Annotated in this window: 94 protein-coding genes, 4 tRNA genes, 1 other RNA gene, 1 pseudogene, 1 CRISPR repeat array and 1 riboswitch (2 of these 102 only partly in view); of the genes and pseudogenes, 55 read left to right on the top strand and 45 right to left on the bottom strand. The window is 66.1% G+C overall.

The features are described 5' to 3' along the window. Positions 1-906, top strand: the 3' portion of a protein-coding gene (locus HZI36_RS11185) for an MFS transporter (protein WP_179402707.1). Its footprint begins 528 nt before the window's first position; 906 of the gene's 1434 nt are visible here — the last part of the coding sequence; its start codon lies off the left edge, out of view; it ends in the stop codon at positions 904-906. A 40-nt stretch (positions 907-946) separates the two neighbouring features. On the opposite strand, the gene HZI36_RS11180 is transcribed toward HZI36_RS11185, so the two are convergent. After that, positions 947-1729: a GntR family transcriptional regulator gene (locus tag HZI36_RS11180; protein WP_246327045.1), complete on the bottom strand. Its 783-nt coding sequence runs from the start codon at positions 1727-1729 to the stop codon at positions 947-949. A gap of 487 nt (positions 1730-2216) precedes the next feature. Between HZI36_RS11180 and HZI36_RS11175 the strand changes: the two genes are divergently transcribed. The 16 genes from HZI36_RS11175 to cas2e all read left to right on the top strand — a co-directional run bounded on the left by HZI36_RS11175 (position 2217) and on the right by cas2e (position 24700). After that, complete coding sequence (locus tag HZI36_RS11175) at positions 2217-2636, top strand: tautomerase family protein (protein WP_179402705.1); 420 nt, start codon at positions 2217-2219, stop codon at positions 2634-2636. A gap of 223 nt (positions 2637-2859) precedes the next feature. Then, positions 2860-3429 (top strand): YbhB/YbcL family Raf kinase inhibitor-like protein, encoded by a 570-nt coding sequence (locus tag HZI36_RS11170; RefSeq protein ID WP_179402704.1) that lies wholly within the window; start codon positions 2860-2862, stop codon positions 3427-3429. Positions 3430-3487: 58 nt separating this feature from the next. After that, a complete protein-coding gene (locus HZI36_RS11165; protein ID WP_179402703.1) occupies positions 3488-4258 on the top strand; it encodes an alpha/beta hydrolase in 771 nt (256 codons plus the stop codon). A 260-nt stretch (positions 4259-4518) separates the two neighbouring features. Continuing rightward, the gene (locus HZI36_RS11160) at positions 4519-5607 is read left to right on the top strand and encodes a porin (protein ID WP_179402702.1); all 1089 of its coding nucleotides are present in this window, start codon (positions 4519-4521) and stop codon (positions 5605-5607) included. A gap of 489 nt (positions 5608-6096) precedes the next feature. Further along, positions 6097-6456, top strand: a complete 360-nt coding sequence (locus HZI36_RS27235) for a type II toxin-antitoxin system MqsR family toxin (RefSeq protein ID WP_218883790.1) — start codon at positions 6097-6099, stop codon at positions 6454-6456. A gap of 1 nt (position 6457) precedes the next feature. Further along, entirely contained in the window at positions 6458-6895 is a 438-nt protein-coding gene (locus HZI36_RS11150; protein ID WP_246327043.1) for a type II toxin-antitoxin system MqsA family antitoxin, read from the top strand. A 248-nt stretch (positions 6896-7143) separates the two neighbouring features. After that, positions 7144-8142, top strand: a complete 999-nt coding sequence (locus tag HZI36_RS11145; protein ID WP_179402701.1) for a hypothetical protein — start codon at positions 7144-7146, stop codon at positions 8140-8142. An 821-nt stretch (positions 8143-8963) separates the two neighbouring features. Then, positions 8964-15563 (top strand): DUF3320 domain-containing protein, encoded by a 6600-nt coding sequence (locus HZI36_RS11140; RefSeq protein WP_179402700.1) that lies wholly within the window; start codon positions 8964-8966, stop codon positions 15561-15563. A gap of 154 nt (positions 15564-15717) precedes the next feature. Further along, entirely contained in the window at positions 15718-18456 is a 2739-nt protein-coding gene (cas3, locus tag HZI36_RS11135) for a CRISPR-associated helicase Cas3' (RefSeq protein ID WP_179402699.1), read from the top strand. 387 nt (positions 18457-18843) lie between these two features. Further along, positions 18844-20427: a type I-E CRISPR-associated protein Cse1/CasA gene (gene casA, locus HZI36_RS11130; RefSeq protein WP_179402698.1), complete on the top strand. Its 1584-nt coding sequence runs from the start codon at positions 18844-18846 to the stop codon at positions 20425-20427. Continuing rightward, entirely contained in the window at positions 20408-20995 is a 588-nt protein-coding gene (casB, locus tag HZI36_RS11125; protein WP_179402697.1) for a type I-E CRISPR-associated protein Cse2/CasB, read from the top strand. Before casA ends, casB begins: the two co-directional genes overlap by 20 nt. Before the next feature lie 20 nt (positions 20996-21015). Continuing rightward, the gene (gene cas7e / locus HZI36_RS11120; protein ID WP_179402696.1) at positions 21016-22068 is read left to right on the top strand and encodes a type I-E CRISPR-associated protein Cas7/Cse4/CasC; all 1053 of its coding nucleotides are present in this window, start codon (positions 21016-21018) and stop codon (positions 22066-22068) included. 5 nt (positions 22069-22073) lie between these two features. Then, positions 22074-22802 (top strand): type I-E CRISPR-associated protein Cas5/CasD, encoded by a 729-nt coding sequence (gene cas5e / locus HZI36_RS11115; protein WP_179402695.1) that lies wholly within the window; start codon positions 22074-22076, stop codon positions 22800-22802. Further along, a complete protein-coding gene (gene cas6e / locus HZI36_RS11110) occupies positions 22799-23503 on the top strand; it encodes a type I-E CRISPR-associated protein Cas6/Cse3/CasE (protein WP_179402694.1) in 705 nt (234 codons plus the stop codon). The genes cas5e and cas6e overlap by 4 nt, the downstream gene beginning before the upstream one ends. Then, positions 23500-24417 carry a type I-E CRISPR-associated endonuclease Cas1e gene (cas1e, locus tag HZI36_RS11105; protein ID WP_179402693.1) on the top strand — a complete coding sequence of 306 codons (918 nt, stop codon included), beginning with the start codon at positions 23500-23502 and terminating at the stop codon, positions 24415-24417. Before cas6e ends, cas1e begins: the two co-directional genes overlap by 4 nt. Next, positions 24398-24700, top strand: a complete 303-nt coding sequence (gene cas2e, locus HZI36_RS11100; protein ID WP_179402692.1) for a type I-E CRISPR-associated endoribonuclease Cas2e — start codon at positions 24398-24400, stop codon at positions 24698-24700. The genes cas1e and cas2e overlap by 20 nt, the downstream gene beginning before the upstream one ends. Positions 24701-24794: 94 nt before the next feature. Continuing rightward, a CRISPR array of direct repeats spans positions 24795-30251; the repeat unit is 29 nt; unit sequence GTGTTCCCCGCGGACGCGGGGATGAACCG. A gap of 165 nt (positions 30252-30416) precedes the next feature. On the opposite strand, the pseudogene HZI36_RS27485 reads toward cas2e, so the two are convergent. Then, a pseudogene (locus HZI36_RS27485) lies at positions 30417-30482 on the bottom strand (transposase domain-containing protein); the annotation flags it as partial. A gap of 1113 nt (positions 30483-31595) precedes the next feature. Between HZI36_RS27485 and HZI36_RS11090 the strand changes: the two are divergent. Both HZI36_RS11090 and HZI36_RS11085 read left to right on the top strand, forming a co-directional pair. Continuing rightward, entirely contained in the window at positions 31596-31922 is a 327-nt protein-coding gene (locus HZI36_RS11090; protein ID WP_179402691.1) for a type II toxin-antitoxin system TacA family antitoxin, read from the top strand. Between the two features lie 43 nt (positions 31923-31965). Further along, positions 31966-32385 carry a GNAT family N-acetyltransferase gene (locus HZI36_RS11085; protein WP_179402690.1) on the top strand — a complete coding sequence of 140 codons (420 nt, stop codon included), beginning with the start codon at positions 31966-31968 and terminating at the stop codon, positions 32383-32385. Positions 32386-32552: 167 nt separating this feature from the next. On the opposite strand, the gene HZI36_RS11080 is transcribed toward HZI36_RS11085, so the two are convergent. The 4 genes from HZI36_RS11080 to rph form a co-directional block, all read right to left on the bottom strand. After that, positions 32553-32640 (bottom strand) — tRNA-Ser (locus HZI36_RS11080). Positions 32641-32689: 49 nt separating this feature from the next. Further along, positions 32690-33904: a radical SAM family heme chaperone HemW gene (gene hemW / locus HZI36_RS11075; RefSeq protein ID WP_179402689.1), complete on the bottom strand. Its 1215-nt coding sequence runs from the start codon at positions 33902-33904 to the stop codon at positions 32690-32692. Between the two features lie 34 nt (positions 33905-33938). Continuing rightward, the gene (gene rdgB, locus HZI36_RS11070) at positions 33939-34550 is read right to left on the bottom strand and encodes an RdgB/HAM1 family non-canonical purine NTP pyrophosphatase (RefSeq protein ID WP_343050107.1); all 612 of its coding nucleotides are present in this window, start codon (positions 34548-34550) and stop codon (positions 33939-33941) included. A gap of 46 nt (positions 34551-34596) precedes the next feature. Continuing rightward, entirely contained in the window at positions 34597-35337 is a 741-nt protein-coding gene (gene rph / locus HZI36_RS11065; protein WP_179402687.1) for a ribonuclease PH, read from the bottom strand. Between the two features lie 171 nt (positions 35338-35508). Between rph and HZI36_RS11060 the strand changes: the two genes are divergently transcribed. The 4 genes from HZI36_RS11060 (at position 35509) to HZI36_RS11045 (ending at position 39896) form a co-directional block, all read left to right on the top strand. Beyond that, positions 35509-36432, top strand: coding sequence for a YicC/YloC family endoribonuclease (locus HZI36_RS11060; RefSeq protein ID WP_179402686.1), 924 nt, complete (start codon positions 35509-35511; stop codon positions 36430-36432). Positions 36433-36518: 86 nt separating this feature from the next. After that, positions 36519-37199 (top strand): guanylate kinase, encoded by a 681-nt coding sequence (gene gmk, locus HZI36_RS11055; RefSeq protein ID WP_179402685.1) that lies wholly within the window; start codon positions 36519-36521, stop codon positions 37197-37199. A 60-nt stretch (positions 37200-37259) separates the two neighbouring features. Beyond that, positions 37260-37463, top strand: coding sequence for a DNA-directed RNA polymerase subunit omega (rpoZ, locus tag HZI36_RS11050; RefSeq protein ID WP_179402684.1), 204 nt, complete (start codon positions 37260-37262; stop codon positions 37461-37463). 63 nt (positions 37464-37526) lie between these two features. Beyond that, complete coding sequence (locus tag HZI36_RS11045) at positions 37527-39896, top strand: RelA/SpoT family protein (protein WP_179402683.1); 2370 nt, start codon at positions 37527-37529, stop codon at positions 39894-39896. Positions 39897-40132: 236 nt separating this feature from the next. Here the strand turns inward: HZI36_RS11045 and HZI36_RS11035 are convergent. Continuing rightward, a tRNA-Arg gene (locus HZI36_RS11035) sits at positions 40133-40209 on the bottom strand. Positions 40210-40271: 62 nt separating this feature from the next. Next, positions 40272-40348: transfer RNA gene (locus HZI36_RS11030), tRNA-Arg, on the bottom strand. Positions 40349-40478: 130 nt separating this feature from the next. Between HZI36_RS11030 and greB the strand changes: the two genes are divergently transcribed. Then, positions 40479-41045 carry a transcription elongation factor GreB gene (gene greB / locus HZI36_RS11025; protein WP_179402682.1) on the top strand — a complete coding sequence of 189 codons (567 nt, stop codon included), beginning with the start codon at positions 40479-40481 and terminating at the stop codon, positions 41043-41045. Positions 41046-41084: 39 nt separating this feature from the next. On the opposite strand, the gene HZI36_RS11020 is transcribed toward greB, so the two are convergent. Both HZI36_RS11020 and HZI36_RS11015 read right to left on the bottom strand, forming a co-directional pair. Beyond that, positions 41085-42230 (bottom strand): porin, encoded by a 1146-nt coding sequence (locus tag HZI36_RS11020; protein WP_179402681.1) that lies wholly within the window; start codon positions 42228-42230, stop codon positions 41085-41087. 379 nt (positions 42231-42609) lie between these two features. Next, positions 42610-42867: a hypothetical protein gene (locus tag HZI36_RS11015; protein ID WP_179402680.1), complete on the bottom strand. Its 258-nt coding sequence runs from the start codon at positions 42865-42867 to the stop codon at positions 42610-42612. A gap of 383 nt (positions 42868-43250) precedes the next feature. Between HZI36_RS11015 and HZI36_RS11010 the strand changes: the two genes are divergently transcribed. Both HZI36_RS11010 and HZI36_RS11005 read left to right on the top strand, forming a co-directional pair. After that, positions 43251-43454, top strand: a complete 204-nt coding sequence (locus HZI36_RS11010; protein WP_179402679.1) for a cold-shock protein — start codon at positions 43251-43253, stop codon at positions 43452-43454. 158 nt (positions 43455-43612) lie between these two features. Beyond that, positions 43613-44755 carry an exonuclease domain-containing protein gene (locus HZI36_RS11005; RefSeq protein WP_179402678.1) on the top strand — a complete coding sequence of 381 codons (1143 nt, stop codon included), beginning with the start codon at positions 43613-43615 and terminating at the stop codon, positions 44753-44755. 141 nt (positions 44756-44896) lie between these two features. Here the strand turns inward: HZI36_RS11005 and HZI36_RS11000 are convergent, their stop codons facing one another. The 6 genes from HZI36_RS11000 to pepN all read right to left on the bottom strand — a co-directional run bounded on the left by HZI36_RS11000 (position 44897) and on the right by pepN (position 50742). Beyond that, positions 44897-45490 carry a chorismate mutase gene (locus HZI36_RS11000; RefSeq protein WP_179402677.1) on the bottom strand — a complete coding sequence of 198 codons (594 nt, stop codon included), beginning with the start codon at positions 45488-45490 and terminating at the stop codon, positions 44897-44899. A gap of 221 nt (positions 45491-45711) precedes the next feature. Then, the gene (locus tag HZI36_RS10995) at positions 45712-45858 is read right to left on the bottom strand and encodes a hypothetical protein (RefSeq protein ID WP_179402676.1); all 147 of its coding nucleotides are present in this window, start codon (positions 45856-45858) and stop codon (positions 45712-45714) included. A 227-nt stretch (positions 45859-46085) separates the two neighbouring features. Next, positions 46086-46340, bottom strand: coding sequence for a GlsB/YeaQ/YmgE family stress response membrane protein (locus HZI36_RS10990; protein WP_179402675.1), 255 nt, complete (start codon positions 46338-46340; stop codon positions 46086-46088). Between the two features lie 312 nt (positions 46341-46652). Next, positions 46653-46728: transfer RNA gene (locus tag HZI36_RS10985), tRNA-Thr, on the bottom strand. Positions 46729-46942: 214 nt separating this feature from the next. Continuing rightward, positions 46943-47956 (bottom strand): class 1 fructose-bisphosphatase, encoded by a 1014-nt coding sequence (locus tag HZI36_RS10980; RefSeq protein WP_179402674.1) that lies wholly within the window; start codon positions 47954-47956, stop codon positions 46943-46945. A gap of 74 nt (positions 47957-48030) precedes the next feature. Then, positions 48031-50742 carry an aminopeptidase N gene (pepN, locus tag HZI36_RS10975; RefSeq protein ID WP_179402673.1) on the bottom strand — a complete coding sequence of 904 codons (2712 nt, stop codon included), beginning with the start codon at positions 50740-50742 and terminating at the stop codon, positions 48031-48033. Positions 50743-50961: 219 nt separating this feature from the next. On the opposite strand from pepN, the gene HZI36_RS10970 reads away from it, so the two are divergent. Continuing rightward, entirely contained in the window at positions 50962-51675 is a 714-nt protein-coding gene (locus tag HZI36_RS10970) for a DUF4136 domain-containing protein (protein ID WP_179402672.1), read from the top strand. 52 nt (positions 51676-51727) lie between these two features. Here the strand turns inward: HZI36_RS10970 and HZI36_RS10965 are convergent, their stop codons facing one another. The 5 genes from HZI36_RS10965 to HZI36_RS10945 all read right to left on the bottom strand — a co-directional run bounded on the left by HZI36_RS10965 (position 51728) and on the right by HZI36_RS10945 (position 57075). After that, the gene (locus HZI36_RS10965) at positions 51728-52303 is read right to left on the bottom strand and encodes a TMEM165/GDT1 family protein (protein WP_179402671.1); all 576 of its coding nucleotides are present in this window, start codon (positions 52301-52303) and stop codon (positions 51728-51730) included. A gap of 60 nt (positions 52304-52363) precedes the next feature. Beyond that, a riboswitch (yybP-ykoY riboswitch) is annotated at positions 52364-52518 on the bottom strand. Between the two features lie 14 nt (positions 52519-52532). Continuing rightward, complete coding sequence (gene guaD, locus HZI36_RS10960; protein ID WP_179402670.1) at positions 52533-53858, bottom strand: guanine deaminase; 1326 nt, start codon at positions 53856-53858, stop codon at positions 52533-52535. Positions 53859-53925: 67 nt separating this feature from the next. Continuing rightward, positions 53926-54951, bottom strand: a complete 1026-nt coding sequence (locus HZI36_RS10955) for an adenosine deaminase (RefSeq protein ID WP_179402669.1) — start codon at positions 54949-54951, stop codon at positions 53926-53928. Positions 54952-54970: 19 nt separating this feature from the next. After that, positions 54971-55984: a xanthine dehydrogenase accessory protein XdhC gene (xdhC, locus tag HZI36_RS10950; protein ID WP_179402668.1), complete on the bottom strand. Its 1014-nt coding sequence runs from the start codon at positions 55982-55984 to the stop codon at positions 54971-54973. Positions 55985-56559: 575 nt separating this feature from the next. Further along, the gene (locus HZI36_RS10945) at positions 56560-57075 is read right to left on the bottom strand and encodes a disulfide bond formation protein B (protein ID WP_179402667.1); all 516 of its coding nucleotides are present in this window, start codon (positions 57073-57075) and stop codon (positions 56560-56562) included. Positions 57076-57384: 309 nt separating this feature from the next. On the opposite strand from HZI36_RS10945, the gene HZI36_RS10940 reads away from it, so the two are divergent. After that, positions 57385-57702: a helix-turn-helix domain-containing protein gene (locus HZI36_RS10940; RefSeq protein ID WP_246327041.1), complete on the top strand. Its 318-nt coding sequence runs from the start codon at positions 57385-57387 to the stop codon at positions 57700-57702. After that, a complete protein-coding gene (locus HZI36_RS10935; protein WP_179402665.1) occupies positions 57699-59003 on the top strand; it encodes a type II toxin-antitoxin system HipA family toxin in 1305 nt (434 codons plus the stop codon). Before HZI36_RS10940 ends, HZI36_RS10935 begins: the two co-directional genes overlap by 4 nt. A 104-nt stretch (positions 59004-59107) precedes the next feature. Here the strand turns inward: HZI36_RS10935 and HZI36_RS10930 are convergent, their stop codons facing one another. Further along, the gene (locus HZI36_RS10930; protein WP_179402664.1) at positions 59108-60484 is read right to left on the bottom strand and encodes an amidase; all 1377 of its coding nucleotides are present in this window, start codon (positions 60482-60484) and stop codon (positions 59108-59110) included. A gap of 25 nt (positions 60485-60509) precedes the next feature. Beyond that, the gene (locus HZI36_RS10925) at positions 60510-61217 is read right to left on the bottom strand and encodes a GntR family transcriptional regulator (RefSeq protein ID WP_179402663.1); all 708 of its coding nucleotides are present in this window, start codon (positions 61215-61217) and stop codon (positions 60510-60512) included. A 268-nt stretch (positions 61218-61485) separates the two neighbouring features. On the opposite strand from HZI36_RS10925, the gene HZI36_RS10920 reads away from it, so the two are divergent. Next, the gene (locus HZI36_RS10920; protein WP_179402662.1) at positions 61486-62709 is read left to right on the top strand and encodes a gamma-glutamyl-gamma-aminobutyrate hydrolase family protein; all 1224 of its coding nucleotides are present in this window, start codon (positions 61486-61488) and stop codon (positions 62707-62709) included. A 109-nt stretch (positions 62710-62818) separates the two neighbouring features. Continuing rightward, complete coding sequence (locus HZI36_RS10915; protein WP_179402661.1) at positions 62819-63532, top strand: DUF2968 domain-containing protein; 714 nt, start codon at positions 62819-62821, stop codon at positions 63530-63532. Positions 63533-63614: 82 nt separating this feature from the next. On the opposite strand, the gene HZI36_RS10910 is transcribed toward HZI36_RS10915, so the two are convergent. Beyond that, a complete protein-coding gene (locus HZI36_RS10910) occupies positions 63615-64532 on the bottom strand; it encodes a hypothetical protein (RefSeq protein WP_179402660.1) in 918 nt (305 codons plus the stop codon). 262 nt (positions 64533-64794) lie between these two features. Further along, a complete protein-coding gene (locus HZI36_RS10905; protein ID WP_179402659.1) occupies positions 64795-66630 on the bottom strand; it encodes a tetratricopeptide repeat protein in 1836 nt (611 codons plus the stop codon). 129 nt (positions 66631-66759) lie between these two features. Here HZI36_RS10905 and HZI36_RS10900 point away from each other — a divergent pair, with 129 nt between their 5' ends. Next, complete coding sequence (locus HZI36_RS10900; protein WP_179402658.1) at positions 66760-68445, top strand: FAD-dependent monooxygenase; 1686 nt, start codon at positions 66760-66762, stop codon at positions 68443-68445. Between the two features lie 19 nt (positions 68446-68464). On the opposite strand, the gene HZI36_RS10895 is transcribed toward HZI36_RS10900, so the two are convergent. The 4 genes from HZI36_RS10895 to HZI36_RS10880 are packed head-to-tail and all read right to left on the bottom strand — an operon-like array spanning position 68465 to position 73803. After that, the gene (locus HZI36_RS10895; protein WP_179402657.1) at positions 68465-68743 is read right to left on the bottom strand and encodes a formate dehydrogenase subunit delta; all 279 of its coding nucleotides are present in this window, start codon (positions 68741-68743) and stop codon (positions 68465-68467) included. A gap of 7 nt (positions 68744-68750) precedes the next feature. Then, the gene (gene fdhF, locus HZI36_RS10890) at positions 68751-71696 is read right to left on the bottom strand and encodes a formate dehydrogenase subunit alpha (RefSeq protein ID WP_179402656.1); all 2946 of its coding nucleotides are present in this window, start codon (positions 71694-71696) and stop codon (positions 68751-68753) included. Positions 71697-71713: 17 nt separating this feature from the next. Next, positions 71714-73291 (bottom strand): formate dehydrogenase beta subunit, encoded by a 1578-nt coding sequence (locus HZI36_RS10885; protein WP_179402655.1) that lies wholly within the window; start codon positions 73289-73291, stop codon positions 71714-71716. Beyond that, a complete protein-coding gene (locus tag HZI36_RS10880; protein ID WP_179402654.1) occupies positions 73288-73803 on the bottom strand; it encodes an NAD(P)H-dependent oxidoreductase subunit E in 516 nt (171 codons plus the stop codon). The genes HZI36_RS10885 and HZI36_RS10880 overlap by 4 nt, the downstream gene beginning before the upstream one ends. Before the next feature lie 131 nt (positions 73804-73934). Here HZI36_RS10880 and HZI36_RS10875 point away from each other — a divergent pair, with 131 nt between their 5' ends. The 3 genes from HZI36_RS10875 to HZI36_RS10865 all read left to right on the top strand — a co-directional run bounded on the left by HZI36_RS10875 (position 73935) and on the right by HZI36_RS10865 (position 76005). After that, positions 73935-75014 (top strand): substrate-binding domain-containing protein, encoded by a 1080-nt coding sequence (locus tag HZI36_RS10875; protein WP_179402653.1) that lies wholly within the window; start codon positions 73935-73937, stop codon positions 75012-75014. Positions 75015-75199: 185 nt separating this feature from the next. Continuing rightward, positions 75200-75466 carry a hypothetical protein gene (locus HZI36_RS10870; RefSeq protein ID WP_179402652.1) on the top strand — a complete coding sequence of 89 codons (267 nt, stop codon included), beginning with the start codon at positions 75200-75202 and terminating at the stop codon, positions 75464-75466. Between the two features lie 158 nt (positions 75467-75624). Beyond that, positions 75625-76005, top strand: a complete 381-nt coding sequence (locus HZI36_RS10865) for a DUF4148 domain-containing protein (protein ID WP_179402651.1) — start codon at positions 75625-75627, stop codon at positions 76003-76005. Positions 76006-76124: 119 nt separating this feature from the next. On the opposite strand, the gene HZI36_RS10860 is transcribed toward HZI36_RS10865, so the two are convergent. Then, a complete protein-coding gene (locus HZI36_RS10860; protein ID WP_179402650.1) occupies positions 76125-76535 on the bottom strand; it encodes a DUF4377 domain-containing protein in 411 nt (136 codons plus the stop codon). A gap of 111 nt (positions 76536-76646) precedes the next feature. Further along, positions 76647-78620, bottom strand: coding sequence for an SUMF1/EgtB/PvdO family nonheme iron enzyme (locus tag HZI36_RS10855; RefSeq protein ID WP_179402649.1), 1974 nt, complete (start codon positions 78618-78620; stop codon positions 76647-76649). Positions 78621-78960: 340 nt separating this feature from the next. Between HZI36_RS10855 and HZI36_RS10850 the strand changes: the two genes are divergently transcribed. From HZI36_RS10850 to HZI36_RS10810, 9 genes are all read left to right on the top strand, one after another. Further along, a complete protein-coding gene (locus tag HZI36_RS10850) occupies positions 78961-79386 on the top strand; it encodes a DUF4399 domain-containing protein (RefSeq protein WP_179402648.1) in 426 nt (141 codons plus the stop codon). 212 nt (positions 79387-79598) lie between these two features. Next, on the top strand, positions 79599-80006 hold the full coding sequence (locus HZI36_RS10845) for a DUF4399 domain-containing protein (protein WP_246327048.1): 408 nt from the start codon (positions 79599-79601) through the stop codon (positions 80004-80006). Between the two features lie 268 nt (positions 80007-80274). Then, on the top strand, positions 80275-80535 hold the full coding sequence (locus HZI36_RS10840) for a hypothetical protein (RefSeq protein WP_179402647.1): 261 nt from the start codon (positions 80275-80277) through the stop codon (positions 80533-80535). A 107-nt stretch (positions 80536-80642) separates the two neighbouring features. Continuing rightward, entirely contained in the window at positions 80643-82118 is a 1476-nt protein-coding gene (locus HZI36_RS10835; protein ID WP_179402646.1) for an efflux transporter outer membrane subunit, read from the top strand. A gap of 200 nt (positions 82119-82318) precedes the next feature. Next, entirely contained in the window at positions 82319-84184 is a 1866-nt protein-coding gene (locus HZI36_RS27230) for an FHA domain-containing protein (protein WP_179402645.1), read from the top strand. After that, on the top strand, positions 84162-85571 hold the full coding sequence (locus tag HZI36_RS10825; RefSeq protein WP_179402644.1) for a beta-barrel domain-containing protein: 1410 nt from the start codon (positions 84162-84164) through the stop codon (positions 85569-85571). The genes HZI36_RS27230 and HZI36_RS10825 overlap by 23 nt, the downstream gene beginning before the upstream one ends. Positions 85572-85682: 111 nt before the next feature. Continuing rightward, the gene (locus tag HZI36_RS10820; RefSeq protein ID WP_179402643.1) at positions 85683-86435 is read left to right on the top strand and encodes a peptidylprolyl isomerase; all 753 of its coding nucleotides are present in this window, start codon (positions 85683-85685) and stop codon (positions 86433-86435) included. 18 nt (positions 86436-86453) lie between these two features. Then, a complete protein-coding gene (locus HZI36_RS10815) occupies positions 86454-89525 on the top strand; it encodes a peptidase domain-containing ABC transporter (RefSeq protein ID WP_179402642.1) in 3072 nt (1023 codons plus the stop codon). Continuing rightward, positions 89522-90886 carry a sigma-54 interaction domain-containing protein gene (locus HZI36_RS10810; RefSeq protein ID WP_179402641.1) on the top strand — a complete coding sequence of 455 codons (1365 nt, stop codon included), beginning with the start codon at positions 89522-89524 and terminating at the stop codon, positions 90884-90886. Before HZI36_RS10815 ends, HZI36_RS10810 begins: the two co-directional genes overlap by 4 nt. 50 nt (positions 90887-90936) lie before the next feature. Here HZI36_RS10810 and HZI36_RS10805 read toward each other — a convergent pair whose 3' ends face one another. Continuing rightward, positions 90937-91707, bottom strand: a complete 771-nt coding sequence (locus HZI36_RS10805; protein ID WP_179402640.1) for a protein phosphatase 2C domain-containing protein — start codon at positions 91705-91707, stop codon at positions 90937-90939. A gap of 23 nt (positions 91708-91730) precedes the next feature. After that, complete coding sequence (locus HZI36_RS10800; RefSeq protein ID WP_179402639.1) at positions 91731-92015, bottom strand: hypothetical protein; 285 nt, start codon at positions 92013-92015, stop codon at positions 91731-91733. Positions 92016-92506: 491 nt separating this feature from the next. Here HZI36_RS10800 and HZI36_RS10795 point away from each other — a divergent pair, with 491 nt between their 5' ends. Both HZI36_RS10795 and HZI36_RS10790 read left to right on the top strand, forming a co-directional pair. After that, a complete protein-coding gene (locus HZI36_RS10795; RefSeq protein ID WP_179402638.1) occupies positions 92507-93052 on the top strand; it encodes a lecithin retinol acyltransferase family protein in 546 nt (181 codons plus the stop codon). Positions 93053-93157: 105 nt separating this feature from the next. Further along, the gene (locus HZI36_RS10790; protein ID WP_179402718.1) at positions 93158-93373 is read left to right on the top strand and encodes a hypothetical protein; all 216 of its coding nucleotides are present in this window, start codon (positions 93158-93160) and stop codon (positions 93371-93373) included. A gap of 96 nt (positions 93374-93469) precedes the next feature. On the opposite strand, the gene HZI36_RS10785 is transcribed toward HZI36_RS10790, so the two are convergent. The 3 genes from HZI36_RS10785 to HZI36_RS10775 form a co-directional block, all read right to left on the bottom strand. Further along, positions 93470-93724 carry a hypothetical protein gene (locus tag HZI36_RS10785; protein WP_179402637.1) on the bottom strand — a complete coding sequence of 85 codons (255 nt, stop codon included), beginning with the start codon at positions 93722-93724 and terminating at the stop codon, positions 93470-93472. A 184-nt stretch (positions 93725-93908) separates the two neighbouring features. Then, positions 93909-94178, bottom strand: a complete 270-nt coding sequence (locus HZI36_RS10780; RefSeq protein ID WP_179402636.1) for a hypothetical protein — start codon at positions 94176-94178, stop codon at positions 93909-93911. Positions 94179-94252: 74 nt separating this feature from the next. Then, a complete protein-coding gene (locus HZI36_RS10775) occupies positions 94253-94513 on the bottom strand; it encodes a hypothetical protein (protein ID WP_179402635.1) in 261 nt (86 codons plus the stop codon). Positions 94514-95054: 541 nt separating this feature from the next. On the opposite strand from HZI36_RS10775, the gene HZI36_RS10770 reads away from it, so the two are divergent. After that, positions 95055-97136 (top strand): serine/threonine protein kinase, encoded by a 2082-nt coding sequence (locus tag HZI36_RS10770; protein WP_179402634.1) that lies wholly within the window; start codon positions 95055-95057, stop codon positions 97134-97136. 9 nt (positions 97137-97145) lie between these two features. Here the strand turns inward: HZI36_RS10770 and HZI36_RS10765 are convergent, their stop codons facing one another. Next, positions 97146-97607: a (2Fe-2S)-binding protein gene (locus tag HZI36_RS10765; protein ID WP_179402633.1), complete on the bottom strand. Its 462-nt coding sequence runs from the start codon at positions 97605-97607 to the stop codon at positions 97146-97148. Then, positions 97535-99967, bottom strand: coding sequence for a xanthine dehydrogenase family protein molybdopterin-binding subunit (locus tag HZI36_RS10760; protein ID WP_179402632.1), 2433 nt, complete (start codon positions 99965-99967; stop codon positions 97535-97537). The genes HZI36_RS10765 and HZI36_RS10760 overlap by 73 nt, the downstream gene beginning before the upstream one ends. 121 nt (positions 99968-100088) lie before the next feature. On the opposite strand from HZI36_RS10760, the gene HZI36_RS10755 reads away from it, so the two are divergent. Beyond that, positions 100089-101684, top strand: a complete 1596-nt coding sequence (locus tag HZI36_RS10755) for a GMC oxidoreductase (protein WP_179402631.1) — start codon at positions 100089-100091, stop codon at positions 101682-101684. A gap of 52 nt (positions 101685-101736) precedes the next feature. Then, positions 101737-102855, top strand: coding sequence for a DUF6765 family protein (locus tag HZI36_RS10750; protein WP_179402630.1), 1119 nt, complete (start codon positions 101737-101739; stop codon positions 102853-102855). A 35-nt stretch (positions 102856-102890) separates the two neighbouring features. Here the strand turns inward: HZI36_RS10750 and HZI36_RS10745 are convergent, their stop codons facing one another. Next, positions 102891-103235, bottom strand: coding sequence for a hypothetical protein (locus tag HZI36_RS10745; protein ID WP_179402629.1), 345 nt, complete (start codon positions 103233-103235; stop codon positions 102891-102893). A 212-nt stretch (positions 103236-103447) separates the two neighbouring features. Here HZI36_RS10745 and HZI36_RS10740 point away from each other — a divergent pair, with 212 nt between their 5' ends. Beyond that, positions 103448-104137, top strand: a complete 690-nt coding sequence (locus HZI36_RS10740) for a hypothetical protein (RefSeq protein WP_179402628.1) — start codon at positions 103448-103450, stop codon at positions 104135-104137. A gap of 55 nt (positions 104138-104192) precedes the next feature. Then, entirely contained in the window at positions 104193-104324 is a 132-nt protein-coding gene (locus HZI36_RS27225; RefSeq protein WP_281376268.1) for a hypothetical protein, read from the top strand. On the opposite strand, the gene HZI36_RS10730 is transcribed toward HZI36_RS27225, so the two are convergent. The 6 genes from HZI36_RS10730 to ompA form a co-directional block, all read right to left on the bottom strand. Then, positions 104321-105316 carry a nucleotidyl transferase AbiEii/AbiGii toxin family protein gene (locus HZI36_RS10730; protein WP_179402627.1) on the bottom strand — a complete coding sequence of 332 codons (996 nt, stop codon included), beginning with the start codon at positions 105314-105316 and terminating at the stop codon, positions 104321-104323. The genes HZI36_RS27225 and HZI36_RS10730 overlap by 4 nt on opposite strands. Further along, a complete protein-coding gene (locus HZI36_RS10725) occupies positions 105313-105912 on the bottom strand; it encodes a type IV toxin-antitoxin system AbiEi family antitoxin domain-containing protein (protein ID WP_179402626.1) in 600 nt (199 codons plus the stop codon). Before HZI36_RS10725 ends, HZI36_RS10730 begins: the two co-directional genes overlap by 4 nt. A 194-nt stretch (positions 105913-106106) precedes the next feature. Next, positions 106107-106476: a transfer-messenger RNA gene (ssrA, locus tag HZI36_RS10720) on the bottom strand. Positions 106477-106493: 17 nt separating this feature from the next. Further along, positions 106494-107210 carry a phosphoglycolate phosphatase gene (gene gph, locus HZI36_RS10715; protein ID WP_179402625.1) on the bottom strand — a complete coding sequence of 239 codons (717 nt, stop codon included), beginning with the start codon at positions 107208-107210 and terminating at the stop codon, positions 106494-106496. Positions 107211-107235: 25 nt separating this feature from the next. After that, complete coding sequence (gene ubiG, locus HZI36_RS10710; RefSeq protein ID WP_179402624.1) at positions 107236-107934, bottom strand: bifunctional 2-polyprenyl-6-hydroxyphenol methylase/3-demethylubiquinol 3-O-methyltransferase UbiG; 699 nt, start codon at positions 107932-107934, stop codon at positions 107236-107238. A gap of 153 nt (positions 107935-108087) precedes the next feature. Beyond that, the gene (gene ompA, locus HZI36_RS10705; protein ID WP_179402623.1) at positions 108088-108753 is read right to left on the bottom strand and encodes an outer membrane protein OmpA; all 666 of its coding nucleotides are present in this window, start codon (positions 108751-108753) and stop codon (positions 108088-108090) included. A gap of 529 nt (positions 108754-109282) precedes the next feature. Between ompA and gyrA the strand changes: the two genes are divergently transcribed. From gyrA to pheA, 4 genes are all read left to right on the top strand, one after another. Continuing rightward, complete coding sequence (gene gyrA / locus HZI36_RS10700; RefSeq protein ID WP_179402622.1) at positions 109283-111889, top strand: DNA gyrase subunit A; 2607 nt, start codon at positions 109283-109285, stop codon at positions 111887-111889. Positions 111890-111957: 68 nt separating this feature from the next. Then, positions 111958-112551: a DUF2059 domain-containing protein gene (locus HZI36_RS10695; RefSeq protein ID WP_179402621.1), complete on the top strand. Its 594-nt coding sequence runs from the start codon at positions 111958-111960 to the stop codon at positions 112549-112551. A gap of 158 nt (positions 112552-112709) precedes the next feature. Further along, positions 112710-113792 carry a 3-phosphoserine/phosphohydroxythreonine transaminase gene (gene serC / locus HZI36_RS10690; protein WP_179402620.1) on the top strand — a complete coding sequence of 361 codons (1083 nt, stop codon included), beginning with the start codon at positions 112710-112712 and terminating at the stop codon, positions 113790-113792. A gap of 34 nt (positions 113793-113826) precedes the next feature. Beyond that, on the top strand, positions 113827-114335 hold the beginning of the coding sequence (gene pheA / locus HZI36_RS10685; RefSeq protein ID WP_179402619.1) for a prephenate dehydratase. The gene runs 574 nt beyond the window's last position; the window shows 509 of its 1083 coding nt (coding positions 1-509); the start codon lies at positions 113827-113829; its stop codon lies off the right edge, out of view.

The following is a 114335-nucleotide window of genomic DNA, read 5'->3' as shown; positions in this document are numbered from 1 at the left end:
CTGAATCAGCTCATCACCTATCTTGCTGTGCCGGTGATCGCCTGTCTTTCATGGCAGCTCGTGCCGCGCACACCTTTCGGCCTGGATGGCTGGCGCTGGGTCGTGCTGTCGGGTTCGGTCGGTGCGTTGTTTATCTGGGTCATCCGCCGGCGTTTGCCCGAGAGTCCGCGGTGGCTCGCCGCGCATGGCCGGCACGAGGAGGCCGAGGCCGTTCTGGCTGCGTTCGAAGCTCGCGTGGCGCGCGAAGCGGGCGGTGCGTTGCCGGAACCAGAAGTGACGGAGGGTGAACGCGTTGAAGCAGGTCGGTTTGGCGAAGTATTCAGTCCTACTTATCGGCCGAGAACCCTGATGCTGTGCGTCTTCCATCTCTTTCAGGCAGTGGGGCTGTACGGGTTTTCCAACTGGGTGCCGACGTTCCTGATCCATCGCGGCGTGGAGGTTGCAGCAAGCCTCGGCTACACGCTAGGCATGACCCTTGTCATGCCGCTCGGGCCGCTGCTCGCGATGGCATACGGGGACCGGTTCGAACGCAAATGGCAGATCGTCGTCTCGTCGCTCTTCGTCGCAGGCGCGGGGCTATGTTTTGCGCAGGCGCGCGAACCGCTCATGATCGTGCTCGCGGGCGCGTGCGTCACGCTGGGCGCAACGACGCTTTCGTATGGATTTCACGCCTACCAGTCCGAGCTCTACCCCACGCGCATCCGGGCGCGTGCCGTCGGTTTCGTCTACTCGTGGAGCCGGCTGTCGGGAATCTTCAGCGGCTTTCTCGTGGCCTGGGCGTTGGGCCACGGCGGCGTCGCCGCGGCGTTGTGGCTGATCGCATCGTGCATGATCATCGACGCCGCCGTGATCGCACTGCTCGGACCCGCCACGAAGGGCCGCTCGCTTGAGTCGCTCGCACAGTAACAGCCGTGCGGCTGCTACCGGCGGTGTGGTGCGTCCTTGTTCAGGTTGCGCCGCGCCGCCGGCTGCCAGTGGCGGGCGGCTTTGCGTCCGCATGCGGGACATCGTGCACGATCTGGCCGGTGCGTAGCGTGTTCATGGCGTCGGCCGACATGTCCGTCACGACGCGGCTGCGCTCGGGCGACACGGTGATCGTCAGATGCTGGACCGGCGTCTGGTCGGTATCGTAGACGACCCGCGTGACGCGGATGAGCGGCATGCCGACTTCCACGTCGAGCCAGTGCGCCAGCGTGGGCGTGGCGGAGACGGCCGTTAATTCCTGGATCACCCGGCCGAATGCCACACCCTGGCTCATCAGAATCTCGTAGAGCGCCTGCTTCTTCAGGCTGGTGGCCGTGACCGACTTGCTGTAGCGCTCGGGCACCCACGCGTCGGACACCATCAACACCGTGTCGCCGATTTTCCGCAGACGTACCGCGTGTATGCCACGTGCCTGCGGCTCAAGCTGCAATTGCGCGGCGACGAGGGCGGGAACGGCTTCGAGCTTGACGCCGATGACTTCGACGCGGGTTTCCGTCGCCGTCTTGTGCAGGGCGTCGACATAGTTGAGCGTAGCGGCCTGGCGCGGAACCGGTAGATCCGCGCGCACGAATGTGCCAAGCCCCTGGCGACGCTGCACGAAGCCTTGCGCTTCGAGATCGGCCAGCGCGCGGCGCACGGTGATGCGCGAGACACTGAACATCGTGCAGAGGTCTTCTTCCTTGGGGATAAGGCTGCCGGCCGGATACTCGCCCGAAATGATCCGCTCGCGCAGCACGAGAAACATCTGGCGATGGAGGGACGTGCCGCGCGCACGCGGTAGAGCCTGGTCGGTAGTGGGCATCAAGAAAGGGGAAATGGTTGATCTGGGCTGCGGCGCACACGGGCGCAGGCGTCATGTAGATATTACAAGAAAACGTCTACCGCCGGGACTGCCGCGCGCGCACCAGTTCCTCGGAAGGTGTTCCTGATAACGGTGTTGAAACCCGCCGTCGTTTCGTTAACGCCAACGAGGTCGCCATCATCGACCGTGAGCTCGATGCTTTCGTTGACCAGGGTACGCTGCAACCGGTATTGGCAAATCCGAGTTTGTTGTTATAATGGAATAACAACATATTGAGCTGGGGGCGTCAATGCCGCCATCTGGCCGGCCGGGGAGCGAATGACGATGAAGGGTTATATGGTCAACGCTGGTCAATGCTGAGTAGGTTCCAAGCGCATCTTGCGCAATCTACGCCTACATATCGCCGTCAACTATCGACACGGATGAACCCATGCCACTCTGGAAGATGTATCACACGGCCGGCACGCTGAACGACGAGCACAAGGCCGAACTCGCCGAGCGGATCACGAAGATGGCGTATCCGATTCTGCCGGTCTTCTACGTAGGAGTCGTTTTTGAGGAAATCAAGGAGTCCGACTTCTACATCGGCGGCAAACCTGCGGAGCGCTTTGTCCGCATTTGGGTTGACCATATCGCACGCACTCTACCTACACCGGAGCATAGACTGAGATGGCTGGGCATGGCACGAGAGGCGCTCGAGCCGATGTTCTCGAAACTTGGCATTCGTTGGGAAATGCATGTAGACGAAACGACACGTGAGCTCTGGCTGATTCAGGGACTCGTGCCGCCAATGCAGAATACGGAGGCGGAGGCGAAATGGAAGACGGACAATGAGCCGTCCCCCTACTAAGAGTACGTTTCAAACAGATTATTTCTAAGGTTGAAGAGTTCGTTGGCAGATGAGGCAGCAGGCAAGCTTGAGGAACCCTTCATGGATGCCACTGTTGCATGTTTGCCGTCATGTTGCGGACGCACAGTATCGACTGCCGACAAGACGTTCAAATCGGCTTTGTCGTTTGGCCCGGCACGACTGCATGTCGAACTGATTAGGACTCTATAGTGGATGACGGAAAATGATCTCTCGCATCATTGGCAAGCTGCTGCGTGGCCGTCGCGCTGGCGATCGATATCTTCTGTGGAACGAATTGCCGCCGTCTCCCGGTGAAGTTGTGCTTCGACTGGCCAGTCCGGCATTCGAGGACGGCATGTTGATTCCCGCCAGGTATGCCGGAAAGGGCGTAGGGGAGAACGTGTCGCCCGCTTTTTCGTGGAGCGGTGTGCCCGACCATGCGGTCGAACTGGTCATGGTGATGGAAGACCCTGATGCGCCACTGCGCCATCCGTTCGTGCACTTGATCGCGTCGATCCCGGCGCCGATCCCCAGCGGGTTGAGCGAAGGTGAACTTTCCGCGAAGGCAGTTCCCCCAGGCGTGACATTCGGGCTTTCCACCTTCCGCAAACCCGGCTATAGCGGCCCGCGCGCGTTGGTGGCGCATGGCTTGCATCGTTACCTGTTTCAACTCTATGCGCTGGGTCAGCCCTCCGGCCTTCCGAGTGGCGCGAAGCGGGCGGAACTGGTGACTGCATTAACCGGAAAGATCGTTGCGCGCGGCCGCTTGTGTGGTTATTTCGAGCGGACGTAGTAGTAGTTCGTAGTCCAGAGAAAAGTGTTTTTTCATACTCAACCTTTGGAGCATAAGAATGAAGATCCTGTCCTACCCATGCCGGGTCGCCGCCACAGTCGCCTTTTCCGTCGCAGCCCTCGGGGCACACGCAACCACGGCTGGACCCATCAGGAACATCGTTCTCGTCCACGGATATTTCGCCGATGGTTCGGGTTGGCAGGCTGTATCGAAAATCCTCATGCGGGACGGCTACAAGGTCTCCGTCGTCCAGGAACCCGAAACCTCATTCGACGACGACGTGAAGGCCACCACCCGCGTGGTTGATGCGCAGGACGGTCCGAGCATCCTCGTCGGCCACAGCTACGGCGGTGCGGTCGTGACCGAAGCGGGCAACGACGACAAGGTCGCAGGCCTGGTGTACGTGGCCGCATTCCAGCCGGACACGGGAGAGAGCCCGCTCGAACTGACCAAAAAGATGCCGCCTGCCACCAAGGCCATCAAGGCGACGGCGGACGGTCACCTCTACATCGAGCAGGCCGCTTTCCATGCGGATTTCGCGGCCGACGTGCCAGCCACCGAAGCGGGTTTCATGGCGATCTCGCAGGTGACGCCGGCGGCCCAGTCGTTCGGCGTGCCGATCACGCATGCCGCGTGGCGAGCGAAGCCGAGCTGGGCCGTCGTCGCGACGGCCGACCGCGCGATCAATCCCGACCTGGAGCGGTTCATGACCCAGCGTGCCGGGAGCAAGACGATCGAGCTGAATTCAAGCCATGTCGCCTATATCTCGCACCCGGCCGAGGTGGCGAAACTCATCGAGCGGGCGGCGACGCAGTCCGGCAAGGAGTGACGACACCAGTAGCGCCCGCATGACCGGCTCCCTGCCGGAGCCGGATTTCGCGTGCGGAACTCCGGGGGGAAGTCTGGACGTCCCCCCCATGTGCACTTTCACGCAAGCAGATGTTGAACGGATGATCATGGAATTTGCGCGGCGTCGACAAGTGCGTCCGCAGATGCCGAGGAGGACCGATCTTCTTAATATTTAGTTAAACATATCAATTGAAGTGGTTGCCGTTCAGGTCATATAAATATATCTTGGAGATAACCGTCATGTCGAAGAAGAAAGCCGTCGCGTGCGCCGTTCAGGGGCTCGTTGCGAGCAGTATTTGTACGCTCGCGTTCGGTCCCGACGCGCACGCGCAGAGCAGCGTCACGCTATATGGCATCGTCGACGCCGCGCTGAATTATACGAGCAAGACCCTGACGTCGTCGGGCGCCGCCGGCCCTCATGCGTTTTCTCTCGCAAGCGGCGGGGAGAATGCTTCCCGCTTTGGTTTGCGCGGAACCGAAGACCTCGGTGGTGGCGTGAGCGCGATCTTCCAGCTCGAGAGCGGCGTCAGTGTGGCCAACGGTGGCTTCGGCGGCAACGGCACGTTCTTCAACCGAAAGGCCTGGGTGGGCCTCGCGGGCGGCTTCGGTACCATCACGGCAGGACTCCAGAACTCACCGTTCCTGCTTTCGGTCTACGCGATCGATCCGCGCGATCAGAAGAACCTCGGCAGCGGGATCGTCAATTACGTCGACAACGTCTACGTCACCGGCCTGTTCAACCCGAATGCCGTCATGTATACGTCGCCCGAGATCGCCGGAATCCAGGGCCGCGCGATGATCGCGCTCGGCGGCAGTCCGGGCAACTTCCAGGCCGGCCGCGAATATTCCGGGAGCCTCGACTATCACCTCAGCGGGCTGCGTGTCACTGCCGCGATGTACAGCGGCAATGCGGGCGGCAGTGCCGCCTCGCTGCCGATCCCGAGCACGGTCGCGTTCGCCGGCCGCAACATCGGCGCGGCCTATTCGTTCGACAAGATCACCGTCAAGGCTGGCTACACACTCTACAAGCTCGCCCATTCGTTCGACAGCCGCGTCTATTCCGGCGGCTTCTCCTGGCTGGTCACGCCGTCCCTCAACTGGGATGCCGGTGTCTACTACACCAGCGACGGCAACGATTCGCGGAATCACTCGATCCTCGCGGGCACTGGCCTCGACTATTTCCTGTCCAAGCGCACCGACCTCTATTCGCAGGTCGGCTACGTCAACAACCATGGCCGGATGAACACGGGTGTCAACATCAACGGCCCGCTCTTCGGCGCCGCTGGCTCGACCGCCAGCGTCGATGTCGGTATTCGCCACCTGTTCTGAGCCGTCGAAATGATCACGGCCGGTATGCTCCGGCCGCGGTGTCTTTTTGTACGCGTGCTCGTGGTTGAATTCGCGGAACAAGACCCGTAACTCGCCCGACAGCATGCTTGCCGGGTTTCGGCTTTATTCAGAGGGAAGGGCGCTGGTCCAGCTCAACGGAAAACGATCCATCGGCCGGAAAGCCTTATCTGGCATGCGTTTGGGGGATCGAATCAGACCGATTCGGAGAGGATAGAAGGAGGGTTCTGGCGGAAGCGGTGTCCGCTGAAGTGGCTTATGGGGAAAGGGTTTGCGGGGTGATTGATCTGCCAACCCACCAAAGAACCCACCATACTCAAAAAGCTGATCGGCCTTCGGACCTTGGGCGTATGTGAGGGCGCAGGCGCTTCCTCGTGCGACGCGCGCGGCGCGGCCTGCTGTCGTCTTCCGCTTGATCGCTGATTCGGTGAATGGCTGCAGGTGATTGACCATTGCTCCAGGATCGACCGCATGCAAAAATTACCCTGTAAGGGTAGTATTTGCGCATGGAGAAGGACGCGCCGTACTACAAACTTGCTCTCATTCGGGCCACCGTCGCCCGATTGGGGGGCAGCAGCCTTCACCAAGGCTGCCCTCGATGGCGGACGGGCAATGGGGCTCACTAGCGCAGACATGCTTGCCGTCGTGGCGAGTCTCAGTTCCGTGTCGCGCAGGCGCGGCGGAAATTTCTTCAAATCCGTGACCACTTTCGCCGACCACACGGTGTGGCAGAGCGTGTATCACGCGGACACGCCAAACGGCAAGGTGGCCTACATCAAGATAACCGAGCAAAGCGACGGTGCGCCGGTCATACAGTTCAAGGAGAAGTGATATGAAACATCGCAACTGCGCGAACTGCGGCACCCGAAATGGCATGACGCGGTTCGAGAATGAGTCCTTTACGATTCGGCACGAGAATTTCACCGCCGCGGTCGACGGGCTGTCCGGCTGGCGCTGCAAAGCGTGCGACGAGGTCGAGTTCGACCCGCAGAGCGCGAGGCGGTACGCGGAGTCCGGTGACGCGTTGGTACTCAAAGCGCGCGAGCACATGCAGCATGAAATCCGCCGCATCCGTAAGAAACTGCATCTGAGTCAGGTGCAAGTCGCTCGTCTGACGGGGGGAGGGCACAATGCCTTTTCGCGTTATGAGAGCGGCGACGCCACACCTTTGGCGGCCGTCGTCAATCTGCTGAAACTGCTGGATCGTCAGCCGGAACTCTTGAAGGTGCTGGTGGATGCGCCGAATGTTGAAGTGCAATTAGGCGGGTGAGGCTGCATAACCAAGGTGCATAAAACTGCATAACAAAATCCGTCTCGCTCTCACCGCATGCGCCGCTCCGGCCGGCCGTGAGGGGCCGGTGCATGCGTGCATAACAACCACTCTTTTTTACGGGCAGGTGGGGCGGGGGTACAACTGCGCGCTCCGGGGCAGAGGCGTTCGTCTGTTCGATCGAATTAGTCGGCAAACGCTCCGGTGTAGTGAGCCTTGGCGCCGCAATTGCTCTTCGTCGATACTTGATGGATGACCACTTCGTCGACCTTGATCTTCCTGAATCCGATCGAAGGGCGGCCCAGGCCCATTATCCGAAGCTGTTCTCTGAACTGATTGCACGCAGGCCAGAGGCACTCAGCCGCTTTTCTGATTGGCAGTTCGCGCTCGCAGGAGACGGTGCAGCCAAAGAGCGACTCGATAGGCTGTCCGAGTTCGAGGCCTATTATCTGGGTAGGGGCTTGCAACGGGCCGATCTCAAGCCGTATCAGGCCTATCTGGTGGACGTCGAGACGGCAGACCGCGCGCTGGTCCGGCGTGTCCAGAACGGCGATATGGTGGGCGCGGTTGCGCACATGGCTACCCATCCGATTCTGCGGCATCTGCTGTGGCCTCGCGCCGAAGCTGCAATACGGGAGGCGTCGCACGTCAACGAATTGATTCCGCTTTTTGGTGCGATGGCGCTGGATGTGCACCTTGGCTGGATGGCGGCGTGGGATACCAACCACGCACGCGAGCAGGGCAGTCCATCGTCCAGTCTGGGTTGCCTGTTCCCCAGCGAGCAGAAGCCGGGTCGCAATCCCACCAGCCTCTTCTTCGACAAATTGAAACAGCGCCTGGATGTCGATTCCGCGGCCCAGATCCTCGGGCGGATACCGGTACGGCGGTCCGGCCTTGATCAGTCGACGCTAGACCGATGGAGTGCCGGCACACGTCTGCCGGATGACGCGACGCTTCGGGTCATACTTCGCGCGTACGGACTCGACCAGCAAGGCGAGCTGCTCTATGCGCAGCTGGCGTGTTCGCGGCATATCCACATGCTGGGCCACCTCGCCCAGCGCTTGCAGACACTGGCTCGCGAAGCCGCGGAGCCCCAGTGGTTCTGGCCGTGGCCGGCATACGCGTTCGAGTTCCCGGACTTCGAATCCTGGGTCGCTCACCGGTATCCATTCTGGCTAGAGTTCCACCGGAATCGGAGCAGGGATGGAACGGCGGACCGCCCCATCCCCGTTGAGCGCGAGGACTAGGTTGTCCGACGTGCTACCGCTTCGGCGGATTGTTGCCGCGGTGGCCGCCGGACGTTTCACCGGTACGGCTAGGCCAGTTGGGATTCACCGGATGCGCGGGTTTCGCCGGATTCGAGTGCTTCGGCGAATTGTTCCCGCGGCCGCGGCCGGACGGATTGCCGGTCGTGCTTGGCCCGTTCGTGGGGTTCGTCGGCTTCGCGGAGGGCGAGGGACTCAGGGCATGGGTTTTCGAGGCGAGCATTGCAGTTCTCCTAGTGGGTTGAACGATTGACGCCGGCGCCACTTTCACCGGCGTCACCACTGTCTCTGAACGCTTCGGGCACCGCACTGGCCATGTTTTTCCAAAATTGCGGCGGCGCTCCGGAAATTCCGGTGACGTTTTCCGTGTCGCGGCAAAAGATGACGCATTCCCACCCGCAACATGGAACTCCGCCGCCTGGGATGTGCATACCCTATCAGCAAATTCCGGGCCTTCAGCATATCCAAAGGCGAATGAGTCATGAGCCGAAAGCCGCTGGTGAGTGCCGGCTCTGAAAGAACATGGACCAAGTCAGGGAACGACTGGCGATGATTGTTGTTTTCGGCATCCGGGGGGGTATTTATTACCCTTGTAAAACAACTTGCCACTGGTATCCTAATTTCCCCGCCGCCGGCCGCATCCGAGGGATGGTTGTTTTCCTGCGCGGAGGTGAGTTAGCCAAGCGGATGTTGTATCACCGTTTGGACGGGGTTTAGAAAGGACGATTTGCGCGAATGCATCCGGAAGGGGCGTTCGTGGCGCAACGTCTAAACGAATATCTAGTTGTAGTGGGAGACCATTGATGGATATCGGGGTTGTCGAGCCGACGGATGAATCGGCAAAGCCTCTTTGCGTTCGGATTCAGGCGACCGTCGCTGGGCGGGTAAATCTGGCCGACTTCCAGAACGCGGTGCCCGTGGTTCGTGAGCTTTCCGTAGTCAACGAAACGGAAGAGGCATTCCGTGACCTAAAGCTCACTGCGATTTCGGACCCACCGTTCCTCAAGCCTAAAACCTGGCACCTGGACGTTCTGGCTGCAGGGCAGACTCTGCGTGTCACAGACGTGGATTTGTCCCTCGACGGTCCACTGCTCGGCCGCCTGACTGAGGCGGAAAAGTCAGTGGTCACTTTCACGCTGACTGCGGCGAACCAGGAGCCGGCAGAGGTCGCCGTTTTCGAGCAGACAGTCGAGCTTCTACCGAGAAATCAGTGGGGCGGTCTGTCCTCGTTGCCAGACATGATTGCGGCTTTTGTTCAGCCAAACGAGCAGGCAGTCGAGCGTGTACTAAAGCAGGCTGCTGAGGTGCTGCGTAAAGCGGGGAAATCGGGCGCCATTAATGGTTACCAGGAGGGGGCAAAGCGCGCGTGGGAACTTGCTTCGGCTATCTGGAATGCAATTGGCGCGATGGGGCTCGACTATGCCATGCCGCCCGCGAGCTTCGAGCGGGAGGGGCAGAAAGTGCGCGGGCCTGGTCAGATTACAGAATCGGGGCTCGGTACCTGTCTTGACCTGGCCTTGTTCGTCTGCGCTGCGCTCGAGCAGGCGGGGCTGAATCCGATCCTCGTTTTCCAACAGGGACACGCCTTCCCCGGCGTATGGCTGAAGCCCGAAGAGTTCTCGACAACCGTGGTCGACGACATTACCGCTCTGCGGAAGCGGGTGAAACTTAAAGAGATGGTTCTTTTCGAGTCAACGCTCCTTGCGCAGAGGCCTTTGCCGACATTCCGTTTTACTACGGCCAAGGGCGACGAACATATCTCTGAGGACGAAGAGTCGAAGTTCGAACTAGCGATTGATATTCGACGTGCGCGCATGCAGCGTATCAAGCCGCTTGCGAGTGAACAGGCGATAGCTCGTGGCAGTGCTGATACTGAGGCGATTGAAGACCTGACTCCGCACTGGGAGGACGCGCCCGAATTTTTGGAAGAACTCGATAGCGCTCAGCCAGACGACGGTCAGGAGAGGCCGGAGGATCGGCTTACACGCTGGCAGCGAAAGCTGCTCGACCTGTCCCTCAGGAACAATCTTCTGAGCTTCAAGTCGGGCAAGAAGTCCCTGAAGCTCGACGCTCCAGAGCCGGGACTGCTTGAGGACGTTCTGGCGGAAGGTCATGCGCTAAAGCTGCTGACCCGTCCCGACCTGATGGACGGCTCGGACCCGCGCAGCCAAGTCATTCATGAGGCACGCGAGCGCGAGAACGTGCGGCGCCAACACGCTCTCGACGCGTTGAAGCGTAAGGAAGTGTTTATAGGATTGTCTCAGGAGGAGATGGAGTCGCGCCTGATCGAACTGTTCCGGAATTCGCGGACAACCTTGCAGGAGGGTGGTTCGAATACGCTGTACCTTGCGCTTGGCTTCCTCTCGTGGACGCGCGACGACAAGGAAGACAAGAAATATCGTGCACCACTCATTCTCGTACCTGTCGCCCTCGAGCGCCGCAGCGCACGTTCCGGCTTCAGTGTGAAGCTATACGACGAAGAGGCCCGATTCAATCCGACGCTCATTGAAATGTTGCGCCAGGATTTCGAGCTCGAACTCGGTGTGAACGACGTTGAGTTGCCTAAGGACGATTCAGGCCTCGACGTCGCAGGCATCTGGAAAACAGTGTCCCATGCCATCAAGGACATCAAGGGCTGGGAGGTCGTGGAAGAAGTCGTTCTGGCCTCATTCTCGTTCGCCAAATACCTGATGTGGCGAGACCTCACCGAACGTACCGAGCAGCTCAAACAGAACGCGGTAGTCCGTCACCTCATCGATACTCCGCGCGATTCGTATGAGAGCGCGGTGGAGTTCCCTGATGTCCGGCGACTGGACGTCGAGCTCCCGGTGAAGGAGACGTTCTGTCCGTTACCAGCAGACTCGTCGCAGCTTTCCGCCGTGGTGGCAGGTAGCAAGGGTAAGGATTTTGTTTTGATTGGGCCGCCGGGCACCGGAAAGAGCCAGACGATCGCAAATCTCATTGCTCAGTTTCTTGCCGAGCGCAAGCGCGTTCTTTTTGTTTCCGAGAAGATGGCCGCGCTGGATGTCGTCTACCGACGCCTCACGGATGTCGGCCTTGGAAATTTCTGTCTCGAGCTTCACTCCAGCAAGGCACGGAAGACGGATGTTCTCGAACAGTTGAAAACCTCATGGGATGCATCCGCGGCCCTCGCGCCTGAACAGTGGCACGCCGAAGCGGATCGACTTGAAGGGCTGAGGTCCCGACTGAATGGATATGTTGAACGACTCCATCAACGGCACTCGAATGGCCTGAGTGTCTATGAGGCCATCGGTCGAGTCGTTGGCGGTCATGACCTGCCAGTGCTCCGGCTGACATGGTCGTCGACTCAGGCGCATGACTTGGAGGCCATGCAGGGCCTTCGCGAAACCGCCGAGCTGCTCGACGTTAATGCCAAGGCATTCGGTGAGGATAATCTAACGTCAACCCCGCTGGCGCATGTGATGCAGACCGAGTGGTCTCCTCTCTGGGCGGCCGCGTTGGACGATGCGGCCCGTGCGGTACCAGATATTGCTGATCACTTCGAGAAAATAGCGGCTGAACTGCGCCAGACTATCGGGTTGCCGGACTTGCCGTTGACCCCCCGAGTGCGCGATGGTCTGCGTATGCTCGCCGCGGTCCTGCCGTCCGCATCTGGCTACGACTGGCGCTTTGCGTTGCGCCCGGATGCAAAGGCCGTTGCCGACGGGTTGCGCCACGCGACACCAATGTTGCAGCGGTACCGGGAACTGCTTGGCGGGCTGTCAACGCCTTGTTCCAATCAGACGCTCGAGGACCTGCGACTCGGTATTAACCAGTTGCAGCGTGACTCGGAATTACATGGGGCTCTTTCCCAGCCTTGGAGCGAGATGCTGCGTGCTCGCCTCTCTAAAGGTATCGAACTGCTGCGCACCCGGCTTGACGTTCTTGGGCAGCTTTCGCTCCCATACAAGGATGGCATCCAGACCAAGACGGTTACCGAATTGCAGTCTGACTTGCGTGAACTCAAGGATTCGGGCTGGCCGATGAGCATGATGCGCAAGCGGTCTCTGATGAAGAAGCTCAAGGAGCTTGCGGGCGGGAACGGTGGCGAGCCGAACATTGACGGTGATATCGAGTGTCTTGCGCGAATCGACACGCTCAATAATGAACTAAAGGAATATGACGACCTGTCCTTGCTCACGTCGAACGCATGGATGGGGCTCAGAACGGACCTTGATGTGGTTCGTGCGCTCCTGTCGTTCCAGACGGCCCTCGAGCATGCTCGCGGGCGCGCGCACTGGGATGACGTCGGCCTCGACCCCGTCAGCCGAGGGCAATGTGGCGATGTCGCTCGAGATGATCTGCTGCGGATGCGTGAGTTGCGGCAAATCGAACAGGTTGTCATGCGTCTCGCTCATCTGGAAGCCGAGACCGACCATGTCTGGACTGGTTACAAAACTGATGTTGCGGTCGCGAAAGCATATGTGTCTTTCCAGGGAGCACTCTCTGCTGCACGAGCGGAAAGCCACTGGACGGATGACGGATATGCGGTGATCGAGTCCGGTCGTGCGGGCGCAACGGCGGCAGCCGACATTCGGAACATGCGTGAGTTGGCTTCGTTGCACGCTCGCATTCAGGAATTCGCAGACCTGTCAGGAAAGACGTCCGGTCTGTGGAGCGGTTTGCAAACCAAGATTGATGGTATCGAGCCGGCTCTCAAGTTTTTCGAGTCTCTCTCAGCCGCGCTGGCGAACCTTGCAAACACACCGGAACTGCTCGCGGCGGTTAAAGCTCCGGTCGCCCTTCTGCTAGGTGAAAGTAACGTTCTGCTCGAGCCGTCCGGCATCGTGGCTGGTACAGGGCGTGAATATGCGGAGACGCTGCAAGCGTTCGATAGAGTCGTCGCGCAATTTGCCTCGTCCAGCGGACTCGCATCATCGGAGCACGTGGCTCTTTTTTCGCTTCTCCCGGGGCAGGTAGCGGAACGGGCTCGACAGGTGGTGCAGAGCGCCAACCGTCTGAGGCTTTGGTGTGCTTGGCGAAAAGTCCGCCAGCATGCGCTATCGCTGGGATTGGCTCCACTGGTTTCAGGTATTGAAGAGGGCAATATTCAGCGTGGACAGGTGAAGGTGGTTTTTGAGACCAACTACTGCCGCTGGTGGCTTAACGCTGTAGTGGACGGCGATGAGGTGTTGCGCACCTTCGTGTCCGCCGAGCATGAGAAACGTATCAGTGATTTCCGTGAGCTTGATGAGCACTTCATAGTGCTGACTCAGGCCTGGGTGCGAGCGCAACTTTCGGCTGGTCTCCCCTCGCCGGCAAAGGTTTCGCATGGATCGGAATGGGGGCTCCTGCGTTATGAAATGCAGAAGAAAACTCGACATCTTCCGCTGCGCGAACTGATGTCGAAGGCTTCCGGTGCGATTCTCAGATTGACGCCCTGTCTGCTCATGAGCCCGCTGTCGATTGCCCAGTATCTGCCAGCGGAGACCTCAGACTTTGACGTCGTGGTGTTCGACGAGGCTTCTCAGATCCCCGTCTGGGACGCGATCGGTGCGATGGCGCGGGCGCGGCAGGTCATCATGGTCGGAGACCCGAAGCAGCTTCCGCCGACCAGCTTTTTCGATCGCGCGGAATCCGACGTCGACGACACGGATGTCGAGACCGAACTCGAGAGCATTCTGGAGGAGTGTATCGGAGCGAACCTGCCGACGATGAAGCTATCGTGGCACTACCGTAGCCGGCACGAGAGTCTTATTGCCTTCTCGAACTACCGATACTACGGCGGTGACCTTGTCACGTTCCCGAGTCCGGTCACGAACGATCGAGCGGTCAGCTTCAATCTCGTGGCCGAAGGCCAGTACGAGCGTGGTGGAGCGCGTACCAACAAACCAGAGGCGAAAGCGCTTGTGGCGGACTTGGTCGGCAGACTGAAGTCCCCAGCCTTCCGCGACAGCGGGATGACGGTCGGTGTCGTGACGTTCAACTCCGAGCAGCAGCGTCTGATTGAAGACCTTCTTGACGAGGCACGTCGCAAGGATCCGTCAATCGAGCCTCACTTTGCCGAGACAGCTCTTGAGCCTGTGTTCGTCAAGAATCTCGAAAACGTGCAAGGTGACGAGCGGGACATCATGTATTTCTCGATTACATACGGTCCTGGCGTTGACGGCATGATGCCGATGACCTTCGGTCCGATGAATCAGCAAGGCGGAGAACGACGACTCAATGTTGCGATCACGCGTGCGCGTCAAGAGTTGCGTGTGTTCGGCAGTTTCAAGGCGGAGAAGATGGACCTGTCACGGACGCAGGCGCTAGGCGTTCGAGACCTGAAGCACTTCCTCGAGTTCGCCGAGCGGGGGGCTCGCGCTTTGGGTGAAGCCGTTGCTGGCAGCGTCGGCGACTTCGATAGTCCGTTCGAGAAGGCCGTGTGTGTGGCGCTGGCGGAGCGGGGCTGGACGGTCCATCCGCAGGTAGGTGTTTCGGCGTTTCGCGTTGACCTCGGCGTAGTGGACCCCGATGCCCCTGGCCGCTATCTGGCGGGCGTTGAATGCGATGGCGCAACCTACCATCGATCCGCAACGGCTCGTGACCGCGACAAGCTGCGCGAGCAGGTTCTGCGAGGGCTAGGTTGGGAAATCGTCCGAATCTGGTCGACCGACTGGTGGGTCGATATGCCGGGCACCCTCGAAAAGGTGGATAGTCAACTGCGAGCTTTACTTGCCGCGCGGCGGGAAACAGATGTTGCAGAGGTGCAAAGTGCCGAGGCGATCACAGAGGAGATCATCGCGGCTGCCAAGTCTAGTTCAAGCGGCGAATGCAGCAGCGCAATCGCAGTTTCTCATGCTGAGCCAAACGAATCATCTAAGCCTGCTGCTTCCGCAGATGAGTCGCCGGTCACGTATGCCCGCGCCGAGTCAACGCCGATATCCGTTCAGCGCGACGAGTCGATATTCGTTGAAGTTGACTTGACGATTTCCGACCATGAGCGCGACCCAGATCTGTTCTTCGCTCACACTTACGATGAGCGTCTGCTCGCGATGATTACTTCGGTCGTCAACGTCGAAGGGCCTGTGCGGGATGAGATTTTGGCAAGACGTATCGCTCGCGCGCATGGATGGTCCCGAACCGGCTCTCGCATTCTGAATCGGGTGGTCGACCTCGCGTCGAAGCATTTCGATATCGAGGCTGAAGAGGTGGGCTTGTTTATCTGGCCCAAGGTCGTCGGCGATAAGGCCTCGTTTGCGTTTAGAAGTCCATTGCCGGGGAATACTCGACCGGTCGACGAGGTTTCAATCGCGGAGCTGAGAGCGCTGGCGGCGAAACTGCAAGCGGAGGGGCATGACGAGGAATCGGGCCTCAACACAATGAGCAGAGAGTTAGGCCTCCTTCGGCTGCGCGCTGCGAGCAGGGAGCGTTTGGAGCGGGCGTGGCGATGCGAATAGTTTCATGAGGGACTCCGCTGCTGTTGGCGGAGTCGGCGCCGAGGTTTTCTCGGGATATTTTCATGAAAGAGAAATGCGAGAGTGATGGCGCATCCTAGCATGTGCCTCGTTCCGTATTGATCTCGTAGATTGACGAATTTAGACAGGGCGAGCGATGCAGGCGTATTGGCGATACAGGGGCAAGGCTTCGCCGCGCGATGAGGCGGGCGATCGCTGGCATTTGCTGCCCTTCCACATGCTGGACGTGGCAGCGATGATGGAAGCGCTGCTCGACCAGCGGCCGGATTGGGCAGAGATCTGTGCCACCAGCGCGGGCTGGAGCGTGCCGCAGTTCCGCGCTGCGGTGACCTACTTCGCCATCCTGCACGATCTGGGCAAGTTCGCCCGCAGTTTCCAGTCGGTGTTACCACCGAGCGACGCCGCGCTCGTGCCAGTGGACAAGGCGCCACGATATACGGAACGGCACGATACGCTGGGATTCCTGCTGTGGATGGACTATCTGCAGTCCCGTCTGCCCCAAGAGGTGCTGCCCGTTGCTGGGCACGCTCTATGGGAAAGCTGGATACGCATCGCTTGCGGCCACCATGGCCGGCCGCCGCGCGAGGGCGGGGCGAAACGCTTGTCTGCCGACGACCATTTCCTGCCCGACGACGTGGACGCCGCGCTGGCCTTTGCCTGCGACGCCGCGATCCTGTCCGGTCCGTTGCCGCCACCTGCCAATGATCTCGATCCACGCATCGGCTGGCAACTGGCTGGCCTGATGGTGCTGGCGGACTGGCTGGGCTCCAACCAATATCACTTTCCGTACCGGGCCGCGCCGATGGATCTGGCCACTTATTGGCGCGACCACGCGCGGCCCGGCGCGCGGCGGGCCTTGGAGATGTCCGGCCTCGCCGTCTGCCGTGGTGCGCCGTATGCGGGCGCCAACCGGCTGGCAGACTTCATTCCCTATCTGACTGCTCCCACGCCTTTGCAGTGTTACACCGCCAGCGTGCCGCTGGCCGACGGTCCGCAACTGTTTCTGCTGGAGGACGTGACCGGCGCTGGCAAGACCGAGGCGGCGCTGATCCTGGGGCACCGGCTGATAGCGGCCGATTTGGCCGATGGCCTGTATTTCGCACTGCCTACCATGGCCACATCCAACCAGATGTATCGCCGTGTCGGCGTCGTGTATCGCCGTCTGTTTGCCGAGGGGGAGCAACCATCGCTGGTGTTGGCGCATTCCGCCAGCCAGTTGGTGGAGGACTTCGCGCTCAGCGTGCAGCGCGGCGGCCAGCCGTACGTCAAGGGCGATGCTTCGGCCAGCATGAGTTGCAACGCGTGGCTGGCGGACAGCAACAAGAAAGCGCTGCTGGCGCAGGTGGGCGTGGGTTCCATCGACCAGGCACTGCTGGCGGTGTTGCCCGTGCGGCATCAGTCGTTGCGGCTGGTCGGGTTGGCGGGGAAGGTGCTCATCGTCGATGAAGTCCATGGCTTCGACCCTTATGTCCGCACCTTGCTGTGCCAACTGCTGCGCATGCACGCGGCCCAGGGCGGTAGCGCGGTGCTGCTGTCAGCCACCGTACCGGAGAAGACCAAAGCCGAACTGCTGAATGCCTATCGCCAGGGGCTGGGGCAGCCGGCCTTGGTCGCACCGTTTCGGTCGGATTACCCGCTGGCCGGCCATCTTTCCGCCGCGCATTTCGATCAACAGCCTTGCGAAACTCGGCGCGAGGTCAAGCGCTGCGTGCGCGTGGCGCATCTGCACGACGAGGCCGAGGTGATCAGCCTGATCATCAGCCAGGCACAGGCCGGCCGTTGCGTATGCTGGGTGCGCAATACGGTGGACGACGCCCGCCGCGCGTTCGATCTGCTGTGCGAAAGATTGCCGGTGGAAACGCTCCATCTGTTCCATAGCCGTTATGCGATGGGGCACCGCTTGGAGATAGAAGACCGGGTGCTGGATGCGTTCGGCAAATGTTCCAGGGCGGCCCAGCGCGCGGGGCGGGTACTGGTTGGCACGCAGGTTCTGGAACAGTCGCTGGATTTCGACGCCGACACGATGGTGAGTGATCTGGCTCCGATCGACCTGCTGATACAGCGCGCCGGCCGCCTGCAGCGCCATGCCCGGCAGGCGAACGGCGATCCGTGGCCGGATGCGATGGTTGCGGAACAGCGCATCGAGCAGCGGCCGGAGCCGGTGCTGTACGTCTATGGCCCGGAGCCGGACGATGACGCCAAGGCAGATTGGTATGGCCGGTTGTTCTCTGGCGCGCAATACGTGTATCCGGACTTCGCTGCGCTGTGGCAGACCCAGCAGGCGCTGCTGGCGGCCGGTCATATCGTGTCGCCGGGAGAGGTGGGCGAAGCTGGCGCGGTGCGGCGACTGGTGGAGGCCGTGTATGGCGCGGGCGGGGAGCGCGAGACCCCTGCCGCGTTGAAGGCTGCTGCGGACAAATGCGTGGGCGAGGCGATGAGCGAGCGCAGCATGGCGCGGTTCAACGTCCTGCAACTGGACAAAGGGTACTGCGAGGACAGCAGCAAGCACTGGGTGGAGGAGACCGATGTCGCCACCCGGCTGGGCGACGAGACGCGGCTGGTCTATCTGGTGGAGCAGGTGGGCGACGCGCTGAGGCCACTTTGCCATGGTGCCGACCCGCGTGCGCAATGGCAGTTGTCGGCACTGCGCGTGGACGAAAAAAAGCTCAAGGCCGTGTCGCCAGTCTGGCGGCGGCGTTTCCAGGTCCAACTGGACAACCTGGCACTGGAGCAACCTTGGCTCAGCGAATACGACGTTGTGTTGCCCTTGGTTGCGGGCGAGAGCGCGGGCGAGTGGCTGGGGCAGGGCGTCGACGCACGAGGCCGGGAGGTGGAGGTGCGTTACAGCTTGGCTCAGGGGTTGTTGTGGAAGTGAGCCGGCCGCTGGGGCCGCTTTGGGGGCAATCCCCACTGACGTGGGGAACAACCTTTTGATAGCCCTTTACAGCGGTTCATCCCCAACGAATTGAGGAACATTCGCATGCTATCAGACGAAATTGTCATACTTAATTTTTCTAAATTTTGATAGCCATTTACAGCTTATTGTTTGGTGTTAGAGTCTGGCAATCCCAGTAAAATTTGGAGCGTTTGCCGTGCATGCAACCTTCCTCGCAGCCCTCCCTACATGGTTGCTTGATCTCGTCCACCAAAGCTCTCTGCAAGAGAGCATCACGGGCCTGGTTGTAGCTGTCTGGATTGTGGCGCTGAGGGTCAAGCGGGTTAGCACCTCTCAAATAGATGTGAACTTTAAGGGCTGAGCGTGATGAATCTTCTGGATTCGGATGCAGCGTGGTTACGCTTGCAACGGCGTGACGGCAGCGAGAAGCCGGGCAGCGTCTACGACGTGGCGGACCCGGATGTGATGGACATCCTGTCGCCGCGGGCGGATTTTCGCGGCGCGTTGTACCAGTTGCTGATTGGGCTGCTGCAAACGACGGCGGCGCCGGTCAATCAGAATGACTGGCTGACGCTTTGGCGGCAGCCACCGGAAGCCGCCCAGTTGGAGGCGTGGTTCAGGCCCTTGCTGCCGGCGTTCGCGTTGCTGGGCGACACGGCCTTCATGCAGGACCTCGACCCGCTGGACGACGGCAACGCCAAAAGCACGGCCGAGCTATTGATCGACACCGGCTCCGATTCCAACCTGTTCTTCAACAAGCTGACCGACTGGCAGGGCTTATGCGCCGGCTGCACGGCGCAGGCCTTGTTCACGCTGCAGATCAATGCGCCCAGCGGTGGCGTCGGCCATCGCACTTCATTGCGCGGTGGCGGGCCTTTGACCACGCTGGTGCTGCCCAAGGAAGCCGACGCGTCGCTATGGCACAAGCTATGGCTGAACGTGCTGCCGCTGGCTGGCGAGGACGAAGCCTGGCGCGGCGACAGGCCGCTGTCGGACAAACTGCCGTGGTTGGCCGCCACTCGCGTGAGCGACAAGAGCGGCGTGGAAACCCGGCCGGAAGATGTTCACCCCACGCAAGCCTACTGGAGCACGCCGCGCCGCATCCGGCTGGATTCCGATGACGTGGTTGCCGGCGTGTGCGGGGTCTGCGGACAGAAGCACGACACGCTGTACCGCCAGTACCGCACCCGTAACTACGGCACCAATTACACCGGCCCCTGGCAGCATCCGCTCACGCCTTACCTGTTCGATGCCAAGGATCTGACCAAGCCGCCCATTCCGGCGAAGGGCGCGCGCGCGGCTGGCGGCTACCGCCATTGGTTGAGCCTGACCTTGGGCGAGAGCGACACCGAACATGTCGCGCGGGCAGTCCGGGATTTCAACCGCAAGGGCGGCAAAGCCGACACGCTGGAATTGCGCGGCGACGCTCGGCTGTGGTGCTTCGGTTACCAGATGGACAACATGAAGGCCGAGGCCTGGCGCGACGCCACGCTGCCGTTGTTCCGGCTGGAAAGTGCCGACGAGCGCCATTTCGTCCGTGCCGCGCAGGAACTGCTCGAGGTTTCCAGGCAGAGTGCGTTGATGCTGGGCGATCAGGTCAAGAAGGCCCGCCGGATGGACAAGAAGGAGCCGGCGGTCGAGCAAAGCTTTTGGCAGCGTAGCGAGGCGCTGTTCTATCGGGCGATAGAACAATTGGCCAAATCGCCGCAACTGGACGACGCCGCTCAGGCGCAAGCGTTCGCCGCGTGGCTGACGCCGTTGCGTCGGCTCGTGCTGGAACTGTTCGATTACTGGGTGCTGTGCGCGCCGATAGAGGAAATGGACATGGCCGAGGTGGTAGGCGCCCGGGCCGATTTGCAGCGCGGTTTGTGGCGTGCCAAGCCGCACAAGACGATGGGCGAACGGATCGCCCAATACCAGAGGGAGAGCGATGAAGCCGTTTCTCGATGAGGCCGGGCGCGCCGCGCTGGCCAGGACGGTGGTGCAGTGGCGCTTGGCGATGGACCCGACCGATGAGGAGCGCCGAGGGCCGTTTGCCATGCTGCAACGGGCGGATCGGGCCCAGTTGCGGCGCTGTCGCGCGCCGGAAGACGTACTGCTGCAGTCTGCCTTCCACCGGCTGCGGCAGGAGCTGGAGCGGCAGCAACTGCAATCGAAGCCCGATGAGCTGGCTTTGGCCGTTGGCGTGGTGGTCCATGCCCGGCACGTGCCGAACAAGAAGTTTGCCTACAGCCTGGGCCACAAGAACGCGTCCGGTCGTGTGGCGATGAGCGAGCTGCGTTTCCGCCAGTTGCAGACCTGCCGCGACGAAGACAGCTTTTTCCGCCAGGCCCGTCGCGCGGTGGATCTGCTGGACGGCGAGGTGGACGTTGGCCTGCTGGCGGCCGATCTACTGCAGTGGGTCCGCGAATTCCGCCGGCCGGACCCGGCTCTGCCGCCCGATCAGCGGTTGAAGCTGCGCTGGGCCTCGGACTATTACCACGCCGCGTTGCGCGACGCCGATCAAGAACCCGCCTGATTTCGATTTGGAGACAAGACGTGAGCCGTTTTATCCAGTTGCATTCCCTGATTTCCTACCCGCCGTCCAATCTGAACCGCGACGATCTGGGCCGCCCCAAAACCGCGATGATGGGGGGCGTGGAGCGCCTGCGGGTGTCGTCGCAAAGCCTGAAGCGCGCATGGCGCACGTCCGAACTGTTCGAACGGCAACTGTCCAGCAGGGTGGGTGAGAGCCAGGGCCACCTCGGTACCCGCACCAAGCAACTGGGCGTGGAGGTGTATGAAAAGCTGAAAGCCGCCGGCTTTGCCGACAAGCTGGCGGGCGACAGCGCCAACGAAATTGCCAAGGTCTACGGTGCACTGAAGAAGGACAAGCCTTATGAGATCGAACAACTGGTGCATATCTCGGCCGAAGAGAAGGCTTCGCTGGATGCGCTGGTGGCCAAGCTGATCACCGAAAAACGCGCGCCCGAGAAAGAAGAGCTAACTCCCCTGTTGCACAAGCAGCAGGCCGCGGACATCGCCATGTTCGGTCGCATGCTGGCCAGCAAGACCGAACACAATGTGGAAGCCGCGGTGCAGGTGGCTCACGCGTTGGGCATCCATGCCACAGCGATGGAGGATGATTACTTCACCGCCGTGGATGATCTGAACAAGCAGGATCCCGGTGCTGCTCACATTGGCGAAAGCGCCTTCGCTGCCGCCGTGTTCTACCAGTACATCTGCATCGACCGCGAACTGCTGCTGAAAAACCTGCTTGGGGACGAAGCGCTGCTGAAGCGCGCGATCCCTGCCTTGGTCGAGGCCGCGCTGACGGTCGGCCCGAGCGGCAAGCAGAACAGCTACGGCAGTGTCGGCTATGCGCATTACGCGCTGGCCGAGCGCGGCGATCGCCAACCACGTGGCCTGTCGCTGGCCTTTCTCGCTCCCGTGACGGGATCGAATTACGCCACTGCCGGCATCGAAGCACTGACCTCGGTGCGCGACAACATGGACAAGGTCTACGGTGATTGCGCCGACAGCCGCAACGAATTCAACGTGTTGACGGGCGAGGGCAGTCTTCAGGCGCTGCTGGCCTTTGTCGCGGAGTAGGGCAAATGCGCGAGTACATGGTTTTCCGGCTATACGGCCCGATGGCCAGTTGGGGCGAGCTGGCGGTGGGCGAGCAGCGCGCCAGCGCCGACCATCCGTCGCGTTCCGCGTTGCTGGGCTTGATGGGGGCGGCACTTGGCGTGCGCCGTGATGACGACGCTGGCCAGGAGGCGCTGAGCCGTGGTTATCGCTTTGGCATCAAGCTGATCGCTGCCGGCATGCCGCTGCGCGACTACCACACCGTGCAGTGGCCGGGCGAATCGAAGAAAGTCGTTTATCGCACCCGCCGCCAGGAAGTGCGCGACACGGGGAAACTCAACACCATCCTCACCAGTCGCGAATACCGCAGCGACAGCCTCAGCGTGGTGGCGCTGGAGGCTGCGCCGGATGCGCGGCATAGCTTGTCTACGCTGCTGGCGGCGCTGCAGGCGCCGGTGTTCGTGCTCTCTCTGGGGCGTAAGTCCTGTCCGTTGGCGCTGCCGCTGGACCCGTGCATCGCCGGCTTCGACACGCTGAAGCAGGCGCTGGACAGTCGCGACGGCGAGCCGCTGTTGCCCGGTTGCGGCGTCATTCGTCGGGACCAGCAGGCCCGCTATTTTTGGGACGAAGCGATGGCCTCCCCCGGTATGGAGCCCACCTTGCAACTGACACGGCACGACCAGCCGCTGTCGCGCCGCCGCTGGCAGTTCGAGCCGAGGCGCGAGCTCGTGTACTTGGCGGGGGGCGTGCAATGAGCCATTACCTGTCGCGCGTCACCGTGCCATCCGACGTGGTGGCGGACGAGTCGGCGCTGATGACCGCCGGCGCTGTCTACCGCGACCACGCGCTGATGTGGAAACTCTTTCCCGGCGCGCCGGATGCCAAGCGCGATTTCCTGTTTCGCAGCGAAACCGGGGCCAAAGGCCATCTGCTGTACCACCTGTTGTCGCAGCGGCAGCCGCAGGCCTGGCACTCGGCGGTGAAGGTGGAAAGCAAGCTCTACCAGCCCAAGCTGGAAGCCGGCGAGTGGGTGCATTTCAGCCTGCGTGCCAATCCGGTGGTGGCCAAAGTTCGAGAGAAGGGCCAAAGCAGCCGGCGCCACGATGTGCTGATGGCAGCCAAGACCGAGGCGAAGGCCAAGGGGTTATCACCCGGTGACATTCATACCGAGATGACGCGCGCCGCGCTGGCGTGGCTGACCCGCCGGGCCGACGCCTGGGGGCTGGAAATCGACACCGACGAAGTGCAGGTGAACGCTTATCTTCAGCACACGCTGCGCAGCAAGGGGCGCCAGCTGCGGTTTTCGTCCGTCGATTATCAAGGCATGGCCAGGGTGGGCGATGGTGAAAAGCTGGCGCGAGCACTGCTGGGCCAGCCCGCCGCCGCGCCGCACTCCAGCCTGGGGCATGCGCTGGGCTTCGGTTGCGGCTTGCTGTTGGTCAAGCGCCTGCCATGAGCCAACCGCTTCCATCCCTGAAGCCGCTCCCCATCAAGGATCGGCTTTCTGTTTTGTTCGTCGAGCGTTGCCAACTGGATGTGCTCGACGGTGCCTTCGTTGCGGTGGACGCCACCGGCGTGCGTACTCACATCCCGGTGGGCGGTGTGGCCTGCCTGATGCTGGAGCCGGGCGTGCGGGTGTCGCATGCCGCCAGCAAGCTGGCGGCGCAGGTAGGTACGCTGCTGGTGTGGGTGGGTGAGGCGGGGGTAAGGTTGTATTCGGCTGGCCAGCCTGGCGGCGCGCGCGCCGACCGGTTGTTGTACCAGGCGCGATTGGCGCTGGACGACGACGCGCGGCTCAAGGTGGTGCGCGAGATGTACCGCCGCCGCTTCGGCGACGAGCCGCCGCAGCGGCGTAGCGTGGAGCAGTTGCGTGGCATTGAGGGCGCGCGGGTGCGGGCCATGTATCAGCAGTTGGCGCAGCAATACGGCGTCAAGTGGCAGGCGCGCAATTACGACCGTGAAGACTGGGACCAGGCCGACATCCCTAATCGCTGCCTGTCTGCTGCCACCGCTTGCCTGTACGGCGTGGCAGAGGCGGCGGTGCTGGCGGCCGGTTACGCGCCGGCGATCGGCTTCATCCACAGTGGAAAGCCGTTGTCGTTCGTCTACGACGTGGCGGACATCTACAAATTCGAAACCGTGGTGCCGGTGGCCTTTGCCGTCGCCGCCAAGCCGGCGGGCAATGTGGAGCGCGACGTGCGCCAGCGCTGCCGCGACATGTTTCGCAAGACGCGGCTGCTGGAGCGCATCATTCCGGACATCGAGACGCTGCTGGACGCCGGTGAGCTTGCCAAGCCGCAAGCGCAGGGTGTGGTGGACGCGGCGTTCCCGGAAGACGAGGGGCTGGGCGATGCTGGTCATCGTACTTGAGAACGCCCCGCCGCGGCTGCGCGGGCGGATGGCGATCTGGTTGCTGGAGATCCGCGCCGGCGTTTACGTGGGCAACTACAACCGCAAAATCCGCGACTACCTGTGGCAGCAAGTGGAAGAGGGGCTGGAAGACGGCAACGCGGTGATGGCCTGGCAGGCCACTACTGAGGCCGGCTTCGACTTCGTTACGATAGGCGCCAACCGTCGCATGCCGGCGGAGTTTGACGGTGCCAAGCTGGTGTCTTTCCTTCCGCCGCCGCAATCTGGCGATGCAGGCGAATAACGCCGGACGTTATGGGGGCTGGTTTCGTTCTTTAAAAATCGGTAGATTTTCGGACGGGGTTTTTGCTTCGAAAAATCAATTGTTTGCCATTGGTGTGTTCCCCGCGGACGCGGGGATGAACCGTTTCTCGGCGACTTCCGCGCATGGAACCGCGAGTGTTCCCCGCGGACGCGGGGATGAACCGCGACCAAACAGGCGCCGGCACAACCTTCCGGAGTGTTCCCCGCGGACGCGGGGATGAACCGTGCGCGCGATTTTCGTTGACGGCGCGCACGATGTGTTCCCCGCGGACGCGGGGATGAACCGGGATGGAAGCCGCGCCCGCCAGTGGCGGCCTGGTGTTCCCCGCGGACGCGGGGATGAACCGCGTACGTTCAATCCGGCGGGCGTGCCGGACTTGTGTTCCCCGCGGACGCGGGGATGAACCGTCCTCGAGGCGAATCGCGCACTCGTCACAGAGGTGTTCCCCGCGGACGCGGGGATGAACCGAACCGCGAAATCGCCGGGTCGGCCGTGCCGTTGTGTTCCCCGCGGACGCGGGGATGAACCGAGATGAGTGCGTATTTCAGGCCGAGATAGCCGGTGTTCCCCGCGGACGCGGGGATGAACCGATCTGGCTGAGCTCGGCATCCTGAAACCCGAGGTGTTCCCCGCGGACGCGGGGATGAACCGACTTGGATATTGAGCAGTGTGCCAAGCGGGTGGTGTTCCCCGCGGACGCGGGGATGAACCGCGCTTCTTCCGTTCCTCTTCCTGCTGGATCTGGTGTTCCCCGCGGACGCGGGGATGAACCGATCTACGACCCGGAGAGGGAAGGCAATGAGCAGTGTTCCCCGCGGACGCGGGGATGAACCGCAATCTCGACGGCTCGGGCTGGACCGTCTCGAGTGTTCCCCGCGGACGCGGGGATGAACCGTGCAATCCGGAATGGGCGAGCCTGCCGGGGTCGTGTTCCCCGCGGACGCGGGGATGAACCGTCACAGTACTCGAGCGCCGGCAGGATCTGCTGGTGTTCCCCGCGGACGCGGGGATGAACCGCTGGTGGTTATGCGCCGGCTCGCGCTCCAGAAGTGTTCCCCGCGGACGCGGGGATGAACCGCGAAAATCGACCAGCCAGTATCGCCATATACCGTGTTCCCCGCGGACGCGGGGATGAACCGGTTCCGGGCCAGATGTAGCGCCTTGTCGGCGCGTGTTCCCCGCGGACGCGGGGATGAACCGCCGCGCAGCGCCGTGATATCCGACTTGCTGAAGTGTTCCCCGCGGACGCGGGGATGAACCGGGCACGCCGGCATCGATCCAGATGGCGCTGACGTGTTCCCCGCGGACGCGGGGATGAACCGCGATAGACGGCGCCCCAGTCACCTTGCACACCGTGTTCCCCGCGGACGCGGGGATGAACCGTCGGAAACAGTTCGGTGTTCTCTTTGCCGGCCGTGTTCCCCGCGGACGCGGGGATGAACCGCGCGTGCACTTCGCGCACGGCGGCAACCTCACGTGTTCCCAGCGGACGCGGGGATGAACCGGGCAGGGGTTCGACGCCGGCAAGATGGTGCAGGTGTTCCCCGCGGACGCGGGGATGAACCGGTTGCCGAATTGGTGATCTTTCGAGGCTAGAGGTGTTCCCCGCGGACGCGGGGATGAACCAAGGCATCGATCCAGCGGATTACGGTCATCAACGTGTTCCCCGCGGACGCGGGGATGAACCGCCAGCAAATGCGTCGATCGAGAAGACGATGTCGTGTTCCCCGCGGACGCGGGGATGAACCGAGTTCACTCACGTATGAGCCGAGCGATAAGAAGTGTTCCCCGCGGACGCGGGGATGAACCGCCACGCAAGCGGGGCTTGTCGCGCAAGGGCAGGTGTTCCCCGCGGACGCGGGGATGAACCGAACGGGATCGTGATCTGGGACAACGTGCTGAAGTGTTCCCCGCGGACGCGGGGATGAACCGCCTTTCTTCAAATGATTCGTGTCGGCGAGGGCGTGTTCCCCGCGGACGCGGGGATGAACCGGCTATATGAGCGCGGCCACCTAGTTATCTGCCGTGTTCCCCGCGGACGCGGGGATGAACCGTCAGAACGCGGGCGGCCCGGTCCACATCGTTGGTGTTCCCCGCGGACGCGGGGATGAACCGGTCCAAACGCCGTTTCACAGCGTCCAGATACTGTGTTCCCCGCGGACGCGGGGATGAACCGTCATGCGCGAACTATCGCTATCACGTCCAGCAGTGTTCCCCGCGGACGCGGGGATGAACCTTCACCAGGTAGGTGCCGTAGTTGCCTTGCACCGTGTTCCCCGCGGACGCGGGGATGAACCGCCGACGAGCGGCGGCGGCTTCGATGAAATGGAGTGTTCCCCGCGGACGCGGGGATGAACCGCGCAGATCGGCACCTTCTTTGCCCGTTATCAGGTGTTCCCCGCGGACGCGGGGATGAACCGCCGCCAGAGCGCTGCAGGCCGTCGAGTGGTGCGTGTTCCCCGCGGACGCGGGGATGAACCGCTGTTCCGTCGATGTGTCGTACGGCGGCACGAGTGTTCCCCGCGGACGCGGGGATGAACCGCTCTATGGAGCAACGTATCGAAGCGTCGTGTCGTGTTCCCGCGGACGCGGGGATGAACCGTCGAAATCGAACGCGATATCGCCCGCCGCGATGTGTTCCCCGCGGACGCGGGGATGAACCGGTGGGGATGACGCGCGTCACGGCACGTCAGGAGTGTTCCCCGCGGACGCGGGGATGAACCGCCATTAATGGGCATCAGGTCCGCGTCGTAAATGTGTTCCCCGCGGACGCGGGGATGAACCGCTTTCACGCCTGGTCGGAGAGGGATGTCAGCCGTGTTCCCCGCGGACGCGGGGATGAACCGGCGCACGGATCGTTATCGGCCTCGGCGGCGTCGTGTTCCCCGCGGACGCGGGGATGAACCGGCCGCGTTGATGTCGTCGATGGTGATCATGCGGTGTTCCCCGCGGACGCGGGGATGAACCGGCGGCCTGCAGGAGGCGCCCTTCGCGACGGTTGTGTTCCCCGCGGACGCGGGGATGAACCGGAATACGCGCAGCTGCTCACCGACACCGCGAAGTGTTCCCCGCGGACGCGGGGATGAACCGGAAATGAAACCGATCGATTATCCGAAGCTGGCGTGTTCCCCGCGGACGCGGGGATGAACCGCAAACACGCACTCTGGATCGCGCTGGCGGTGCGTGTTCCCCGCGGACGCGGGGATGAACCGGCGATGCTGCGCCCGCTGCTCGAATCACGGTTGTGTTCCCCGCGGACGCGGGGATGAACCGACCGGGCGCGGGATGCCATCTCGGCGGCGGTAGTGTTCCCCGCGGACGCGGGGATGAACCGATTCATCCCGGTAGGCGCGAAAACCGGACCGGGTGTTCCCCGCGGACGCGGGGATGAACCGGCATCGGCCCGCGCGCCGGTCCCGCCGATATCGTGTTCCCCGCGGACGCGGGGATGAACCGGAGCGCATCGATTTGCTACCCCCTTTGCTTCGGTGTTCCCCGCGGACGCGGGGATGAACCGTGCTGATGGTGTTCAACACGCCGGGCGGCAGTGTGTTCCCCGCGGACGCGGGGATGAACCGCGCAACCTGCGCGGCGCGCACGACATTATCCAGTGTTCCCCGCGGACGCGGGGATGAACCGTCGAGCTACGTCAAACGGCTGATGGAGCGCGCGTGTTCCCCGCGGACGCGGGGATGAACCGCGCGACTACGGTTGCAGCGTGCGCATCGAGTTGTGTTCCCCGCGGACGCGGGGATGAACCGTCGATGGACGGCAGCAGCGTCGGGTCACTGGAGTGTTCCCCGCGGACGCGGGGATGAACCGTTCCGTCTGATTTTGCGCGCCGACGGTTTGAAGTGTTCCCCGCGGACGCGGGGATGAACCGAAAAAGCGGGGCGGTTTCGGCGCCCCTAAATCGTGTTCCCCGCGGACGCGGGGATGAACCGACGCGCAGCTTCGCGAAGATGGTGGCCGTGAAGTGTTCCCCGCGGACGCGGGGATGAACCGGTTACGACGCTCGATGTTCATCGCCTCGAGGCGTGTTCCCCGCGGACGCGGGGATGAACCGGTGACCAGCGACAGCAGAATGGACGCCAGCGCGTGTTCCCCGCGGACGCGGGGATGAACCGGCGGGGCTCCCATCGGCGGATCGCGTCAGCGGGTGTTCCCCGCGGACGCGGGGATGAACCGAATCGTCGGAAGCAGTTCCGTCTTGGCACTCAGTGTTCCCCGCGGACGCGGGGATGAACCGCGCAGTGCCGAATCGTTCATGGCTTCGCAGGAGTGTTCCCCGCGGACGCGGGGATGAACCGAATGCGCCGCTATTTTCGGTCACGACCACGGTGTGTTCCCCGCGGACGCGGGGATGAACCGGAATGACCATGAAACTGAGCGATATCCTGGCTGTGTTCCCCGCGGACGCGGGGATGAACCGATGCATTGAAGAAGCCTCTATCATGGCCGTTCGTGTTCCCCGCGGACGCGGGGATGAACCGGTGGACAGATTCATCGGCGCGTCCACAAGCTCGTGTTCCCCGCGGACGCGGGGATGAACCGGTCAATATCGCTCGCGCGCTCGCCTCGGTGCGGTGTTCCCCGCGGACGCGGGGATGAACCGCTGAAACGGGCCACTTCGTCGTTGGTCAGACCGTGTTCCCCGCGGACGCGGGGATGAACCGTCTCATCCGTCTATGCGAAGGCCACCGAGCTCGTGTTCCCCGCGGACGCGGGGATGAACCGAAACTCACGCTCCAGCAGCAAAGCCTGGTCGCGTGTTCCCCGCGGACGCGGGGATGAACCGGCGCGGGGCGAGGTTTCTCCACTTCGGGTGAGGTGTTCCCCGCGGACGCGGGGATGAACCGGCGGACAAGACGGGCCTGTTGCTGGTCGCAGCGTGTTCCCCGCGGACGCGGGGATGAACCGCGAATGCGCCTTGCGTGACCTTTCATTCCAATGTGTTCCTCGCGGACGCGGGGATGAACCGTCGCCACCACCGAACGAGCCGGTCGTGCCGTTGTGTTCCCCGCGGACGCGGGGATGAACCGAGCGCGGCATCGTGCACGGCGAGTTGACGATCGTGTTCCCCGCGGACGCGGGGATGAACCGCATGGGAGGCAATTTCGGTACCGGTGCTCGCCGTGTTCCCCGCGGACGCGGGGATGAACCGTCGAGCTACGTCAAACGGCTGATGGAGCGCGCGTGTTCCCCGCGGACGCGGGGATGAACCGTCGCGGCGGCATTCGACGCGACCCCGGCGCAGGTGTTCCCCGCGGACGCGGGGATGAACCGATTGCCAGCAGCCCGACACCGTTCGCGGTCGTGTGTTCCCCGCGGACGCGGGGATGAACCGACGGATGCGCGGATTGCCATTCCGACGGCGCTGTGTTCCCCGCGGACGCGGGGATGAACCGATGGGATGGAAAGCGTGGGCGTACTGGCAAAAGTGTTCCCCGCGGACGCGGGGATGAACCGTCGTATGGGCGTAATGGCGCTGATACGACTACGTGTTCCCCACGAGGGCGGGGATGAACCGTCGCTTTCGATCAACGGCCGGGATCTCGCGGTGTGTTCCCCGCGAGCGCGGTAAGCACCCGGTGACGACACCCCACAGCGTAAATTGCCACCAATCAGGCGGCGGATGCCCACGATACGGCAGAAGCGCGACGATATCGTCGGCGCGGTGGGTCGGCAGGCGATCGAGCACGTCTTTCAAATAGACGCAGGGATCATGGCCGTTGAGCTGCGCCGATCGAATCAGGCGCATGACCGCAGCCCGTTTCCCGGCGCGCAGTGAACCGGCGAACAACCAATACGAGCGCCCCGCCGCAAGCTCGTGTTCATTCTGCCCATATCGGGCAAGAAGTCGAAGCCCATTATCGTTGGCATCCGCTTTATGGTCGCCGCGTCAAGGTTCGAGACGTCGAGAATCGCAGCGGCGGCCGCGTCCTGCATATCGAAGCCGGCTCTGACGTAGTCAAGGTATTGGCGGCGTAGATGCTCGATCGGGCCGTTTGCTAAGCCATGGAGCTCGGCGAGCCGAGGGTTACCGTGGCGGTGCTATGCGCCCTGCATCGGCTGCTTGTTGATCCGGCGCTTGCGAGCAAACTCGCCGGACAGTTCCACCATCGTCCGCGAGAAACGCAATGGGCCAGCTGCCAAGGGGGGCCAGCACGACCGCAATCGCCGGCGGTGACGCCGCGCCAGATGAGCATGGTGTTCGACAACGCTGAACTTCAGGGAATGAACGCGGCGCAGCGCGCAAAGGTACCTGCCTGAACGCATCGATCTGCAAGCGGTGAACGGTCGGACGTATACATCCGCGGATAGCGAAACCTGACACGCACGGCTATGGATGTCCGAATGTCCGGCAAGCAACCCGTAGCCGCCTCACCAGCTCCGATCCCGGATGTCGGTTACGGGCCGACACCGGCCTACGTCTACGGAGGGCGTCGGGGTCGATTCGTTGGAGTCGTTAGTGAGTGGTGAAGCCGTGGAGAAGCTACGATGGCTGGCATGCGAAGGGGGCTTCCTCGCTGTACCGCGAGGGCTGGCATGCTTTTAAGCGAGTCCCGAGCCTCGGTGTCGTATGGCGGATTTAATGATTAACAGTCTGCCGTGACGAACTGTGAAAGCTCCCCGCGCCAGGATTATTATGGCCCCAATATATGGATGGCTTTCTTTGGGTGCCAGCATAGCGCGCATGGTGCCAAATGGTCTCCATGGCGTGCTATGCTGACACCATCCGTCGTGTGATGGAGATAAGGCAGCAGTGAACGATGGGCTATCTATGAGCCCATCACATTTGAGAAAAGGACCACACCCCCGTCGTCGTCGCGCGGCTACCCGGGTTCCAGCGGTCCAACATGAGGAACCAGCAATGGCTATCAAGCATGACAGCGGTCTGGATAGCCCCGGCCGCGGGCGAATTACTGCCCGGTTGAGTGCAGAGAAGCAAGCTGTATTGCAGCTAGCTGCAGAGCTATCGGGCAGTACGCTTAGCCAGTTCATCGTGCAGTCGGCACTTCGGGCTGCAGAACAGGTCATCGAGCAGGAAGAAATCATTCGGTCCATCCGTCTGACGATGGATGAATCGAAGCGCTTCTTTGCGTTGCTCGATGAACCGCCGAAACCCAATGAGGCATTGCAGCGTGCAATGGCGCGACTACGGAAGAACAAGATTGGAACCACGCATTCGACGACTTGAGGCGAACCACGACCGTAATCGTTTTGACTGCGGTGTCAGTTCGATGAACGCCTGGCTGCAGAAGACGGCAAACCAGCATCAGCAGAAAAACCTGTCGCGCACCTTCGTCGCGATTCTGCCCGACGATCCCTACACGATCGTCGGGTACTACGCGTTGGCGGCTACGTCCGTTGAAACTGACGGGATACCCGGCGACCAGCGGCTTCCCAGGAACGTATCCGCAGTACTCTTGGCACGACTAGCCGTTGACAAGAACCACAAAGGCCAGGGCCTGGGCGAATATCTTCTTGCGCACGCATTGGACACGGTCGTGGCGACGGCCGAGAACATTGGTGTGCAGTGTGTTGTCGTTGATGCGCTCGATGACAGCGCGGCGGGTTTCTACCGGAAGTACGGTTTTGCGCCATTCACCGACGCGCCGCTCCGGCTCGTCCTGCCGGTAGCGACGATCAAGCAGGTGTGACCGCGGCCGGGGCCCATCAACTAACCCACCAAAGACTTTACGATTTATTCAGAGGGAAGCGCGCTAATCCAGCTCAACGGAAAGCGATCCATCGGCCGGAAAGCCTTATCTGGCGTGTGTTTGGGGGATTGAATCAGACCGATTCGGAAGAGGCGGGAGAGAGGTTCTGGCGGAAGCGGTGAGATTCGAACTCACGGACAGTTGCCCGTCGCCGGTTTTCAAGACCGGTGCCTTAAACCGCTCGGCCACGCTTCCACGAGGCGGCATTGTAACCGAAATGCCGCCCCATCCCGATCCCGCCGCTTCAGTCGTCGCGCAGGAACAGTTCCTGCAGATCGTTGAGGAAGCGCTGCCCGAGCGGCGTCGGCGCGATCCGCGCGAAATCGCGCGTGATCAACCCGCGCCGTTCCGCCTCCTTCAGCGCCGGCTCGATCGTCGTGATCGGCAACCCGGTGCGTTCCGCGAAACTCGGCACCGGAAACCCCTCGACGAGCCGCAGCGTGTTCAGCATGAACTCGAACGGCAGGTCACGCGCGCCGACCTCGCGCTCCTCCTGCACCGGTGTGCCGGCCCGGGCCTGCTCGATGAACGTCGCCGGATGCTTGTAGCGCGCCTGCCGCAGGATCCGGTTCGGAAACGACAGCTTCGTATGCGCGCCCGCGCCGATCCCGAGATAGTCGCCGAAGCGCCAGTAGTTCAGGTTGTGCTTGCACTGCCGGTGCGGCTTCGCATACGCGGATACCTCGTAGCGCTCGTAACCCGCCGCGGCCGTGCGCTCGTGGATCCACTCCTGCATGTCGGCGGACGCGTCGTCGTCGGGCACCGCCGGCGGGAACTTCGCGAACAGCGTGTTCGGCTCGAGCGTCAGGTGATAAAGCGACAGATGCGGTGGCGCGAACGACAGCGCGGTCTCGATATCCGCGCGGCATTCGTCGAGCGTCTGGTTCGGCAGCGCGAACATCAGGTCGAGATTGAAGTTGTCGAACGTCTTCGCGGCGACCTCGACCGCCGCGCGCGCCTGCGTCGCGTCGTGGATGCGCCCGAGCGCCTTCAGATGCGCTTCGCTGAAGCTCTGGATCCCGACCGACAGCCGGTTCACGCCGCTCGCGCGGAACTGCGCGAACTTCGCGGCCTCGAACGTGCCCGGATTCGCCTCGAGCGTGATCTCGGCGTCGGCATCGAGCGGCAGCAGCGCCCGCACGTCGGACAGCAGCCGGTCGAGTCCCGCCGCCGACAGCAGGCTCGGCGTGCCGCCGCCGATGAACACCGTATGCACCTGCCGTCCCCAGACGAGCGGCAGCGCGAGTTCGAGATCGGCACGCAGCGCGTCGAGATAGTCGGCTTCCGGGAACTGCTCGCCTTTCCACTCGTGCGAGTTGAAGTCGCAGTACGGGCACTTGCGCACGCACCACGGGAAATGCACGTACAGCGCGAGCGGCGGCAGCGAGCTCAGGCGGATCTGCCCCGGCGACGTGAAGCTCGCGACGACGCGCGCGCCGATGTCGGCTGCCTGGCTCATGCAGCCTCCCGCGAACGGATGTGAACGTGGGGCTTCATTTCTCCTCCGCGAGCCGCGCGAGCAGCGCCTTCAGCGCGAGCGCGCGATGGCTCAGCGCGTTCTTCACGGCCGGCTCGAGTTCGGCGACCGTCGCGCCGAGCGACGGAATATGGAAATACGGGTCGTAGCCGAAACCGTGCGCGCCGCGCGGCGCGTCGACGATCTCGCCGTGCCAGTGGCCGTCCGCGATCAGCGGCTCCGGGTCGTCCGCGTGGCGCACGAGCGCGAGCACGCAGCAGTAGTACGCGCGTCGATCGTCGATGCCGCGCAGTTGGTCGACGAGATGCGCGTTGTTCGCGGCGTCGCCCTTGTCGAGCCCCGCGCGCTGCGCGTAACGCGCCGAGTACACGCCGGGCGCGCCGCGCAGCGCATGCACGCAGAGCCCGGAATCGTCGGCGATCGCCGGCAGCCCGGTCAGCTCGGCCGCGTGGCGCGCCTTCGCGAGCGCGTTCTCGACGAACGTGCGGAACGGCTCGTCGGCTTCGGGCACCGCGAGCTCGCCCTGCGGGATCACGTCGATGCCGACCGTCGAGAACAGCGCGGCGAATTCGCGCAGCTTTCCCGCGTTGTTCGACGCGAGCACGAGGCGAGACAAGGGCGGCGACACATGCGGCGCCGAATTCGGCCCCAACGGCGGCTGCGCGCGCGAATCGTCAGTCATGGCGCACACCCAGCGCTTCCTTCTGCAGGCGGACGAGTTCGCCGATCCCGCCTTGCGCGAGGTCGAGCAGCGCGTTCATCTCGCCGCGCGAGAACGGCGCGCCTTCGGCCGTGCCCTGCACCTCGACGAAGCCGCCTTGGCCCGTCATCACGACGTTCATGTCGGTGTCGCAGCGCGAGTCTTCCGCGTAGTCGAGATCGAGCAGCGGCGTGCCGTCGAACACGCCGACCGAGATCGCGGCGACGTGGTCGGTGATCGGCGAGCCCGACAGCTTGCCCGCCGCGATCAGCTTCGACACCGCGTCGTGCGCGGCGACGAACGCGCCGGTGATGCTCGCGGTGCGCGTGCCGCCATCGGCCTGGATCACGTCGCAGTCGAGGTGGATCGTGCGGGGCCCGAGCTTCTCGAGATCGAACACCGCGCGCAGCGCGCGACCGATCAGGCGCTGGATTTCCTGGGTGCGGCCGGTCTGCTTGCCGCGCGCGGCCTCGCGGTCGCTGCGCGTGTGCGTCGCGCGCGGCAGCATCCCGTATTCGGCGGTGAGCCACCCCTGGCCGCGATCGCGCAGGAACTCCGGCACGCGCTCGGCGATGCTCGCGGTGCAGATCACCTTCGTGTCGCCGAACTCGACGAGCACCGACCCTTCGGCGTGCTTCGTGTAATGGCGGGTGAGCGCGACGTGGCGCAGCTGATCGGCGCGTCGGCCGCTCGGGCGGGAAAAGGATGACGTCATGGATGGATGAAACGAGAAGGGGAAACCTCGATTCTAGCGCTGAACGGTGGCGAGCCCGGGCGGGGCCGGCGCCAAAAATGGGATAATGCGCGTTCCCCGCCCCGCGCTCCGGATGCGCCGGGCGCCTCGATTTTCCTGGCCCGTGAGGGCATCCAGACGGCGAGACGAACCATGATCTACAGCATGACGGGCTATGCGAGCGCGACGCGCGAACTCGCGGCGGCCACGGGCAACGGCGGCACGGGCGTGTCGGTCGAGCTTCGCACCGTGAACTCGCGCTTCCTCGACCTGAACTTCCGCATGCCGGACGACGTGCGCGCATGCGAGCCCGCGCTGCGCGAGATGCTGATGACGAAGCTGTCGCGCGGCAAGGTCGACGTGCGCATCAACCTGCAGCGCGCCGAGCAGAGCATCGGCGCGGGCGCGCTGAACCCGTCGGCGCTCGGCCAGCTCGCGGAGCTCGAGCGCACGGTGCTCGACGCGTTCCCGGGCGTGGGCCGCCTGCGCGCGGGCGAAATCCTGCGCTGGCCCGGCGTGCTCGCCGAGAGCGGCGTGTCGGCCGACACGATCCGCGAAGCGGTGCTCGCGTGCGGGAAGGAAGCGATCGGCGAGCTCGTCGTCGTGCGCTCGCGCGAAGGCGCGCAGCTCGCGTCGATGCTGCTCGCGAACGTCGCCGAGATGGAGGCGATCGTCGCGCGAATCACGCCGCTCGTGCCGGAGCTGATCGCCAAGCATCAGCAGAAGATCGTCGAACGTCTGACCGAAGCGCTCGGGATCGCGGCGCCGGAGGGCGGCGCGCCCGTCGTGTCGCGCGAGGAGGCGGCCGAGCGGATCCGTCAGGAAGTGACGATGTATGGAATCCGAATCGATATCGCGGAAGAGCTGTCGCGGCTCACCGCGCATCTGAACGAGACGCGTCACGTGATCGAGAAGGGCGGCCGCGTCGGCAAGCGCCTCGACTTCATGATGCAGGAACTGAATCGCGAGGCGAACACGCTCGGCTCGAAGGCGGCGGCGAAGGAGCTCGCCGACGCGTCGATGGCGCTAAAGCTGCTGATCGAGCAGATGCGCGAGCAAGTGCAAAACCTGGAGTAAATAATGAAACAACCCCCACGCTCACTTTGTTCGCTGCCCCCCGAGGGGGCGATCAGCCTCCTTTGGGCGGCCCGGCGGAGGCTGACATGACCGATTCCTCTCGCGCCGCCGCCGCGCATACGCTGCACGCCGGCATCTATCCGGGCAACCTGTTCATGGTGGTCGCGCCGTCGGGCGCGGGCAAGTCCACGCTCGTGAACGCGCTGCTCGCGCAGGACAAGGACATCTGCCTGTCGGTCTCGTACACGACGCGCGAGCCGCGCTCGAACGAGCGGGACGGCGTGAACTACCATTTCACGACGGTCGAGGATTTCCGCGCGCGCCACGCGCACCATGAGTTTCTCGAGAGCGCGGAAGTGCACGGCAACTACTACGGCACGTCGCGCGTCTGGATCGAGGAGCAGATGAAGAACGGCCACGACGTGCTGCTCGAGATCGACTGGCAGGGCGCGCAGCAGGTGAAGAAGCAGTTCCGCAACGCGGTCGGCATCTTCATCCTGCCGCCGTCGCTCGACGCGCTCGAGGAGCGCCTGAAGAAGCGCGGCCAGGACGAGCCGAACGTGATCACGCGGCGCCTGCTCGCGGCCGGCAGCGAGATCGCGCATGCGTCGGAAGCGGAGTACGTGGTGATCAACGAGAACTTCGACTGCGCGCTCGCGGAGCTGCGCACGATCGTCGCGGCGACGCGCCTGCGTTTCGCGTCGCAGTACGCGCGGCACACGAATCTTTTCGTCGAGCTCGGCATCCATCTCCCGCATGCCGAATGACGATGTCCGATGAGGGACATCAGGTAGAATACGCACTATATTCAGAAGGAATGACCCAACATGGCTCGCATCACCGTCGAAGACTGCCTGAAGCAAATCCCGAACCGCTTCGAACTGGCGCTCGCCGCCACCTATCGCGCGCGACAGCTCGCGCAAGGCCACACGCCGAAGATCGAAAGCCGCGACAAGCCGACCGTCATCGCGCTGCGCGAGATCGCAGCCGGCCAGGTTGGCATCGAGATGCTGAAGAAAGTGCCCGTTTAAGGCACACTCGGTATTTCCAGCCATGTAGTCCACGCGCAACGATTGCTAACCGAGGAGGCGAAAATGAGCACCACCCCTTCGTCCGCCTCGGCGGATTCGAGCTCTGAAGAAACCGTCACGCAATCGCCCGCGCGCCAGTACATCAATGCGGTCCTCGAACAGTCGTTTCGTCATCTGTTCGGGCCGACCGCGACTCCGGAGCAGCCGCGCAAGCACGGCGTCGTTTCGATCGCGAAACTGACCGCCGCGCTTGCCGACTATCTGAGCCCGGAAGAGATCAAAGAGATCAAGGCGGCGTTCCACTTCAGCGACGAAGCCCATCTCGGTCAATATCGCCAGAGCGGCGAACCCTACATCACCCATCCCGTCGCCGTCGCCGAAATCTGCGCCGGCTGGAAGCTCGACGCGCAGGCGATCATGGCCGCTCTGCTGCACGACGTGATGGAAGACCAGGGCGTCACGAAGAGCGAGCTCGCCGAGCGCTTCGGGCCGAAGGTCGCGGAGCTCGTCGACGGGCTGTCCAAGCTCGACAAGATGGAGTTCCGCAGTCGCGAGGAGGCGCAGGCGGAAAACTTCCGCAAGATGCTGCTCGCGATGGCGCGCGACGTGCGCGTGATCCTCGTGAAGCTCGCCGACCGCCTGCACAACATGCGCACGCTCGGCGCGGTGCCGATGGAGAAGCGCCGCCGCGTCGCGCGCGAGACGCTCGACATCTACGCGCCGATCGCGCACCGCCTCGGTCTGAACAATACGTATCGCGAGCTGCAGGACATGAGCTTCGCGAACTTCAATCCGCATCGCTACGCGACGCTCGAGAAGGCCGTGAAGGCCGCGCGCGGCAACCGCCGCGAGGTGATCGGCAAGATTCTCGAAGCCGCGCAGCGCGCGGTCGTCGACGCGAAGATCGACGCGGAGATCACCGGCCGCGAGAAGACGATCTACAGCATCTACCGGAAGATGCGCGACAAGCAGCTGTCGTTCTCGCAGGTGCTCGACGTGTACGGCTTTCGCGTGGTCGTCGAGAATCCGCTCGACTGCTACACGTGCATCGGCGCGCTGCACGCGCTGTACAAGCCGGTGCCGGGCAAGTTCAAGGACTACATCGCGATCCCGAAGGTCAACGGCTACCAGTCGCTGCACACGACGCTCGTCGGCCCGTTCGGCGCGCCGATCGAGTTTCAGGTGCGCACGCGCAAGATGCACGAGATCGCCGAGGCGGGCGTCGCCGCGCACTGGCTGTACAAGAACGGCGGCGCCGACCTGAACGACGTGCAGAAGCGCGCGCATCAGTGGCTGAAGTCGCTGCTCGACATCCAGAGCGAAGCAGGCGATTCGAGCGAATTCCTCGAGCACGTGAAGATCGACCTGTTCCCGGACGCGGTCTACGTGTTTACGCCGAAGTCGAGGATCATGGCGCTGCCGCGCGGCGCGACCGCGCTCGACTTCGCGTATTCGATCCACAGCGATCTCGGTAACCAGTGCGTCGCGGTGAAGATCAACAACGAGTTGCTGCCGCTGCGCACCGAGCTGAAGAGCGGCGATATCGTCGAGGTGATCACCGCGCCGTACTCGAAGCCGAACCCCGCGTGGCTCGGCTTCGTGCGCACCGGCAAGGCGCGCTCGGCGATTCGTCACTATCTGAAGACGATGCGGTTGAACGAGTCGGTGCAGCTTGGCGAGCGGCTCGTCGACCAGAGCCTGAAGGGCTACGGCCTCGCGCTCGCGGAGGTTGCGCCCGAAGTGTGGGACAAGCTCGTGCAGTGGACCGGCAACAAGAGCCGCCAGGAGATCTTCGCGGATATCGGCCTCGGCCGCCGCGTCGCCGCGGTGATGGCGAAGCGGATCGAGGTGCTGACGAGCGGCCGCGACGCCGACGACGATCTGCCGCGCGCCGAGCGGCATGTCACGCATCATGCGCCGCCGGTCGTGATCACCGGCACCGAGGGGATGTCGGTGCAGCTGTCCGCGTGCTGCCGGCCGATTCCGGGCGACGACATCATGGGTTATATCGGTATCGGGCTCGGTATGGCGATTCATACGACCGATTGCCGTGTCGCGCAGCGCATTCACCGGCGCGATCCGGGGCGCTGGATCGACGTCGCGTGGGCGCCGCAGCCGGGGCGGCTGTTCGACGTCGCGGTGAAGGCGCTCGTGAAGAATGCGAAGGGGATCTTCGCGCGCGTCGCGGCGGACATCACGTCGGCCGACGCGAACATCGTGCACATCGCGATGGACGAGGATCTGACCCACGAGTCGACGATCCTGCGCTTCGTGATCCAGGTCAGCGACCGCGTGCATCTCGCGAACGTGATGCGGCGCGTGCGGACCAATCCGGACGTGATGCGGATCATGCGCGAGCGCTCGACCGACGACGGCGCGCATGCGCGTCACGACGGCGGGATGCGGATCGAGCGCGAGCGGCAGGATTACTGACCGCGCGGGCAAGGGCGGACGTGGATGAGCGCGCGGTGGGATGCGCTGTTGGGTGCGCAGTTGGGTGCGCTGTTGGGTGCGCAGTTGGGTGCGCAGTTGGATGCGCTGTTGGGTACGCTGTTGGGTGAGAAGGCGGCTTCGGGCCGCCGTTTTTGTATCCGGGCGGCGTGGGGGCGGGAGACGCGAAGGGCGGCGCAATGAAAAAAGGGCCTTCCCGGAGGAAGGCCCTTCTAAGGTGGCGCGGCTGGCAGGATTCGAACCCACGACCCCTTGGTTCGTAGCCAAGTACTCTATCCAACTGAGCTACAGCCGCACGCAAAACGGTACTGCTTTGTACTGCGAGGGCCTTCGTCGGCGAAGACCCTTCTGAAAAAATGGCGCGGCTGGCAGGATTCGAACCCACGACCCCTTGGTTCGTAGCCAAGTACTCTATCCAACTGAGCTACAGCCGCACGCAGAAGTGAGATTATAGCAGGGTTGTTTAAAAAGGGAAGTGTTCTGCGCAATTTATTGAGCCTGCCCATGCGGGGCCGGCCGTTCGTGTACCCTGCAACCATCGGCAATCCGTTTCTGAAGTCCATCATGAACAAGGCATTCGTCAAAGAGTCGGACGGCGACGACGACGATCTCGACACCGCCCAGACCGCGATTCCGGCGGGCGCGAAGAACTACATCACGCCGGCGGGGCACAAGCGGCTCCGGGACGAGCTGCTGAGCCTGATCGACGTCGAGCGGCCCGAGGTCGTGCGGCTCGTGTCGTGGGCCGCGTCGAACGGCGACCGCTCCGAGAACGGCGACTACATCTACGGCAAGCGGCGGCTGCGCGAGATCGACCGCCGGATCCGCTTCCTGACCAAGCGGCTCGACATCGCCGAGGTCGTCGACGCGAGCCGGCAGGAGAGCACCGATCAGGTGTTCTTCGGCGCGACCGTCGATTACGCGACACCGGACGGCGAGGAGCACACGATCACGATCGTCGGCATCGACGAGGTCGATCTCGATCACGGCCGCGTCAGCTGGATCTCGCCGGTCGCCCGCGCGCTGCTGAAGGCGAAGATTGGCGATACGGTCACGCTGCTGACGCCGGTCGGCCCGCAGCCGATCGACGTGCTCGACGTCCGCTACCCGGCGCCGCCGGGTGCCGCCTGAATTCGCCAGACTCCGCCGGACTCCGCCGGACGCCGCCGCTCAGAACCGGTGACGCAGGCCGGCGGTCACGCCGACCTGCCGGTCCGTCGACGACGCGCCGCCCAGCCCGTTGATGCTCGCGCCGATCGCCAGGCCGTCGGCGCTTACGCGCTGGTATTCGCCCTGCAGATAGACGTCCGTGCGCTTCGACAGCGCGTACGCGGTCTGCAGGCTGAACTGGTTCCAGCTCGGGCTCGCGCCCGCGAGCCGGCCGTCGGTGTACGTGTACGCGGCCGCGAGGCTCCACGACGGCGTCAGCGCGTAGCGGCCGTTCACCTCGTAGTTGTTGAAGCGCGTGCTGCCGGACAGGCCGGTGATGCCGCCCGTCACGCCCGATGCGGCCGCGCTGATCGCCTGCGTGTCGTCGAGGCGCGTCTGCGTGAACACGAAACCGGCCGTCGCCGGGCCATACGTGTAGCCGACGCCCGCGCCCCACGTGCGCTGGCGGGCGGCCGCGAAGGTCCAGTCGCCGGCGACCGCGCCGGGGTCGGTGGTCGCGAGCGCCAGCGCGTTGACGTCGTTGTTCAACTGCAGGTACGCGGCGGCGACGTCGAAGCCCGCATACGAATACGCGGCGCCGACGCTGTACGCGCGATTGTTCGCGAAGCCGGTCGAATTCGAGAAGCCGTAGAGCCCGCCGAACCGGAAACCGCCGTAGTTCGCGCTTTGATACTTGACTGCGTTGTTGATGCGGAACGATGTGTTCAGGTTGTCGTTGTCGAACGGATGCGCGAACTGCGTGCCGCCGTACTGCGTGCCGGTCAGCGCGAGCGGGGCGAGATAGTCGGCGACGCTGTCGTACTGGCGGCCGAGCGTCAGCGATCCGTACTGCTCGGCGGTCAGGCCGACGAACGCCTGGCGGCCGAACAGGCGGCCATCCTGCTTCAGCGCGCCGTTGTTGATCCCGAAACCGCTCTCGAGCACGAAGATCGCCTTCAGGCCGCCGCCGAGATCCTCGGCGCCGCGCAGGCCCCAGCGGCTGCCGTTGACCGACCCGCTCGTCTCCTGCCACGCGCTGTGGCCGCCCTGGTTGTTCGTGTACGTGATGCCGGCGTCGATGAGCCCGTACAGGGTGACGCTGCTCTGCGCGTGGGCGGCGATCGCGAACGCGCCCGATAGCGCGGCGGCAATCAGGGGCTTGTTCATGGTCCTGTCTCCGAAGGGAATGACGGAAGTCGAACCTGCCGCCGGCGCACGCACGGTATGCGGCGCGGGGCATTCAGATTGAACAATAGTCCATTTGGGCGGCCACGGACGGGCCGTGCATGCCGTGTCGTGGCAGGCGGTGCGGGAAGGTGCCGGAAGGCGTGGGGCGTTGGAAGGGGGCGGCGATCGGAGCCTGACTGCCGCAAACCGATTGTTGACGCTTTGGCAATAGAGGTTTGTGCGCAGCATCGGTAATGAAAGGATGCCAACTCGCTATACTGCAGGTTCTGCTTTCCGAAGCAGACTTTTTCGTTGACGGAAAAGATCTCCAAACCTTTGTAGGCGCGACTTCCCAGTCGCGCTTTTTTTTTGCGCCGCGTTACTGCTCGTACCAGCGGCGCTTGCGCCTCGGCGGCGGTGCATCGGTCGACTGCGTTGCCGGCGGCGTGTAAGTCCAGTCTTCCATCACGTAATGGCGCGCGTCGAGCGGCGACGACAGCAGGTTCTGCCAGTGGTCGCCGTGCAGCGCGGAACCGAACTCCTCGTCATACGCGGTTTCGCGTGGCTGGCCGCCCAGCGACGCTGCTTTGCGGCGTCCGAGACGACTCGCGAGGCGCTTGATTCCGCTCAACCACATGACATTCTCCCGATCAGCGCATTTCTGCGAGCATTGCAATGCAGCGGCAAATGCGCAACCCGGAATAATACGGAGCGCGCATTCGGCACGATGCACGCTCCGGTATATTTTGCCTGAGCAGGCCGGCTAGATACGCAATCAGGTAACAATGACGGGATTGATGCGCGTGCCGATTCGCGATTAATCCGGATCGGGGACCGATTCCATTTGTGATTATCTTTATTGGATAAAGCATCGATTAAAGATTTTCTTGACGCGGCGGGATCGTCCCATTTATAAAGTCAGCACTCGGGCATCGGCGGACGCGAAACGTGCGCTCGGGCGCTTCGGGAATGGGTAAAAGAGCAGGGCTTTTCTGAACAAATCGAGTGGGGAACGTGGGTATGGATACGGGTATCGTGAAATGGTTTAACGATGCTAAAGGCTTCGGCTTTATTACGTCGGACAATGGCGGTGAGGATTTGTTTGCGCATTTCTCCGAAATCCGCATGGACGGTTTCAAAACGCTGAAGGAAAATCAGCGTGTGTCCTTCGAGGTGAAGACCGGCCCGAAGGGCAAGCAGGCGGCGAACATCCAGGCGGTCTGACGCCCGAATCGCCACACCGCACAAGCCCCCGCCATGCGGGGGCTTGTGCTTTGAGGAACCGTAATCGGCGGGAGCCGACCCCGGGCACCGGTAAAATCGCCTGGCCGCCGGTGTGCCCGCCGGTGCATACTCACGACAGCGCCGCCTTCCCGTCCGTTATGTCCGATTCCCATTTGTCCGATCCCGCCCGCGAACTGCCGCTCGCCTTCGTCGACCTCGAAACCACCGGCGGTTCGGCCGCCGAGCATCGGATCACCGAAATCGGCGTCGTCGAGATCGGGCCGCTCGGCGTGTCGACGTGGACGTCGCTCGTCAATCCCGGCCAGCCGATCCCCCCGTTCATTCAGCAACTGACCGGCATCACCGATGCGATGGTGCGCGATGCGCCGCCGTTCGCCGCGCTCGCGTCCACGCTGTTCGAGCGTCTCGACGGCAAGCTGTTCGTCGCGCACAACGCGAGCTTCGATCGCGGCTTCCTGCACGCGGAGTTCGAGCGTGTCGGGCTCGTGTTCAATCCCGACTTCCTGTGCACCGTGCGGCTGTCACGCGCGCTGTTTCCGCGCGAGGCGCGGCACGGGCTTGATGCGCTGATCGCGCGGCACGGCCTCGTGCCGGCCGCGCGGCATCGCGCGCTCGCCGATGCCGATCTGCTGTGGCAGTTCTGGCGCCAGCTCCACGATCTCGTGCCACTCGAGCGGCTGCGCGAGCAGATCGCGCGCACGACGCGCCATTTCCGCCTCGCGGGCGACCTGACCGAGGCGCAGCTCGACACTGCGCCGGCCGGCTGCGGCGCGTATGCGCTGTTCGGTGAGGACGGCGCGCCGTTGTACGTCGGTCGCAGCGTGCGCGTGCGGCAGCGGCTGCGCGCGCTGCTGACGGGCGAGCGCCGTTCGTCGAAGGAGATGCGGCTCGCGCAGCAAGTGCGGCGCGTCGAATGGCGCGAGACCGGCAACGAGCTCGGCGCGATGCTTGCCGAGGCGCAGTGGATCGCACGCCTGCGCCCGGCGTTCAATCGCCGGCCGGCGGCCGACGATGCGCGCGCGGATGCGTGCGCCGCGCCCTGGCCGTTCGACGGCGCGGTCGTGTTCGATGCGCAGGGCGAACACGGTGAGCGCCGTCTGTTCCACGTGATCGACCGGTGGCGCTATCTCGGCACCGCGGAGTCGCTCGATGCCGCCGCGCGACTCGCGGCCGCCGACGCGGCGGGGCCGTTCGAGCCGTCCACCTACCGTTTGTTGCAGACGCATCTCGCACGCGGCCTGCAACTGATCTCGCTTGGCGCGTTCGCGCCGGCCGAGTAGTCGGTGTAGTCCGTGTCGTTCGCGTAGTCCGCGTTGCCGGGCGGCTGGCCGGCAGCGCGGCGAGCGCGCTGGCGACGGCCGCCGGCGACTGCCGCTAACGACTGCCGCTAACGACTGCCGCCGGCAACGGCCGCCCGCGCGTCAACCGACCGCGCTCGCGCCACCGCCCGCGCACACGTGCGCGAGCGCCGCATTGAGCGCGTGCGCGTAACTGGCATCGAAGCGGGTCATCGACTGCCAGTTCGCGATGCTGCGCGCGAGCCGCGCCTGGCAGTCGGGCGCCTGCCGCAGCGGCGCGGCCTGTGCGAGGCCGGCGAGCATCTTCTGGGTGAGGCGGTCGAGTTGGGGGCGCGTGACGGTCGCGAGGTCGGGCGGCGTGCCTTCCGGTGGACGGCTCGCGCGCCACGCGTCGAACAGCGCCTGCTGCAGGTCCTTGCTCGCCGCGATCTGGTCTTCGAAGAACGCGCGCGCGACTGCCGGATCGACGCCGGCCCGCTTCGCGCGCTGCTCGACCGACGCGAGCAGTGCCGCTTCGCGCGGTGGATCCTCGATCGGTTTGCCGTTCGCCCATTTCCAGCGCGCGACCGGTTCGGCGAGCGCGAGGCGCTGCGACGCGAGCGCGACGAGGTTCGTGAGGGCCGTGTCGTCGCCGTCGGCGGCGGCGAGGCGCGGAATGGCGGTGAGGGCGAGGCCGAGCGCTGCCGCGGCGAGGCCGGCGCGAATCGCATGCTTCATGGGAACGGTCGAAAGCCGGTTGGTCCGGCAGTGGAAATACAGAAGGATAGACGAAGACGTCGCGCGGCGAAGGGGCGCGACTGGAGAATCAGCGGACGAGCTGATCCAGCACCGTCGGGCGAGTGCCCTGGCGCGACGAGGCCTGCGCCGAATGCGCAGAAAGAAATCGCACGGATGCGATTAGCGGCACGTGACGATGAACGACAGAGCCGAACGCCCGTTCACTTCGGCGAATACAGCTTGTGCTGTTCGTCGAAGAATGCCCGGACGTGCTCGGGCAACTCGGCGAGAAATTCGACACCGACGGGTTCCGGATCCGGGCTCATCACTTGCTCCGGGGGCGGCATGCGGACCGGTTTTTCATCCATGATCTTTCTCCGAAAAGTGCCTTTGATTATCAGGCGCGTGCTTCTGTTTATGCCAGAAACAGATCGTTAGATTTTGTCTCTGTTGTTTAAACGTTACATGCGCGGGCGGGCGCGGAGCAATACGGATCGTCACTACAACGAACAACCGGCGCGCGGTTGCGAAGCCGCGCGCCGGTAAGGGGAGCAGGTGCGCTCGAGGGCGCGATGAGGAGGGCTGAAGAGGGCCGTCAGGTCGCTCGCTTGAATAGCCGGATCACGAACAGCAGGATCACGGCGCCGATCACCGCGACGATGATCGAGCCGATGAAGCCGCTGCCGATGTGAATGCCGAGCGCGCTTGCGAGCCAGCCGCCGATGAACGCACCAACGATGCCGACGATGATGTCGACGATCAGCCCGAATCCGCCACCCTTGACGAGCGCGCCCGCGAGCCAGCCGGCGATCGCGCCGATGATGAGCCACATAATGAAGCTATGAGTCATGTTGGTCCTCTCCTTGTGTTGAGTCGAAACGACCGGACGCCGGGCGGTGCGCCGACGACCCGGTAGAGCCGTCGTCCCGATCCGGGCGACGCCCACGCAATGTAGCGCGATAGGCGGGTCGAAATCGTTAAGTAATGTTATGCATCGAGGGCCGGATTTTCCAAGGGAATCGTCTGCGGAGTCCGGCGGACGCGGCATGATGTTTCGCGGCCCGCGCGATCGGCGGCGTAAATGGGGGGGGGGGGGGGGGTAAAGGGAGGGGGCGTAAACGAGAAAAGGGGTGACAAGCAAGCTTGTCACCCCTTTGGGTCTTGGTGCCGGAGATAGGAGTCGAACCTACGACCTTCGCATTACGAATGCGCTGCTCTACCAACTGAGCTACACCGGCAGCAGAGAAATGAAATTATAGGGTGGAATCTGGTGCCTTGGCAATAGGTTCGGCGAAATTTTTTCAGCTTTTTTTAGCTGCTTCGCGCCACCCTCCGCGCCACCCTCGATTCGGCGGACCGCCCGATTTCATTCCTACGCGTCGCGGGCCAACAGCCGGCCGCGGCGCGACGCGCGATTGTACGTGCGCCGCGCGCGACCGTCCAGCGCCGCGATCAGTTCGATTCGGTGTGGTAGCGCGTCACGCGCTCGACCTCGTTCTTCGAGCCGAGGATCACCGGCACGCGCTGATGCAGGCCGGTCGGCTGCACGTCCAGGATCCGCTGCGTGCCGGTCGTCGCGGCGCCGCCCGCCTGCTCGACGATGAACGACATCGGGTTCGCCTCGTACATCAGCCGCAGCTTGCCCGGACGGTCCGGCGTGCGCTTGTCGGCCGGGTACATGAAGATGCCGCCGCGGTTCAGGATCCGGTGCACGTCGGCGACCATCGACGCGACCCAGCGCATGTTGAAGTTGTCGCCACGCGGGCCGTCGGTGCCGGCATTCAGCTCGCCGATGTAGCGCTGCACCGGCTCATACCAGTGGCGCGCATTCGACGCGTTGATCGCATATTCGCGCGTGTCCTCGGGGATTCTGAGGTTGGGCTGCGTGAGCACCCACGAGCCGACTTCGCGATCGAGCGTGAAGCAGTTCACGCCGTTGCCGGTGGTCAGCACGAACACGCTCTGCGGGCCGTACACCGCGTAGCCGGCCGCGACCTGCTGTGTGCCGGGCTGCAGGAACGATTCCTCAGTCGCCTGCTTGCCGTCCGGGCAGCGCAGCACCGAGAAGATCGTGCCGATCGACACGTTCACGTCGATGTTCGACGAGCCGTCGAGCGGATCGAACACGAGCAGATACTCGCCGCGCGGATAGTTCGCCGGGATCGGGAAGAACGTCTCCATTTCCTCGGACGCCATCGCGGCGAGGTTGCCGCCCCATTCGTTCGCGTCGAGCAGGATCTCGTTCGACAGGATGTCGAGCTTCTTCTGCACCTCGCCCTGCACGTTCTCGCTGCCGGCGGTGCCGAGCGCCTCGCCGAGCGCGCCCTTCGACACGTTGAAGCTGATCTCCTTGCACGCGCGCGCGACGACTTCGATCAACAGGCGCAGGTCGGCGGGGAGGTTGTGGGTCTCGCGCTGCTGTTCGATCAGGAACTTGGACAGCGTGGTGCGTCTGGCATTGGACATACGAAACTCCAAAAGGCTGGAAAGAGCGGAATCTGTGCAATTTTACCCGGCGCGCCGGCGAGCGGCGCGCCGGTTCACGCGAGCGCCTTCTCGACGATCTCGCGCACGTCGCGCGACGTCGCGCCCGCGGCGACCTTTTCGAGCGCGTCGCGCATCCTGTCGCGCAGCGCGGGCGTGTAGCGGCGCCACAGCTCGAGCGCGCGCGCGAGGCGCGCGGCCACCTGCGGATTGATCGCGTCGAGCGCGAGCACCTGCTCGGCCCAGAACGCGTAGCCGGAGCCGTCCGCCGCGTGGAACTGCGCGGGATTCGCGGAGCAGAAGCTGAAGATCAGCGAGCGCGCGCGGTTCGGGTTCTTCAGGTTGAACGCCGGATGCGCGAGCAGCGCGCGGACCTTCGCGAGCGTCGGATGCGCGTGCGTGCCGCGTTGCGCGGCCTGCATCGCGAACCACTTGTCGATCACGAGCGCCTCCTGCTCGAAGCGGCGGTAGAAGTCGGCGAGCGCGCGCTCGGCCGGCTCGGTCGTGCCCGCGGCGGCCGCCGACAGCAGCGCGCCGAGCGCGGCCGCGCGATCGGTCATGTTGTCCGCCGCGTCGTACTGCGCGTTCGCGAGTCGCACCGCGTCGGCCGGATCGTCGAGCTCCGCGAGATACGCGAGCGCGAGATTCTTCAGCCCGCGCTTGCCGGCGTCGTCCGGCGTCGGCGCGTACGCGCCGGGCGTGCGGTAGCGATCGTACGCGGCGAGCCAGTCGGCGCGCAGCGCGGTCGCGAGTTCACGGCGCACGAACTGGCGCGCGCGATGCACGGCGGCCGGATCGGCGAGCGTCATCTGATCGGCGAGATACGCTTCCGACGGCAGCGTCAGCGCGAGTTCGCGGAACGCCGGCGACAGCCGCTCGTCGGTCAGCACGCGCCGGAACGCGTCGGTGAACGTCGCGTCGAGCGCGAGCGGCTCGTTCGCGGCCGCGCGCGCGGCGAGCGTCAGCAGCGCGCGCGTCGCGAGCCGCTGGCCGGCCTCCCAGCGGTTGAACGGATCGCTGTCGTGCGCGAGCAGGAACGCGAGATCGTCGTCGCGATAGTCGTACTCGACGATCACCGGCGCCGAGAAATTGCGCAGCAGCGACGGCAGCGGCTCGGCCGGCACGTCGACGAACGTGAAGGTCTGCTCGGTTTCGGTCAGCTCGAGCACGCGCGTCGTGCCTGCCGTACCCGCCGCAGCCGCCTCGCCGTCGAGCCGCAGCGGCAGGTCGCGGCCGTCGCGGCCGATCAGGCCGATCGCGAACGGAATCAGCAGCGGCCCCGGCTGACCCTCGTGCGTATTGCGCGTGGCCGGCGATGCGTCGCCGTAGCCCTGCGCGAGCGTGACCGTGTAGCGGCGCGCGGCGGCGTCGTAGCCGGTGCGCACCGTCACGCGCGGCGTGCCGGCCTGGCTGTACCAGCGCTCGAACTGCGCGAGATCGCGGCCGTTCGCGTCGGCCATCGCGTGGCGGAAGTCGTCGCAGGTGACCGCGTGGCCGTCGTGGCGCTGGAAGTACAGGTCCATCCCTTGACGGAAGCCGTCGCGGCCGAACAGCGTCTGATACATCCGCACGACTTCCGCGCCTTTCTCGTAGACGGTCATCGTGTAGAAGTTGTTGATCTCGACGTAGCTCTCCGGGCGCACCGGATGCGCCATCGGGCCCGCGTCCTCCGCGAACTGAAGCTGGCGCAGCACGCGCACGTCCTCGATCCGCTTCACCGCGCGCGCGGCCGACTGCATGTCGTCGCCGGCCGCCATGTCGGCCGAGAACTCCTGATCGCGGAACACCGTCAGGCCTTCCTTCAGGCTCAGCTGGAACCAGTCGCGGCAGGTCACGCGGTTGCCGGTCCAGTTGTGGAAGTATTCGTGGCCGACCACCGACTCGATGTTCGCGAAGTCGACGTCGGTCGCGGTCTCCGGATTCGCGAGCACGTACTTCGTGTTGAAGATGTTGAGGCCCTTGTTCTCCATCGCGCCCATGTTGAAGTCGCCGACCGCGACGATCATGAAGCGGTCGAGATCGAGCGCGAGGCCGAAGCGCTTCTCGTCCCAGCGGATCGAGTGGATCAGCGAATCCATCGCGTGGCGCGTCTTGTCGAGATCCTGCGGCTCGACCCACACCTGCAGCAGCTTCTGCGCGCCGGCGCCGGTCGTGATCGTCTCCTCGAGCGCGACGAGCTTGCCCGCGACGAGCGCGAACAGATAGCTCGGCTTCCTGAACGGGTCTTCCCATTTCGCGAAGTGGCGGCCGTCGGGCAGGTCGCCGGAATCGATCAGGTTGCCGTTCGACAGCAGCACCGGATACGCGGCCTTGTCCGCGCGCAGCGTGACCGTAAACGATGCCATCACGTCGGGCCGGTCGAGGAAGTACGTGATGCGGCGAAAGCCCTCGGCCTCGCACTGCGTGAAGAAGTTGCCGCTCGACACGTAGAGGCCGGACAGCGTCGTGTTCTGCTCGGGCGCGCATGCGCTGTCGAGCGTCAGCTCGAACGCATCGGGCACGTTCTCGACCGTGAGGCCGTGCTCGTGCGCGCGCACCGCCGCGTACGGCGCGCCGTCGAGCCGCGCGGCGACGAATTCGAGCGCTTCGCCCATCAGTTCGAGATGCGGCGCGGGCGCGGCGTCGGGATTGCGGCGCACGCGCATCGTGTTCCTGACGATCGTGCGGGCCGGCGCGAGATCGAATTCGAGCGCGACGGTGTCGATGACGAAGGCCGGCGGCATGTAGTCGGCGCGGCGGATCACGGCGGAGGAGGCGGTGTCGGACATGGCGATTGAAGGCGATGAAGTCGGAATCGGGGCGCACGCGGCGCCGTCTGTCGACGGCGCCCGGCGAACCGGGCCATTGTACAAAGCCTCGCGCGCGCGTGCGGTGCGAACTTTGGCGGGCTGTGCGAGTCCGCGTATCATCGGCATCCCGGCAACGGGCACGGGCACGACGTGTTGACGTTGCTCGCGCGCGGTGCCGGCGGATTGGAGAGGATCATCATGAAACCCGACAGGATTTGGCGCGCGGCGGTGTGGATCGCGGCGCTCGGCGCGACGTTGCTCGCGGGCTGCACGAGCTACGTGACGACGCAGGTCACCGCGTTCTCCGACTGGAGCGGCAGCGACGCGACGCGCACGTACGCGTTCACGCGCAGCGACGCGCAGCGCAACAGCATCGAGCAGGCGACCTACGAGCAGATCGTCGCGAACGAGCTGTCGACGTATGCGTTCCGGCAGGCGCCGCAGGCGAGCGCGCGCTATCTGGTCGCACTCAGATACGGCGTGCGCAGCAATCTCGTGAACGTCGCGCAGCCGGTCTATTTCGACGATCCGTGGTTTCCGGGCCCTTACTGGCGGCGTGGCCCGTGGGGGCCGTTCGGGCCCTGGGGCCCGTGGGGCCCGGTGCCGGCCGGCTACGTGAACCAGACGGTTGAAGTGTTCGACCGGATGTTGTCGATCCGCATCACCGAACGCGCGACCGGCAAGGAGGTCTACAACGTCGCCGCGCGCAACAGCGGCGATGGCTCGTCGCTGCTCGCCGCGATGCCGTTTCTCGCGAAGAGCGCGCTCGCCGACTTCCCGCTCGCGAACGGGGCGGTGCGGACCGTGCAGATTCCGGTCGACAGGAACGGCGCGCCGGGCGCGGTCCCGTCGAACGAACGCGCGGCGCCGGCCGTGCCCGCATCGGCCGTCAAGCCCGCACCCGCGCAGTGACGTGGCTGCGGCGCCCGCTGCGGCGGGCGCCGCTTCGATACGACCCGACGCGTCAGACGCCGACACCCCGGAACAGCGCGAGCGCGCCGAGCACGACGAACAGCACCGCTGCGACGCCGTGCACGATGCGCGTCGGCAGCCGATGCGCGAAGCGGTCGCCGAGCAGGATCGCCGGCACGTTCGCGAGCATCATCCCGGTCGTCGTGCCGGCGACGACGCCGATGTAGTCGTGAAAGCGCGCGGCGAGCGCGACGGTCGCGATCTGCGTCTTGTCGCCCATCTCCGCGAGGAAGAACGCGACGAACGTCGCGCCGAACACGCCGAGCCGCGAGCGGCTCGTGTCCGCTTCGTCGGCGTCGAGCTTGTCGGGCACGAGAATCCAGACTCCCATCGCGATGAACGAGAACGTGAGCGCCCAGCGCATCACGGACGGCGTGACGAGCATGCCGAGCCATTCGCCGAGCGCGCCCGCGCAGCCGTGGTTGACGAGCGTCGCGACGAGCACGCCGGCGATGATCGGCAGCGGCTTGCGATAGCGCGCGGCGAGGACGAGCGAGAGGAGCTGGGTTTTGTCGCCGATTTCCGCGAGAGCGACGGCACCGGTCGAGATCAGGAAGGCTTGGGTCACGAATGGGGTTCCACGGGCCGGTTGACGTGCGAGCGACGATCCACGGCGCGCCGGGCCCTGAAGCGGCGCATCGTGAATCATCGGTCTCGCCAGGCCTTGCTGTGGCTGCGTCCGCCATGACCTTGCGGTCAAGTCTGTTGACGGACGCCTCCGTCACGATGCGCGCCACGCGGCGCCGGCATCGAGCGGAGCGGCTACTCCCCAATGAGGGGCGGATTATAGCATGGCGTTACGCAGCCGCGCTCGCGCCGCGCCGCGCACCGTCGCGCTCGTGCACGCAGCGCCCGGCCGCATACGTGCGGTACACCGCGCGGTCGTCGCCGAGCAGCGCGAGCGCGAACAGCAACTCCTCGAGCGATTCCGCGCGGGCGGTGCGGCGCGCGAGCAGCGGCGTCGCCTGCGGATCGAGCACGATGAAGTCCGCCTCGCTGCGCGGCGCGAGCGTGCCGACCGTATCGGCGAGGTCGAGCGCCTGCGCGGCGCCCGCGGTCGCGAGCCAGAACATCCGCGTCGCGGTCAAATGGTGGCCGGACAGCCGCGCGACCTTGTGCGACTCGTTCATCGTCTGCAGCATCGAGAACGACGTGCCGCCGCCGACGTCCGTCGCGAGCGTGACCGGCACGCCGAATTCGCCGGCCTTGTCGAAATCGAACAGCCCGCTGCCGAGGAAGAAGTTCGACGTCGGGCAGTGCGCGACCACCGTCGAGGTTTCCGCCATCCGGCGCCGGTCCTCGTCGTCGAGGTGGATGCAGTGGCCGTACACCGCGCGCGGGCGCAGCAGCCCGTAGTGATCGTAGATGTCGAGATAGCTGCGGTGGCCCGGGAACAGCTCGGCGACCCATTTCACTTCGTCGACGTTCTCCGCGACATGGCTCTGCACGAATACGTCCGCATGGCGCTTCGCGAGCTCGCCGCACGCTTCGAGCTGCGCGTTCGTCGACGTCGGCGCGAAGCGCGGCGTCAGCGCGTACAGCTGCCGGCCGCGGCCGTGCCAGCGGCCGATCAGCTCGGCGCTGTCGTCGTAGCCGGACTGCGCGGTGTCGCGCAGGAACTCGGGGCAGTTGCGGTCCATCAGCACCTTGCCCGCGATCATCCGCACGTTGCGCGCTTCGCTCGCGCCGAAGAACGCGTCGACCGACGCCTTGTGCACCGTGCAGTAGACGAGCGCGGTCGTCGTCCCGCACGCGAGCAGCTCGTCGACGAAGAAGTCCGCGACCTCGCGCGCGTGCTCGGGGTCGCCGAACCGGCGCTCGGTCGGGAACGTGTACGTGTCGAGCCACGGCAACAGCCCCGGCGCCGGCGACGCGATCATGTCCGTCTGCGGATAGTGGATGTGCGTGTCGATGAAGCCGGGCACGATCAGCTTGTCGCGCATCTCGTGGACGACCGCGTCGGGCGCGAGCGTCGCGGCGAGCGTCGCGTGCGGGCCGGCCGCGACGACCTTGCCGTCGTCGACGATCAAAAGGCCGTCCGTCTCGTACGAAACGGCGGCGTCGGATTGCGCGGGGTCGCCGCTGAAGGTCAGCAGTTGGGCGCGATAGGCGGTTTGCGTCATGATGGGTCGAAAGCGGTGAATCGGGGTGACAGGGATGGGTTAGCGTGCGGGCGGCATCGTCGTGTCCTCACGCGGCGTGCCAGTACGCATCGAGCCGCGCGATCATCGCGTCGCGCTGGGCGGCGCCGACGAACGCGGCCTCGAAGCCGTTGCGGAGGACGGCGTGCACGTCGGCGTCGGACAGGCCGAGCGCGTCCACCGTCGCGAAAAAGTTGTCGTTCACGTAGCCGCCGAAATACGCGGGATCGTCGGAGTTGATCGTCACCGCGGCGCCCGCGTCGAGCAGCCGCTTCAGCGTGTGCTGCTTCAGGTCGTCGAACACGCGCAGCTTCAGGTTCGACAGCGGGCAGACGGTCAGCGGCATCCGCTCGCGCGCGAGCCGCTCGACGAGCGCGGCGTCCTCGATGCTGCGCACGCCGTGGTCGATCCGGTCGACCTTCAGCACGTCGAGCGCTTCATATACATAGGCCGGCGGGCCTTCCTCGCCCGCATGCGCGACGAGCTTCAGCCCCATCGCGCGCGCCTTGTCGAACACGCGTGCGAACTTCGACGGCGGATGGCCGAGCTCGGACGAATCGAGCCCGACGCCGATCAGCCGGTGCGGATAGCGCTTGAAGAGCGGCAGCGCCGCGTCGAACGTCGCGAGCGCGTCGTCCTCGGACAGGTGGCGCAGGAAGCAGAGGATCAGCCGGCTCGACAGCCCGCGGCCCTCGGCGTCGTCGAGCGCGCGTTCGATCCCGTCGACGACGGTCTCGATCGACACGCCGCGCGCGGTGTGCGTCTGCGGATCGAAGAACAGCTCGGTGTGCACGACGTGATCCTCGAGCGCGCGCTCGACGTATGCGGCCGTCATCTCGTAGAAATCCTCTTCGGTCAGCAGCACGCTCGCGCCCGCATAGTAGATGTCGAGGAACGACTGCAGATCGGTGAACGCGTACGCGGCGTGCAGAGCGTCGACCGACGCGTACGGCAGCGTCACGCCGTTGCGCTGCGCGAGCGCGAAGATCAGGCCCGGCTCGAGCGAGCCTTCGATGTGGATGTGCAGCTCGGTCTTCGGCGCACGGGCGATCTTGTCCTTGAAGGTCGTGTTCATGGCGTGTCTTCTTGGTCGGTCAGAAAGAGGGGACGGCGGCGCGCGTGGCGGCCGCGTTCGCTTCGGCGGCCTGCAGCAACTGCGCGGCCACCGAGATCGCGATCACTTCGGGCGCCTTGTCGACGATCCCTTCGACGCCGATCGGGCAGCGCAGCCGCGCGATCTGCGCCGGGTCGACGCCGAGCGCGACGAGGTAGTGTTCGAACTGCGCGCGCTTCGTCTGCGAGCCCATCATCCCGAAGTACGCGTAGTCGCCGCGGCGCAGGATGCGTTCCGCGAGCACGAGGTCGCGCGCGTGGTTGTGCGTGGCCACGATGAAGTAGCCGTGCGGCGGCGCGGCGTCGACCGCGGCTTCCGGCGTGTCGGTCGCGTCGATCGTCAGGTTGTCGATGCCGGCGAGCGCTTCGGGCGATGCGAACGTCGCGTCGGCCGCGTCGATCCAGCGGACGCGGCACGGCAGCGTCGCGAGCACGCGCACGAGCGCGGTGCCGACCGATCCGGCGCCGAACAGCAGCACGTCGAACGCGTGCGGCGCGATCGTCTCGGTCATCCGGAACGTGCCGTGCGGATCCTGCAGCAGCACGCAGCTCGCCTGCGCATGCGCGGCGTCGGGCTCGCCGAGGTCGGGCGCGGCGGGGGCAGTTTCGAAGCCGATGTGCCGGACGGTTGGCGCGCCGGCGGCGACGCGCTTCGCGAGCGACGCGAGCCAGCCGAGATCGCCGACGTCGAGCCGCTCGAACGCGAGCACGACCGCGCCGCCGCAGCACTGGCCGAGGCTGGGCCCGAGCGCGAGGCGTTCCAGCTTGCGCGCGTGCGGCGTGTGTGCGCCGTCCTTCAGCAGATGGCGCGCGATTTCGATCGCCTTCCATTCGAGATGGCCGCCGCCGATCGTGTAACGCGCGCCGTCGCGCGTGACGACCATCTTGGTGCCGGCTTCGCGCGGCGCGGAGCCGTCGACGCGCGCGACGGTGACGAGCACGGCCGCTTCGCCGTGCGCGAGCAGTTGCTGGAGATCGCCGAGCCAGGGTTCCATCAGCGCGCTCCCGGCATGGCGCGCGGCCCGGCGAGCCTGGGCCGGGCGAGCGACGGACAGGGGCAGCCGCGCGGCGCGCGGACGCGATGAGGGTGGGGAATGCGGATGGTGTGCGTTGTCATGTTGAATCCCGTTGACATTGCGGATCAGGCGCGCGTTACGAGAGGAGTCGAGACCGCTTGGCCTCGCGCACGTAGATCGCCATCCAGCAGTCACGATAGCACCGCAAAAACGGCCGGCCTATGCGGCGGCGTTGATGCAGGCTATCAGGAGGCGATCATGTTGACCGTAGGATGCCAGCGTTGCGCCGAAGTTGCTGCATCGGCGTAACGGGCGGCGACGCAGGCCGCGCAAGGCGCGTCGGGGAGGGCGCGCGAGCCGGCGTCCGCTTCGGAGCGGCGGCGGCCGGCTGCGTAGGTGTTTACACGCAACGGGCCGCTTGATGTGACCCGGGCGGCCCGGGCGGCTCGGGTGGTCCGGGTGGTCCGGACCGCCCGCGCGTTCGGGTGACGCGCGGGTGAGTCTCGGATGATCGGCGGGTGAGGTGGGGGCGAGTAGCGGGTGATCGGTGGCGATCAGGCGGCGACGAGCTTCTTCCGGTTGCGCCAGACGCTCGACGCGACCGCGAGCAGGATCGCGACGAACCCGATCAGCGCCCAGCCGGGCAGCAGGATGCCGAGGATCGGCGGATAGACGGTCTCGCAAAGCCCCGCGACCTTGAACATGCCGGGGAACCACTGCGCGGGCGGCAGGCTGTCGACGATCGGCTGCAGCGTGTCGAAGCCGCAACTGAAGCCCGGATTCAGCTGAATCGTCAGATGATGCACGGCGGTGCCGGCACCCGCGGCGGCGGCGATCACGATCAGCGCCTCGAGCAGCAGCACCCCGCGCCAGCGTCCCATCCCGGCCGCGAGGAACGCGAAGATGCCGATCAGCGCGAAGAAGTAGCGCTGGAGAATGCAGAGCGGGCACGGATCCTCGCCCTTCACGTACTGCAGGTAGAGCGCGCCCGCGAGGAGCGCGATGCAGGCGAAGCCCAGCAGCATCAGCAGCCGGCGCTCGCGGCGCAGCGAAAGCGTGAATTCGTTCATCGTCGTCGGTGGGTTCTCGTGTTTCCGTCCGAAAAATGGACCCGGCGATTGTAGCCGAACGCCCGTTTTGCGGCGCTGGCTAGCCGCCGATTCGGCAGTGTTCCTGGAGAATGCGAATTACCGATCATATTTGAGTGGTATGAAATTTTAATAGATCAAATATGAGCGTTTAAGTATCTCTCGAATTGACGGGCAGCGTGCATGGCGAGAAAATGGCGTCACCCATCATGATGCGCTGCGACCGATCAAATGAGTCATGCAAAGTCGAATAACCCGTCAAATTTGGCTGGTAATCGCCCGGAAAAATCGATGCCGACTCCGGTTGCGCGTGCGCTGACAAAGCTCGGTGCCGACATGGCGCTGGCTCGCCGGCGGCGGCGTTTGACGCAGGCATCGATGGCCGAGCGCCTCCGGATCTCGGAAGCCACGGTGCGTCGAATGGAGCGCGGAGACACCGGAATCTCGATTGGAACCATTGCGCAGGCGTTCTTCGTGCTCGGCGAACTGGACAAGATCACCCGGCTGCTCGACACGGCGACCGACGACATCGGCCTGTCCCTGATGAACGAGCAATTACCTCAGCGCGTCCGCAAAAAGCGCGTCAAATCGGACTCGGGTGCGCTATGAGCAAGCCGACGGTGAAACAGACGGTCGGGGTTGCGCTCGGCGACGCAGCGCTGCCGGTCGGCGTGCTCACCTACAGCAAGGACGGCGGGCGCGAATTCACTGCGTTCGCGTATGACGCCGCTTGGCTGGACGCGACGAATCGATTCGAGATTTCGCCGGACCTTGCCCTCGTCGAAGGCCACCAGTTCCGCCGGGCGCCGTCGAAGGACGATTCGATTTTCCCTTTCGCGTTCGCGGACACGGAGCCGGATGGCTGGGGCTGCCGCGTCATTGCGCGCGACCATGCGAAGCGGCGCAAGGCGGCGCAGGCGGCGGGCAACGCCGCTCCCCGAGCGGCACTGACCGAGATGGATTATTTGCTCGGCGTGGATGACCGGAGTCGTATCGGCGCGCTGCGGCTGGTCGACGAGTCGGGCGACTTTCTGCGTACGATCGAGGATGGCGGTCGCGGTACACCACCGCTGCTCGAGCTGGCGCAGCTCATCGGCGCGTCGCGCGCGGTGGAGATGAACCAGGAAACGGAGGCCGACCTCAAGTACCTGCGCGGGCGCGGCACCTCGCTCGGCGGCATGCGGCCCAAGTGCACGATACTCGACGACGACGGCCAACTGGCCATCGGAAAATTTCCGAGCATCAAGGACGACCGCTGCGTCACGCGTGGCGAGGTGCTGGCCCTTCACGTGGCCGAGGCCGCGGGCATTACCGTCGCGCGATCCCGGGTCGTCATGTCGGATGACGTCCCGATCGCGCTCGTGCGCCGGTTCGACCGGGTCGCCGTCGGCGGGCGCATTCCCTATCTGTCCGCTGGCTCGATGCTGCAGGCATCGCGCGCGGTCGACCACGCGTACACGCAGATTGCCGACGTCATCACGACGCGCTGCGCGGATCCGGCGCGCGACCTCGAGGAGCTGTGGCGGCGGCTGGCGTTCAACCTGCTCATCACGAACGTGGACGACCACGTGCAGAATCATGGATTCCTGCATGTCGAGCACGGTCAGTGGCGGCTCGCGCCGGCTTTCGACATCAATCCGTTCCCGGACAAGGTACAAGAGCTGAAACTGTGGCTCACCGAGGATTCGGGCCCGGTCGACTCCATTGCGGACGTGATGCGCGTGGCTCCGTACTTCTGGATGTCCGAGGGCGACGCAAAACGCGTGCTCGCCGATGTGTGTGCGGCGGTCCAGCGCTGGAGGGGAATCGCGAAGTCGGCGCCGGTCGGCATGAGCGACGACGACATCGACGCGTTTACCCCCGCGTTCGAAAACGAGCAGATCGCCGTCGCGAAGACCCTGCTCGGATAAGCCGCCCGGCGCAGCCCGTCGTCCCGCGCAAGGAGCCGACGCGCCGTCGCCCGTCCTCTCGCGGGCCAGGTCGCCCGCGCAGGCGGGCCCGAGCGAGCTTTGCCTCAGCGAATCGTGTTCAGCACCGCCTCGACCGCCTGGCCGATCGCGAGCAGTGCATCGTCGCGATGTGGCGCGGCCGCGAGCATCAGGCCGACCGGCGCCGCGTCGCGCGGATGGCACGGCAGCGACAGCGCGCACGCGTCGAGGAAGTTGAACGCGCTCGGGTTGCGCAGGATCAGTGCGTTCGTGCGCGCGAACGCGTCGTCGTCGGTCTCGAGCTCCGCGATCCGCGGCGGCACGACCGGCACCGTCGGCGCGACGAGCGCGTCGAAGCGCGGCCAGACCGTGTGCGCGACGTCGTCGAGGAGCGCGTCGCGCGCGGCGAGCAGATCCAGATAATCGGCCGCGGTCGCAGGCTCGCCCTTCAGGATCCGCGACAGCACGCGCGGATCGTACCGGTCGCGATGCTTCGCGAGCAGCGGCCGGTGCCACGCGTACGCCTCGATCGGCGAGAAGCCGAAGCGGTTGATCTCCGGCAGCCGGTCCAGTGCGCCGACGCGCACTTCGCGCACGATCGCGCCGGCCGCCTCCAGATGCTTGAGCGCCGCATCGAGCGTCGTCGCCACCTCGGCCGCGACGCCGTCCGTCACGTAGTTGGTCAGCACGCCGAGCCGCACGCCTTCCAGCGGACGCGCGGCCGGCACATTCGGCTCGAGGCCCGCGAGCATCCGGTCGACGAGCGCGCAGCACGCGACGCTCACGCCGATCGGGCCGAACGAGTCGAGCGTCGTCGACAGCGGCACGCCGCCTTGCTTCGGAATCCGGCTCGCGGTCGGCTTGAAGCCGGTGAGCCCGCAGAGCGCGGCGGGAATCCGGATCGAGCCGCCGGTGTCGGTGCCGAGCGCGACGGCCGCCATCCCGTCGGCGACGGACGCAGCCGCGCCCGACGACGAACCGCCCGCGATTCGCGCGTCGCCCGGCACGTCGCGGCGATACGGCGAGCGCGGCGTGCCGAAGTGCGGGTTCAGGCCGAGGCCCGAGAACGCGAACTCGCTCATGTTCGTGCGGCCGACGAGCACCGCGCCCGCGCGCCGCAGCCGCGCGACCGCGATCGCGTCGGCGGCGGCGGGCGGCGCGTTGTCGAGCACGCGCGAGCCGGCGCGCGTCACCTGGCCTTCGACGTCGAACAGATCCTTCACGGACACCGGAATGCCCGCGAGCGGTGACAGCACGGTGCCGGCCGCGCGCAGGCGGTCGTGCGCGTCGGCGGCCGCGCGCGCGTTGTCGGCGTCGACTTCGGTGAAGACGATCGCGCCCTGGCCGGCCGGATCGGCGATCCGGTCGAGGGCGGCGTCGACGAGCGCGCGGCTCGTCGTCCTGCCGGCGGCGAGGTCGGCGGCGAGCTGGGCGAGCGGGGGGAACGGCGTGAAAGTGGTCATGGTCGGCTCGATTGCAGGTGCGTGATCAGGTGCGTGGATGGCGAAAAAGGGTGGCGCGGAACGATTCGATGTGGCGCTCGACGGCCGCGCGCGCGCCCGCCGCGTCGCGCGCGGCGAGGCGCTCGAACAGCGCGAGATGCTCGCGCTGCACGTCGGCGAGATGGTGCGGCTCGGACAGCGCGACGAACCAGAAGCGCAGCGAGCGCTCGTGCAGCCCGCGCAGCAACTCGGCGAGCACGGCATTGCGCGCGGCCGCGGCGATCGCCTGGTGGAACGCGCGGTCGAGATCCATCATCCCCTCGACGTCGCACGCGGCGACGCACGCGTCGCCGGCGTCGAGCAGCGCGCGCATCCGGGCGAGATCGTCGGCGCTCGCGTGGCGCGCGGCGAGTTCCGCGCAGTACGCCTCGTTCACGCGCCGCACGTCGGCGATCGCGAGGATGTCGTCGAGCGACAGCGGCCGCACCATCAGGCCCTTGCGCGGCATCACCGACAGCTGGCCCTCGAGCACGAGCCGGTGCACGGCCTGGTGCACCGGCGTGCGGCCGATGCCGGTGCGGGCGACGAGGTCGGCCTCGTTCAGCGCGGCGCCCGGCTTCAGGCGCAGCGTGATGATGTCGCGCTGGATCAGCGCGTACGCGCGCTCGGCGAGGCTCGCCGCGGATTCGGCGGACCGGCCAGGCAGGTCGGGCCGATTCGGTGACAGGGCGGCGGTGTCGGTTGGCTGCGTCATCGGTTCGACGGGGCGGACGGCGGAAAAAGCGGCATGCGGAGAACGTCGATCGACAAGGGAATGGGCATGGATATTACGGTGATATATCACTGGAGTCCAGCGCGCCCGCGCGACACGGGTGGATGCGACCCTCGGACAATCGGTCTGCCGATTGCAACAATGTTGTCAAAAGGTTGCGGAAAGGCTGTGGGTGTCCCCGTCGATCCGGCACTGAAGCATAATGGCCCTCATCCATTCACTCGCGTGAACTGCGCGCCAGACCATCGTCATGAGCGATACCACGCCTTCCTCCGCCGGCCAGTCCGGTTCGTCCCTTTCTTCGTCCAACGCCATCCGCGTCCAGTCGCCGGTGGACGCCGCGCCCGGCGTCCATGCGAGCGCGTTCGCGGCGCAGATCGGGGCCGCGCATTCTGTTGGCGACGCGGGTTCGCCGCCCGTCGACGCCGCCGCCGAGCCCGGTGCGTCGGGCACCGCGCCGGCCGCCGCCGCCGCGCTGGCCGATACACCGGCCGAGGCGCCGCGCAAGGCGGGCTCGCCGCCGCCCGGTTTCGGCGCGCAGCCCGATTTCGAGTCGTCGCGGCCGCCGCCCTCGGGCGCGCAGTCGCCGCAGCCGCCCGCGTATCTGCGGCAAAGCGACACGCCGTGGTCGGTGCTCGGCCGGATCATCACGGCGCGCGCGCGCCGGCTGTTCGACCGCGCGGGCCAGCGGATCACGCAGCGCACGCTGCGCATCGGCGTGTCCGCGCGCATTTTCCATCCGGAGCCCGGCGCGCCGGGGCTGCGCGGCAAGACGCTGCAGTATCTCGAGGAGTCGATCGCGCACTGGGTGATGTCACGCAACGTGCTCGTGTTCATGATTCCGACCGTCGGTCATCAGGGGATGCTGCATCCGAGCAACATCCGGTTGCGCGACTACGCGAAGAGTCTCGACGGGCTGCTGCTGCAGGGCGGCGCGGACGTGTCGCCGCAGACCTACGCGGCGTCGGACGCGCGCGCCGAATGGCCGGGTGATCGCGTGCGCGACATGTACGAGCTCGAGCTGCTGCACGAATTCATCGAGTCGGGCAAGCCGGTGCTCGGCGTGTGCCGCGGCTGCCAGTTGATCAACGTTGCGTTCGGCGGCTCGCTGTATCAGGACATCGCGACCGACGTGCCGACCGCGCACGCGCACGTGAGCGAGCATTACGACCAGCATCGCCACGCGATCCGCTTCCCCGACGGCTCGACGCTCACGAACATGTTCCCGGGGCGCAGCGAGGCGATCGTCAACTCGATTCACCATCAGGCGATCCGTGATCTCGGCCGCGATCTGAATGTCGAGGCGGTGTCGGCCGGCGACGGCATCATCGAGGGGATCCGCTACCGGCGCGCGCCGTTCGTCGTCGGCGTGCAGTGGCACCCGGAATTCCACCGCGCCGGCGGCCCGGAATTGCTCGACTGCACGCCGCTGCTCGATACGTTCCTGCGCGCCGCGCGTGAGACACGTCTGTAAGACGATTAAGCTTTGTCTGAAAATGCCGTGTCCCGACTGAAATCGGGATGCGGCGCTGGCGTTTTCGACGATAATCGCGAGCTACCGATTTGATCGCCGGAGTCAGAAGTTGGTCTTCCGAAATCTCCTTCCTGCTCGTCGCGCAACGTGGGTTGCCGCGTTCGTGGTGTGCGCGTATGCCGCCGCCGCATGGTCGGCCGACGGTGCCGCACCCGCTGCCGCATCCGGCGGCGCTTCGGCGGCCGCGGTGGCGCCGGTGGCCGGCAGCCGCCCCGCGGTGACGACGCTCGATGGCGACGCCGCGTCGGCGGACGCGCGAGGCAACGTCGCCGAGCTGACGCAGATGCTTCACGACGGCAAGGTCGTCGAGTTGCGGACGACGTACAACGGCAGCTACGGCGCGAGCATGATGTTCGATCCGCAGGAGATGACGTACTACGTGTCGCTGTTCCAGGACAAGCATTTGTGGCGCGTGATCAAGTCGCAGGACAAGCGCCGCGCGGAGATGGTCTACGCGAATTTCGTGCAGCAGACGGTGACGCTGTCCGACGTCGAAATCCGCCGCACCGAGCTGCAGGCGCAGAAGGCGTTTCTCGAGCGGGTGATCGCGCTGTCGGAGAATCATGCGCAGCGGCTGCAGGCCGATCTGAACGTCGCACGCACGCAGCAGGCCGCGGTCGCGCAGCGGCAGAAGGTCGAGCAGGACCAGACGCGCGCGTTGCAGATCGAGCAGCGTGCGGGGCAAGCGCAGCTGCGCGACCTGCAGCAGCAGGTGCGGCAGCTTCAGCGGCAGACGGAAACGGGATTGCCGACGCAGCAATAGGCGCGGATCGACGCGAGATGATGAGAACAAGAAAGCCCGGCGAAGCGATTCGCCGGGCTTTCTTGTTGGTGCGTTCGGCCGGTTATTGCGCGAATGCGTCCGGCGTGTCGGTCAGGCGGCTGTGGGACAACCGGGCCGTCCAGTCGATGCCGGCGAGCGGCCGCGTGGGCGCGACGGACGCGGGCTGCCTGGCGCGCAGTGTGTTGGCGAGCGCGATCAGCGCGGACGGATCGTCGGAAGCGTTGCCGGCCACCGGCGCCGCGGCGCGCTGCTGCGGACGCGACGCGGCTGGTGCGGCCGGTACAGCGACCGGCGGCGTGGCTGCGGTCGTGCGTCGTGCGTAGGAGGGTATCGCCGGATGTGCCGATTCTTCCTGACGGGGCGACGCCTGACGGGGCGCAGCCGCGAGCGCTTGCGGTTCGGCTGCCGGCCGGACCGCTTGGCCAGGCTGTTGCGCGTGGGCGGTGGTGGCCGGCGGAGTTTGAGTCACGGCGGCGGCGGGCGCGGTCGCGACGTGAACCGGCGTGTTTTCAGTCAGTTCGGCGATCGACGAAGTCGCCGCGCGCCAGGCGGCGAAGATGCCCGATCCGGCGGATTGAACCGACGCGCCGAACGGCGTCGGCGTGTGCGCGGCGACGAGCCAGCCGATGATCGCGACCGCGCCGAACGTCCAGCATGCGGCGAGCGCGCCGCGCGACGGCTGGCGCGCGGGCCGGACGGCCGGGCGGCGCAGCGCGATCCGGCGCGCGATGCCGGGCGATGGCTTCGCGGCAGGCGACACGGCGTCGCTCGGCTCGAGCAGTGGCTTCCAGCCGCACGCGCGATGCGGCGCAGTGATGTCGATACACGACGTGATCAGCTTAGCGACACCGCTCTTGCGGGGCCGCGCGCCGACCGCGCCGCGAAACGTCCATTCACGGCCGAACGGAATGCCGCTGAGCGGCGTAATCCCGGGCTGGGCGAGTTCACCCTCGACGGGAACGAATGACGATCGGTTCATCGGGCAGAGAAGTCACGCAGCGCTGGGCGTTGCCAGATGCGGGACGGAGATTATGGTGAATTTCGAAATTATTACAAATTCCATACACTCGGTCGATCAGATAAGTCTGATTTTTTGATGTGAGTCAATTCTGGGTGTTGCGTGAACGGTGGTGGATGTGCTGGCTATCGCGGCGATAGGTACCCATAGACAGCGATAGTAGCGACAGGCACCGACAGGCACCGACAGGCACCGACCGGCAGCGCTGCGACGCATCGCTCGCTCACGCGGCGCGCAGTGCGTCGGCGATTGTCCGCACGACGTCGTCCCACCGCCCGACGGCAGACTGCCGCACGAGCCGCGCGCCCGGATACCACGGGCAGTCGTCGCCGGTGAACCAGCGCCAGTCGGCCGCGAACGGCAGCATCAGCCACAGCGGCTTGCCGAGCGCGCCCGCGAGGTGCGCGACCGCGGTGTCGATCGCGACGACGCCGTCGAGCCGTTCGATCAGCGCCGCCGTCTCGGCGAAATCCGTGAGGCGCCCGTCGACGCGGTGGATGCGCGGATGCGCGTCGAGTTGCGCGCGTTCTTCGCCGGCGACGTCGGGCTGCAGCACGATCCAGTCGACGTCCGGCAGCGCGAACAGCGGATCGAGCGTGGCGAGCGGCATCGATCGGTTGTCGCGCGCTTGCTGCCGGCCGGTCCACACGATGCCGAACTTGCGCTTCGCGTGCCCGCCGAGCGAGCCGCGAAAGCGCCGGCGCGCGGCATCGGGGGCGCTCAGGTAGCGGCCGTTGCCGGCGATCATGTCAGCGTGCAGTCCGAGCGCGAACGGCAGGCTCATCAGCGTGCACGCGACGTCCGCGGGCGGCATCGCCACGCCCCGCGCGACGAGCGTGACGTGCCATTGCGCGGCGGCCGGCGCGAGCAGCGGCACGAGCTCGGGCTGTACCTCGAGCACGACGCGCGCGCAGCGCTCACGCGCGAGCGGCACGAAGCGAACGAACTGCAGCGTGTCGCCGAAACCCTGCTCCGCGCGGATCAGCAGCGTGCGCGACGCGATCGGCTCGCCCTGCCAGCGCGGCAGCGGGCCGAGCGCCGGCGCGCCGGGCGTCGCGTGGCGCGCCTCGTACGCGGGCAGGCCGCGCGCGAAGTCGCGCAGCGTCAGCAGCGTGACCGCGCGATGCAGTTGCGCGAGCGTCAGGTCGGGCGCCGCGCGCAGCGCCTGATCGAACGCGCGCAGCGCCATTTCGTGTGCGCCGAGCGCGTGATGCGCGGTGCCGAGATTCAGCCACGCGAGCGTGAACGCCGGGTCGAGGCCGACCGTGCGCTCGTAGTACGGCAGCGCGTCGCGATGCCGGTCCTGCGCGGCGAGCGCGTTCGCGAGCCCGAACAGCGCGAGCGGGAACGCCGGATGCAGCGCAAGCGCGGCCTCGAACGCGGCGGTGGCTTCCCGGTGGCGGCCGACCGCGTCGAGCGTGTTGCCGAGATTGAAATGCGCGGCGACGAAGCGCGGCTCGGCGGCGATCGCCGCGCGGAAATGCGCGATGGCCTCGTCGGTGCGGCCGATCGCGGAAAGCGCCATCGCGAGGTTGTTGTGCGCGCCCGCGTGGCCGGGCCGCAACTCGAGCGCGCGGCGGAACGCGGCGAGCGCGTCGTCGTGGCGGCCGAGCGCGTTCAGCGCGTTGCCGAGGTTGTTGTGGATCGACGCGTCGCCGGGCGTGAGCCGCAGCGCGCGCTCGAACGCCGCGACCGCATCCGCATGGCGCTCCTGCACTGCGTACGCGTTGCCGAGGTTGTAGTGCGCGAGCGGAAATTCGGGCGCGAGCGTCAGCGCGTCGCGAAACCGGTCGATCGCCTCGTCGAGCCGGCCGAGCGCCTTCAGCGCGTTGCCGAGATTCAGCCGGAACGCGGGGTCGTCGGGGCGCAGCGCGACCGCGCGGCCGACGAGGTCGGCCGCCTCGGCATGCCGACCCTGCTGATGCCGCAGCACGCCGAACAGATGAAGCGCGTCGGCGTCGGCGGGGTTGGCGTCGAGCGCCGCGCGATAGCCGTGCTCGGCGTCGCCGAGGCGGCCTGCGCGGTGCGCGGCGTATGCCTGGTCGAAAGCGGAATCCATGACGCGAAAGCGAACTCGAAACGCGTATTTTCCCATACCCGGCGATCGTTTCCGGATTGACCGTTCGGCATATGGCCCCGTCAGTCCGAGCGGCGTAGACTTGCAAGGTCGTCTGTCATCGAGGGGCTCATGGCCGATGCACTGCCCGATATGCCCGATGTCCCGCCCGTGCTGATCGTCGGGGCGGGGCCGACCGGTCTCGCGGCCGCGATGAGTCTCGCGCGTTCGCGCGTGCCGGTGCGCATCGTCGACAAGGCCGAGCGGCCCGCGCCGCATTCGCGCGCGATCGGCATTCAGGCGCGCACGCTCGAATTGCTCGAGCAGCATCGCGTCGTCGAGCCGTTCCTCGCGCACGGGCATCGCGCGCATGCGGCGAGCCTGCACGCGGAAGGCCGCGTGATCGCGCGGCTCGACTTCGATCCGCTGCAGACGCGCTATCCGTATCTGCTGTTCGTCGATCAGTGCGTGACCGAGCGGCTGCTCGCCGAGCATCTCGCGACGCTCGGCGTGACGGTCGAGCGCGGCCGCACGCTCGTCGCGTGCCGTGCGGGTGAGGTGGGCGGCGCGGGCGGCGGCACGCTCGCCGTGACGATCCGCGACGCGCACGGCAACGACGAGCACATCGCGCCGTCGTACCTGATCGCCGCCGACGGCGCGCACAGCACGGTCCGGCATGCGCTCGGCGTCGGCTTCGCGGGGCGGCCGCTCGAGCAGACGTTCCTGCTCGCCGATCTCGCGGCGATGCCCGACTGGCCCGACGACGAGATTCATCTGTTCACGACGGCCGACGGTATCGCGGGCTTGTTTCCGATGGGCGGCGGCCGTTACCGGCTCGTCGCGGATCGCCCGCCCGAGAACGGCGTGCTGCCCGGCGAACACGGCCCGTCGCTCGAGCAGTGCAACGCGATCGTGCGCGCCCGCGCCGGCGCGGGCATCGCGCTCAGCGATCTCACGTGGTCGTCGTATTTCCATCTGCACAGCCGGATGGTCGAGCGGCTACGGCAAGGGCGCGTGTTCTTCGCGGGCGATGCCGCGCACGTGCACAGTCCGGCGGGCGCGCAGGGGATGAACACCGGGATTCAGGAAGCGTTCAATCTCGGCTGGAAGCTCGCGCGCGTGCTCGGCGCGCGCGCACCCGAACGGCTGCTCGACACGTATCACGCCGAGCGCCATCCGATCGAGCGCGACGTGCTGCGGCAGACGAGCTTTCTCACGCAGGTCGTCGAAGCCGATCACGGGCCGCTGAAGCTGCTGCGCGATCACGTCGTGCCGCTGCTCGCGTCGCTCGGGCCGATGCGTGACGCGGTGCGGCGCACCGTCAGCGAGCTCTCGATCCAGTACCGCCGCAGCCCGCTCACGCTCGAGCGCGTGCTCGACGGCGGCCCGCGCGCGGGCGAGCGGGCGCCCGACGCGCTCGTGCACGTGGTCGACGGGCCGCTCGGGCAGGCGCCCGGCACCGCGCGGATTTTCGATATCCACGAGCCCGCGAGCTTCACGCTGCTGCTGCTCGAAGCGCCGCCGGCGGGCGGCGAGGGCGCGCCCACCCAGTCCGCCAGGCCCGCCGCGGCCGACGGGCTCGCGCTCGCGCAGTCGCTCGAGCGCATCCTGCCGGGCGCGGTGCGCATCTGGCGCGTGGCCGATACGGAAGGGGGCGGCGCGCCGGGCCTCGCGGAAAGCTACGGCCGCTCGCGTCCGTCGTTCTATCTGCTGCGGCCCGACGGCTACATCGCCGCGCGCGGCCGGCCCGGGTCCGACGCGAGCGCGCTGCTGCGCCACTGCGAAGGCTGGTTCTCCGGGCTGCAGCCGCCCGCGTAAGCGACGCTCAGGCTGGCGCTCAGGCCGGCGTGCTCGCGGCGGGCGTCAGCGTGTCGCGATACGCGGCGATCGCTTCGCGCACGATCGGGTCCATCCGCTTCGCCGTGTCGCCGGCCGTGTCGCCGGCCGCGTCGCCGGCCGGATCGTCGAACGCCGCGAGCAGCGTGCGGCGCATCCGCGGCTCCCAGAAGCGGCGGATATGGTCGGCGACGCCGGCAACGGCCTCGTCGCGGTCGGGCATCGACGCGAAGAACGCGCCGATCTGGTTGGCCATGCCGATCAGGTGTTCGCTGTTCATCGTGGCCTCACTTGCCCGTGGTGACGGTCGACTCGGCTTCGCGCCGCTTCAGCAGATCGAGCTGCTCCGCGTTGAAGCGCGCGTATGCCTGCTGCCAGTCCGACGGCTGCGCGACCGGCATCACCTGCACCGCGGTCACCTTGTACTCGGGGCAGTTCGTCGCCCAGTCCGAGCTGTCGGTCGTGATCACGTTCGCGCCCGATTCGGGGAAGTGGAACGTCGTGTACACGACACCCGGCTGCATCCGTTCGGCGACGAGCGCGCGCAGCACCGTATGCCCGGCGCGCGATTCGATGCCGACCCAGTCGCCGGTCTTGATCCCGCGATCTTCCGCGTCGTGCGGATGGATCTCGAGGCGATCCTCCTGATGCCATTGCACGTTGTCGGTGCGGCGCGTCTGCGCGCCGACGTTGTACTGCGACAGGATGCGCCCGGTCGTCAGGATCAGCGGATAGCGTGGCGTGACCTTCTCAGGCGACGCCATGAACTGCGTGATCACGAACCGGCCCTTGCCGCGCACGAACGCGTCGATGTGCATCGTCGGCGTGCCTTCCGGCGCGTCGTCGTTGCACGGCCACTGGATGCTGCCGAGCGCGTCGATCTTCGCGTACGACACGCCGGTGAACGTCGGCGTGAGGCGGGCGATCTCGTCCATGATCTCGGACGGATGCGCGTAGTCCATCTCGTAGCCGAGCGCGCGCGACAGCAGCAGCGTCACCTCCCAGTCCGCGTAGCCGGCGAGCGGCGGCATCACCTTGCGCACGCGCGAGATGCGGCGCTCCGCGTTCGTGAACGTGCCGTCCTTCTCGAGGAACGTCGAGCCCGGCAGCAGCACGTGCGCGTACTTAGCGGTTTCGTTCAGGAAGATGTCCTGCACGACGATGCATTCCATCGCCGACAGCGCGGCCGCGACGTGCTGCGTGTCCGGGTCGGACTGCACGATGTCCTCGCCCTGGCAGTAGAGGCCCTTGAAGCTGCCGTCGAGCGCCGCGTCGAACATGTTCGGGATCCGCAGGCCCGGTTCGGGCTGCAGCGTTGCCGACCACGCCTGCTCGAACTGCGTGCGCACGGCCGTGTCGCCGATGTGCCGGTAGCCGGGCAGCTCGTGCGGGAACGAGCCCATGTCGCACGAGCCCTGCACGTTGTTCTGGCCGCGCAGCGGATTCACGCCGACACCTTCGCGACCGATGTTGCCGGTCGCCATCGCGAGGTTCGCGATGCCCATCACCGTCGTCGAGCCCTGCGCGTGCTCGGTCACGCCGAGACCGTAGTAGATCGCCGCGTTGCCGCCCGTCGCGTACAGGCGCGCGGCCGCGCGCACGTCGGCGGCCGGCACGCCGGTCACCGCTTCGGTCGCCTCGGGCGAATTCTCTTCGCGCGACACGAACTCGCGCCATTGCTCGAACGCGCGCGTCTCGCAGCGCTCGGCGACGAACGCGTCGGCGACGAGCCCTTCGGTCACGATCACGTGCGCGAGCGCGTTGACCATCGCGACGTTCGTGCCGGGCCGCAGCGGCAGATGATGCACGGCCTTCACGTGCGGGCCGTCGACGATGTCGATGCGGCGCGGATCGATGACGATCAGCTTCGCGCCTTCGCGCACGCGGCGCTTGAGCCGCGAGCCGAACACCGGGTGGCCGTCGGTCGGGTTCGCGCCCATCACGACGATCACGTCGGCCTCGCCGACCGACGCGAACGTCTGCGTGCCGGCCGATTCGCCGAGCGTCGTCTTGAGCCCGTAGCCGGTCGGCGAGTGGCACACGCGCGCGCAGGTGTCGACGTTGTTGTTGCCGAACGCGGCGCGCACGAGCTTCTGCACCAGGTACGTTTCCTCGTTCGTGCAGCGCGACGACGTGATCCCGCCGATCGAGTCGCGGCCGTATTTCGACTGCAGCTTGCGGAACTGCGACGCCGCATACGAGATCGCCTCATCCCAGCTCACTTCGCGCCACGGGTCGGTGATCTTCTCGCGGATCATCGGCTTCGTGATGCGGTCCTTGTGCGTCGCGTAGCCCCACGCGAAGCGGCCCTTCACGCACGCATGCCCTTCGTTCGCGAGGCCGTTCTTGTGCGGCGTCATCCGCACGACCTGCGAGCCCTTCATCTCCGCCTTGAACGAGCAGCCGACACCGCAGTACGCGCAGGTCGTGATCACCGAATGCTCGGCCTGGCCGAGCACCGCGACCGTCTTCTCCTGCAGCGTCGCGGTCGGGCAGGCGGCGACGCACGCGCCGCACGACACGCATTCGGATTCCATGAACGGCTGGCTCTCGCCCGCGGCGACGCGCGATTCGAAGCCGCGCGCGGCGATCGTCAGCGCGAACGTGCCTTGCGTCTCTTCGCACGCGCGCACGCAGCGGTTGCAGACGATGCACTTCGACGGGTCGTACGTGAAGTACGGGTTCGATTCGTCCTTCTCGTCCTTCAGGTGGTTCGCGCCATCGAAGCCGTAACGCACTTCGCGCAGGCCGACGACGCCGGCCATGTCCTGCAGCTCGCAGTCGCCGTTCGCGGGGCAGGTCAGGCAGTCGAGCGGGTGATCGGAGATATAGAGCTCCATCACGTTGCGGCGCAGCGACTGCAGGCGATCGGACTGCGTGCGCACCTTCATGCCCGCTTCGGCGGGCGTCGTGCACGACGCCGGATAGCCGCGCCGTCCTTCGATCTCGACGAGGCACAGGCGGCACGAGCCGAACGGCTCGAGCGAATCGCTCGCGCACAGCTTGGGCACGTTGACGCCGGCTTCGATCGCCGCGCGCATCACCGACGTGCCGGCCGGCACCGTGACCGGCTGGCCGTCGATCTCGAGCGTGACGTCGGTGTCGGCATGGCGGAACGGCGTGCCGTAATCGGTATCGTCGAGTGGATCGAGGCGGCGCTGCGCGGCGCTCTTGCACGCGCACTGGCCCGAGCCGCAGCCGCCTGCCGGGGTGTTCAGGTTGTCGACGGACATGCAACGCTCCTTCTGGGTCAGGCCGCGGCCTGAGCGGGGCGGGCCGCGGCGCCTTGGCCCTCGGCAAGCCCGAAATCTTCGGGGAAATGATCGAGCGCGGACAGCACCGGATACGGTGTCATCCCGCCCATCGCGCAGAGCGAGCCGGCGAGCATCGTGTCGCACAGGTCGCGCAGCAGCGTGACCTGCTTCTCGGACGTGTCGCCGTGGAGGATCTTCGCGATCGTCTCGACGCCGCGCGTCGAGCCGATCCGGCACGGCGTGCACTTGCCGCACGACTCGATCGCGCAGAACTTCATCGCGTATTCGGCGAGCTCGGCGAGATTCGACGTGTCGTCGTGCAGCACGATCCCGCCGTGGCCGACGACCGCGCCGACCGCCGCGTACGCCTCGTAGTCGAGCGGGATGTCCCACTGATGCTCGGGCAGATAGGTGCCGAGCGGGCCGCCGACCTGCGCGGCGCGCGCCGGGCGTCCGCTCGCGGTGCCGTCGCCGAAGTCGAACAGCAACTCGCGCAGCGTGACGCCGAACGCGAGCTCGACGAGGCCGCCTTGCTTGATGTTGCCCGCGAGCTGGAACGGCAGCGTGCCGCGCGAGCGGCCCATCCCGTAGTCGCGATAGAACGCGGCGCCGCGCGCGAAGATGATCGGCGCGGTGGCGAGCGTGATCACGTTGTTGATCACGGTCGGCTGGCCGTGGAGGCCCGACAGCGCGGGCAGCGGCGGCTTCGCGCGCACGACGCCGCGCTTGCCTTCGAGCGATTCGAGCAGCGCGGTTTCCTCGCCGCACACGTACGAACCCGCGCCCTTCGCGACGAACAGGTCGAACCGGTGGGGGGAGCCGAGCACGCTGTCGCCGAGCCAGCCGGCCGCGCGCGCGTGGTCGATCGCCGCCTCGAGCGTCGCGATTGCGTGCGGATATTCGCTGCGCACGTAAATATGGCCGATCGTCGCGCCGGTCGCGATGCCCGCGATGATCATCCCTTCGATCAGGCAGTACGGGTCGCACTCCATGATCATCCGGTCGGAGAACGTGCCCGAGTCGCCTTCGTCCGCGTTGCAGACGATGTATTTCTGCGGCGCGCTCGCCTGACGGACGGTGCGCCACTTGATGCCGGCCGGGAACGCGGCGCCGCCGCGGCCGCGCAGGCCCGATTCGATCAGCATCTCGCACGCGGCACCGCCGTCGAGCGCGAGCGCGTTCTTCAGGCCGGCGAGGCCCTCGTGCGCGACGTAGTCGTCGATCGACAGCGGATCGGTGATGCCGACGCGCGCGAACGTGAGGCGCTGCTGGCGCGCGAGATACGGAATCGCGTCGACGATGCCGACGCCGCTCGGGTGCGCGCCGCCGTCGAGCCAGCCGGCGTCGAACAGGGCGGGAACGTCGGCGGCGCTCAGGTTCGCGTAGCCGACGCGGCCCTGCGCGGTGCCGACTTCGACGAGCGGCTCGAGCCATAGCAGGCCGCGCGAGCCGTTACGGACGAGCTCGACCGCGGCGCCGCGCCGTTCGGCTTCGGCGACGATCGCGGCGGCCAGCGCGTCGGCGTCGAGCGCGAGCGCGGACGAATCGCGCGGGACGTAGATGCGGGTCGTCATGCCGGCTCCTTCGCGTGGGCGAGCGCGTCGGTGACGAGCGCGTCGAATTTTTCCGGGGAGACCTTCGCGTGCAGCACGCCGTTGACCATCATCGACGGCGATTGCGCGCACAGCCCGAGGCAGTAGACCGACTCGAGCGCGACGGCGCTAGGCTCGGCGCCGTGGGCCGCGCCATCGTGTGCGGCGTTGCCGTGCGTGGTGTCGAACCGGCAGCCGGTGCGCGCTTCCGCATGCGCGGCGAGCGTTTCGCAGCCCATGCTGCGGCATGCTTCCGCGCGGCACATCTGGATCGTCACGCGCGCGGGCGGCGTGGTGCGAAAGTGGTGGTAGTACGTGATCACGCCGTGAACTTCGGCGCGCGACAGGTTCAGCGCCTTCGCGAGCGGCGCGACGCAGCCGGGCGGCACGTAGCCCGCGTCGTCCTGGATCGCGTGCAGGATCGCGACGAGCGAGCGGCCGGCGCGCGCATGGCGCTCGACCAGCGCGTCGGGCGCTTCGGGAATCGGGGACATCTGTTATGCTCCTCCAACGCTCTATATGTGATTTCAGTGCATATATAGGGCAGATTGGCGTTACCTTGATTGATTTCCGCCAACGATAAGCGGAACGCTCCGTGGCTGCAATAGGAAATGAAGGTTCATAAATGATTCGAGTCGAATGCGACGCGCATCTGGTCGTGCGCGACGTCGACGGCCGCTCGGCGAGCCTGACCGACGTCGCGCCGCTGCTCGAACTCGTCGCCGAGACGGGCAGCATCGCGCAGGCCGCGCAGGCGAAGGGATTGTCGTACCGGCACGCATGGGGGCTGCTGCGCGCGCTCGAGGCGTGCGTCGGCGGCGCGCTGATCGAGACCGCGCGCGGCAAGGGCTCGACGCTGTCCGATCTCGGGCGGGCGGTGCTGGACGCGCAGCGGCTCGCGCGCACGCGGCTCGACGCGAACCTGCGCGCGCTCGCGGCCGAGGTCGCGAGCGACCTGAACCGGCGGCTCGCGCGGCACGGCGGCGCGCTGCGGATCCACGCGTCGCACGGCTATGCGGTCGCGGCGCTCGTGGCGGCGCTCGTCGACGCGGGCACGCCGCTCGACATCAAATACCGCGAGAGCGTCGAGGCGGTGCGCGCGCTCGCGCGCGGCGAGTGCGATCTGGCCGGATTTCACCTGCCGCGCGGCGCGTTTCGCGAGGAGTGCGCGCAGATCTACCGGCCGTGGCTCGACGATGCGCGTCACGTGCTGATCCACCTGACGCGGCGCAAGCAGGGGCTGTTCGTGCCGCGTGGTAATCCGAAGCGGATCGAGGGGTTGTCCGACCTCGCGCGCGACGACGTCCGCTTCGTGAACCGCCAGCCCGGCTCGGGCACGCGGATGCTGCTCGAGCTGGCGCTGCGCGAGCTCGGCATCGATCCGGCGCGGATCAACGGCTATGCGTCGGCGGAGCTCACGCATTCGGCGATCGCGGCGTTCGTCGCAAGCGGGATGGCCGATCTCGGGTTCGGCGTCCAGCCGGCCGCGCATCATTTCGGGCTCGATTTCATTCCGGTCGTCGACGAAGACTATTACTTCGCGTGCGAGCGCGCGCGGCTCGGCGAAGCGCCGCTCGCCGACGCACTTGCGCTCTTTGCCGACGCGCGCTACCGGGAGCGGGTCGAGCGGCTCGACGGCTATGATCCGGCCGCGTGCGGCACGCTGGTGGGCGTCGCGGCGGGGCTCGCGGGCGACATTGCTTAATGTCGCTTGGCGTTGCTTGGGGTTGCTTGACGTGGCATCAAGCGCGGACGACGGCATGACGCGCGGGCGCGGAAACGCACGGTAACGCCGCCGCCGACGCGCGGCACTGCAACGCCAGGTGATTTGCGCTACGCTTGCCGCTTGATCAACGTCCAGCCAGCGCGCCGTCCGGGCGCGGTTTCGTCATGAAGCTATCCGTTCCTTTCGTTGCGGCCACGCTGACCGCGGGGTTCCTCGTCGCGGCGGCGCCGCTCGCGTTCGCGCAGAATTCGCCCGGCGTGCCCGGCGGGATCCTCAACGATCAGTTCCGGCTGAACGAGCATCCGCAGATGGAGTTCGCGGCGTCGGCGCCGTCGAAGAAATATCAGAGCGGCAAGAAGTCCGCGGCGCGCCGCAAGGGCGACATGGGCGATCCGAACGGCTGCAATCTGCAGTGCCCCGAAGACCAGTGACGGACGCATCGTTTCGGAATTAGTGGTTAACCCGAATTCAGCAAAAGTGTCTTCCAGAAAAGCGGATTACTCCCGGCGGTGCGGCTACCTACACTTCAGTCATCAGCGGCGAACGACTGGTTCGCCGCACCGATAGACAAAACCAGGAGGTAGCCATCATGAAGTCGCTCGCTCAAGCCGCCGTCATTGCCGCGGCGCTCGCCGTTCCCGCGGTGTCGTTCGCGCAATCGAACGCTCCGCTGACCCGTGCGCAGGTGCGCGCGGAACTGATCCAGCTCGAACAGGCGGGGTATCGCCCGGGGCTCGGCAGCGATCCGACTTACCCGGATTCGATCCAGGCCGCGACCGCGCGCGTCGCAGCGAAGAACACGATGGCGCAGACACGGCCGGTTGCCGATACGAGCGGCTATGGCGCCGATGCGCATGGCGCGTCGGGATCGGGCTCGCCGCGCATGAAGGGGCCGCTGCCGATGAATCGCAGCTCGATGCCGCGCGACGGTTACCCGACGCCGAGCCTGCAGAATTTCTCGGGGTCTTGAGCGAAAAGGGCGTCGTTGACGAAAGCACCCGCCGGGCCTGATCCAGGCCCGGCGGGGTTTTCATTTGCCGGCGGGCGGCGCGTCCGCCCGGGCCGCGCTTCACGTTTCAGCTTCACGTTTCATTTTGCGCGCTCGCGCCGCACGATGCGCTTGAGCACCCAGCGGACCGACGAGCCGTCGGCGGGCGGTTGCGCGACCGCATATTCGTCGACCTCGAGCACGTACCGGTAGCCGGGCCGGAAGTCGAAGCCGTCGATGCCCGTGTACCACAGGCTCCACGGCTCGTCCGTCCGACCGCGCACCTTCAGGCATTCCATCGGCGCGACGCCGACGCAGTGCGCCTTCCTCGGCGCGACGTAAACGATCTTCGTGACCGGCTGGCCGTCGGCCGGCAGCGCGGCGACGGGCGTGGCCGGTGCGGTCGATGCGGTCGATGTGGTCGATGTCGCGCCGATGGCGGTTTGGGTGCCGACGAGGCCTGCCGCCCCGGTGAGCGCGGCAGCCAGCAGCATGTGGCGGGTTCGGGGCATTCACGCATTCCTTGCAAGTTGAAAGCAGGAATTGGAGCGTGATCGCCGGGCAGAGTTCATTGCTGGCGCGGCGCCGCCGACCGGCACGCCCGTCGCATCGATCCGCGTGGCCTATTTCACGTCCCGCGCGACGCGAAACCCGTTCGCCGAATAACGGACGCTGCTGTCGTACTTGAAGCGCGTCGTCGCTGGCATGTAGCTCGCGCCGTCGCGCCACGAGCCCCCGCGTATCACGCGCACCTGGCAGTTCGGCTCGTCCCACGAGCGGCCGTCGGCGGGCGCGTTCTTGTACGAGCTGTGCCAGCAGTCGCTGACCCATTCCCAGACGCCGCCCGCCATGTCGTAGAACCCGAACGGATTCGCCGGGAACGATCCGACGTTGTCGGGCGCTTCGACGCGCCACGGCTGGCCGCAATCCTTGCAGTTCGCGTTGCCCGGGCGCATCTCGTTGCCCCACCAGTAGCGCGTCGCGGTGCCGCCGCGCGCCGCGTATTCCCATTCGGCCTCCGTCGGCAGACGGTAGGGCTTGCCGCTGATCTTCGACAGCCACGCCGCATATTGTTGCGCGTCGTCCCAGCTCAGATCGCGCGCCGGCGCGTTCGGCGCGATGTTGCTTTCGCTCGGCAGACGCGCACACGCACCCGCGTCGCGACACGCGTTCCACTGCGCGACCGTCACCGCATACTTCGCGAGCGCGAACGCGTGACCGAGCGTCACGTGGTGCGCGGGGCGTTCGGACGGATCGCTCGTGTCGCTGCCCATCGTGAACGCGCCCGGGTTGACCGGCAGCATCACGGGGCACGCCGCGCAATCGCGGATCTCTTTTGCCGCGACTGCGGCTGCCGCCGCGGCTGGCTTCGCGGCCGGCGCCGGCGCGGCGATCGGGGGCGGCGGCTTCGCCGCTGCTACGGGCGCTGCGGGTGCGGCGGGGGCTGCCGTCGCGGGCGCGGCCGCGTTCGCATGAGCGGGCGCCGTGCCCGGTGCGGCCGCGGGAGCCGGCGCCGGCGGCGCGACGGCGGGCTTTGACGGCGCCGCCGCCCGCAGTCGCGCGAGACGCGCCTGCGCAAGCGGCACGAAGCGGCCGTTCGGATAGGCCTTCAGATAGGCCTCGTAGTCGCCCGCGTACTGGCTGTCCTTGATCGATTCCCAGAACGTGAGCTCGTATTGTTCCGCGCTGTCTTTCGGCATCACGCCGCGGCTCGCGAGCGTCACGACGTCGATCGCGTCGTGCGATACGGAATGCGGCGCGCTGCTGCCGTCCGCACGGGTTGCGTCGACACGCGCCGCATGGGTCGCGCCGGTGAACGGCAGCGCCGTTTCCGCAGCCGTCAGCGACGACGCGAACCACGGCGTCTGCCGATGCTGCGTCGCACTCCCGACGATTTCGCCGGCGCGCGCGAAGACGTCGGCGACATCGAGCCCGGGCGATGCAAGGGTGCGCAGCAGCGCGGCGGTATAGACGCCGTGGCGCGCGCCGTCGGCCGCGTATGCGCCGGGTGCGGTCGCGTAGCCGACGAGCGTGTGCGCGGGGAGCGTCTCGCTGCGCATCGCGCTCGCGCCGGACGGCGCGCTCAGGCACGTATCGAGAATGACCAGATCGATGCGGCCCTGGCGCGGCCGCGACATCGCATCGAGCACCGTCTGCAAGCCGACGCCCGAGCGCGACAGCGCGTCCGCCGTATGGACGTCGGCGTCGACGGGCGCGAGCCATGTCGCGCCGCGCGCGTTCGCGCCGTGCCCCGCGAAGTAGACGAGCCCCGTGCCGCCGGCGGCGAGGCGCCGATCGAACGCGGCGAGCGCATCGAGCATCCGTTGCCGGCCGGCGTTCCGTATCTCCGTCACGTCGAAGCCGATCGCGCGCAGCGTGTCGGCGATCGCATCGGCGTCATGGACAGGATTGGCGAGCGGGTGGTCGCGATACGCGCCGTTGCCGATCACGAGCGCGACGCGCCGCGGCGCCTGCGTTGGCTTCGGCGTCGGCGCCTGCGTCGGCGTCGCGCGCGAATGCGGATCCATGCCGGCGCTGATGTCCGGGGCCAGCGCGATCGACACGAACAGACACGCGGGCAACAGTACTCGCCACATATTCAGGTCCCCCAAATGCGCGCCGTCCGACCCGATTGCCGAAGGCGGCGCGCGACCCATGCCGATCGTTCGCCCGTGGCGGTGCGCGACGCGCGGCGTCGCGAGCGGGCACCGTCCGGACAGATTCAAAGATAGTACGCATGTCGCGAGTGTGGAACTGAAAACGCGCGCGCCCGGGACAACTTCGACATACCGGCTTCGACATACGCGCGCACGCATCTGCCGCGAACGGAGGTACCGGCGCATCGATATGTACGGTCGCGTGGATTACGTCCTAAGCTGATAGGCACGCGCCGAAACAGACATGCCGCGCGACGGCCACGATGCGAGGAGCAACACGATGCGAAGAAGACGAGCGTTGTTCGCTTTGGCTTGTGTCGCCCTGACGCCGACACTCGCGTGGGCCGGCCGCACGCCTTCGCCTCCCGGCGCGGAGGCCTACATCATCTGGCCGCCGGACGGCGCGACGATCTCGGGTGGCAGGTTCTGGGTGCGCATGGGCCTGCGCAACATGGGCATCTGCCCGAAAGGCATCCAGCGGCCGAATGTCGGCCATCATCATCTGCTGATCGACACGGATCTGCCGCCGATGGATCAGCCGATTCCATCCGACCGAAACCATCTGCATTTCGGCGCCGGCGAAACCGAGGCGCGCGTCGAGCTTTCGCCGGGCAAGCACACGCTGCAGTTGCTGATGGGCGACTACAACCATGTGCCGCACGATCCGCCCGTGTATTCGAAGAAGATCACGATCACGGTCAAGTAGCGCGCGACGTCGCGCGGGCCCCGCAGCACGAACCGGGAGTGGACGCCATGAACAAGTTCATCCTCTGCGCCGCCGTCGCAGTCGCGCCGCTGTCGTGGGGCGACGCGGCCCTCGCGCAGACGACCGCCGCATCGGCCGCCGCGCCCGCTGCGTTGGCCCCTTCGGCCCCGGCGGCTATGCATACCGAACATGCCGCCTCCGCCCTGCCGGCCATGCATGCGGAGCACGCCGCGCCCGCCGCGCCGGCGTCGAGCGGGCCGACGCCTCCGCACAATGCGAATGCGATGGTCTACATCGGCTGGCCGAACGACGGGCAGGTGATGCCGGCCGGACGTCCGTTCCGCGTTTGGTTCGGTCTGCGGAACATGGGCGTCGCGCCGTCGCACGTGCAGTTTCCGAACACCGGCCATCACCATTTGCTGATCGACACGAATCTGCCGCCGATGGATCAGCCGATTCCATCGGACCGGAACCATCTGCATTTCGGCGCGGGCGAAACGGAAACGATGATCGAACTGCCGCCCGGCAAGCACACGCTGCAACTGCTGCTCGGCGATGCCGACCACGTTCCGCACAAGCCGCCCGTCTATTCGAAGAAGATCACGATCTACGTGAAGTGACCTGACACTTCTCCGGACTGTCGGCACGCGTCGAACACATCGCACGAAAAGTGTCGTTCTCGCAGCATCACTCGCCGCGCGTCGATGCGCGCGCGGCACGTCCCGGCCATCGCGTCGATTCTCCGTGAACCCTTGCGCAGCAAGCCCGTGCACATCGTCGACGACGACACGTGCATGCACCTGGCACGCCTCATGCGGTATGAGACGCGAGCGTGCAACAGTGCAGCTCGATTGCCTTCAACCCTGTGTGTCCTTTCGGAGAACTGCCATGAACAAGCTGACCATCGAAGACCTGAGCGCCACCCGCGAACTCGACCGCCGCCAGATGTCCGCCGTGCGCGGCGGCCTGCTGGGCCTCTGGCCGCTGTACCCGTCCTACTCGGTCGACACGACCAACTTCAGCGCGCAGCAACTGATCGGCCAGACCGCCAACGTCGTGAACAACACGGGCAACGACGTCGCGTTCGCCGCGAACATCCATTCGACGGTCAACCCGATGCAGAACGCGCACAACACGATCAATTTCTGATCGTCGGCCGGACCGTGGCGGCCGTCGTGCCGCCACGGTCCGGCCGCTCCGGCCGCTCCAGCGCGCGCTTGCGCCGCCGTCGCCATGTTCCGTCCGAGGAGTCGATCGTGAACCCCCTTTCATCGCCGGCCGGCCCGCGCAGCATTCGCGGACGCTTCCGCTCGCTCGCCCGGATCGCGGGTATCGCCGGTTTCTGCGCGGCCGCGCTCGGCGGCTGCATGGATCTGAGCGTGCCCGCGTACCAGCGTCCGGACATGCCCGCGAAAGCGACCTGGGCGCATGCGCACGGCGCGGTGTCCGCGTCGGACACCGTGAATCCGGAGTGGTGGAAGGCGTTCGACGATCCGACGCTCGACGCGCTGATCGACAAAGCCATCGCCGGCAACGTCGACATCCGGGTGCTCGCCGCGCGCATCGGCGTGGCCGGCGCGCAGATCGGCGAAGCGCATGCCGCCGCGCTGCCGACGGCCGATCTCGGCGCCGGTATCGACTACGAGAAAGTCACGCATGCGTCGCTGTCGAAAACCTACGATCTCGGCAGCCAGGTGAACTGGGACATCGACATCTGGGGCAAGGTCGAGAAGGACGTGCAGGCGCAGAAGGCCGAATACCACGCGACGGAAGCCGACTGGCGCGCGGGCTATCTGACGCTCGTGGCCGACGTGTCGACGACCTATTTCCAGATTCTGCAGTACGACGATCAGATCGAGCAGGCCGGGCGCACGCTCGACAAGAACCGTCAGATTCTCGCGATCTACCGGCAGATGGTGGCGAACGGCGTCGCGCCGCAGACCGACGTGCTGCGTCAGAGCGCGGAGATCAACGGGCTCGCGAACCAGCTGCTCGAGCTGCACCGTTCGCGCGACAACGCGGAGAACGCGCTCGCGACGCTGCTCGGCGTGCCGGCCGGCGAATTCCGGATGCCCGCCGGCCATCTCCGTCAGCGCGTGAAGCTGCCGGACGTGCCGATGGGCCTGCCCGCGCAACTGCTCGCGCGGCGTCCCGACGTCGTCGCCGCGCAGTACCGCATCCTCGAATCGTATGACGAAGTGGGCGCGGCGAAGCTCGCGCAGCTGCCGTCGATCAGCCTGACCGGACGTGGCGGCACCGCCGCGTTCGCGCTGTCGGATCTGTTTCGCGCGTTCACGTTCAGCTTCCTGCCGAGCATCGACCTGCCGATGTTCGATCCGGGGGTGCGCGCGCATATCAAGACGACCGAGGCACAGGGCAAACTCGCCGAAGAGCAGTATCGGCAGACCGTGTTTGCCGCATTCAAGGAAGTGGAGAACGCGCTCGTCGATCTCGACGCGCACAAGCAGCAGCGCGTGCAGCTCGAACAGCAGAGCGAGCGTCTGCGCGCGGTCGCCGCGCAGGTCGAGGCACAGCTCAGGGAGGGGCTCGTGTCGCAGCTCGAGGTGCTCGAATCGGAACGCTCGGTCGCGTCCGCCGAGCTCGCGCTGCTCGCGAATCATCAGCAGATTCTGAGCGACACGGTCACCCTCTACAAGGCGATCGGCGGCGGCTGGCGCGCGGTCGAGATCAGGAACGAAGGCGACGAACCCGTGCGGCAGGCGATGCAATGAGCAAGTCCATGCTGCTCGGCTGCGCGATGCGCGTCGCGGGCCCCGGCAACCGATTGACTACTGTCATCCGTCGCCTAAACTTTTTTTCACGCACCTGTCGCTCAGTGCCCGGCGGCTCGGCTTCATTCGGGTGGCGCGCACGCGCAACGCGTGGGCAGCGCACGCCCGCTGGCGGGAACACATCCATCATTGGCCAAATCATGGATCCAGGCGCTGCTTCGATTGCCGACAAGCAGATCGCGCTCGACCGGCCGTTCGACATCGTGCTCAAGCCGGTCTCCCATCCGGAGCTCAGCGCGATCCGCATCGACCACGCGCTGTTCGCGGTCGGCCGGACGAACGCGCCTTTCGCGTCGGCGCGGCCCGAACTCGTCGCCGATCTGTCACGGCGGCACGCGCGTGTGTTCTTCGAAGCCGGCGCCGCCTACGTCGCCGATCTTGGCAGCAAGAATGGCACAGCGGTCAATGGCATCGACGTCAGCGAGAAGCCGCACGCGCTGCACGACGGCGACGAGCTGCGCTTCGGCGGCGCGCTCACGTACCGCGTCGCGTTCGTGCCGCGCGCCGCGCAGCAGCGCGCGCGGACGGCCGTCGTCACGCTGACGCCGGAACGCGCCGATCTCGGGCTGCAGCCGGTGGTGATCACCGCGTTCCCGTTTCTCGTCAGCAAGGCCGACGACACGTTCGCGTGCTACCGGCACGACTATCCGCATCAGGTGAACTACCTGTCGCGCCGCCACGCGCACATCTACGTTCAGGACGACGACGTGTTCGTCGAGGATCTCGGCAGCACGAACGGCACGTTCGTCGACGGCCGGCGGCTGGCCGAGCACGCGGCGCCGCTCGAAGACGGCGCCGTGCTCGCGCTCGGCGGCGACCATTTCGTTTACCGCGTCGGCGTGCAGCGCGGGGCCGCATCGGATCCGACCGTGACGGCGACGTCGACGCCCGGCACCGGCGCAGCATCGGCCGCCGACCTCGACAGGACGACGTTCGTCGGCACCGCGCATTCGTTTCTCGACATCTTCTGCACGCCTGTCGCGGTCGCGCTCGACGACGAAGTCAACCCGCAGGCGGCGCCGAGCGGCCCCCAGGCCGCGCACGACGCGCGCCGCCGGCGCGGCAGGTTCGAGGTCTTTCTGTCCGAGCTGAGCGAGGCGCTCGGTGGTACCGGTCGGATCGACATGCGCCGGCTCGGCCGGTGGAGCGCGGGTGTCGGCGCGGCGCTCGTCGTGCTGCTCGCGGCGCTGTACGCGAGCGACGCGCCGCAGCGCGAGATGTCGACGCTGCTCGCGCGCGGCGACACCGCGCAGGCGGCGCAACTGGCCGACCGCTATCTGGCTACGCATCGCGACGACACCGCGTTTCGGGCGATGGGCGTGGAGGCGCTGATCCGCTCGGCGGTGCCCGACTGGATCGCCGCGATGAATGCGCGCGGATTCGACCGCGCGCGCGCGATCGTGCAGAAGATGCGCACGCTCGCGCGCTACAACCCGGACGCGCAGCCGCTCGTGAACGAGATCGCGTGGATCGGCGAGCTGGAGGCGTTCGTCGTCGGGCGCGGCGGCCCGGGCGCGCCGATCCGGATCTACCGGGACGAAGCGCCGATCGACGCGCTGACGAGCGCGTGGAACGACAACCCGAGCGAGCATCAGCAACGGCTCGAACGGATCGCCGCGTACGTGCCCGAGTTCGACGCGCTCTATGCGGACGCGCTCAGCCATCTGCGCGCACTGCAAAGCGATCAATCCGTCTACGTGGCCGCGCTCGGGCGGCTGAAGCACGCGATCGGGGCGGCGCTCGATGCGGACCGTCTGGACACGCTGCCGGCGACGATCTCGGACTACGCGCAGCGCTATCCACGGCTCGCCGGGCTCGACGCGGTGCAGGCCGATCTGCAGCAGTACCAGCAGCTCGAAAGCGACGCGCGCGCGGCACACGGGCAGGGCATGCCCGATCGCGTCAGGCACGCGCGTTTCGCGACGCCGCAATTCGCCGCGCACGCCGCCGCGCTGGAGCGGCTCGCTTCGTCGGGAGAGCGCGGTGAAGCTCGACAGTCTCCTTAAGCGCGCGCGGCACGCGAGCCCGCCGGAGCCGCCGAGATCGCTCGGCGAGGCGCTGGAGGACCACAGCGCCGAAGGCATCGCAATCCTGACCGCGCGGCCGTGGCGGCTCACGCAAGCCACCGTGCTGACGATGGTCGGGCTCATCGTCTGCGGGCTGTTGTGGTCGTTCGTCGGCCGCGCGGACGTGATCGTGAGCGCGTCGGGCACGCTCGCGCCGGAGTCGGAGGTGCGCCGCATCTACGCGCCCGTCGACGGCGAGCTCGTCGACATCTACATCGCCGAGGGCCAGCCGGTCGAGAAAAACGATGTGATCGGACGCATCAACGCGCGCGGTGCGATCGAGGCGGCGACCAACGCGCTCGACGCGCGGCTCAAGCTCGACGATGCCGAGCGCGAATGGAAGGAGTTCCCGGAAAAGAAGCAGTTGATGGAGCGCAAGGCCGACGCGTTGAAGCAGCAGATCGACGTCGAGGAGCATCTGCATCAGAACCGCGTCGCCGAAGGCACGAGCAAGCTCGCGCAGTCGCAGAAGGCGCAGCTCGACGAGGCGCACAGCACGATCGACGATGCGCGTCACGCGCGCGATCTCGCGAAGGACGAGCAGGACAAGTACGCGCGCCTGTTCGCGTCGCCGGGCGGCGGTGGCGTGTCGCAAAGCCAGGTCGAGCAGAAGCGCAGCGCGTACCTGCAGGCCGAGGACAGCTACCGGATCGCGCAGGCCCGGCTCGCGCAGCTCGAGGCGCAGCAAGGCCACGACTTCGCGCAGGCGAAGGCGCAGCTCGAAGGCAGCGGCGAGACGCTGACCGAATTGCACATCCAGTACGACGCGACGCTGCGCGACATCGCAAACACCGAGGACAAGCTGCGCCTTCAGGTGCAGACCGCGCGCCTGGCCGCCGACGCGGCCGCGCGCATCCGCTTCGAGAACATCGACAAGGACAATTTCCTGCTCGTGCTCGCGCCGGCGTCGGGCGTGATCACCGACGTGACGACGACGCAGCCCGGCGACAAGATCCTCGCGAACACGCCGCTCGGCGGCATCGCGCCCGCCGACGCGAAATCCGTCGTGAAAATCGCGATCGCGGAGCAGGATCGCGCGTTCCTGCGCGAAGGACTGCCGGTCAAGCTGAAATTCAACGCGTTTCCGTATCAGCGCTATGGCGTGATCGACGGCACGCTCGAATACATTTCGCCGGCGACGAAGCCGTTCGGGGCGGCGAAGGAGCCGGTCTACGAAGGCCGCGTCGCGCTGTCGCGCGGTTTCTACACGATCGGCGGCGCGAAGTATCCGCTGCGCTACGGGATGACCGCGACCGCGGAAATCGTCGTGCGCGAGCGGCGCCTGATCGATTTCGCGCTCGATCCGTTCCGGCAGGTTGCCGGCTGACGGACGCGCGCGGGTTTGGGGGTGGGCGGCGCTCGGCCAGGCGCTGCCATGGATCGGGAATTGGGGGATTTGGGGGAACGAGGGACGCGATCAGTCCCCAAGGGGAACGAAATGACGGCAATAGTGCGTATCGACGACGAGGACATCGGCACCGACGATTTCATCCGCGTGCTGAAGCTGACGGGGCAGTTCGAGGGCCTCGTCGAGCAGCAGGTCCGCGACCGGCTGACGGTGATCGCGGCGAAGAAAATGGGCGTGCCGGTGACCGCCGAGGAAATCCAGGCGCGCGCCGATCAGTTCCGCCGCGTGCGCGGGCTGCATCGCGCGGCCGACATGAACCGCTATCTCGACGTGTTCGGCATCAGCCTCGACGAGTTCGAGCGGTTCATCACCGACACGCTGTATCAGGAGAAGACGTTCGACGTGGTCTGCGGCGACGAGGCGGTCGACGCGTACTTCAAGCTCAATTCGCCGAAGTTCGACAGCATCGAGGTCAGCCACATCGTGCTCGATTCCGACGGCAAGGCGCGCGAGATGATGGCGATTCTCGAGGACGACCCCGACTGCTTCGGCGACATGGCGCGCGAGCACTCGATCGCCGACACGCGCGAGCGCGGCGGCGTGATCGGCAAGGTGCTGCGCGGGTCGCTGAAGACCGACATCGAGGCGAAGGTGTTCAGCGCGCGCGTCGGCGACCTGCTCGGGCCGTTCGCCGCGCCCGACGGCTCGTTCTTCGAGATTTTCTCCGTCACCGCGAAGCACGCGGCCGCGCTCGACGCGGACGTCGCGGCGGAGGTGCGGCGCCTGTTGCGCGAGGAATGGCTCGCGCAGCAGGCGCAGGAACACGTGATCGAAGCTCGCTGACGCGCGGAGACCCGGACGATGGACGCCCAAGCCCCCGCGCCGGCCGGCACGCCGACACTCGCCGAGTTCCTCGCGTCGGTGGAGCCGCTGTCGCTGTTTTCGCGCGACGAGCTCGACCGGATGGCCGCGCAGGCCACGACGCGCACGTACGCGTTCGGCGACACCGTGTGCCGGCGCGGCGAGCCCGCCGAAGGCCTCTATGTGCTGCGCGCCGGATCGGTGCGGCTGATCGCCGACGAGCGCGGCAAGGAAACGAGCGTCGGCGTGCGCAAGGCGCGCGACGTGTTCGGCGAGATGGCGATGCTGCGCGACAGCTGCCACGAAGTGTCGGTGCGCGCGTCGACGAACACGGAGGTGCTCTGCATTCCGCGTGGCGCGATCGACGAGATCCTGCGCGACAATCCGGCCGCGCAGTCGTTCGTGACGAGCTACGTCGCGATCAGCTCGGCCGGCGGCTTCGTCACGCGCCTGTTCGATTTGCGCGGCAAGCTGACGCGCGCGGAGCTCGAGGAATACGTGTCGAGCGTCGGCGTGAAGCGTGTCGCGGCGGGCAAGGAGATCGTCCGGCAGGGCGCGGGCGGCGATCTGCGCCTCTACGTCGTGCGCCAGGGCGAGGTGCGCGTCACATGCCGCGAGGACGGCAACGACTATCCGGTCGCGACGCTCGGCGCCGGCGAGATCTTCGGCGAGCGCGCGTGCCTGCTGCGCCAGGAGCAGGCGGCGACCGTGACGGCGGCGACCGACACGCGCCTGCTCGTGATTCCGGAAAAGACCGTGCACTTCATGCTCGAGCGCAATCCGAAGCTGCGCGAGGTGCTCGAGGAGCGGATCCGCTTCATCGATCAGGAGCTGCAGCGGCAGAAGAAGCTCGCCGAGCGGCGCGTGCGGCCGCTGCAGATCGACTTCGGCGCCGACGCGAAATTCAACGAGCGCGTGATCCGGCGCTTCGTGCTCGTCGAGCAGGCCGAGGAAATGGACTGCGGCGCCGCGTGCCTCGCGATGATCTGTCGCCATCACGGCATTCCGATGACGCTCGGCAAGCTGCGCGATCTCGCGAACGTGACGACGCAGGGCGCGACACTCGACAGCCTCGCGCGCGCGGGCGACGCGCTCGGCTTCGCGACGCGTGGCGTGCAGTGCACGTACGAGGCGCTGCTCGGGTTCGACCTGCCGTTCATCGTGCACTGGGAGGGCTACCACTATGTAGTCGTCTACGGCGTGTCGAAGACGCACGTGCGCGTGGCCGATCCGGCGCTCGGCTTCCGCAAGCTCAGCGTCGACGCGTTCGAGCGCGGCTGGAGCGGCACGTGCCTGCTGTTCGGCGCGAACGTGGCGACGGCGCCGCAGATCGAAACCCGCTCGCCGTGGGTGCGCTTCATCGGCTATCTGCTGCCCTACCGGAAGATCCTCGCGCACCTGTTCCTCGCGACGTTCGTGATCCAGATGCTCGGCGTGATTCCGCCGCTGATCATCCAGAACATCCTCGACGGCGTGGTCGTGCACCAGAACGTGAGTCTGCTGCATCTGCTGATCGGCGGGCTCGTGATCTCGAACGTGTTCACGCAGCTGATGACGACGATTCGCGCGCATCTGTCGAACTTCATGGTGCGCAGCCTCGACTTCGCGATGATGTCGCAGTTCTTCAAGCACACGATGTCGCTGCCGTACTCGTTCTTCGCGCGCCGCAAGAGCGGGGACGTGTTCGCGCGCTTCCAGGAGAACCAGACGATTCGCGCGTTCCTGACCGAATCGACCGTGACGACGGCGCTGAATCTGCTGATGATTTTCATCTACTTCACGATCATGTTTCTGTACAACGTGAAGATGACGCTGCTGCTGATCGCGTTCGTGACGCCGATCATGGCGCTGACCGCGCTCGCGACGCCGAAGCTCAAGCATTTCGCGCGCGAGGTGTTTTCCGCGTCGACCGATGCGAAGTCGCTGCTGATGGAGACGCTCGGCGGCGTCGAGACCGTGAAGGGGATGGGCATCGAGCGCACGGTGCGGCTCAAGTGGGAGCGCAAGTACGCGAAGGCGCTCGACGTGCAGTACCGCGCGCAGGCGTTCAACATTCTCGTCGGGCTCGGCAACCAGCTGCTGAACGCGGCGACGACGATCGTGATCCTGTCGGTCGGCGCGACGCTCGTGCTGTCGCACGAGCTCAGCATCGGCCAGCTGATCGCGTTCAACGCGTTCATGGGCAGCGTGCTCGCGCCGCTGATGGGGCTCGTCGGCATGTGGAGCCTGATGAACGACGCGGCCGTCGCGATGGAGCGGCTCGGCGACGTGCTCGACATCGAGCCCGAGCAGAAGCCGGCCGAGCTCGGCTCGCGCGTGCTGCTGCCCGACCTGCAGGGCGAGATCGCGTTCGACGGCGTCTATTTCCGCTACGGCGGCAACGAGACGCCGTACGTGCTCGAGAACATCGGCTTTTCGATCCGGCGCGGCGAGATGGTCGCGATCGTCGGGCGCAGCGGATCGGGCAAGACCACGCTCGCGAAACTGCTCGTCGGTTTCTACGCACCGACGGACGGGAAGATCGTCGTCGACGGCTACGACATGAACGCGATCGACAAGGCCAGCTACCGCGCGCAGATCGGCTACGTGATGCAGTCGAATCTCGTGTTCTCGGGCTCGATCGCCGAGAACATCGCGTGCGGCGATGCGAGCCCGGACTGGCGCCGGATGGAGGAGGCCGCGCGGATGGCCGACGCGCACGCATTCATCAGCAAACTGCCGCTCGGCTACGAGCAGGTCGTCGGCGAGCGCGGCGTCGGGCTGTCGGGCGGCCAGATCCAGCGGCTCTGCATCGCGCGCGCGCTGTATCGCGAGCCGCGGCTGCTCGTGTTCGACGAGGCGACGTCGTCGCTCGACACGCAGTCGGAGAGCAACATCCTGTCGAACATGCACGAGATCCTGCACGGCCGCACGGCGGTGATCATCGCGCACCGGCTGAGCACGGTCATGCGCGCGGACAAGATTCTCGTGCTCTACGAGGGCGCGATCGTCGAGCAGGGCACGCACGACGAGCTCGTCGCGCGCCAGGGCATGTACTACCAGCTCGTGCAAAAACAGTTGGGCGCCGCATGAAACTCTTCGATCCGCACGGCTTCGGCAACTCCGCGATTTCGTACGCGGGCCTGCTCGAGAAGATCGAGATCCTGCGCTCGATGCTGCGCTGGGCGCCGAAGCTCGAACGCGCGGACATCGAGAAACTGCTCAACCAGGCGAACGTGCTGCGCGACGAGGTGATGCAGTTGTCGCGCAAGGAGCGCTTCGTCGAGGCGGCAGCGGCGGCGCCGGAAGCGCTCGATGCGGCGGGTGGGGCGGATGGGATGGACGCGGCGGAAACCGCGGACGCTTCGCCGTCGGCGCGGCGGCGCCGGCAGGCGCTGATCGAGCGCAGCTTCGTGTTCGAGGGCATCTTCGGCGACAACCCGAAGCTGCTCGCCGCGCTCGAGATCGCCGAAAAGGCCGCGCCGACCGATCTGCCCGTGCTGATCGACGGCGAGAGCGGGACCGGCAAGGAGCTGATGGCGAAGGTGATCCACGCGAACGGCCTGCGTGCCGATCGGCCGTACATCTCGGTCAACTGCGGCGCGATTCCGGACAACCTGCTCGAATCGGAGCTGTTCGGCCACCGGCGCGGCGCGTTCACCGGCGCGGCGAACGACCGCAAGGGCAAGTTCGAAAGCGCGCATACCGGCACGATCTTTCTCGACGAAATCGGCGAGTTGCCGCTGTCGGGCCAGGTCAAGCTGCTGCGCGTGCTCGAAGCGCACGAGATCCAGCGCGTCGGGTCGGACGAGCCGATCGCCGTCGACACGCGCATCGTCGCGGCGACGAACCGGAATCTGCGGCAGATGAGCGAGGAAGGGCGCTTCCGCGAGGATCTGTTCTACCGGCTCAGCGTGATCCATTTGACGTTGCCGGCGCTGCGCGAGCGCCGCGACGAGATTCCGCTGCTGCTCGCGTATTTCGGCGACGAGGCCGCCGGCGCGCTGAAACGCCGGCCGCTCAAGACGACGCCGAAGCTGCGCGACTTCCTGCTCACTTACGCGTATCCCGGCAACATCCGCGAGCTGCGCAACCTGATCTACCGGCTCTCGTGCCTCGCCGGCGATGTCGCGGACGTCGAGCATCTGCCCGACGACATCCGGCCGAAGCAGGGGGCGTCGTCGGCATCGTCGTTGCCGGCGGTGCCGGGGCCCTCGGATGCCGAGCCGCCCGGCCGGCCGATGACGCTCAGCGACGCGAAGCGCGCCGCGAGCGACGAAGCGGAGCGTGCGTTCCTCGAGCGCGGGTTGCAGGAGACGGGCGGCACCGTCGCCGAGCTCGCGCGCCGCTACGAGATGAACCGCTCGCATCTGCAGATGCTGCTCAAGAAGCACGGCATCCGCTCGAAGAGCTTCCGCCATCAGGACGGCGCGACGACCGACAAGGACGAGTGAGCGCGCGCGGCGCCGGGCTGACCGCGCGGGATGCGCGCGCGCGGCGCGGTTCAGCGTCGCACGGCGGGATTCGCGAGCGTGCGGTCCGACGTGTCCGGATCGTCGGCGCGGACCACGACCGCGGTGATGTTGTCGCGTCCGCCGCGTTGCAGTGCGAGGTCGACGAGCGTGTCCGCCGCGAGCCGGCAATCGGCCGACGCGAGCGCGGCGGCGATGTCGGCTGCGTCCATTTCATTGGAGAGGCCGTCGCTGCAGAGCAGGAACATGTCGCCGTCGAGCGCGTCGATGCGTCCTTCATCGAGCCGCAGCCGCTCGGCGGCGCCGACCGCGCGCGTGATCAGATGCTGCGCCGGATGGTGGGACGCCTCCTCCGCGCTCAGAAAGCCCTGCGCCTGCAGTTGCGCGACGTGGCTGTGATCGAGCGTGAGCTGCGTGAGGCGCGCATCGCGGTACAGGTAGATCCGGCTGTCGCCGGCCCAGAGCCAGCCGCATTGCCGGCCGCACGCGAACAGCGCGACGACCGTGCTGCCGATCAGGCGCACGCCGCGTCGCGCGGCCGACTCGCGCAATTGCGCGTTGGCGGACTGCAGCGCGTCGAGCGCCGCGTCGAGCATGCCACTGAGCGCGCTCGGCACGGGCATCTGCTCGAGCGCGAGCACGATCGTCCGGCTTGCGAGGTCGCCGGCCGAATGGCCGCCCATGCCGTCGGCGACGGCCCAGAGGCCGCGCTCGGGCAGCGCGACGCAGTCGTCTTCGTTGATCGCGCGAACCAGGCCCACGTCGGTGCGCGATGCGGACGTCCATTGCAGTTCCGCCGTCACGGCACGCGATCTCCGTTCATCGTCTACGCAAGCCGGTTCCTGCCGTCCTCGCCGACCGTCACCGTGAGGTTCGAGTTGGCGGCCGAGTTCGCGACGTCGACGGTCTGGAACTGGTTGACGACCTGGTTCGCATAGAACGTGTTGTTCGTCTGATAAAGATTGACGACCGGGCCGAACGCGGGCGCCGGCGGCGCGTAAGGCTGGATCCAGCCGAATACCCACGGCGCGCCCGCGCCACGGATGAACGACATCGCGTTCCGGTCGATGTCGCGCTGCAGGTGAAGATCGTTGATCGCGAGCGAGGTCATGATGAGTCTCCGAACGAGGCGAGCCTGCGGTTGGGGTACTCCATCCGTGCAAGCCTCGTGCCATGCGCGACGCGGCACGCGCGGATCGCCGGCGCGACGCCGACCGATTCGGCCGATCTGGCCGACGCCCCCGCCGCGCAACGCGCGAGCGGCGGCGGCGCGCGATTCCTGAATGCTAGTGCGTCGTGCCGGTGTTCCGCAACGGTCGCGTGCAAGCCAACACTTCGGATCCCGAACGTCAGCGCCGATCCGACACGCGCGCTCGGCCGCGAGAACGGCGGCCGTCGCCGACGACTGATGCCGCTGCGCCAACACAATCGCGTGCCGATCGTTGGGCGTGCGGCGACAGTTCGCCGTCGCGATCGCCGCACATCTCCGTCAAAGCACGATGCGGCGGGCGTCCGGTGCATTGGCACGCTTGATGCGGAGTTGTTGGCAACGGGCGAACCGTTGTCACACGGGGCGCCGGCAACCAGCGGACGGAGCTGACCATGAAACGCGATCTTCAACCGGCTCTACAACCGGCGAGCAGCGCAGCGGGTCACGCGGCAGGCCGTGTCGCGGCCGCGCGGGTCGACGACGCATGGCCGCTCGGCGCGCATCTGGTATCCGAGCGTGCCGGCTACAGCCATCACGGCATCTACGTCGGCGGCGGGCGCGTCGTCCACTACGCGGGGCTCTGCGAGTCGCTGCATCGCGGCCCGATCGAGGAGGTCGAGCTCGAGTGCTTCGCGCACGGCCATTCGATCCACGTCGAGCCGCATCCGCACGCGGCGTACGCGGGGCGCGACGCGGTGCTGCGCGCCCGTTCGCGTCTCGGCGAAAACCGCTATCGCGTGCTGACGAACAACTGCGAGCACTTCTGCACGTGGTGCGTCGACGGCAAGGGCCACAGCCGGCAGGTGCGCACGTGCGTGATGCATCCGCGCGCGGCGCTGCGGTTCCTGCTGTCGATGTGCCGCGCGCTGGTCGATGCGCGGCAGGCCGGCGGGTGCTGCGAGGCGGCTGCGATGTGGGTTGCGATGCACGCGGCCTGAGCGACGCGGCGATTCCCCGGAAAGGAGACCAAGATGAACCCGCTCTCGAGTCCGCTGCTTCCCGACACGGGGGCTGATCTGAGCGGCGACGGATGTTCGCTGCGCATGCAGATCGACAAATGGCTCGCGCCGAGCGCACGCGTGCCGGCCCGCGTCGTGCGTTTCAGTCGCCTGCCCGCGCAGCGGCGCCGCTACGTGTGCGTCGAGATTGCGCATCCGGCCGGCCCGATCGCGATCTTCTTCTTCCGGCACGACGACGGATCGTGGTGCGTGTTCCCGCCGGCCGACGCGCGGCCCGCGATGACAATGCGCGCCGCGTAGGCGCGGTGATCGCGCATGTCTTTCAGCCGTGTCTTTCAGCTGTGTCGTTCGGCGTGTCTTTCGGCGTGTCGTTCGGTGGGCGGTTCGGCGCGCCGTTCAACGCAGCAGCGTCGGCACCGCGTGCGGCGCGGCGGCTGCATCGGGCGTATCGGATGTATCGGGTCTATCGGGCCTATCAGGCGTTTCGCGCGCGAAAGGCGACGCTGCGTCGCCCGTATGCAGATACGCGAGCGGGCGCGGCGCGAGCATCGACTGATGCGCGCGAATCTTCGCGCCGCCGCTGATGGCGGCCATCGCCTGCCGGTCGAGATCGATACTTTCAGGGAGATCGTTGATCACCAGGATGCTCATGGTCGGCTCCGCGCACGGAAGGGACGAAGGTCGATGCGTGCGTTCAGTATAGGTGCCGCGATGCGTCGCCGCGACCTGAGCGTTACGCGGAAAACCGAGCCGAAAGCCGCACCGAACGCCACACAGATCGCCGCGGACGGAGCCACGCGGCCACGTCTGCGGCGCCCCCGGGAATGGATGACGGTCAGAACGGGCTGACGGTGGCGTTCGCGTACTGCGACGGATTGACGTTCAGATTGAGCGGCCCGAAGCCGGAGCCGATGTAGCCGATGTTGTTGAGTGCGTTGACTTCGACCGCCTGGTATTGCTGGATGTTCTGCGACACGCCGACGTTGACGTTCGCGATCGGGCCGAGGCCGGCGAGCCACGAATTGGTGCCGCCGCGCACGGCCGACATCGCTTTGTGGTCGAGCGCCGGGCCTGGCGCGAGTTCTCGGATCATGATGGATGACATGGCGCTTCTCCGAAAGAAAGGGATGACGTCGAACGAGACGGGCGGGCGCTTCGCGGCGCCCGCCGTCGCCGCGATCAGAAGTTGATCGTGTTGTGCGCGTTCTGCGTCGGGTTGACCGTCGAATGGATGTTCGCGGCGAACGCGACGTCGTTGCCCGTGTTGTTCGCGATGTTCGCGGTCTGGCCGATCAGCTGATCGGCGCTGAAGTTGGTCGTGGAGACCGAGTAGGACGGGTACAGCGGCCAGAAGCCCAGCAGGCCGCCGCGCACGGCGGACATCTGGCGGCGGTCGAGTTCGCGGGTGGCGCTCAGGTCTTCGATGGTCAGCTTGTTCATGGCAGTTCTCCGAAAGGATGCTCAACGGTGGAAGGCAATCGAGCTGCAAGGTTGCGCGCTCGCCTCTCTTCTCGCATGAGCTGTGCCAGCAGCGGACGCATCCGCCGTCGACGCCCGCTGCGCGGGCCTCCGCGCGGCTTCGCGGGGGCGAGCGCGCCATGCGAAGCCGCGGTCGACGAAGCGCAAGTGCCGGTGCCGCGCCGACAGTTTTCGCGCGATGCGTCGGGCGTGCCGCAACAGTTTGACGAAGGCGAGTCAGGCTGGAAAATCCGGCTGGAAATTTAGCATCCGGACCGATTGCACACGGCGTGACGTCAGACTAGTATGGTTCGTTAGATCATCAGATATTGCGTTCGAGGACGCGACGAGCAGCCGATCGCATTGACGCGGGCAAGCGGGCGAGATCGAGAAAGCGGCGATGCCCTCCGCGCATCGGGATTGGACTGCTTCGGCATGCGAACGACGACCCTTTGGCCAGGTGGCGCCGCGGCGCGCCGACTCGCGTCGGCCTGCGCGAAGCTGAGTGGAAGGCATACGAGCGATGAGCCTTGCGCAGCTGATTCAGACATTTCAGAGTGGCGCGCTGTCGCATGACGCGTTTTTCTCCGAGATCGACCGGGTGCTCGCGACCGACCGGGTCAATGTCGCGCGGTTGCGCGAAGTGCTCGACCGCACGCAGACCACGCACCCGCTGCCCGACGCGGTCTATACCGAGGTGCTGCAGCATATCGAGCGCTTTCACGACAGCGCCGCCCCCGCGAGCGACGAAACGCGCATCCAGGAGGGCACCGCGCAGACCGTCGCGCATCCGGGCGTGCCGCCGGGCGGCGACGCGCTCGCGGACGGCGAGCGCGTGAAGGGCATCGGCGACACGCTGAACGGGCGCTTCGTGCTCGAGGAGTGTCTCGGCGTCGGCGGCATGGGCACCGTCTACAAGGCGCTCGATCTGCGCAAGCTCGAGGCGTCGGACCGCAAGCCGCACATCGCGATCAAGGTGCTGAACGTGCAGTTTCGCGGCAAGCCGACGTCGCTGATCGCGCTGCAGCGCGAAGCGCGCAAGGCGCAGACGCTCGCGCATCGCAACATCGTCACCGTGTACGACTTCGATCGCGATGGGCCGCTCGTCTATCTGACGATGGAGTACCTGTCCGGCAAGCCGCTGAGCAAGGTGCTGCGCGCGCCGGGCTTCGCGGGGCTGCCGCTCGACGCCGCGCTGCCGATCGTCGCGGGCATGGGGCAGGCGCTCGCGTACGCGCACGAGCGCGGGTTCGTCCATTGCGACTTCAAGCCGGCCAACGTGTTCCTCACGGACGGCGGCGAAGTGAAGGTGATCGATTTCGGCATCGCCCGCGTGTTCCAGCGGCGCGACGAGGATCCGGACGTCACCGTGTTCGACCCGGCGACGCTCGGCGGCATCACGCCCGCGTATGCGAGCCCGGAGATGTTCGAGCATCGCGAGCCCGATCCGCGCGACGACGTGTACGCGCTCGCGTGCGTGACGTACGAACTGCTGACCGGGCGCCATCCATTCAACCGGCTGTCTGCGACGCAGGCGCGCAGCGAAAATCTGCGCGCGGAGCGCCCGCCCGGGCTCGACCGCACGCAATGGCGAACGCTGAACGCGGCGCTGTCGTTCGATCGCGCGACGCGCACGCCGAGCGTTCAGGCGTTTCTCGAAGGGATGCGCGTGCTCGAGCGTGCGTCGCCGATGCCGTCCGCGCGCGTCGCGGCGATCGGCGCATGCGCGGCGGCCGTGGTCGCCGTCGCGTGGTACGGCTATCAGGCGCTTTCGCGACCGGGCGGCGAGCGGCATCCGGAAGCGAGCCCGCTTGCGCAGTCGAGCGCGACCGCCGGAAACCCGGGGGGCGCGGCCGGCAGTGCGCCGGTCGCATCCGTGCAGCCCGCACCCGCCGCGCCGAACAATGCCGTATCGTCCACGCCGCCGGCGGTTTCGCTGCCGTCCGTGCTGACCGCGCTCGCGGGCATCCCATGTTCGGCACTCGACGCGTCGGTGCGCGATCGCGCGCTGCAGGTGCGCGGCTATCTCGACGGCGGCGCCGGCATCGCGAAACTGAGGGCGGCGCTCGGCGGCATACCGGGCGCGCAGACGGCCAGTCTCGACGTGCAGCCGGTCGAGTCGCAAAACTGCGAAGTCGTGAACGCGTTCGCGCCATACTGGAAATCGAATCGCGCGGCCGCGCACCGCGCGTCGATCCGCACGAAACCGCCCGATGCGACGCTGACGGAGGACAACCCGCTCGTCATCGACATCACGACGCCGGCCTTCAACTCGTACGTCTACGTCGACTATTACGTGCTGAACGGCAGCGTCGTGCATCTCGTGCCGAGCAGCCACGAGCGCGACAATCAGGCGCCGCCCGATTACGCGGCGACGATCGGCAGCATGGGCGACTGGGTGATCGGCCGGCCGTTCGGCACCGAGATGGTCGTGCTCGTCGTCACGCCGGCGCCGCTGTTCGACACGGTGCGTCCGCCGTCGGAACCTCGCGCCGCGTATCTCGCGGCGGTCGGCCAGCGGTTGAAGCAGTTCGAGGCAACCTACGGCGCGGACCGCGTCGCCGCCGATTTCATGCAGATCACCACGCACGCCGGCCATCCGTGACCGGCGGCGCTACTTCGCCAACGCTGCGGCCGCGCGGTGAATCGCCTTGCGAATGCGGGGAAACGTGCCGCAGCGGCACGCGATGCCTTTCATCGCATCGTCGATCTGACGATCGCTGGGGTGCGGACATTGCATCAGCAGCGCGGTGGCGGTGACGAGCTGCGCGCTCTGGCAATAGCCGCATTGCACGACGTCATCGGCGAGCCACGCGGCTTGCAGCGCGCGCGCTTCGACGCTGTCGAGCCCTTCGATCGTCGTCACGGGTGCGCCGTTCAGCGTGCCGACCGGAATCTGGCACGACTGGACGGCCTCGTCGCGGTTCTTCAGCACCGTGCATGCGCCGCAGACGCCGATGCCGCAGCCGAACTTCGTGCCGGTGAGCTTGCGTTCGCACCGGATCACCCAGAGCAGCGGGGTGTCAGGGGCGGACTGGACGTCAAAGGTTTCCCGGTTGATACGGACTGACACCATCGGTCCTCTCCCGTTTGTGGCGTGGGCGGCGTGACGAGCGGCAGCGTCCGCCGGCGCGTGCCCGTCAGCGCGAAGAGCGCATTCGCGACGGCCGGTGCGACGGGCGGCGTGCCGGCCTCGCCGACGCCGCGCGGCTCGGTGCCGCTTTCGATCACGCACGTGACGATCTCGGGGCACGTCTGCATGTCGACGAGCGGAAATTCGTCGAAATAGTGCTGCCCGACCTGGCCTTGCTCGATCGTGATCGCCTGCTGCAGCGCGGCCGACAGCCCGAAGATGATCCCGCCTTCCATCTGCTGCTCGACGAGGTTCGGATTCACCGCGAGCCCGCAGTCGATCACGCAGAAGATGCGCGCGACGGCGAAGCGAACGCCGTGGCCGAAGTCGAAGCCGACGCCGGAGCCGGAGCCGCCTTCGACCTTCCGGATCTCGGCGACCTGCGCGACGATGCTGCCGAACGATTCGTGCATCGCGACACCGCGCGCGAACTGCGTGCCGGCGGCGTCGCGCCACGTCGCCGGCGCGCGCCAGCCGGACAGCTTGACGAGCGTCTTCAGCACGCGTGCGTGGCGCGCGTGTTCCGGCTTTTGCAGCATGTCGAGACGGAACTGCACCGGATCCTTGCGCGCGAGCGCCGCCATCTCGTCGATGAAGCTCTCGACGAAGAACGCCTGATGCGAATGCCCGACCGAGCGCCAATAGCCGACGGGAACCGGCAGCGTCACGGTGTTGTGCTGGACGCGGACGTTCCCGCATTCGTACGCCTGGTCGAACGCGCCTTCCGTCGTGGTCGCGTCGGGGATCAGCTTCACGGCGGCGCTCGGCAGCCCGAACGTGCGGGGCACCGCCTGCTCGCTGATCGACTGGCTCGCGGACACGCATTTCCATGCAACGAGCGTGCCGCCGGCATCGACGGCGCCGCTGAAGCGGGCCACGCACGCGGGGCGATAGAAGTCGTGTGCCATGTCCTGCGGGCGCGACCAGATCGTCTGCACGGGCCGGCCTTTCGCATGCCGCGCGATCGCGGCGGCCTGCGCGATGAAGTCGACCTCGAGCCGCCGGCCGAACGCGCCGCCGATCAGTTGCTGGTTCACGTACACGCGCTCGTCGTCGAGCCCGAGCGCATTCGCGACGGCCTTGCGCGCGACCATCGGCAACTGCGTGCCGACCCAGATCGTCGCCGAATCGTCGTCGACCTGCGCGGTGCAGTTCATCGGCTCGAGCGCGCCGTGCGCGAGGTAGGGCGCTTCGTACTCGACGACGACCGGCGTCGTCCGGCTCAGCGCGGCATCGGCGTCGCCGGTCGCATAGAACACGTGGCCGCCCGCATCGCCGTCGAGCGCGCGCAGCAGCGTCGCGCGCACGTCGCCGGTGCTGACGTGCGCAGCCGGCCCGTGATCCCACGAGATCGACAACTGGCACAGCGTGCGCAGCGCGATGAACGGATTCTCCGCGATCACCGCGACGCCGCCGGTTCCGCCGTTGTACGGATCGATGTTGAAGATGCCGGTCACGCCGTTCATGCTCGCGACCCCGGACTGGTCGAAACCCACCGCCTTGCCGCCGAGCGTCGGGCACATCGTGATGCTCGCGTACAGCAAGCCGTCGGGCAGCGCGTCGATGCCGAAGCGCGCGCTGCCGTCGGTCTTCGCGCGCGCCTCGATGCGATTCACCCGCTTGCCGATCAGCGTGAAGGTTTTCGGGTCCTTGAGTTCGATCCGCGTGGGGCGCGGCTCGCCGGCCGCGAGATGGACGAGCTCGCCGTATGTGGCGGAGCGTCCGGAGGATCGATGCAGCACGCGGCCGGCTTTCGTCTCGCATTCGTCGGCGGGCACGTCCCATTGCCGCGCGGCGGCGCTGCGCAGCATCATGCGCGCGGCGGCGCCGGCTTCCCGCATCGGACGCCACAGTTCGATGATGCTCGTCGAGCCGCCCGTTGCCATCGCGTCGACGAAGCGCGCGCCGAATCGCGCGAGTGCCTTCGTGCCTTGCGCGACCGGGCCGGTGTCGTCGGGGCGGAACGGCAGGCCGTCGGCGAGGCTTTCGCGGTTCTTGTAGATCGTGTCGAGCGGCGACATCGCGATGCGCACGCGCGACCAGTCCGCGTCGAGCTCGTCGGCGAGCAGCATCGCGGCACCCGTATGCACGCCCTGGCCCATTTCCGACTGGCTCATCACGACGGTCACGTCGTCGTTCGCGTTGATCAGCACCCAGCCGTTCAGCGGTATGTCGTCGCGCATCGACTTCAACGACGCGGGCGTGGCGAGCCGGTCGTCGGTGCGCCACGCCGCCCAGCCGACGACGAGCAGGGTCGCGGCCCCCGCACCGCCCAGCAGGAAGGTTCTACGTTTGCAGTCCATCACTTTCTCATTGCTTTGATCACCTATATTAGTCAATGGATTCGATGGCGGCGGACCTGTTTGCATCATTCGTTTCGCATTGCTTTGCAACGCTGGCGGTCCTGTGCGGGAGGTCGTCGACATGAGCGTAATGGAATACGACGTGATCGTCGTCGGTAGCGGGTTCGGCGGCGCGGTGTCCGCGTGCCGTCTCGCGGAGGCGGGGTGGAAGGTGCTGGTGCTGGAGCGCGGCCGGCGCTGGACGCCGGGCACGTATCCGCGCGACGAAAGCGATCCGTGGCTGTGGAATCAGCAGCACCCGCAGCTATTTCACGGATGGGCCGATCTGCGCGTTTTTTCCAATATGTCGGTCGTGGCCGCGGCGGGTGTCGGCGGCGGATCACTGATCTACGCGAACGTGTCGGTCGAAGCGAAGCCCAGCGCGTTCTGCAGTGGCTGGCCGCCGGAGATCACGTACGACGCGCTGAAACCGCACTACGAGCGCGTGGGTGCCATGCTGTCCGTGCAGGAGGTGCCCGACAACCAGCTCAGCGAACGCGCGCGCCTCGTGCGCGAGGCCGCCGACGCGTGCGGCTGGGGGAGCCGCTACCGCAAGCTGCCGCTCGCGGTGAGCTTTTGTCCGAGCTACGATCCAACGCTGCCCAATGCGCGCGACGACCGGCATTCGGTCAAGTTCATCAACGTGCACGGCGTCGAGCAGGGCACCTGCGTGCACTGCGGAAACTGCGATATCGGCTGCCAGGTGCGCGCGAAGAACACGCTCGATCTGAACTATCTGGCCGTGGCCGAGCGCCACGGCGCGAAGATCCTGCCGCTGCACGTCGTGCAAAAGCTCGAGCCGATCGGTGGCGGATGGCGCGTGCATTTCGACGTCGTCGATTCGGCCGCGCGCAGTTGCACGCGCGGCACCGCGACGGCGGCCAAGGTGATCCTCGGCGCCGGCTCGATCGGTAGCACCGAGTTGCTGCTGCGCTGTCGCGACGAACATCGCACGCTGCCGGATCTATCGCCGCGACTCGGCTGGGGCTGGGCGTTCAACGGCGATTTCGTGACGCCCACGCTCTATCGCGATCGCGAGATTTCGCCATCGCACGGCGTCACCATTTCCGTGGCGATCGACCTGCTGGACCGTGCCGCCGAGCACCGGCAGGCGCTGTTCGTCGAGGATGGCGGCATTCCCGATCTGATGCACGATTTCGTGCACCGCCGGCTCGAACGTTCGCGGGGCGGGGTGCCGCGCCTGTTCTGGAAGGCTTTCGCGCGCCACTTCGATTCCGGCGATCCGCTCGAGCACATGATGCCGTGGTTCGGTCAGGGCGTCGACGCGGGGGACGGGCGCATGCGTCTCGGTCGCTGCTGGTTCGCGCCGTGGCGTCGCGAGCTGCGGCTCGACTGGTCGTACGTGCGCTCGGCGGCGCTTGTCGACGCGATGGTCGATGCGCATGAGCGATTGTCGACCGCGACGGGCGGGCACGCTTTCATTCCGCCGACCTGGAGCGACCTGCACAAGCTGATCACGCCGCATCCGCTTGGCGGCTGCAACATGGGCATCACGCGAGCGGACGGCGTCGTGAATGCGGCCGGGGAAGTGTTCGGCTACGACGGGCTGTACGTGATGGACGGTTCGATCGTTCCGCGTCCGCTGGGGCTCAATCCGTCGCGCACGATCGCCGCGCTGGCCGAGCGCAATGTCGGATTGCTGCTCGGCGGGCATTGAGCGATGCCCGCGCTTGCAACCCGCACGTGACAAGTTCGATGGAGGGGGGGCCATGCAGCGCGACATGCACTATTACGGCACTTACGCGATGGCTGCCGCGGCGGGCATTCCGAAAGAGGATGCGGAGATCGTCGCCCACGCTTCACAGAACGTCGACGATCAGAACGACGAGGACATCATTTCCGTCCGGCAGGATGAAGGAGATCCATGCGAAGCGGTGGTGAGCATCCCGACCGCGCATCATCCGCTGCAAACCGGCGTCGATGCCGAGGTGAGCCGGCTGGGCCGGGAGGTTTGCGGTCTCGTGCGTCGCGGCACCGATCACAAGGCCGGCCGTGACGATAGCCGGATGGTGTGGGTGCCGTTCCATTTCCTGCCCGGTGCGAGCGGGAAAACTTACCTCGAGAAACTCGTCTGCCGGAAAGACAGCGAGATCGCCCGCGAAATGCTCGAGCAGCACCTGACGCTCGCCGCCGACGATGTCGGACTCGTGCTCGCGGGCATCGCGGCTCACGTGTATGCGGACACCTTCGCGCACTTCGGTTTTTCGGGCGTGACGTCGTGGCTGAACTGCATCGAGGCGGGCTCGGTGTGCGTGTCGGACGAGCACGGCGAGGAAACCCGCGCTTACATCGAGGGTTCGGCGGCGCATTTCCAGGCGTTCTATGGATGGATCGAAAACGTGGCGCGGATCGGGCATGGCAGCGTCGATACCTGCCCGGACAGACCGTTTCTCAAATGGTCGTTCCGCTACAAGGACGGCGAAATCGAACAACGCAGCAATCCGGACAACTATCTCGATGCGTGCCGCCAGCTGCATGCGTTTTTCGCGCGCTTCGCCGGCGCGCGCTATGCGGATGCGACGCGCGCTCAGGTGATTCCGTTCGACAGGATCGAGCCGGAGGTCCGGCGTCTGATTGCGCACGAGGGCAAGCGCGATGAGCGCGAGGACGCGTGGGTCGCGGCGCTTGGAAGCGGTGCGCTGGAGGTGGCGGAATGCAGGCGGTACGTCGAGCACGAATGGACGGGCGAACTGATTTCGGCGCTGGAGGCGAGGGACTTCACGCGCATCCGGAGCAGTCACGCGTATCTTTTCCACTCGGCCGCCGAGCACCACCGGCACTTCGTGCTGAAACGGCTATTGCCGAAACATGGGTTGATCGTGGCCTGATACAGACGCGGTTCGGCCGCGTCGTGAATCGACAATCAGGACATCCGCTGCCGTGCCCCATGGGATGCGAGATAACGGCCCGCATGCCGCGTGATCCGATGGGGCGGCTGGGCGGGCTTGCCGGCGTTGTAGATCCTGAAGTCGCGCGCTTCGCTGAGCTGGAGCGAGGCCCGCCGAAGCAACTCTGCCGCCTTGGCCTCGTGACCGCCGAATCCATGCGGATCCCGGCGATGTGCGTCCTTGACCAACTGACGGCTCTGACTGACCAGGCGCCGCGCCTGGGAGAGATCGGGATCGGTGTGGGGGACATGGGCCTGCGCGGTGACGGCGAGCAATGCGAGGCTGATGCTGAGTAGGCGGCGGCAGGCAGAGCGGACCATTCGAATGATTCTTGTCGGCGGTTGATCGAAACATCCCCTCGCGTACTGTACCCGATCAATTGAGTGCTGAGCACGTGTCGGCGATGCGCCGAAGGAAACGCAGACACGGACTGTTGCACGCCCGGCGTGCCGCGGACTCGATGGGCTTAAGACTTGTCTGATTTTATGCGCCTATCCCTGTTGAGGGCCGGTGACTGCCCTAGGATGGGCGCATGTCACCCATCGGACAAGACACGTTCTTCGGACGATTGATCGCGCTGATTCGCCGACAGCTCGAGTGGATTGCTCGCGCGTCGGAAGGGGATCACTCCGTCGACGACCTGACAAATGAGGTGTGGATCCTCGCCGACGAGATGCGCGTCGAACGAGGCGCCGAGCTCGATCCCGAGGACGAGGATCTGCGGGACACCATCGTCGACACGCTACGGAAGCGGTTCGGCCGCTTCGTGAATCGAAAGGAGCGGTTCGCCACGCGGATCGACCAGGACGACGTCGATGACGATGGGGACTTCATGGCGAACGCCGTGGCGGCGCGTTTGGCTGCGCCCGAGCAGTACGAGCCGCACGTCGCGCTCGAGCGGCGCGAGGAGGCCGGCGAGGCGGCGCGCGTGCTCGGCGGCCGATTCTCCGAGGCGGTTGCCTACCTGCGCGTACTCGACCACTTCGACGGCTGCAGGCTGACCCTCGCGAAGTTCTTCGCCATTGATCCTCGAACGCTCGACGCTCGCGTATCTCGAGCCGCGTTGCTCGAGCGGCTGCAGCCGTCGATGTTTGACGGCATCGAATCCATCACGTCGGATTTCATGCCGCGCCCGGGTGTGAGGCGACGCCCGCGGCGGCGTTGCCGCTACGGCTGGATGCACGTGTTGATGCGGCCTTGGCAAACCGGTCTTCTGAGGTGACATGCTCCCCAAGGACATCAGAAAGGTGCTGTGATGGACATCGAGAAAATCGCCAATGCCCAAGGCCATCGAGGCCGACGCCGGTGAGCCGCTGGCCGATCTGCGCGAAGCGCTTGAAGAAGGCAAGGTATCGGATGGTGGAGGCGGCGGGAATCGAAATAATGGTGGAATGTCGTCAGAAAGCTAATAATTTCCTGAAGATGTACCCCCAAATGTACCACAGGAATTTTCGGCTGCAGTCGGCAATGGCACCCGCGGCCGGAGCGCATCCTTCGCTGGCGACCACGGTCCGCCAGCGGACCAATATAGGGGGAGTGCCGCATCGGCGCTGGCCGCGTGCAGGACAGGCAGCATGAAGGCGCGCACTGCAACGATAACTTCCTCAAGCATCAGTTCTTGAAGTCTGTTCTTCTTCAAGAATGCCAGCCACTGTGTTTGCTTCTGCGCATCTTGCGCAAAAGCGTCCGTGAGACCGAAGGGAGCTTGCTGCGTCAATGCCGTCTTGCGACGATCAAACGTGCCCTGCACGGCTTGGCGGAGGATGTCGCCGTCGAAGTCGGTGTGGCGAGCCAGTATCCAGAGATCGAAGTAATCCTTCATGCGACTGTTGGCGATGCCCAGCGATGACAGCGCCTCGAACTTCTCGGCGACCACGGTGTAGCGTGGATAGACGCGCAGCTTCGGTGCCGCGAACTCCGGCAGCATGACGGGGTACTCGACATCTTCAGGTCCCGGCGTGATGGCGTCGCCAAAGCCAATGTCGATTTGGATCTGACAGCGTGCACCATCGATCATGCCGAGCAACATCACCCGCACACCGGCGTAGTTGGCCTCTTTGCGAATTTCGGCGGCGCGCACAGTGTCAGGTTGAAATGCCACGCCATCAAGGACCTCGATGGCACAGATCTCCTTGAAGATGCCCTCGATGTGCGGCAACTCCGTCGAACCAAACCCCAAAAAGTCAGCATCCCGTGTCGGACGATGCGGGATGTCGAACCACAGGTCGAACAGCAGTGCACCTTTCAGCAGGAACTGGTCAGCGTGGTTCGAGATGCTGATGCGATACAGTAGGCGCTCAATGGCATAGCGCGTGAGTACCAGACTGAAATCCTGCTGGGTCTCGCGTGCGCGATTGAGCAGTCGGGCACGTACAGAGGCTGCCACGTTGCGTTCGTTCATGACAGACTCTCCATATAGGGGCGCATGACATTGGCCACCCGGCAGAGGGTGGCGTAACGCCAGAGATCATCCATGCTGACCCGTTTGGCGCGCCAAGTCTCCTGCAGTGCCTCCAACGCTACATCAAGGCCGATCTTGTTGCGGAATTTGAAGCAGTCGGCCACGGTGCGGGCGACGCTGGTCACACGGACCGTCACGCCATCGACCTGGTGTTCTTCGATACCGTCGGTCAGCGAAGATCCCGAAAAGCGTACGATGCGCAGTGGCGGGTACTCCATCTTTGGCGCCCGTGCTTTGTTGGGAATGCCCAGCCAAACCTCGAACGGCGACTGCGTGGTGAGGTCGTGCACGCGGAGCGCCGACAGCAGGCAGACAATGGCATGCGGATGCTTGCGTGCCACTTCGGCCAGAGAGCCGTGCTCCGACACCGGGCGGTCAGGAATCGCGTACAGACCTCGACCGATGCGAGTGAGCAGGCCCTGCCGAACCAGACGTGTGAGCGCAACACGAGGCAGCCCTTGCGCGACGAGGTCGCGCGGGCGGACGAGTCCCAGCGTGCGGGCTAGGTCCAGGATGTGTTGGTGGCTGCTCTCCATGCGAAATGGTGTTCCGATATGTCGGTACTTGTCAATAATAACCGGCATAATGGAACTTGCTGGGTGAAGTGCTACAGTGACCTTGCCCCTAGCTGTCGATGGTGTAACTTCGGTGTCGCCGGCAACAAAAAACCCGCGAAGCCTTGTGCTGTCGCGGGTTTCTTGGTGTCGCTCGTGAAACTTTACGGTGTAAGTGGTGGAGGCGGCGGGAATCGAACCCGCGTCCAGAAGCGGTCCACGACCAGTTCTACATGTTTAGTTCTGTCATTTGATTTAACCGCAGCGACGCGGACGAACACGCTGCACTACGGCGATTCGCTGGATTTTCGACCCGGACGTCGCGACGCCGCCAAGGCTTAACTGACGTATATGACCTCTGGCGGTATTGCTACCGGTCTTGCGACACTAGCCCGTCAGTGAACTAGGCAGAGGACGGCGGCCGTTAGGCTGCCAGTGCGAACGTATCGTCGTTTGCAGTTACGTTTTTCCCATTGATTAACGAGGTGACGGGTCCTCGACATGCCCTAGCCGCTTCACAACCCCTGTCGAAACCAGGTCGCCCCCACGGATCAGATCAAACATTATAGCCCAACATCGCGCAGCAGCTCGCGCAATTGCTGCGTCGTTTCGACCAGGTGTTGCGCCTGCCACTGGGCGGGCGCGACACCGTCGCCGCAATAGCCGTACGCGGCCGCGACCGTCGCCATGCCCGCCGCGCTGCCGGCCTGGATGTCGCGCAGGTCGTCGCCGACGTAGACGATGCGCTCGGGCGTCAGCGTCAGCCGCTCGGCCGCGTGCAGCAGCGGAGCGGGGTGCGGCTTCGCATGCGGCGTCGTGTCGCCGCCGACCACGCACGCCGCGCGCGCGCCGATGCCGAGCAGATCGACGAGCGGCGCGGTGAGCCGCATCGCCTTGTTCGTGACGATGCCCCAGCGCACGCCGCGTGCGTCGAGTTCGTCGAGCATCGCGTCGATGCCGGGGAACAGCGCCGTGCGCACGCAGAGATCGGCCGCGTAGTTCGCGAGGAACTCGTCGCGCATCGCGTCGTAGCCGTCCGCCTGCGGCGCGATGCCGAACGCGCCGCCGAGCAGGCCGCGCGCGCCGGCGGACGCCAGCGGCCGCAGCACGTCGAGCGGCGTTTCGGGCAGCCCGCGCGCGCGCTGCATCTTGTTGACGGCGGCCGCGAGGTCGGGCGCCGTGTCGGCGAGCGTGCCGTCGAGGTCGAACAATACGGCGTCGCAGCCCTGCAGGCGCGATTCGTCGAGCGTGGCCCGGGCGGGCGAAAGCGGTGTCGTCATGCTGGATGCATCGTCTGAAGCGTGGTTACGCGGCGCGGCGGCATGCGACCACGTAATTGATGTCGGTGTCGTTCGACAGCGCGAAGCGCTTGCCGATCGGCTGGTACGTGATGCCCTTGATCTCGACGATGTGCAGATCGGTCGCGCGCACGAAGCTCGCGAGCTCGGAAGGGCGGATGAAGCGCGCGTAGTCGTGCGTGCCTTTCGGCAACATCTGCGCGATGTATTCGGCGCCGATCACCGCGAACAGATAGGCCTTCAGATTGCGGTTCAGCGTCGAGAAGAACACCCAGCCGCCCGGCTTCACGAGCGTCGCGCACGCCGCGACGATGTTCGCGGGCGACGGCACGTGTTCGAGCATCTCCATGCAGGTGACGACGTCGTACGTGCCCGGCTCGCGCGCGGCGAGCGCTTCGGCCGCGATCTCCTCGTAATCGACGGTCACGCCGCTTTCGAGGCTGTGCAGATCGGCGACGCCGAGCGCCTGGGTCGACAGGTCGATGCCTTTCACTTGCGCACCGAGCTCGGCCATCGATTCGGACAGGATGCCGCCGCCGCAGCCGATGTCGAGCACGCGCTTGCCGGGCAGATGCGCATGCGCGTCGATCCAGCCGAGCCGGACCGGGTTCAGGTCGTGAAGCGGTTTGAATTCGGCGTTCGGATCCCACCAACGATGGGCGAGGTCGCTGAATTTCTGAAGTTCGTGCGGATCGGCGTTGGTCATCTCGATAAGCGGGCTATGGAAGGTGCGCGCGAAGCGCGATCAAGTCCCGAGTATATAAGAAGCGGCGAGCGGTGGCCCGGCGAGCGGGCCGGCAATGAAAAAGCCCCGCCAAGGCGGGGCTTTGATACAGCCGAGGGCAGTGAGACCGCGGGCTTACTGAGCCGGCGTCGTCTGCACTTGCTGCGTACCCACCACTTCGACTTCCACGCGGCGGTCCGGAGCCAGGCAGGAGATCAGCTGCTTGTGGTTCTTCTGGTTGCAACCCGTCGTGACCGGATTGCGCTTGCCCTTGCCTTCCGTGTAGATCTTGTTCGACGGGATACCCTTGCTGACCAGGTACGACTTCACAGCCTGCGCACGGCGCAGCGACAGACGGTCGTTGTACTTGTCCGAGCCGATGCGGTCGGTGTAGCCGGTGGCCACGACAACTTCCGTGTTCATGCCTTCGATCTTCGAAGCCAGTTCGTCGAGCTTCTGCTTGCCGGCCGGCTTGAGCGTCGCCTTGTCGAAGTCGAACAGCGCGTCAGCCTGATACGTGATCTTCTGGCTCGTTGCGACCGGAGCGGCCGGTGCGACCGGAGCCGGTGCCGGAGCCTGGGCGACCAGTGCGCCATCGCACTTCGCGTTGGCCGTGGCCGGCGTCCAGAACGCATCGCGCCAGCAAAGCTCGTTCGTGCCGTTCATCCACACGTATTCGCCGGTACCATTCACCCAATTGTCATTCACGGCTTGTCGCGACGCCGGCACCGATTGTGCCGAAGCGGATGCAGCCATAACTGCGGTAGCTGCAATGAACGCGAGCTTTGAAAGTTTATTCATATTTCTCCTCTCGAATTTGAGATTACCGCAGGTTTACTGCGAGCTAGATGACGATGACAAGTCATACATTGCTCGGAGTATAACATTGGTGCGGCACAAAAAACGCGGCGCCACTCCTTGGTATGTTCACGTCGAGCAGCGTCTGACTTTCAGTGCGTTGGCATTTTGCCATATCGTTCCCGTCCTACGAAAAAAAATCCTCCCCACCCCAACATCGCCGATCCGATTGTGGTGCATGCGCAACACCGGCCTGCCGCAAGTTTCACGAATTGTCAAGAGAGTGCGCGCGTCATTGCGCATTGCGCACGAATGTTGATGTGCGCATGTGACAGGACGCGGCATGCGGCGTGTTGCGGTGCGTACGGATCCATCCGAACCATTCGCGCCGCGCGGATTTTCGCCATTCTTATATAGAGAGGGCGCGCGAAACTGGCGGATAGAGGGGCCATGCTAGAATCTCACGTTGCGTCGCGCATGCGGCGCTCATGCGTAAGGCGTTTCCGTCTTCGCTCCGAATAGATACGAATACATGGATCAATTCGCCAAAGAGACCCTGCCCACCTCCCTCGAGGAGGAAATGCGCCGTTCGTATCTCGATTACGCGATGAGCGTGATCGTCGGACGTGCCCTTCCGGACGTCCGCGATGGCCTGAAGCCCGTGCATCGGCGCGTGCTGTTCGCGATGCACGAGCTGAACAACGACTGGAACCGCGCGTACAAGAAGTCGGCGCGTATCGTCGGCGACGTGATCGGTAAATACCATCCGCACGGCGACACCGCGGTCTACGACACGATCGTCCGGATGGCGCAGGACTTCTCGCTGCGCTACATGCTGGTCGACGGGCAAGGCAACTTCGGCTCGATCGACGGCGACAACGCCGCCGCGATGCGCTACACCGAAATTCGCATGGCGAAGATCGGCCACGAGCTGCTCGCCGACATCGACAAGGAAACCGTCGACTTCGAGCCGAACTACGACGGCAACGAGATGCAGCCGTCGGTGCTCCCGTCGCGGATCCCGAACCTGCTGATCAACGGCTCGTCGGGCATCGCGGTCGGCATGGCGACCAACATCCCGCCGCACAACCTGAACGAAGTCGTCGATGCGTGCCAGCATCTGCTGCACAACCCCGGCACGTCGATCGACGAGCTGATCGAGATCATCCCGGCGCCGGACTTCCCGACGGCCGGCATCATCTACGGCGTCGCCGGCGTGCGCGACGGCTATCGCACCGGCCGCGGCCGCGTCGTGATGCGCGCGGCCACGCACTTCGAGGAAATCGACCGCGGCCAGCGGATGGCGATCATCGTCGACGAGCTGCCGTACCAGGTGAACAAGCGCTCGCTGCTCGAGCGGATCGCGGAGCTCGTCAACGAGAAGAAGCTCGAAGGCATCTCCGACATCCGCGACGAGTCCGACAAGAGCGGGATGCGCGTCGTGATCGAGCTGAAGCGCGGCGAAGTGCCCGAGGTCGTGCTGAACAACCTGTACAAGGCGACGCAGCTGCAGGACACGTTCGGCATGAACATGGTCGCGCTCGTCGACGGCCAGCCGAAGCTGTTGAACCTGAAGGAAATCCTGCAGTGCTTCCTGTCGCATCGGCGCGAAGTGCTGACGCGCCGGACGATCTACGAACTGCGCAAGGCACGCGAGCGCGGCCACGTGCTCGAAGGCCTCGCGGTCGCGCTCGCGAACATCGACGAGTTCATCGCGATCATCAAGGCCGCGCCGACGCCGCCGATCGCGAAGCAGGAGCTGATGACGCACGCGTGGGACTCGTCGCTCGTGCGCGAGATGCTGACGCGCGCCGAGACCGACAACGCGACCGCCGGCGGCCGCGAAGCGTATCGTCCGGAAGGCCTCGACCCCGCGTACGGGATGCAGGCGGACGGGCTCTACAGGCTGTCCGACACGCAGGCGCAGGAAATCCTGCAGATGCGGCTGCAGCGCCTGACCGGCCTCGAGCAGGACAAGATCATCGGCGAATACCGCGAAGTGATGGCGCAGATCGCTGATCTGCTCGACATCCTGTCGCGCCCGGAGCGGATCACGACGATGATCGGCGACGAGCTGACCGCGGTGAAGGCCGAGTTCGGCGACGCGCGCCGCTCGAAGATCGAGCTGAACGCGACCGAGCTGAACACCGAGGATCTGATCACGCCGCAGGACATGGTCGTCACGATGTCGCACGCGGGCTACGTGAAGTCGCAGCCGCTGTCCGAATACCGCGCGCAGAAGCGCGGCGGCCGTGGCAAGCAGGCGACGCAGATGAAGGAAGACGACTGGATCGAGACGCTGTTCATCGCGAACACGCACGATCACATGCTGTGCTTCTCGAACCGCGGCCGCGTGTACTGGGTCAAGGTCTACGAGATTCCGCAGGGTTCGCGCAACTCGCGCGGCCGGCCGATCGTCAACATGTTCCCGCTGCAGGACGGCGAGAAGATCAACGTCGTGCTGCCGGTCAAGGAATTCTCGGCCGACAAGTACATCTTCATGGCGACCGCGCTCGGCACCGTGAAGAAGACGCCGCTCGAGGCGTTCAGCCGGCCGCTGCGCAAGGGGATCATCGCGGTCGGTCTCGACGACGGCGACTACCTGATCGGCGCCGAGATCACCGACGGCGAGCACGACGTGATGCTGTTCTCCGACGCCGGCAAGGCCGTGCGCTTCGACGAGAACGACGTACGCCCGATGGGCCGCGAGGCGCGCGGCGTGCGCGGGATGCAGCTCGAGGACGGCCAGCAGGTCATTGCGCTGCTCGTCGCGGGCAGCGAGGAGCAGTCGGTGCTCACCGCGACCGAGAACGGTTTCGGCAAGCGCACGCCGATCACCGAGTACACGCGCCACGGCCGCGGCACGAAGGGGATGATCGCGATCCAGACGTCGGAGCGCAACGGCCGCGTGGTCGCCGCGACGCTCGTCGAAACGGAGGATCAGATCATGCTGATCACGACCGCCGGCGTGCTGATTCGCACCCGCGTGTCCGAGATCCGCGAGATGGGGCGCGCAACGCAAGGTGTTACACTCATCAGTCTCGATGAGGGTACCAAGCTTTCCGGCTTGCAGCAGATCGCGGAAGCGGATGCGGACGGCGATGGCGAAGCCGACGAGGCGTCGGAGGGCGACGCCTGACGCTCGGGTGACTGATCGGGTCGCCGCGTGCGGCGACATACATTACATATTTCCTTGAGGGAGTGATGATGCAAAAGCAATTCAAGCAACTGGTTCTGCTGGCCGCATTGGTGCCGACGTTCGCGATGGCGCAGGCACTGTCGAATTCCGCTCCGGCGCCGGCAGCCGCTGCTCCGATCGACGCCGACAAGAAGGCGGCGATCAAGGATCTGCTCGACGCGATCGACGCGCCGAAGCTCGTGTCGGCGATCGGCAACAGCGCCGAAATGCAGGCGAAGCAGCTCGTGCCGGCGATCCTGTCGGACGCGCTGTCGGAAAACAAGACGATGACCGACAAGCAGAAGCAGGCGGCCGTGCCGACGCTGCAGAAGAACGCGGTGCCGAAGCTCGTCGACGGCGCGGGCAAGGTGTTCGAGACGCCGAGCTTCAGCAGCGATGCGATGCAGGCTCAGTACGAAGCGTACGCGAAGTACTACAGCACGTCGGAAATCAAGGATCTGACGACGTTCTACAAGAGCCCGACCGGCCGCAAGTTCATCCAGGTTCAGGATCAGGTCGGCCGCGACGTGGTCAACGGCCTGATGCAGAAGTACATGCCGCAGGCGATCCAGGCGACGCGCGCGCAGGCCGACAAGGAAGTCGCGGCCGTCAAGGGCAAGTAAGCGGTCGCGGCCCGCGCCCGGCCGTTCGGCCGGGTTTGGCGGCAGCCTGACGACAGTGCGATAATGGCCGTTTGCGCGCGAGCGCAAGCGGTCATTTCATTTCAGGCGCGGATTTTTGCCCGGCGACAGCCGGCCGCGTCCCTCCCGAGGTCTTCACGATGCGCGTCTTCAATTTCTCCGCCGGGCCCGCGGCGCTGCCGGAAGAGGTTCTGCGGCAAGCTGCCGACGAAATGCTCGACTGGCACGGCAGCGGCATGAGCGTGATGGAAATGAGCCATCGCGGCAAGGAGTACATGTCGATCCACGAGACGGCGCTCGCGGACGTGCGGGAACTCCTCGGCGTGCCGGACGATTACCGGATCCTGTTCCTGCAGGGCGGTGGCCTCGGCGAGAACGCGATCGTGCCGATGAACCTGCTCGGCGCGCGCAAGACGGCCGATTTCGTCGTCACCGGGTCGTGGTCGCAGAAGTCGTTCAACGAGGCGAAGAAATACTGCACGCCGCATCTTGCCGCGACCGGCAAGACCGAAGACGGCTTCACGCGCGCGCCGGCGCGCGCCGAATGGCAGCTGTCCGACGATCCGGCGTACGTGCATCTGTGCACGAACGAGACGATCGACGGCGTCGAGACGTTCGAGATCCCCGATCTCGGCGACGTGCCGCTCGTCGCGGACGTGTCGTCGCATATCCTGTCGCGCCCGATGGACGTCGCGAAGTACGGCGTGCTGTTCGGCGGTGCGCAGAAGAACATCGGGATGGCGGGCGTCACGCTCGTGATCGTCCGCGAGGATCTGCTCGCGCGCGCGCTGCCGATCTGCCCGTCCGCGTTCGAGTGGAAGACGGTCGCCGCGAACAACTCGCTGTACAACACGCCGCCGACCTACGCGATCTACGTCGCGGGCCTCGTGTTCCAGTGGCTCAAGCGCCAGGGCGGGCTCGCGGCGATCGAGGCGCGCAACATCGAAAAGGCGAAGCTGCTCTACGACACGATCGATTCGAGCAGCTTCTATCTCAACAAGGTCGAGCGATCGGTGCGTTCGCGGATGAACGTGCCGTTTTTCCTCGCCGACGAATCGCGCAACGAAGACTTCCTTGCCGGCGCAAAGGCGCGCGGGCTGCTGCAGCTGAAGGGCCACAAGTCCGTCGGCGGCATGCGGGCGTCGATCTACAACGCGGTGCCGCTCGCGGGCGTGCAAGCGCTCGTCGAGTACATGAAGGAATTCGAGCAGCATCGCGCCTGACGGGCGCGGTGCGCACTCAGCACGGCAACTACGCATGGACGACGAACTCAATACCCGCCTGAAGCCGCTGCGCGATCGGATCGACGCGATCGACGCGCAGCTCATCTCGCTCCTGAACCAGCGCGCCGCGGTCGCGCTCGAGGTCGGCGAGGTCAAGAAGCATTTCAATGCGCCGGTGTTCCGGCCGGAGCGCGAGCTGCAGGTGATCGCGCGCCTGCAGCAGATGAGCGAAGGGCCGCTCGCGAGCGAGCACATCGGCGCGATCTGGCGCGAGATCATGGCCGCGAGCCGCTCGCTCGAGCAGACGATCCGCGTCGCGTTCCTCGGGCCGGTCGGCACGTACAGCGAACAGGCGATGTTCGAGTACTTCGGCCAGTCGATCGACGGGCTGCCGTGTCCGTCGTTCGACGAGGTGTTCCGCTCGGTCGAGGCGGGCGCCGCGGCGTTCGGTGTCGCGCCGGTCGAGAATTCGACCGAGGGCGCGGTGTCGCGCACGCTCGATCTGCTGCTGCAGTCGCAACTGCTGATCGGCGGCGAGCTCGC

The sequence above is a fragment of the Burkholderia guangdongensis genome, assembly GCF_013403875.1.
GTDB lineage: Bacteria > Pseudomonadota > Gammaproteobacteria > Burkholderiales > Burkholderiaceae > Burkholderia > Burkholderia guangdongensis.
Note: the sequence above shows the minus strand (reverse complement) of the source record. Positions and strands in the feature narration are given on the sequence as shown.

What these genes read in the sequence shown, in the direction of transcription:
- HZI36_RS10925 (WP_179402663.1), bottom strand. Translation starts at nt 61,217, where the DNA reads ATGACGCAGCCAACCGACACCGCCGCCCTGTCACCGAATCGGCCCGAC.
- rpoZ (WP_179402684.1), top strand. Translation starts at nt 37,260, where the DNA reads ATGGCTCGCATCACCGTCGAAGACTGCCTGAAGCAAATCCCGAACCGC.
- HZI36_RS10775 (WP_179402635.1), bottom strand. Translation starts at nt 94,513, where the DNA reads ATGAACAAGCTGACCATCGAAGACCTGAGCGCCACCCGCGAACTCGAC.
- HZI36_RS11150 (WP_246327043.1), top strand. Translation starts at nt 6,458, where the DNA reads ATGAAACATCGCAACTGCGCGAACTGCGGCACCCGAAATGGCATGACG.
- HZI36_RS10860 (WP_179402650.1), bottom strand. Translation starts at nt 76,535, where the DNA reads ATGCCCCGAACCCGCCACATGCTGCTGGCTGCCGCGCTCACCGGGGCG.
- HZI36_RS11020 (WP_179402681.1), bottom strand. Translation starts at nt 42,230, where the DNA reads ATGAACAAGCCCCTGATTGCCGCCGCGCTATCGGGCGCGTTCGCGATC.
- serC (WP_179402620.1), top strand. Translation starts at nt 112,710, where the DNA reads ATGCGCGTCTTCAATTTCTCCGCCGGGCCCGCGGCGCTGCCGGAAGAG.
- HZI36_RS10870 (WP_179402652.1), top strand. Translation starts at nt 75,200, where the DNA reads ATGAAGCTATCCGTTCCTTTCGTTGCGGCCACGCTGACCGCGGGGTTC.
- HZI36_RS27235 (WP_218883790.1), top strand. Translation starts at nt 6,097, where the DNA reads ATGCAAAAATTACCCTGTAAGGGTAGTATTTGCGCATGGAGAAGGACG.
- HZI36_RS10755 (WP_179402631.1), top strand. Translation starts at nt 100,089, where the DNA reads ATGAGCGTAATGGAATACGACGTGATCGTCGTCGGTAGCGGGTTCGGC.
- HZI36_RS11000 (WP_179402677.1), bottom strand. Translation starts at nt 45,490, where the DNA reads ATGAAGCATGCGATTCGCGCCGGCCTCGCCGCGGCAGCGCTCGGCCTC.
- HZI36_RS11085 (WP_179402690.1), top strand. Translation starts at nt 31,966, where the DNA reads ATGAACGCCTGGCTGCAGAAGACGGCAAACCAGCATCAGCAGAAAAAC.
- HZI36_RS10745 (WP_179402629.1), bottom strand. Translation starts at nt 103,235, where the DNA reads ATGGTCCGCTCTGCCTGCCGCCGCCTACTCAGCATCAGCCTCGCATTG.
- HZI36_RS10930 (WP_179402664.1), bottom strand. Translation starts at nt 60,484, where the DNA reads ATGACCACTTTCACGCCGTTCCCCCCGCTCGCCCAGCTCGCCGCCGAC.
- HZI36_RS10970 (WP_179402672.1), top strand. Translation starts at nt 50,962, where the DNA reads ATGAAACCCGACAGGATTTGGCGCGCGGCGGTGTGGATCGCGGCGCTC.
- HZI36_RS10780 (WP_179402636.1), bottom strand. Translation starts at nt 94,178, where the DNA reads ATGTCATCCATCATGATCCGAGAACTCGCGCCAGGCCCGGCGCTCGAC.
- greB (WP_179402682.1), top strand. Translation starts at nt 40,479, where the DNA reads ATGAACAAGGCATTCGTCAAAGAGTCGGACGGCGACGACGACGATCTC.
- HZI36_RS10910 (WP_179402660.1), bottom strand. Translation starts at nt 64,532, where the DNA reads ATGAACCGATCGTCATTCGTTCCCGTCGAGGGTGAACTCGCCCAGCCC.
- HZI36_RS10900 (WP_179402658.1), top strand. Translation starts at nt 66,760, where the DNA reads ATGGCCGATGCACTGCCCGATATGCCCGATGTCCCGCCCGTGCTGATC.
- casA (WP_179402698.1), top strand. Translation starts at nt 18,844, where the DNA reads ATGAATCTTCTGGATTCGGATGCAGCGTGGTTACGCTTGCAACGGCGT.
- guaD (WP_179402670.1), bottom strand. Translation starts at nt 53,858, where the DNA reads ATGACGCAAACCGCCTATCGCGCCCAACTGCTGACCTTCAGCGGCGAC.
- fdhF (WP_179402656.1), bottom strand. Translation starts at nt 71,696, where the DNA reads ATGTCCGTCGACAACCTGAACACCCCGGCAGGCGGCTGCGGCTCGGGC.
- HZI36_RS27225 (WP_281376268.1), top strand. Translation starts at nt 104,193, where the DNA reads ATGCCCAAGGCCATCGAGGCCGACGCCGGTGAGCCGCTGGCCGATCTG.
- HZI36_RS10845 (WP_246327048.1), top strand. Translation starts at nt 79,599, where the DNA reads ATGCATGCGGAGCACGCCGCGCCCGCCGCGCCGGCGTCGAGCGGGCCG.
- HZI36_RS11160 (WP_179402702.1), top strand. Translation starts at nt 4,519, where the DNA reads ATGTCGAAGAAGAAAGCCGTCGCGTGCGCCGTTCAGGGGCTCGTTGCG.
- HZI36_RS10815 (WP_179402642.1), top strand. Translation starts at nt 86,454, where the DNA reads ATGGACGCCCAAGCCCCCGCGCCGGCCGGCACGCCGACACTCGCCGAG.
- HZI36_RS10885 (WP_179402655.1), bottom strand. Translation starts at nt 73,291, where the DNA reads ATGACGACCCGCATCTACGTCCCGCGCGATTCGTCCGCGCTCGCGCTC.
- cas2e (WP_179402692.1), top strand. Translation starts at nt 24,398, where the DNA reads ATGCTGGTCATCGTACTTGAGAACGCCCCGCCGCGGCTGCGCGGGCGG.
- rph (WP_179402687.1), bottom strand. Translation starts at nt 35,337, where the DNA reads ATGACGTCATCCTTTTCCCGCCCGAGCGGCCGACGCGCCGATCAGCTG.
- hemW (WP_179402689.1), bottom strand. Translation starts at nt 33,904, where the DNA reads ATGAGCCAGGCAGCCGACATCGGCGCGCGCGTCGTCGCGAGCTTCACG.
- cas5e (WP_179402695.1), top strand. Translation starts at nt 22,074, where the DNA reads ATGCGCGAGTACATGGTTTTCCGGCTATACGGCCCGATGGCCAGTTGG.
- xdhC (WP_179402668.1), bottom strand. Translation starts at nt 55,984, where the DNA reads ATGGAACCCTGGCTCGGCGATCTCCAGCAACTGCTCGCGCACGGCGAA.
- cas1e (WP_179402693.1), top strand. Translation starts at nt 23,500, where the DNA reads ATGAGCCAACCGCTTCCATCCCTGAAGCCGCTCCCCATCAAGGATCGG.
- HZI36_RS10750 (WP_179402630.1), top strand. Translation starts at nt 101,737, where the DNA reads ATGCAGCGCGACATGCACTATTACGGCACTTACGCGATGGCTGCCGCG.
- HZI36_RS10945 (WP_179402667.1), bottom strand. Translation starts at nt 57,075, where the DNA reads ATGAACGAATTCACGCTTTCGCTGCGCCGCGAGCGCCGGCTGCTGATG.
- HZI36_RS10840 (WP_179402647.1), top strand. Translation starts at nt 80,275, where the DNA reads ATGAACAAGCTGACCATCGAAGACCTGAGCGCCACCCGCGAACTCGAC.
- ubiG (WP_179402624.1), bottom strand. Translation starts at nt 107,934, where the DNA reads ATGACCAACGCCGATCCGCACGAACTTCAGAAATTCAGCGACCTCGCC.
- cas3 (WP_179402699.1), top strand. Translation starts at nt 15,718, where the DNA reads ATGCAGGCGTATTGGCGATACAGGGGCAAGGCTTCGCCGCGCGATGAG.
- HZI36_RS11005 (WP_179402678.1), top strand. Translation starts at nt 43,613, where the DNA reads ATGTCCGATTCCCATTTGTCCGATCCCGCCCGCGAACTGCCGCTCGCC.
- HZI36_RS11145 (WP_179402701.1), top strand. Translation starts at nt 7,144, where the DNA reads ATGGATGACCACTTCGTCGACCTTGATCTTCCTGAATCCGATCGAAGG.
- HZI36_RS10790 (WP_179402718.1), top strand. Translation starts at nt 93,158, where the DNA reads ATGCAGATCGACAAATGGCTCGCGCCGAGCGCACGCGTGCCGGCCCGC.
- HZI36_RS11060 (WP_179402686.1), top strand. Translation starts at nt 35,509, where the DNA reads ATGATCTACAGCATGACGGGCTATGCGAGCGCGACGCGCGAACTCGCG.
- HZI36_RS10865 (WP_179402651.1), top strand. Translation starts at nt 75,625, where the DNA reads ATGAAGTCGCTCGCTCAAGCCGCCGTCATTGCCGCGGCGCTCGCCGTT.
- pepN (WP_179402673.1), bottom strand. Translation starts at nt 50,742, where the DNA reads ATGTCCGACACCGCCTCCTCCGCCGTGATCCGCCGCGCCGACTACATG.
- ompA (WP_179402623.1), bottom strand. Translation starts at nt 108,753, where the DNA reads ATGAATAAACTTTCAAAGCTCGCGTTCATTGCAGCTACCGCAGTTATG.
- casB (WP_179402697.1), top strand. Translation starts at nt 20,408, where the DNA reads ATGAAGCCGTTTCTCGATGAGGCCGGGCGCGCCGCGCTGGCCAGGACG.
- HZI36_RS10980 (WP_179402674.1), bottom strand. Translation starts at nt 47,956, where the DNA reads ATGTCCAATGCCAGACGCACCACGCTGTCCAAGTTCCTGATCGAACAG.
- HZI36_RS10695 (WP_179402621.1), top strand. Translation starts at nt 111,958, where the DNA reads ATGCAAAAGCAATTCAAGCAACTGGTTCTGCTGGCCGCATTGGTGCCG.
- HZI36_RS11140 (WP_179402700.1), top strand. Translation starts at nt 8,964, where the DNA reads ATGGATATCGGGGTTGTCGAGCCGACGGATGAATCGGCAAAGCCTCTT.
- HZI36_RS10810 (WP_179402641.1), top strand. Translation starts at nt 89,522, where the DNA reads ATGAAACTCTTCGATCCGCACGGCTTCGGCAACTCCGCGATTTCGTAC.
- HZI36_RS11090 (WP_179402691.1), top strand. Translation starts at nt 31,596, where the DNA reads ATGGCTATCAAGCATGACAGCGGTCTGGATAGCCCCGGCCGCGGGCGA.
- HZI36_RS11015 (WP_179402680.1), bottom strand. Translation starts at nt 42,867, where the DNA reads ATGTGGTTGAGCGGAATCAAGCGCCTCGCGAGTCGTCTCGGACGCCGC.
- gph (WP_179402625.1), bottom strand. Translation starts at nt 107,210, where the DNA reads ATGACGACACCGCTTTCGCCCGCCCGGGCCACGCTCGACGAATCGCGC.
- HZI36_RS11010 (WP_179402679.1), top strand. Translation starts at nt 43,251, where the DNA reads ATGGATACGGGTATCGTGAAATGGTTTAACGATGCTAAAGGCTTCGGC.
- HZI36_RS10765 (WP_179402633.1), bottom strand. Translation starts at nt 97,607, where the DNA reads ATGGTGTCAGTCCGTATCAACCGGGAAACCTTTGACGTCCAGTCCGCC.
- HZI36_RS11170 (WP_179402704.1), top strand. Translation starts at nt 2,860, where the DNA reads ATGATCTCTCGCATCATTGGCAAGCTGCTGCGTGGCCGTCGCGCTGGC.
- HZI36_RS10770 (WP_179402634.1), top strand. Translation starts at nt 95,055, where the DNA reads ATGAGCCTTGCGCAGCTGATTCAGACATTTCAGAGTGGCGCGCTGTCG.
- HZI36_RS10905 (WP_179402659.1), bottom strand. Translation starts at nt 66,630, where the DNA reads ATGGATTCCGCTTTCGACCAGGCATACGCCGCGCACCGCGCAGGCCGC.
- HZI36_RS11045 (WP_179402683.1), top strand. Translation starts at nt 37,527, where the DNA reads ATGAGCACCACCCCTTCGTCCGCCTCGGCGGATTCGAGCTCTGAAGAA.
- HZI36_RS27230 (WP_179402645.1), top strand. Translation starts at nt 82,319, where the DNA reads ATGGATCCAGGCGCTGCTTCGATTGCCGACAAGCAGATCGCGCTCGAC.
- gmk (WP_179402685.1), top strand. Translation starts at nt 36,519, where the DNA reads ATGACCGATTCCTCTCGCGCCGCCGCCGCGCATACGCTGCACGCCGGC.
- HZI36_RS10850 (WP_179402648.1), top strand. Translation starts at nt 78,961, where the DNA reads ATGCGAAGAAGACGAGCGTTGTTCGCTTTGGCTTGTGTCGCCCTGACG.
- HZI36_RS10880 (WP_179402654.1), bottom strand. Translation starts at nt 73,803, where the DNA reads ATGTCCCCGATTCCCGAAGCGCCCGACGCGCTGGTCGAGCGCCATGCG.
- HZI36_RS10820 (WP_179402643.1), top strand. Translation starts at nt 85,683, where the DNA reads ATGACGGCAATAGTGCGTATCGACGACGAGGACATCGGCACCGACGAT.
- HZI36_RS10875 (WP_179402653.1), top strand. Translation starts at nt 73,935, where the DNA reads ATGATTCGAGTCGAATGCGACGCGCATCTGGTCGTGCGCGACGTCGAC.
- cas6e (WP_179402694.1), top strand. Translation starts at nt 22,799, where the DNA reads ATGAGCCATTACCTGTCGCGCGTCACCGTGCCATCCGACGTGGTGGCG.
- gyrA (WP_179402622.1), top strand. Translation starts at nt 109,283, where the DNA reads ATGGATCAATTCGCCAAAGAGACCCTGCCCACCTCCCTCGAGGAGGAA.
- HZI36_RS11175 (WP_179402705.1), top strand. Translation starts at nt 2,217, where the DNA reads ATGCCACTCTGGAAGATGTATCACACGGCCGGCACGCTGAACGACGAG.
- HZI36_RS10895 (WP_179402657.1), bottom strand. Translation starts at nt 68,743, where the DNA reads ATGAACAGCGAACACCTGATCGGCATGGCCAACCAGATCGGCGCGTTC.
- HZI36_RS10920 (WP_179402662.1), top strand. Translation starts at nt 61,486, where the DNA reads ATGAGCGATACCACGCCTTCCTCCGCCGGCCAGTCCGGTTCGTCCCTT.
- HZI36_RS10990 (WP_179402675.1), bottom strand. Translation starts at nt 46,340, where the DNA reads ATGACTCATAGCTTCATTATGTGGCTCATCATCGGCGCGATCGCCGGC.
- HZI36_RS11180 (WP_246327045.1), bottom strand. Translation starts at nt 1,729, where the DNA reads ATGTTTCTCGTGCTGCGCGAGCGGATCATTTCGGGCGAGTATCCGGCC.
- HZI36_RS10995 (WP_179402676.1), bottom strand. Translation starts at nt 45,858, where the DNA reads ATGGATGAAAAACCGGTCCGCATGCCGCCCCCGGAGCAAGTGATGAGC.
- HZI36_RS10725 (WP_179402626.1), bottom strand. Translation starts at nt 105,912, where the DNA reads ATGGAGAGCAGCCACCAACACATCCTGGACCTAGCCCGCACGCTGGGA.
- HZI36_RS10730 (WP_179402627.1), bottom strand. Translation starts at nt 105,316, where the DNA reads ATGAACGAACGCAACGTGGCAGCCTCTGTACGTGCCCGACTGCTCAAT.
- HZI36_RS10935 (WP_179402665.1), top strand. Translation starts at nt 57,699, where the DNA reads ATGAGCAAGCCGACGGTGAAACAGACGGTCGGGGTTGCGCTCGGCGAC.
- HZI36_RS10760 (WP_179402632.1), bottom strand. Translation starts at nt 99,967, where the DNA reads ATGGACTGCAAACGTAGAACCTTCCTGCTGGGCGGTGCGGGGGCCGCG.
- HZI36_RS10740 (WP_179402628.1), top strand. Translation starts at nt 103,448, where the DNA reads ATGTCACCCATCGGACAAGACACGTTCTTCGGACGATTGATCGCGCTG.
- HZI36_RS10855 (WP_179402649.1), bottom strand. Translation starts at nt 78,620, where the DNA reads ATGTGGCGAGTACTGTTGCCCGCGTGTCTGTTCGTGTCGATCGCGCTG.
- HZI36_RS10785 (WP_179402637.1), bottom strand. Translation starts at nt 93,724, where the DNA reads ATGAGCATCCTGGTGATCAACGATCTCCCTGAAAGTATCGATCTCGAC.
- HZI36_RS11165 (WP_179402703.1), top strand. Translation starts at nt 3,488, where the DNA reads ATGAAGATCCTGTCCTACCCATGCCGGGTCGCCGCCACAGTCGCCTTT.
- HZI36_RS10940 (WP_246327041.1), top strand. Translation starts at nt 57,385, where the DNA reads ATGCCGACTCCGGTTGCGCGTGCGCTGACAAAGCTCGGTGCCGACATG.
- HZI36_RS10800 (WP_179402639.1), bottom strand. Translation starts at nt 92,015, where the DNA reads ATGACCTCGCTCGCGATCAACGATCTTCACCTGCAGCGCGACATCGAC.
- HZI36_RS10795 (WP_179402638.1), top strand. Translation starts at nt 92,507, where the DNA reads ATGAAACGCGATCTTCAACCGGCTCTACAACCGGCGAGCAGCGCAGCG.
- HZI36_RS10955 (WP_179402669.1), bottom strand. Translation starts at nt 54,951, where the DNA reads ATGAACACGACCTTCAAGGACAAGATCGCCCGTGCGCCGAAGACCGAG.